This is a genomic window from Phenylobacterium sp. (assembly GCF_004297125.1).
In the GTDB taxonomy this organism is placed as follows: domain Bacteria; phylum Pseudomonadota; class Alphaproteobacteria; order Caulobacterales; family Caulobacteraceae; genus Phenylobacterium.
The window spans coordinates 163996-276355 of sequence record NZ_SCVD01000020.1; the positions used below are offsets into that span (position 1 = coordinate 163996).

Below are 112360 nucleotides of genomic sequence, written 5' to 3' on the forward strand. Positions count from 1 at the left end.
GGTGCGCCTCACGCGGCGCGCGCCCGGCTCGCGACGCTGAAGTGTCGGACGGCGTCGGACACCATCCGGCCCACGCACCAGCGCGCGTAGAGGGCCGCAAGGCCCGGGACCCATCGGGCCCACCCGCGCTCGGGCAAGGCGTAATCGATCCAGACCTGCAGGTCGCAGCCGTGCGGGTCATCGTCGATCTCGAAGCCCATCTCATAGGCGCCCAAGATGATCAGCCGGGGCTCGCCGGTGGTTCGCCAGACCTTGCGCCGCGGCGGCTCGCGGACGGTCACGACCTCATCGACGAATAGGCGCAGCCCGAACGCCTCCCCGCCCATGCGGATGTGGGACCCGACGGCCTGGCCGCGGTCCTCGTCGAGGTCATAGGTCATCCGGCCGCCGCCCATCATCGCCGATGGACGGCCCATGTGCTCGGCCAGACGGGTCTGGTCGTCCAGCCGCGCGAACACCGCCCGCGCCGGCGCCGGCACGAACGCCCGAGCTTGCCGATGGCGCGGCAGGCGCGCCGCTTCCGGGCGCAGGCGGCCAGGCGGCGTGCCCGCCTGGGTTTCAGGGCCGCGGCTCGGGGCGGCGGATGGCAGAGCGTTCGACATCGGGACCTCCCGTTTCAGTTAGCTGGCCCCTTCGGGCGGACGGCGCCTTGATCTCGCGCAAGCGCGGCTCAGCCGCATGGCGGCTCGTCCTTGGCCTCATCCGGGCGGTCCGGGCGCGGCCCGAAGGGTTCGGGCGCCATCAGCACCACGAAGGTGAGGCCTGCGCCCACCGCCATCAGCAGCCATTCCCCCAGGCCGGCGGCGAAGCCTGCGAGCGCGGCGACCCAGATCGCGGCCGCCGTGGTGACGCCGTGGATCGAACGTCCGCAGGCCGGGTGCATGATCACGCCGGCGCCCACGAATCCCACCCCCGTCAGAACGCCCTGCAGCACGGTGCTGATGACGCGCGCGTCCTCGCTGTGCAGGCGCATGGCGACGACGCCGGCCATGGCGCCGGCGGTGGCGATCAGGGCGAAGGTGCGGGCGCCGACGAAGCGGATCCGCCGGGACCGCTCGACGCCGATCAGGAAGCCGACCGCGGCGGCGGCCAGGATGCGGAGGACCACCTCGAGCTCAGTCATCGCGGACCTCGGTCGTCAGGGCGGCCGCGACGAGGGGAGCCAGGGAGATCAGGTTCGTCTCGTGCGGCACGGCGTCCGTCGAGACGACGCGCGCCGTCACCCGGGCCACCTCCGCGAAGGCGTCGCCGCCGAACACGGGGTGGACCACGACGCAGAGGGGCGCCGCAAAGCCGAGCGCCAGGAGTTCCCGGGCGGCGGCCGCCAGCGTGCGCCCGGAGGAGGCGATGTCGTCGATCAGCACCGGCCGGCGGCCGGCGAAGGCCGACAGGTCGGGGAAGGTGATCCGCACCTCGCGGTCGCCGAAGCGTTCCTTCTGAAGCACGATGGCCGGCGCGCCCGCGACCGCGGCCACCTCGGCCGCCCATTGCGCGCTCTCGCTGTCGGGTCCGATCACCAGGGCGTCGGGCGCCTCGGCGCGGATCCAGGCGCCCAGCAGGCCGGCCGCATGCAGCGTCGCGCAGGGGATGTCGTAGATCTCGTCCAGCGACTTGCGCCGATGGAGGTGGGGATCCACCGTCACCAGGCGGTCGAACGCGCCCGAGACCAGGCGTGCGAAGGTCGTCGAGGTGACGGCCTCGCCCGCCTGGAACTGCGTGTCCTGGCGCATGTAGCCGAGATAGGGCGCCACCAGGGTCACCTGCGCCGCCCCCTGCGCCCGCGCCGCGGCGGCGGCGAACAACAGCGTCAGGATCACGCTGTCCGCGCGTACCAGGCTGCACACCATGTCGACCTGGCGGCCGGCCGGATCGGTGCGCAGGCGCACGTAGTGCTCCCCGTCGGGAAACTGGCGGGTCTCGAGCTGGCCCAGCTCGGCGCCCGCCTCCCGGGCGAGCCGGGCGGCGAAGGCCTCGTTGCCAGGCAGGGCGAAGATGAGGCGCATGGTTCAGGCCTCCAGCAGGACGATGTCGGGATTGGCCCGGGCGAACTCGAGGGCGTAGGCGAGCTCCCCCGGCGCCTCCGCATGCACGGTCATCAACGCCTGCCCCTGGCCCACCTCGTCGCCCAGGCGCACCTGCAGCGTCAGGCCCGCCGCCTTGGCGTCCGGCGCGCCCGCGAGTTTCGCCAGCCGCGCCAGCGTCCGGTTGTTGATGCCGACCACCCGGCCGGCGCGCGGCGCCAGGATCGGTTGCGTCAGGGGCGCGACCGGGGGCGTGCGCAGGCCGCCCTGGGCCTCGCAGATCCGCTGGAACTTCGTCCAGGCGCGGCCATCGGCCAGGGTCGCCTCGGCGAGCGCCAGGCCGTCGCCAGGCGCGGCCCGGCCCGCGAGCTCGAGCGCGGCGCCCGCCAGTCCGCAGGCTCGGCGGCGCAGGTCCTTCGCGGCGGCGGGATCGTTCCTCAGCACCGCCAGCAAGTCGTGGGCCTCGAGCGCCGGCCCGATGCCCCGCCCGACCGGCTGTTCGCCGTCGGTCATGACGCAGCGCACGGTGACCCCGAGAGCGCGCGCCACCTGGGTCAGGCGCTCCGCCAGGTCCGCCGCGGCGTCGTCGGAGCGCACCTTGGCCGTCGCCCCCACGGGCAGGTCGATCACGATGTGGGTCGATCCCGCCGCGATCTTCTTGGACAGGACGGAGGCGATGAGCTGGCCCTCGGTGTCGATGTCCAGGACCCGCTCCACCCGGATCAGGATGTCGTCGGCGGGACTGAGGCGCACCGATCCCCCCCAGACCACGCAGCCGCCTTCGCGCTCGACCACCCGGCGCATGGCGGGCACGTCGAGATCGACCGGCGCCAGGGTCTCCATGGTGTCCGCCGTGCCGGCGGGGCTGGTGATCGCCCGGGAGGAGGTCTTCGGCATCACCAGGCCGTGCGAGGCCACGATCGCCACGACGATCGGCGTGGTGCGGTTGCCCGGCAGGCCGCCCACGGAGTGCTTGTCGACGACGAGCGGGGCGTCCCACGTCAGGCGCTCGCCGGCGTCGATCATCGCCCGCGTCAGCGCGATCGTCTCGTCGAGGTCCAGGGGCAGGGCCGAGCAGGCGGTCAGGAAGGCGGACAGGTGGACGTCCGTGTAGCGGGCCAGGGCGATGTCCTGGACGATGGCCCCCATCGCGCCTGCGTTCAGCCGCTGCCCGTAGATCCGCCGGCGGATCGCCGACAGGGAGGCTAGCGGCGGCGGGTGACGCACCGTCAGCACCGCGCCCTCGGCGACGCCCAGGCGCTCCCAGGCGGCCTCGGAGAGGCCGGCCTCGCCTGGCCTGAGCAGGCCATCCGCCACCTGGTAGAGGGTCGCGAGCACCTCGCGGCCCTCCGCGGCCAGCAGCACCTGGGAGCGGGGCCCGAGGCCTTCGGAGCGGCAGACGTGGCAGTCCGCGCGCATCAGGACGATGGCGTCGTGCTGGGTGAAGAACCCCAGCCGCCGCGCCTTCATCGTCGGCGCCTGGACCGTTTGGGGGTCGTCGGTCACGACAGCACGTACGCCTCGTCCTGGGCCGAGATCGTGCAGGACCACCCGAGGTCCTGCTCGATCCGCGCCTTCAGGCCGATTGGCCCGCCGGCTTCCCCGTGGACGATGAAGGTGCGGGTCGGCGGACGCTCGAAGCCGGACAGCCAGCGCAGGATCTCGTCGACGTCGGCATGCGCCGACAGCATCGGCAGGTTCGCCACCTCGGCGCGGATCGGAATCCACTGTCCGTGGATCTTGACCTCCCGGGCGCCGCCGATGAGCGCCTGCCCGCGGGTGCCGGCGGCCTGGTAGCCGGAGAACAGGATCGTGTTCCGGGCGTCGGGGCCGTAGGCTTTGAGATGGTGCAGGACGCGCCCCCCGGTCGCCATGCCGCTCGCCGAGATGATCACCTTCGGCATCCGGTTCGCGGAGAGTCGCTTGGAGTCCTCCACATCGCGTGTGTAGGTCGCCACCGCGCAGGACTTCCGGCAGGTGTCCGCATCCAGCTTGTGGTCGCCGCCATGCCGGCAGAGAAGGTCGCTGGCGTCGATCGCCATCGGGCTGTCGAGGTAGACGGGTGTCAGCGGCAGGCGGCCCGCCGCCTTCAGCTGCGACAGGTGGTAGAGCAGTTCCTGGGCGCGCCCGACCGCGAACGCCGGGATCACCACCGTGCCGCCGCGCGCGGTGGTCCGCTCGATGATCGCCTGCAGGGCCTCGCCGGGCGCCACCGCCTCGTGCCGCCGGTCGCCGTAGGTCGATTCCACCAGGAGGTAGTCGGCCCGGGCGACCGCAGCGGGATCCGGCGTGATCGGATCGCCATAGCGGCCCAGGTCGCCGGAGAAGACGATGGTCTTGCCGCCCCATCGCACCTCGGCGATCGCCGCGCCGATGATGTGGCCGGCGTAGCGGAGGGTCAGCTGCAAGCCGTGGCCAAGGTCGGTCGGGACGTCGAAGCCGATCGGCTTCAGCCGGTCGATCGCCTTCTCGGCGTCGTGCTTCCCGTACAGCGGCAGGGCGGGCTTGTGCTTCGAGAACCCATGGCGGTTCGCGAAGTCGGCGTCGCTCTCCTGGATCTTCGCGCTGTCCATCATGATGATCTCGGCGAGGTCCGCCGTGGCCGCGGAACAGACGATGTCGCCACGGAAGCCCTCCCGCACCAGCTTGGGCAGATAGCCGCAGTGGTCGAGGTGGGCGTGGGTGAGGATCACCACGTCGATCGACGCCGGATCGATCGGCAGCGGCGCCCAGTTCTGCTCGCGCAGCGCCTTGAGCCCCTGGAAGAGGCCGCAGTCGACCAGGACACGGCGCCCGCCGAGTTCGAGCAGGTGCTTCGAACCCGTCACGGTCCCGGCGCCGCCGAGGGATCTCAACGTCAGCTTCGTCATCTTCGCTCCACGGTTCGTGCCCCAGCTTAGCGGGGGGCGGCTCCAAGGGATTTGGGCCAGATCAACAGTTGCTCGCCGCGCTGGCGTCCCCTGCCGCTGCGGGGCCGCCCGTCGGGAGATGGAACCTGCGGCTCGCGGCGGGAAGGCGCAGGTCAGGCCAGGGAGCGCGGGGCGTCGGCGGAGCGGCGCAGGCGCGGGATGAAGCCCGGCGTGGCGCGCTTGTAGGCGGCATAGGCCTCGCCGAACCGCGCGGCCGTCTCGCGCTCCTCGCTCGCGGCGAGCCGCGCGTACATGACCACCAGGACCGGGAACATCGCCAGCGTCAGCAGCGTCGGCCATTGCAGCAGGAATCCGAACATCACCAGGACGAAGCCGAGATACTGCGGATGCCGGACGCGGCTGTAGGGACCTGTGGTCGCGAGCTTGCCCTCGCGCTGGGCGCGGTACAGCACCGGCCAGGCCGCCGAGATCGTCCAGAATCCCGCGCCGATGAAGGCGAAGCTCAGCAGGTGGAAGGGGCCCAGGTGCGGGTTGGCCTTCCAGCCGAACAGCATCTCCAGAAGATGACCGGCGTCGTGCGACCACCAGTCGACGTCCGGGAACCGGGTCTGCAGCCACCCCGCCAGGAAGTAGAGGGTCAGCGGAAATCCGTACATCTCGGTGAACAGGGCCACGAGGAACGCACTGAAGGCGCCGAAGGATCGCCAGTCGCGCGCCGTGCGGGGCTTGAAGAAGGTCAGGGCGAAGAAGATGAACAGCGCCGAGTTCAGGATCACCAGGGACCAGAGGCCGTAGGCGGGGCTATCGGGCATATCGCGGCCTCCGTCAGGATGGGTTCTGGCGCGTCCGACCGCCGGGCTGGGCGGTCTCCTCGCGGGCTTCGGGATCGCCGTGATGAGCGCCATGCGCCCCATGCATGCCCAGGTGAAGCAGCGGGCAGAGCAGCAGCAGCAGATAGGGCGCCCAGCCCAGCACGTGCACACGGTGCTCCCCCAGGAGGAGAAAGACGAGACCGGCGCCAAAGGCGGCGACGACAAGTCCGGTGACGAGCGCTCGCGTCTTCGGGCGCCTCGCCGTCCCTAGGCCGTCCGTCTCAGCGCCCGCCGGGGCCCTCGAGTGCGACCCACCGAGGCCGGGCGGCGGTTCGGCGCGTTCCATCTCAAGTGCTCCCATACCGTCGCTCGCCCCCGCCCCGGCGCGGGCCGCGGGGGGATAGGACGCCGGTCGAGGCCGCTCATTACAGCACCCCGGCGGCGGCGCGCCGAACCCGCTTCGAACCGAACGCGTCATCACGGCCTCCCGGGTCAGGCGGCGCGCGCCGCATCGCGGGAGTCACGACGCGGCTTGAGCAGCTTTTCGGTCCTGGACTTGGCCCAGCAATCGGCGAGCGGGCAGGCCTCGCATTTCTCCGCCATGGCCTGGCGCAGGGCGTGGCGGCCGCGGTGGAGACGCACGGCGGCGTTGTTCGCGGTGAGATCGTGGTGGCGGGCGACCGCCTTCAGCGGGCGTTCCTCGAGATAGGTCTCGGCGAGGATCTGGCGGTATTCCGGCTTCAGCGCGCCCAGGGCGGCCTTCAGGCAATCGCTTGGCGCGACCAGGTCCTCGCTCGTGTCGCTCGTTTCGGACGGCGGCTGGACGGCGAACCCTTCGAGGGTCCGCCGCTGAACGGCGGCGCGCCGGTAGCGGTCCACCACCAGCCGGCGCAGGGAGGCGCCCATCCACATCTGGGGACGTTCGGCGGCCTCCAGCGCATCGGCGTGCTGCAGGAACTTGACGGCGGCGTCCTGCCAAGCGTCTTCGGCGTCCTGCAGCGAGGGCAGTCGGCTGCGCAGGAAGCGCAGCTGGCGCGGCCGCTCGGCGGCCAACCGCAAGGCCAAGTTTGCGAGGCGGGAATCAGGAAGCGTCGACAAAGCTTCCCATGAATGTAACGTTTCATGAGTATCGGCGTCCGCGAATTGTGTCGCTGCGGCGTGAAACATTCGCTCGTCCCTCGATACCGTCGTTGCGAAGACTCCAGTGCATTCTGCAAACCTTCTTTGACGATGATCAAGTCTGACTTTTATCTAGATATTTAGATGAAATCTGAGGGATTTCGGCGCGCCGGGCGTACCTACCCTAAGCACGCCAGGCCGCGGCGCGGACGCCGGCGCGGAGCGCCAGGAGCGGCCGCAGCGCTTCCGCGGGCGGGCCTCGCCGGCGCGGCGCCCATCGGTCACCGGCCGCTTGAAAGGGCGGCTAGGGAGCGGACCCGAGGGCCCGCTCCCGGCGCAGCGCCTGATCCTGAGGACCAGGCGGGGGGGCGAGGGGGGGCTCGCCCGTTCGCGGCTCAGCGCGGGCCGCGAAAGTGGTTGTAGAGGCCGCCGGCGACCAACGCCGCGTACCAGCCCAGGGCGAAGGCGGCCGCCGCGCCCAACGCCACGTTCGAAGGCGCGCGCCAGACCGCGCCGACCAGCAGATGGGGCGTTCCCGCGGGCAGCAGGTAGCCTAGCGCCGCGCACAACAGGAACGTCAGCAGAAGGAAGATGGAAAGGCTCCAGCCCAACGCGGCCAGCCTGACGCCCGGTCCGGGGCTGGCCGGGTTGACGGATTCCCGTCCGCTCATCGCGACCTCCAAACGGCAATCTGAAATCAGCTGGCAAGAGAGACGCTGGCCGCGACCCGACCTTACAGCGCCAGCCGGCCCGCCGGTCGGCTCCGGCCAGCCTGCGGGGCGGTCGCGCCGTCCAGGGGCCCGAGGCGTCTTCGCTCCGGCGTCCGCGCGTCGGGTGAAGCCGGCCAAGCGGCCGCAGGCCAGGCGCCAGGCGGCCGGCGTGAGTCCCCCGCACGGGCGCGCGCTGCGCCACAGGTCCGGCCGCTTGGGGTCCGTCGCGCCCATTCGGCGGCGGGGCGCAAATGCGCGCCTACGACGGCCCGTCCCCGGACACGCGCGAGCGCAACGTGGACCGCGCCCGGTCTCGGCAGGGCCGAGCCGCCTGCTAGAGGCGCTTCAACACAGCCTTCATCTGGGCGATCTCCCGCTTCTGGGACGCGACGATGCCATCGGGCCCGTAGCAGAGCGCGCGGAGCTCAGCGTCGCGGAGAGACGCCTGGCCGCACATCAGCAACGCGCCGGAATGGTGGGGAATCATGGAGCGCACGAACTGGCGGTCACCGACCAGGCCTTGCTGACGGATGCCGACCAGAGACAGGACGAACACCACCGCGAACGCCGCATGGAGCGCGATGTTGATCTTGGCGTTCGGGTACATCGAACCCATGGTGAGCAGCATCACCGCGGCCATGGGAGCCCACATGACCAGCGCCATGTAGAAGAAGTTGATGTTCTGAACGAATTCTCCCCCGTTCTGAATCATCGCAAACATCGCGAAGTACATGATCGCCAGGGAAAGCGCGAGATTGAACCCCAGCATCAGGTAGTGGCGCCGGATGATCTGCGGCTCCATCATTTTGTCGTGGGCATGTTGCATCTACTCTTCTCCCTTCTCGTGTGACGGCGCCGGCGATGGCTCCGGAGCGTCAGGGCGATCTCCTTGACCTCGGCGGGCGGCCTCGATCGGCCCGGGCTGATCCGTCGCTGGAGCCCCGGCGGCGCACAGCGAGGTTCAGATCCTTCCCGCCCGGTCGCTCGGCCAGGGCTCATCCGAGCAGGGTAGCGCTCAAGGATCAGATTCGATCCGACGCCAGAAACCCCGCTGGCCGCCGCCCTGGGCTTCAATGAAGAGCCCCCTTCCCGTTCGGCGGCTGGCGATGGCCGGCGGCTTGGCGCAGCTGGAATGGTCGCCGGAGCTGATCGCAACCCCTTGCGGGTCCGGGCCCGGCCCTGCCCGCCCGAGCCGGGCCTGCCCCCCGCGCGCAGCCGAGCTGAGGCTGCTGCGTCATGCGGCGGCGCTTGAGCAACTGGGCGTCAGCATCGACACCCTGAGCCCTCTCGACCGCCTGGCGCTGGTCGGCGACCGCTGGCCGCGGCGCCCTCACCTGCCGGCCGGCGACCGCGCCGCGCCGGAAGCCGAAAGCCGCGATCTGGACGCCCTGGCCGAGTCCATAGCGATGCTGGCCACCAGCGCGAGCTGGCCCACACCCTAGCCGCCCGGGCCGGGGGCTCGGGCGGCGCGCGGCCCAAGGTCCACATCGGTTTCGACGCTGCGACGCCATGCTGACGCTCCAGCCGGGAGCCGCCCTGGGCGCCGGCGGCGGCCCAGCCAGCCGGATCTTCGCTAGCGCGCTTTGAGCTCGACCAGGTCGAACGGCCTGGCCTGCCCGTGGACCAGCGTCGCCTCGGCGAAATGCTCGTCGATCACCCGGTCGATACGGACCGCACCGACGTTGTCGCGGCGCGGGATGGGCGGCCGGCCATTGACGGCTCCCGGCGCTCCTATGAACCGGACGACCGTGAGGACCTGGCCCGGCCTGGCCCCCTCAGCCCTCCCGACGCACAGGATGACGACCTCCCCCTGCATCTCCACGACCTGACCCCGCATGATGTACCGGTGCCAGACCTCGGTTGCGGCTGCGGAATTCAGCCCGGGCATGAGCGCGAAGAGCACCAGGACGCCTGCGGTCGCTCCAAACCTCGCCATGTCGACCCTTCGAACCCCTCGGGCGTGCGCCCGTTCACGCCGGCGCAACCACCGGGCCCCCGATGGGTCGCCGTTCCATGAACCGAGGGACGCGGCCCGCGCGCGGGCATTACAGCGCCCGGCGGGAAGGCCGCCCCTCGCGCCGGCGAGCGGCCGCCGACGATGAACACCTTGCCTGGGCGGAGGCGAAGGCGGCCAGGGCGCAGCTTCAGCCAGACGCCGGCTGCGTCTGAAGTTGCAGAGAGGGCGCGACGGAGGCGCCCCGAAGGGCCAGCGCGGCTGTAATCGCAGCGGCGCGCGGGCGTCTGATGGCGGATGAACAGCGGCCCTGGACAACACAGAGGCATTGGCTCGCGCCGACACGCCGGGATCTCCGGCTGCGATCAGCGCGGCGGGTTTGCGCGATGCCGCTAGGCCTTATCCGACGCGCCCTCGCGGGCGGGTCCCGCGACCTGTGGTCGGACAGAACGCCCATTCGCGCCGAACTGTTCAGCCTCGAGCGGCTCGAAGCGCACGCCAAGACCCTCGCCTTGGCCCAGCCCGTGGCCCCGCGTCCCCAGGCCGGTCGCCCCCTCGCCCGACGGCTGCGGGACAATCAGGGCCGGCTGGTCGAAGCCTTTGCCGTCCTGCAGCGTCCCGGGGGGGCGGGGTCGGGGGCGACGCCCGCGGCGCAATGGCTGCTCGACAACTTCCATGTGGTCGAAGAGCAGATCCGCGAGATCCGACGGGACTTGCCCCCCGGCTACTATCGGCAGCTGCCCAAGCTCATCTCCGGTCCCTTCGCCGGCTATCCCCGAGTGTTTGGTCTGGTCTGGGGGTTCGTCGCCCACACCGACAGCCGCTTCGACGTCGAGATGCTGCAGCGCTACGTCCACGCCTACCAGACGGTCGAACCCCTGACGATCGGCGAACTCTGGGCCGTCGCCATCACCCTGCGCGTCATCCTCATCGAGAACCTGCGGCGTCTCGCCGACCACATCCTGGACGGCCGCGCGGCCCGACTGGCGGCCGACGAGGCGGCGGATCGGCTGCTGGGCGCCTATGCCCGCGCCCGGGAGCCGGCCGGGGCGGTCCTGCAGGATCTGGAGGCGCGGCGGAGCCTCCAGAACGCCTTCACGATGCAGCTGCTGCATCGACTGCGCGATCAGGACGCGAGCATCGGACCGGTGCTGAGCTGGCTCGACGAGCGCCTGGCCGCGGAGGGTCTCACGGCCGACGCCGTGGTTCGCGGGGAGCACGACCGCCAGGTCGCCGACGCCGGCACCGTTCGCAACATCGTCACCAGCCTGCGACGCATCTCGGAGGTAGATTGGCTGGACCTGGTCGAGCGGATGAGCCTGGTCGACACGGCGCTGAGGCGGGCCGGCGACTTCGCGGAGATGGATTTCACCACCCGCAATCTCTACCGCACCGCCATCGAGTCCCTGGCCCGGGGCAGCGGCCGCAGCGAGATCGAGGTCGCTCGCGCCGCCCTCGCCCGCGCGGCGGCGTGCAAGGGCGAGGTGGCGAGCTGCCACGTCGGCTGCCATCTGATCGGGTCGGAACGCCGCCGCTTCGAACGGACGCTGGGATACAGGTCGCCGCCGCGCGACCTCCTGACGCGCGCCGTCCGACGCCTCGGCGCGGGAGGCTACGCGGCGGGCATCGTGTCCGCCGCCGTCGTGCTGCTGCTGGCGCCGCTCCTCCACCTGCGGGGCCTCGGGCTGAACGGCGTGTGGCTGGCGGCCCTGGGGGCGCTCGGGATCGTGCCCGCCCTGGAGCTTGCCGTGGCGCTCGTCAACGCCATCGTCACCCATAGCGTTCAGGCGACGCTTCTTCCGGCGCTGGAGCTGGCCGGCGGGATTCCCTCGGAGCATCGCACCCTGGTCGCCGTCCCCATGATGCTCTCCAGCCCGGAGGCGATCCTGGAGCAGGTCGCGGGCCTGGAGATCCACTACCTCGCGAGCGCCGAGGGGGACGTCCACTATGCGCTGCTGTCGGACTGGCCGGACGCGGATCGCGAAAGCGAGCCGACCGACGGCGAGCTTCTCGCGCTGGCCGCCGGGGGGGTCGCCGCCCTGAACCGGAAATACGGGGCAGCCCCGGGCGGAGACCGCTTCCTGCTGCTTCATCGCCGTCGCCTCTGGAGCGACAGCGAGGGCCGCTGGATGGGGTGGGAGCGCAAGCGCGGCAAGCTCCATGAGCTGAACCGCCTGCTGCGCGGCGCGGCCGACACGACGTTCGTCGCCCCGCCCGGCGGCCGCGTCACCGTCCCGCTGGGCGTGCGCTATGTCATCACGCTGGATGCGGACACCCGCCTGCCGCATGACACGGTCCGGCGGCTCATCGGGAAGATGGCCCACCCGCTGAACCGGCCACGGCTGGATCCCGAACAGCAGCGGGTGGCGGAGGGCTACGGGATCCTGCAGCCGCGGATCACCCCCGCGCTGCCGGTGGGCCATCGCGGCTCGCTGTTCCACCGGCTGTTTTCCGGGGCCACCGGCATCGACCCGTACGCCGCAGCGGTCAGCGACGTCTACCAGGACCTGTTCGGCGAGGGGTCCTACGGCGGCAAGGGCATCTACGACGTCGACGCCTTCGAGGCGGCGCTTCGCGGGCGCGTCCCCGAGTCGACGCTTCTGAGCCACGACCTGTTCGAGGGGATCTATGCGCGCGCCGGCCTGGCCTCCGACGTCGAAGTGGTCGAGGACGCGCCCGCCCGCTACGACGTCGCGGCTCTGCGGCATCACCGCTGGGCGCGCGGCGACTGGCAATTGCTGCCCTGGATATTGGGCGTCCCGGCGGGCCGATGCCCGACCCCCGGGCCGGTGCCCGTCATCGGCCGTCTGAAGATGCTCGACAACCTGCGGCGGACCCTTACGGCGCCCGCCGCCGTGGCCGCGCTGTTGGCGGGTTGGGCGGCTCCGGGCGGCCATGCCCTGGCCTGGACGCTCTTCGTGCTCGGCTGCGTGGTCGCGCCGGCGCTCATGCCGCTCGTCGACGACCTGGCCCCCCGAACGCCGGGAATCCGCGCGCGCGACCGATTGAGAGGCATGGGCGCGGACCTGAGGATCGCGGCCGCGCGCGCGGGCCTGTTGATCCTTCTCCTGCCCCACCAGGCCTGGTTGATGTCCGACGCCATCGCCCGGACCGTGTGGCGGCTGTTCGTCAGCCGCCGCCGGCTGCTGGAATGGGTGCCGGCGGCGCAGCTCGCCGCAGGGATGGGGTTGGAGGTCGCGGACGTCTATCGACGGATGTGGGGCGTCCTGCCCCTGGCCGTCGCAGGCCTTGCGGCCACTGCGACCGGCCTGACCGACGCCTGGCCGGTCGGGGTCAGCCTCTCCTTCGCCTGGCTGTTCGCACCGCTGGCCGCTCAGCGGGCCAGCCGGATCCAGCCCCTGCCGGAAGCGGGCGAGCTGACAGCGGCGGACACGACCGCGCTTCGCCTGACCGCGCGCCGCACCTGGCGCTACTTCGAAACCTACGTCACCGCGGACGACAACCACCTGCCGCCGGACAATGTCCAGGAGGATCCGCCTGCTGTCGCCCACCGCACGTCACCGACGAACATCGGCCTGTACCTCCTCTCGACCGTCTGCGCGCGCGACCTGGGGTGGATCGGCGTCGGGGAGGCCCTGGAGCGTATCGAGGCCACCTTGGCCACCCTGCAGCGGATGGAGCGACGGCGCGGCCACTTCCTCAACTGGTACGACACGCGCGACCTGCGCGCGCTCGAGCCGCTGTATGTGTCCACCGTGGACAGCGGCAACCTCGCGGGCGGCCTGCTCGCGCTCGCGGCGAGTTGCCATGCGTGGCGGGTCAGGCCCCCGCCCGCCGGGTTGCGATGGGCCGGCGTGGCCGACGCCATCGGCCTGGCGAGGGAGGAGCTGGCGCCGCTTTGCGCGCCGGCCTTGGCCGCGCATCAGACCTGGCGGGCGCTGGACGAGGCCCTGTGGGACTTCTCGGAAATGCTGGGACGCGCCGACGCGGGCCAGGACGCCCGAGCCGCGTTGGACAAGATGCTCCGCGACTGGGCGGGACGGGTCGAACCCTTGACGGATCTGCTGGCGGAGCATGAGGCCGCCGCGGAGCTGGCCTACTGGTTGTCCGCGGCCGAGGCGGGGCTGCGCAGCCATCTCCGCGACCTGGATGATCTGGACGTCCCCGAGCTGGACCGCCGCCTCGCGGCGGCGGAAGCCGCGGCAAGGCGGATGGCGCTCAGGATGGAATACGGGTTCCTGCTCGATCCGGACCGCAAGCTGCTGTCGATCGGCTACCGGGTCGTCGAGGAGGCGCTGGACGCCAACTGCTACGACCTGCTGGCCTCGGAGGCCCGGCTGGCGAGCTTCCTGGCGATCGCCAAGGGCGACGTCCCGGCGCGTCACTGGTTCCGCCTCGGCCATGCCGTGACACCGACGCCCCAGGGCGCGACCCTGATCTCCTGGTCAGGTTCCATGTTCGAATACCTCATGCCGTCGCTGGTGATGCGCTCGCCCGCCGGCAGCCTGCTGGAGCGGTCGCTGCGCGCGGTCGTGCGGCGGCAGATCGAGTACGGCCGTCAGCACGCAAGACCGTGGGGGGTCTCGGAGTCCGGCTTCAACGCCCGGGATCTCGAGTTCACCTACCAGTATTCCAATTTCGGGATTCCCGGTCTCGGCCTCAAGCGAGGCCTCGGCGAGGAAGCCGTCGTCGCCCCCTACGCCACGGCGCTGGCGGCGATGATCGATCCCCGCGCGGCGGTCGCCAACTTCGCGGTCCTGGCGGCCGCGGGCGCCAAGGGCCGGCACGGCTTCTACGAGGCCCTGGACTACACGCCGTCGCGGGTGCCGGAAGGCGCGCGGGTCGCCATCGTGCGGTCGTTCATGGCTCACCACCAGGGGATGACGATCACCGCCCTTTCGAACACCCTGCTGGGGGGCCTGTTGCGAGAGCGCTTCCATGCCGATCCGCTCGTGCAGGCGGCCGAGCTCCTGCTGCACGAACGCATGCCGCGCGACGTCCGGCCCGCGAGCGCCGGCGCCGAGCTGACGGGGCCGCGCCCGTCCGAGGCGCCGGAGCCGACGCTCGGGCGTCACTATTCGACCCCCCATGGCGCGAGCCCCGCCACGCATCTCCTGTCGAACGGCCGCTACAGCGTGCTGCTCACCGCCGCGGGGGCCGGCTGCAGCCGCTGGCGGGGCCAGGCGCTGACGCGCTGGCGGGAGGACGCCGCGCGCGACGACTGGGGCGCCTTCATCTACCTGCGCGACACAGCGAGCGGCCGGGTCTGGTCCGGCGGCTATCAGCCCACGGCCGCGGAACCCTCGGCGTTCGGCGTGACGTTCTTCGCCGACCGCGCGGAATATGCGCGTCGGGACGGCGAGCTCCTGACCGACGTCATGGTGCTGGTCTCCGCGGAGGACGACGGCGAGCTCCGGCGCGTCACCTTGACCAACACCGGCGACACGGCCCGCGAGGTCGATGTCACCTCCTATGCCGAGCTGGTCCTCGCGCCCGACGCCGCGGACGCCGCCCATCCCGCCTTCTCGAAGCTGTTCGTGGAGACCGAGCATCATCCGATGCTGGGCGGCGCCTTGCTGGCCACCCGGCGCCGGCGCGCGCCCGAGGAGCCCGAGCTGTGGGCCGCGCACCTGGCGATCGTCGAAGGCGATCAGATCGGCAAGCCGGAATTCGAGACCGACCGCGCCCGCTTCCTCGGCCGCGGCCGCGATGTGCGCGCCCCGGCGGCCGTCTTCGAAGGCCGCCCCTTGAGCGGCCAGACCGGCGCGGTGCTCGATCCGATCTTCGCCCTGCGACGGCGCGTTCGGGTCGCCGCAGGATCGACGGCGCGGGTGTCCTTCTGGACCTTCGCCGCGGGGTCGCGCGAAGCGATGCTGGAGATCCTGGACCAGCACCTTCACGCCGCAGCCTGCGAACGGGCCGCCACCCTGGCCTGGACCCGGGCGCAGGTCCAGCTGCGCCATCTCGGGGTCACCCACCGCGACGCCGAGACCTTCCAGCGCCTGGCCGGGCATCTGATCTACGCCGCCCCCGCGCTCAGGCCACCCTCCGAGGTGGTGGCCGCCGGCGCCGGCGGGCAACCCGATCTCTGGAGTCTGGGCATCTCCGGCGATCTGCCGCTGCTCCTGCTGCGCATCGACGACGTCGAACACCTGGCCACCGCCCGCGACCTCCTCCATGCGGCGGAGTACTGGAAGCTGCAGCGGCTCGCGGTGGATGTGGTGATCCTGAACGACCACGCCGCGTCATACATCCAAGACCTGCAAGGCGCCCTCGAAGCGCTGGTGCGCGCGACGCAATCCCGCCGGGCGCCGGACGAGGACCCGGCGCCCGGCGGGGTGTACGTGCTGCGTGGCGACCTCGTTCCGCCCGCGATCCAGGCCCGGCTGCTGTCGACCGCGCGGGTGGTGCTGTCGGCCCAGCGCGGCCGGCTGGAGGACCAGATCGACCGGCTCGGCCAGCTCCACGAATGGCCCCGGCCGCCCGCCATGACGCCGCAGGCCGCGCCCACGCCCTTGCCCCCCTCGCGCGTGCCGGACCTGGAGGCCTACAACGGCATCGGCGGGTTCAGTCGGGACGGCCGCGAGTATGTCGTCGTCCTGGGTCCCGGACAGACCACGCCCGCCCCCTGGATCAACGTCATCGCCAACCCGGCGTTCGGCTTCCAGATCTCCGCGGAGGGGTCCGGGTACACCTGGGCCGTCAACAGCCGCGAGCGCCAGCTGACCCCGTGGTCGAACGACCCCGTCGCCGACCGCGGGGGCGAGGCCCTGTACCTCCGGGACCTGGAGACCGGCGCGCTGTGGAGCCCGACCGCCTACCCGGCCCGCGATCCGGACGCCACCTATGTCTGTCGCCACGGCCGCGGCTACAGCGCCTTTGACGCCAAGGTCGGCGACGTCGAGACGGAACTCCTTGTCTACGCCGCGCTGCACGACCCGGTGAAGATCCTGCGGCTGAAGGTCCGCAACCTCTCCGGGCGGCCGCGCCGCCTGTCGGCCTGCGCCTATGTGGAGTGGAGCCTCGGCAAGAGCCGCAGCGCGATGGCGCCCTTCACGGTCACCCACGTGGATGCGGCCAGCGGCGCCCTGATGGCGCAGAACCGGTGGGATCCCAGCTTCGCCGAGCGCGTCGCCTTTCTCGCCGCCGGCGGGCGCCAGACGAGCTGCACGGGGGATCGCCGGGCGTTCATCGGTCGCAACGGCAGCCTGCGCCGGCCGGCGGGCCTGGCGGGCGGCGAGGCGCTCTCGGGACGGACCGGGGCCGCGCTCGATCCCTGCGGCGCGCTCGACGCGCCGCTGGCGTTGGCGCCGGGGGAAACCGCCGAACTGGCGTTCTTCATCGGGGAAGGGCAAGACGCCGACGCGGCCCGCCAGCTGATCGACCGCTATCGTCAGGCCGATCTGGATGCGGTCCTGGCCGAGGTCCACGCCCACTGGCAGGGGCTCCTGGGCGCCGTGCAGGTGCAGACCCCCGATCCGGCCCTCGATCTCATGCTCAACGGCTGGCTGCTCTACCAGACCGTCGCCTGCCGCCTGTGGGCCAGGGCCGGCTTCTACCAGGCCAGCGGCGCGTACGGCTTCCGCGACCAGCTGCAGGACGTGATGGCGCTGATCCACGCCTCTCCGAAAACCGCCCGGGAGCATCTGCTGCGCGTGGCGGCGCGCCAGTTCCCGGAGGGCGATGTGCAGCACTGGTGGCTGCCCCACTCCGGCCAGGGGGTGCGCACCCGCTTCTCCGACGACAGGGTGTGGCTGGCCTGTGCGGTGGCGGACTACGCCACGGCGACGGGCGACGGCGCGGTGCTCGACGAGCTTGTCCCGTTCCTCGAGGGGGACGCCCTCGACCCTGACGCCGCGGAGGCGTTCTTCCGGCCGGGCACGGGGGACAGCGCCAGCCTCTTCGAGCACTGCGCGCGGGCGCTCGACGCCAGCCTGCAGGTGGGCGGCCATGGCGCGCCGCTGATCGGCGGCGGGGACTGGAACGACGGCATGAACCGCGTCGGCCATCGCGGCCGGGGCGAGAGCGTATGGCTGGGCTGGTTCCTCCACCGGACCCTGACGGCGTTCGCGCCGCTCGCCGCGGCCCGGGGACAGGCCGCGCACGCGGCGCGCTGGACGGCGCACGCCGAGAGCCTGAGCGCCGCGCTCGAGCGGCGCGCCTGGGCCGGCGACTGGTACCTTCGCGGCTGGTACGACGACGGCGCCCCGCTGGGCTCGCCCGACAGCGAGGAATGCCGCATCGACGCCATCGCGCAATCCTGGGCCGTGCTCTCCGGGGCGGCGGACCCCGCCCGCGCCCGACGCGCGCTGGCGGCGGTCGAGCGCGAACTGATCGATCCTGACGCCGGCCTGGCGCTGCTGTTCTCGCCCCCCTTCGACAAGGGCTCCAAGGATCCCGGCTACATCAAGGGCTATCCCCGCGGCGTGCGCGAGAACGGCGGTCAATACACCCACGCCGCGGTCTGGACGGCGATGGCCTTCGCCGCGATCGGGGACGGCGACCGCGCCGCCGGCCTCCTGTCCATGCTCAACCCAATCAACCACAGCCGCACGCGATCGGAGGCCCAGCGCTACAAGGTCGAACCCTATGTCGTCGCCGCGGACATCTACGCCCACCCCGCCCACGTGGGGCGCGGCGGCTGGACCTGGTACACCGGCGCCGCCGGATGGATGTACCGCGCCGGCGTAGAGTCGCTGCTCGGCCTGCGCCGCCACGGCGATGCGCTGCTGTTCGACCCCTGCATCCCTCGGGCCTGGCCAGGTTTCAGCCTGACGTACCGACAGGGCGAGACCCGCTACGAGATCGAGGTGGAGAACCCCGACGGCGTCTGCCAGGGCGTCGCCGAGGCGATGCTGGACGGCGTCGCGTTGCCGGAGCGCCCCGTGAGTCTGCCCCTGACCGGCGGCGACGGCGTCCGGCGCCTGCGCATCCGCCTGGGCGCCCCCCGCGACGGCGGCGCGGCGTGACCCGCAGGCTCGATCCCCGCGCCGGGCGCTCGGTCGCGGCGCGCGACCTCATCGATGTCTCGGGGCTTCTCGACGCCTACACGGCCATCCGCCCGGACCCCGCCGACCCGTCCCAGCGCGTCGTCTTTGGGACATCCGGCCATCGCGGCTCCGCCTTCGCAGGCGCCTTCAACGAAGCGCACATCGTGGCGATCTGCGCCGCCATCTGCGCTCACCGCAGTGCGGCGGGCGTCGACGGCCCGCTGTTCCTGGCGGGCGATACCCACGCGCTGTCCGGCCCCGCGCTCGGGACGGCGGTCGAAGTCTTCGTGGCCGCAGGGGTGACGGTGATGCTGGACGCCCGGGACGGCTACACGCCGACGCCGGCCGTCTCCCACGCGATCCTGCGCCACAACGCAGGCCGCACCGCCGGCCTAGGCGACGGGGTCATCCTCACGCCGTCCCACAACCCGCCGCAGGACGGCGGCCTGAAGTACAATCCGCCGCACGGCGGCCCCGCGGAACCGGCGATCACCGCGGCGATCGAGCGCCTCGCCAACGCCGCGCTGGCGACCGCGTTGCGGGACGTGCCGCGCGTCCCGCACGTCCGCGCCCTCCGCTCGCCCCTGGTGGCGCGCTACGACTACCGGGCCGCCTTCGTGGGCGAGCTGGCGCAGGTCGTGGACCTTGCCGCGGTACGGGCCGCCGGGGTGAAGATCGGCATCGATCCCCTGGGCGGGGCCAGCACAGAGTACTGGCCCATGGTCCTGGAGACCTACGGCCTGGAGGGCGCGGTTGTCAGCGATGTCATCGACCCTCGGTTCGCCTTCATGACGGCCGATCATGACGGCGAGACCCGGATGGATTGCTCCTCGCCCTACGCCATGGCGCGGCTGATCGAGCTGCGGGACCGGTTCGATGTCGCGTTCGCCAACGATCCGGACGCCGATCGGCACGGGGTGGTCACGGCGTCCGGCGGCCTCCTGGAGCCGAACCGCTACCTGGCGGCGGCGGTCGCCTACCTCTTCGAGCAACGTCCCGCCTGGCCCGCGGGCCTTGCGATCGGCAAGACCATGGTCACCAGCGCGCTCCTCGACCGGCTCGCCGCCAAACTTCGCCGGCCCCTCGTGGAGACGCCCGTGGGATTCCGCTGGTTCGTCCCGGGCCTCTGCGCCGGCGCCCTGGGATTTGCGGGCGAGGAGAGCGCCGGAGCGGTGTTCCGCAGGCGCGACGGCACGCTGTGGACCACGGAGAAGGACGGTTTCAGCCTCGGGCTTCTGGCGGCCGAGATCCTCGCCCGCACCGGCCGCGACCCCAGCGCGGTCTTCGCCTCCGTGGCCGATGCGGTCGGTCCCTCCTACTACGAACGTGTCGATGCGCCGGCCACCGCCCCGCAGCGAGCCCGGCTCGCCGGCGTCGGACCCCGGGACCTGCGGCTCGACGACCTCGGCGGCGAGCCGGTGCTGGCGGTGGACGTCGCCACCCCGCGCGGGGAGCGGTTCGGCGGCGTGAGGGTCAAGGCCAGGAACGCCTGGTTCGCCGCTCGGCCGTCAGGGACGGAGCCGCTCGTCAAGATCTACGCCGAGAGCCTGGTCAGCCCGGATCACCTGCAGGCCGTCCAGGCGCAGGCGCAGCAGGCCCTGGCCGCCCTGGGCCTGACCGCCGCATAGGGGCGGCCCGGCCAGGCCGCCCGAAGCGGCCCCGAAGGCCGGGGGCCGACGCCGCGCTCCCCGCTCAGTTCAGTCCGCGGGCGCGCGCCGCGCGCGGATCTGGCGGATCCGCTCGCCCTCCTCGCAGCGGCAGTCCAGGAAGCCGTGCTGCGGGCACGTCAGGCAGAGCTCCTCGAGCCGCGCGCGCAGCGTCCTGCGCCCGCGGTGCAGGCGCACATTGACGGTGTTGAGGGTCACCCCGAGCGTGGCGGCGACGCGGTCGCGAGGCTCGCCGAGCAGATCGATCCGCCAGATCAGGTCGCTGTGCGCCGGCTTCATCGTCGGAAGCAGGCGATAAAGGCAGAAGCAGACGGCGGTCTCGATTTCGGGGTCGGGAGCGACCGCAAGCGCCTCCAGGTCCGCCGGATCGCGCGGCGAGTCCTTCCGGCGCGCCGCGCGCCGATAATGGTCGACGAGCGTCGTCGCCAGGATCCGGCTGAGCCAGCCGCGGACCGACTGGACGTCCCGCAGATGCTTGGACCGCTCCAGAGCGCGCGCGATGAACTCCTGCAGTACGTCTTCCGCGTCCTGCGGGTTCGCCAGTCGACGGCGCAGGAAGGAGAGGAAGTCCCGGTGACACTCGACAAGCTCGCGCCGGACGGCGGCGTCGGCCGCCTTGCGCGCGGGACCGTCGCCATCCGGATCGACGTTCGGGACAGGAGAACCGTCGCCGGGTGAGGTCATGGGCCTGGCGGCTCCTGCGGTGCGCGAACGCTCATGGACGTCCTCCCCTTGGCGTGATCGACCGCGGCGCGCTGCAGCCGAGGTCCTGCGGCTCGTGCGGCGCGCGTCCGAGCCGGGCCCGGCGACACACCGGGCCTGAGCTCCGATCGACCCGCCGCCCGTCGCGACCGCCTCTGAAGAGACGCCGGCCGCCGCGCCGGGTTACAGCCTCCGCCGCCGGCGCAACAGCGGTGCGGGTGTCGGGTGTAATGCGCGCCGGGCGGCTGCGTCTGTTGGAGGGCGCGAACCGCGTCGGCCGCCCTTGAGGGCCGGCCGACGCCCTTGAGGAGGCCAGCCATGGCGAAGCCGGACACGATCGGGGCCCAGGACCGCGGGACGATCACCTTCGACGTGGTCAAGGAAGCCTATGGCTGGGCGGTTCGGCGCGATGACCAGATGATGACGCCCTGTTGGTGCAAGGCGCTCGCCGTGGACCAGGCCCAGAGGATGGTGGATGTGCTGCGCCGGCACGGGCAGCGGGCGGAAATGCGCGTCAGCGACATCGACGCATAGCCGCGCCGACGCGGGATTCGGCGACGCGGTGCGTCGCAGGCGTGCCCGCACGCGGGTCCGCCGGTCCCGGCGGCCACGGGCCGCCTTGGTCAGCCGTCCACGCCAGCCGGCGACGGCGATGTAATGTCTGAAACGCCTCCGCGTCTCAGCAGTGCTGGAGAGGAGGTCCGATGCCCGGTTCACCTGAGCGCATCAGCCGCCGCGCGGTCGTCGCGGCGGCCGGGGGTCTGGGCGCGTCCGCCCTCCTGGCGCCCGCCGCGCCGGCCCATGCCCGCACCGGCACGCCCCAGCCCGCGCTCGCGCCTGTGGCTGGAACGCCGGGCGAGCGCGCCCTAGAGCTTGAAATCGACCGCTTCCAGCTGATGGTCGGGGAGCGCCCCGGCCGGGCCATGGCCATCAACCGGACCGTTCCGGGACCGCTGCTGCGCTTCCGCGAGGGCGAGGAGGCGGTGCTGCGCGTCACCAACAGGCTGGACGAGATCGCCTCGATCCACTGGCACGGGATCATCCTCCCGCCCGCGATGGACGGCGTGCCCGGCGTGAGTTTCGGCGGCATCGCCCCGGGCGAGACCTTCACCTATCGCTTTCCGCTGCTGCAGAGCGGCACCTACTGGTGCCACAGCCACTCGGGGGGTCAGGAGCTGCTGGGCGTCTACGCGCCCTTCATCGTCGATCCGGCCGAACCTGAGCCGTTCACCTACGCACGCGACTACGTCGTGATGCTGTCGGACTGGAGCTTCGAGCCGCCGGAGCGGATCATCCGGAAGCTGAAGCAGCAGGCGGGCTACTACAATCACCAGAAGCGGACGGTCACGGACCTCTTCCGGGACGCCGCGCGCAACGGCTGGCCGGCGACGCTCTCGGAGCGGCTGAGCTGGTCCAGGATGCGGATGGATCCGACCGATTTCGCCGATGTCACGGGATACACCTACACCTACCTCCTCAACGGCCTGACCCCGGACGCCAACTGGACCGGACTGTTCGCCCGCGGCGAGCGGGTGCGGCTCCGGTTCATCGCCGCCGGGGCCATGACCTACTTCGACATCCGCATCCCTGGCCTCAGGATGACCGTGGTCCAGGCGGACGGCCAGAATGTCCAGCCGGTCGAGGTGGACGAGTTCCGCATCGGGCCCGGCGAGACATTCGACGTCATCGTCGCCCCGGACGACAAGGCCTATACCCTGTTCGCCGAAGCGATGGACCGCAGCGGCTTTGCGCGCGGCACGCTCGCGCCGCGCCCCGGAATGGCGGCGCCCATCCCGCCCCGCCGCAAGCGGCCGCTGCGCACCATGGCCGACATGGGCATGGACATGTCCGGGATGGAGATGTCGGGCGACATGGCCGGGATGCCGGGGATGGCCGGCGCGCCGGATCCCAAGGCCCCGGTCATGGACATGGCCGGCCACCAGACCGGGGACATGGCCGCCGCGGACCGCAGCCGCGCCGCGGCCGAGGCGCAGATCAAGGGCGCGCACGCCCACGGCGCTGCGAAGGCGACCGAGGCGGTCGGTGCGATGGCTGGGATGGGAACACCGCTCGCGCCCAAGCCGGGCGAGTCGCCGACCTTCATCCATGGCCCCGACACGCATGGAGTCGGGAACGCCTCAGTAGCGATGGCGGCGCGCAGCCGCCTGCACGAGCCCGGCTCCGGCTTCGACGATCCGGCGGCGCGGGTGCTCGTCTACGCCGACCTGAGAAGCGTCGCGCCGCAGCCCGACCAGCGCGCGCCGGCGCGCGAGATCGAACTCCACATCACGGGCAACATGGAACGCTACATGTGGTCCTTCGATGGGAAGAAGTATTCGGAGGCGCGGGCGCCGATCCCCTTCGCCTATGGCGAACGGTTGCGGCTGGTGCTGGTCAACGACACCATGATGGAGCATCCCATCCACCTGCACGGCATGTGGATGGAGCTCGAGAACGGCGCCGGCGCCCACCAGCCCCGCAAGCACACCGTCAGCGTCAAGCCGGCCGAGCGCCTGACCGTCGCGATCACGGCGGATGCGCCGGGCCAGTGGGCCATGCACTGCCACCTCCTCCTGCACATGGAGATGGGGATGTTCCGCGTCATCGAAGTCTCTTCACCCCGACCGTAGGAGATTCCGTTGCGCTCGGCCGCCCTCGCCCTCGCCCTCTTTGCAGCCCCCGCGATTGTCCAGGCCCAGGAGCCCCCCGCGTCGTCTCCGGCCGGCGGAACGCCGCCGGCCATGGCCATGCCGCCCGCCGCCGGCCTGGCGACCTCCGCCCCCGCTCCCGATCGGGCGCCCGCCACCCTGCCCAACGTCGCTGCGCGCGAGGGATGGCCGCAGCCCACGGCGGACAGCGCCAACTATGGCTACTTTCTCGCCGACCTGCTCGAGTACCGCGAGAGCGGCGATCCGGGCGTGGTGCGCTGGGACGTCTTCGGGTGGTACGGGGGCGACGTGAAGCGCCTCTGGATCAAGAGCGAGGGCGCGCAGAGCACGTCGGACCGGGTCGAAAGCGAGCAGGAGGCCCAACTGCTCTACGGCCAGCTGATCGCCCCGTTCTTTGATTTCCAAGCGGGCGTGCGATACGCGCGGCGATCGGGGCCGGGTCCCGACCGGTCGCGCGTCTACGGCGTGGTGGGTCTGCAGGGGCTGGCGCCGTATCGCTTCGAACTCGAACCGGCCCTGTTTCTCAGCGAGGACGGGAAGGTCTCCGGACGGGTGACCGCGACCTACGACGTCCTGCTGACCCAGCGGTTGATCCTGCAGCCCCGCCTCGAGGCGAACGCAGCGCTGCAGGCGGATCGGCGCTTCGGTCTCGGCGACGGCCTCAACGACACCGAGATCGGCGCGCGCCTGCGCTACGAGCTGCGCCGTGAGCTGGCGCCTTATGTCGGCGTCTCCTGGCGACAGGCCTATGGCGAAACCAAGCGTCTGGCCCGCGCCGAGGGTCAGGCCACGCGCAACCTGTCGGTGGTCTTCGGGCTGAGAGCATGGTTCTGAGCGGAAGGACGTGGCGCATGTGGGCGTGGCAAGACGACGAGCCTCGGGGTCGCCCATGATCCTCCCCGGGGCGGCATCTCCAGACCGCGCCGCGAGCGCGGCCCTGGCCGGACACCGGTTCGGCGGCGTCCCTCGCCTTGGACGAAGACGTTCAGCGCCGTCCGCATGGGCGGCCGCGAAGAGACGTGCGAGGCCCGGCGTCCATGAAGGGGCGGCCGCGGCCCATCGTCAGGGCCGGCCCGCCGCCGCGCCAAGCTTTCAGCACCCTGTCCACCGCCCGTGCGGCGCCAACGGTTGGAAGCGCCATCTTCACCGTGGCGTTCTGCAGCCCGCCAGCGAGTTGCGCGCCGAGCCCGTCCCCCACCTGTTCAAACCGCGAAGGAGCTCCCTATGACTGCGCCGAACCCCTACCGGACGGCTGCTCTTCTGACGGCCGCAACGGTCGTCCTCGTCCTCGCCGGCTGCGACCGGAAGCCGGAAAAAGCTCCGGCGGCGCCCGCCCCTGCGGCCCCCGCCTCCTCCGACGCCGCGGCTCCGGCCGCCGCGCCGCCGCCCGGCGAAGGCGAGGCTGAAGGGCACGGCCCGGGCCACCCGGAGGGCTCGCGAATGGAGCGGGAGGCGCCCGGTCCCCGCTGACGAGGACGGACAGTTTGCCGAAGGCTGAAGGGTGAAGGTCCTGGCGTGAGGCCGGGCGGTCGCAGACCTGGCTGCGCGCCGCCTGCCGCGCCGGTCCCGCGCCTATCGGTCAAGGCCGTCGGTGGACCTCCCGGAGGGCTCGGTCTTCGCGCCGCCGACCGTCGGTGCTCAGCCGGACCGCGCCAGCGCGGTCGAGGACGACGCCCGCCTCGTTCGCCTCGCGCTCGGAACCATCCTTCACAGTCGCGCGCCAGGAGGCGTCACCCGCGCCGCCGACCCGATGGGCGCCCGCCATTCCGCCCGCCGTCCGGACATTTCGCCGCGGCTGCCCTGCGTAATGGGGCGAAGGCGCCAGCGTCTTCACGTGAGAAGCCCAACCTGGAGCCAACCCATGAAGACTCTCATCGTCACGATCGCGGCCGCCTCGGCCCTGCTGTCCGCCAGCTACGCCCTGGCCGACGGGCCGCCGGCGAAGACGCCGCCGAAAGCCGCCCCCGCCGCCGCCGCGGCCGCCAAGCATGACATGTGCGGCGGGCACGGCCAGATGCCCGCCGGCAAGGGTCACGCGCCCACCGGCAAGGGAACGGACGCCATGCCGATGGGCATGGCCGCCCACGACAAGGCCTGCGGCGGCGCAAAGATGGAGATGGGCCACGGCGGCATGGCCCAGCCCAAGTCCGGCGCCCACACGCCGGCGCCGAAGGCCGACCCGCCGAAGGCCCACGAGCACGAATAGCGTCGGGCGCGCGGGGGCGCCTGCCGCCATGGCGGCAGGCGGTCTCAGCGCTGGGAACGAGAGAGGCCGCCAGGCGCCGCACGGCCGCACTTGCGGCGGCGCGGCCGGGAGGATGGCGGCGTCTTCGTCGGAACAGCCGCGCGCCGGCGCGCGGCTTCATGGGAGGATCGGATGACCAACCGTCTGCAGGAACTTGCGCAGGCCGGACAGGCGATCTGGCTCGATTTCATCGAGCGCCGGTTCCTGGCCGAGGGCGGCCTGCGCAAACTCATCGGCGAGGACGCGGTCACGGGCGTCACCTCGAACCCATCCATCTTCGAGAAGGCGATTGCGCACAGCGAGGCCTATGACGCGGGCTTCCGGGCGCTCGCGGGCGGGGCCACGGCGAGCGCCCAGGATCTCTACGAGAGCCAGGCGATCGCTGACGTGAAGGCCGCCGCAGGCGACTTGCGCCCCGTCTACGACCGGCTCGGCGGCCAGGACGGGTATGTCAGCCTCGAGGTTTCCCCCGATCTCGCCGACGACGCCGCGTCGACCATTCTCGAGGCGCGGCGGCTCTGGGCCGCGGTCGACGAACGGAACCTGATGGTCAAGGTCCCCGGGACCAAGGCCGGCGCGACCGCCCTTCGGGCGCTGGTCGAGGCCGGCGTCAACGTCAACGTCACCCTGCTGTTCTCGCTCGGCGCCTACCAGGCGGTCGCGGACGCCTACCTGGCCGGCCTCGAGGCGCGCGTGGCGCGCGGCGAGCCCATCGACCGGATCGCCAGCGTGGCCAGCTTCTTCGTCAGCCGGATCGACACCCAGATCGACCAGGCCATCGACGCCCGGCGGGCGGCGGGGGATCCCCAGGGCGCCGACCTCGCGGCGATCCGCGGCAAGGTCGCCATCGCCAACGCCAAGCTGGCCTACGCCTGGTATCGGACCTTGCTCGCGAACGGGCGCTGGCAGGCGCTGGCCGCGAAGGGCGCGATGCCCCAGCGGCTGCTATGGGCGTCGACCGGGGTCAAGGATCCCGCCTATCCGGACACCCTCTATGTGGACGCGCTCGTGGGGCCCGACACGGTGACCACCCTGCCGCTCAAGACCCTGGAGGCGTTCCGCGATCACGGCGCGGTCCGTCCGACCCTGACCGAGGACATCGCCGGCGCGCGGCGCGTCATCGCGGAGGCGGATCGCCTCGGCCTCGGGCTGGGCGCGGTGTGCCATCGCCTCGTGGCCGATGGCGTCAAGCTCTTCGCTGACGCCACGGAGGCGGTGCTCGACGCCGTCGCCGCCAGGCGCGAGACGCTCTTCGGCGTCGCGCAGGCCGCGACGGGGTCGCCTCGGCGGGACAGCGCTGGCGCTGAGGCCGCCGCATCGCGTCGGCCAGGAGCCACGCCGTGCGTCTAGCCGTGATCGGCCTGGGCCGGATGGGCGGCAATATCGCGCGCCGGCTGATGCGCGCCGGCCATGAGGTCGTCGCCTTCGACCGCAACCCGCCGCTCGTCCAGGCGATCGCCGCCGACGGCGCGGTCGCGGCGTCCTCGCTGGAGGCGGTGGCCGGTGAGCTCGCGTCGCCCCGGATCTTCTGGGTGATGCTGCCGGCGGGGCCGCCCACCGAGGACACCGTCCGGGCGCTGGCGCAGCTCGCGGAGCCGGGCGACATCGTCATCGACGGGGGCAACAGCTACTACAAGGACGACATCCGGCGCGGCCGAGAGCTCGGCCAGAAGGGCCTGCGGTATCTCGACGTCGGCACCTCCGGCGGCGTCTGGGGGCTGGAGCGCGGATACTGCCTGATGATCGGCGGCGACGCGGCGACGGTCGCTCACCTCGACCCGCTCTTCGCCAGCCTGGCGCCGGGTCTCGGCGCCGTTCCGCGTACGCCCGGCCGCCTGGCGCAGAACGGCGAGGCCCCCCGCGCCGAGCGGGGTTATGTCCATGCCGGTCCCGCCGGCGCCGGCCACTTCGTCAAGATGGTCCACAACGGCATCGAGTACGGGTTGATGCAGGCCTATGCCGAAGGCTTCGACATCCTCAAGGCCCGCAGGTCGGAGCGCCTGCCGCAGGACGAACGCTTCGACCTCAACCTGACCGACATCGCCGAGGTCTGGCGGCGCGGCAGCGTCGTTTCCTCCTGGCTGCTCGACCTCACCGCCACGGCCCTCGCCAAGGACCCCCTGCTGAGCCAGTTCTCCGGCCGGGTGGCCGACTCCCACGAAGGGCAGTGGACCATCGAGGCGGCGATGGAGGAGGCGGTGCCGGTCAACGTCCTGTCGGCGGCGCTGTTCGCGCGTTATCGCAGCCGCGAGGCGCAGACGTTCGCCGACCAGGTCCTCTCGGCGATGCGCTTCGAGTTCGGCGGCCATGCCGAGGCGCCGCCTTGATGGCCGCCGCGCGGCGTGGGCGGGACGAGCTCCCGGAGCGTCCGTAGCGCAGCGCCCGCCTTCCCCGCCGACGCGAGGTGCGCCCATACGCCCCCGGGACGAGATTCAGAGGCGAACGTCGCGCCCGACCTCGGCCTGCAGCTGATCTCCGGCAAGCGCGCCGCGGGCGTCAGCATACGGGCCCGCCGCCTGGGCCTCGGCGTCCCGCCCCGCCTGATGCGGTTCCACCGGGCGCGGGCCGCCGACGGTGCGCGCCGGCCTCAACCATATCTTGGTCCTGCTCGGCGTCGCCTTCGGTCTGTTCGGACTGCACACGACGGGGAGCTGGGGCGAATCCGGCGCGTCTGGCGATCGCCGCACCCCCAGCGTCGAGCCGGCGCTCTGCGTCTCCACGGCCCCCTGTTCGACCATCGGCCACGGCGACCTGACGCTGCCGGCGCCCTGGCGGATCCTGGGCGCATCGGAGGCGCATCGGGGGCGCGAACGGGGTCGTCCTGCTGAAAGGGTCCCCCACGTGCTCGGCTCCGTCGTCACCCCATCCGCGCTCTCGAATGCGAGTGGTGGGGCGGCGACGGGCGCCCATGTCCGCCGGACAGCGGGACGGCGGGCGCCGAGGGAGCTGCGGCCGGTAACGGATGCGACGGCGGGCGGCGGCCGCTACCGCCGCAGCATCGAGCGGCACTGGGCATGGGTCAGGCCCATGGAGCTGGCCATTCCGGTCCGGTCCTTCGCGTGCTCGTGCGTCGCGCCCTCCCCCATCCCGATCATCTTCTCGCAGGCCGCGAGCTGCTCGGGTGACGGTTCGGCCGCCGTGGTCGCGCAGCCGGCAAGCATCGAGCCGACCGCGAATGCGGCGACGATGAAACCTGTCCTCGACATGCGTTGATCCTCCCTCTGCGCAATGAGCGATCATGCACGCGAAGCCCGACGCGCCCATGACCCATGTCAAACGCCGCCGCCGTCCGTCGCATGCGGGCCGGGCGCCAGGCTTCCCTGTCCAGGGGCGGGGCGCCGTCGCGACGCGAACCGCGCGGCGCATCGGATCGCGGCGGCCGGCTCCGCGGAGAGCGGCTGGGCCCTGCGTCCGAGTTTGGCCGCCCGCAGGGCGTCGCGCGCATCACGTCTCGGCCTCCGGCAGGACGACAGGGCCGCCCCCCCGTTCGCGCGCGGACGGACAAGAGGCCCAAACCGGGCCCCGGCGGACGGCGTTCCGGGGGTTCGGCGGTGTCCGTCCCTGGCGCTCGCCGAGCCGCCCGTTCGGGCCGACGGACCGTCGATGGGTCAGGCCAGGCGTCCCGACGCCGGGCGTCTGCGCCCCGGGTTCAACGCGGCCGCCGCCGGCCTCCGAATTCGAACAGCAGGCCCGCCAGGACGATGGCGGCCGCGGCGGCGGGCCAGACGAAGGCGCCGCCGGCCCGCGCCATCTCCCAGCTGGTGAGCAGCGCCGCCAGGGTCTGTCCAGCGGCGGCGGCGGCGCACTGAGCCCCCAGATTGAGCCCCAGGCGCTTTCGGGGCCCGAGCGAGATCAGGTAGCTCGTCAGCAGACTGACCGTCGCGCTGGCCCAGGCCATGGCGGCGAGGACCGCGGCCAACGCCCAGGGCGCGCGGGCGTAGCTGCTGGCGACCAGCGTGAGCGCCAGCATCAGCAGCGCCGGGCTGAGAAGCCGGCGCGCTCGCGACGCCAGCCATCCGACCCGCAGCCACACCAGCTGCGCCAGAAGCATGACCACGCCGCACAGGCTCAGCAGCCAGGCCGCGCCTTCCCGCGAAAGGTCTCTGGTGTCGGTCCGCAGGGTGAGCGCGATATGCAGCACGCCGAGGCTCCCCGCGCCCATCGCGGACACGATCAGGAGCGGAGCCCGTCGGGCGGTCCCGCCCTCGTCGCCTGAGGCGACAGGCGCAGCACCCCGGTCGGCGCTGAGCGTCAGCGCGAGCATGGAGGCCCCGACGGTCGCCGCCGCGGCGTGGAAGGACGAGGCTTCAGCGGTCGTGACCCAATCGCCGAGCAGCGGCCCCACCAGGTAGCCGGCGTACGCGACGGCGTTCAAGCTGGTGAAGGCGCGGGCCCGGTCCGCGGGGCTCCCGGCGCGATCCGCCGCGATGGCGAAGGCCAGCGGGCTGACCGCGCCGGCGAAGAGGCCGTTGAGGAGCCGGCTGGCGTAGAGCGACTCAAGCTGCGGCCGCCCCATCGCGGCCAGGGTGAGGGCGAACCCGCCGAGCCCCAGGAGCAGCAATGGCCGGCGGCCCATCCGGTCCGAGGTCAGACCCCAGAGGGGCGCCGCGACCATCATCCCCACCGGCCCGGCGGCGGCCAGGGCGGAGATGTGGGCCTGGCGCGCCGCGGACGTGGCCCCCGGCGCGGCCTGCGCCACGAGTTCCGGAAGCAGGGGCAGGACGGCGGTTCCTGCGAGCGACGCGGCGAAGACGGCGAACAGCAACGCCGCGTGCAGGGGGCTGTCGAGCCGGGTGGTACGCAGCGGCAGCCTCCGAACACGGGCCCGTGGCCTCAGGCGATTGCGGTATCCTACCTGTTGGCCCGAAAAGGCAAGGCTGAGAGCCGGGGCTTCGCTCGGTTGATCTCGCGCAAGGCCACGCCGGGCCCGCTGGCGGAGGATGACGCCCAGCGCCTTCCGCAACGCGATACGGGCCGTCCGAGGTCTGGCCGGATCGTTGTTGCGGGAGCGCCCAACTCGCGCTGCAGCCGACGCTGCGACGCGACCCTCAGGAGGCGCCGATGCATAGACGGGATCTGTTGCTGCTGGGCGTGACCGCCGGGCTCGCCCCGGCGCTCCGCCCGGCCCAGGCCCAGGGCGTGTGGCACAAGTACGTCATGCGGGGCCAGGTCGTGGACCGTGCGGGGCGGACGGTGACGATCTGCGTCGGCCGCGCCGACGGCGCCGAGGTCGGGCAGACCCTGACCGTGGTCCGGTTCAGGTCGCGCGGCGGCTTCTCGAAGGGCGCGCCGCCCGTCATCGAGCGCCGCGATGTCGGCGAGGTCCGGATCGCGTCCGTCACGGACGATCACTACGCCAGCGGCGTGGTCGTGAGCGGACGCGTGGCCAAGCGCGACATGGTGGAACTGCGGGCGCGCTGAGCCCGCGTTCGACCCTGTCCGCGCGCGTGGAAGCGACCCATCCAGCTGCGTCCGCCGGTCCGGCGCGGTTCGGCGGCCGGGGGCGGCCGGTCGCGGCGGCGGCCTGGGGCCGGCAAGCTTCCGGCGGCCGCGCCCCCACGTCGCCAATCATAACTGGGACGCATAAAGACGCTCAAATCCGCATTTGAAGTGCTGATGAGCCCATGGTCCGCTCCCGCATCGTCGCGCGAAAGCCGCGGCGAGAACAACAAGGGGGATCGCATGGGTTCGAGACGCTCAACTCCGCGCGTGGCGCTGCTGACGTCCATCTCGGTTGCGGCAGCCGCCGCGGTTTGCAGCACGCCGGCCGCCGCCCAGCAAGCGGGCGCCGAGCAGATCGACGAGGTCGTCGTCACCGGCACGCGGCGGGCCGGAGTCACCCTGACCGAGTCCTCCACGCCGGTGGACGTGGTGTCCGGCGAAACCCTGCAGCGGCAGGGCGCCTCGGACCTCAATGACGCGCTGAAGACCACCGTGGTCTCCCTCAACGTGCAGAAGTTCGTGGCCCAGGACGCCTCGGCCTTCGTGCGGCCCTTCACCCTGCGGGGCCTGCCGCCGGATCAGACCCTGGTGCTGGTCAACGGCAAGCGCCGGCACCGCTCGGCCGTCGTTCAGATCACCAACCAGCCGCTGGCGGCCGGGGCCCAGGGGGTCGACCTGTCGACGATCCCCGCCATCGCCGTGGACCGGATCGAAGTGCTCCGGGACGGCGCCGCGGCCCAGTACGGCTCCGACGCCATCGCCGGGGTGATCAACTTCCAGCTCAAGCGTCAAAGCGAAGGCGTCACGGCCATCGCCCGCTACGGCCAATTCTATGAAGGCGACGGCGAGGACTACAACCTGCAGCTCAACGTCGGCCTGCCGCTGGCGGAAGACGGTTTCCTGAACATCAGCGGCGAGCTGTCCAGCGCGGCCAAGACGTCCCGTGGCCAGCAGCGGCCCGACGCCCAGGCTCTGATCAACGCCGGCAACACCGCCGTCCCGGTCCCGGCCCAACGCTGGGGCGCGCCCAAGGTCGACGCCGCACGCTTCTTCTTCAACGCCGAGCTCCCGGCGACGGAAGCCGTCACCGCCTACGCCTTCGGCAACCTGGGCCAGGCCTCCGCCGAATCCGACTTCTTCTACCGGCCGCTCAGCCGCGCCGACGTGTTCGCGAACGTGCCGCTGACCAACGTCCCGGGGGGGCCCCGCTTCAGCTTCACCAGCCGCTTCCCCGGAGGGTTCGCGCCGGTCTTCCGCAGCAACATGCTCGACATGAGCCTCACGGCGGGCGCCAAGGGCGAGGCCTTCGGCGGCCTGCGGTACGACTTGAGCGCCGGGCTCGCGCAGAACGAGATCGAGTTCAAGCTCGACAACACCGTCAACCCTTCCCTGGGCCCGGCCTCCCCGAGCTCGTTCCGCGCCGGCGAGCTGCAGCAGCGCGAAGGCCGCCTGAACGCCGACTTCGTCTATCCGCTTCAGACCGGGATGTTCGCCGAACCCCTGAACGTCGCCTTCGGCGCGGAGTACCGGCGCGAGACCTTCGAGATCAAGCCGGGCGAGCCGGCGTCCTACCAGGCCGGCCGCTTCGCCAGCATCCTCGATCCCGACACCGGCCGGATCATCGGCCTGGCCGTGGGCTCCAGCGGTTTCCCCGGCTACACGCCCGCCTCGGCGGGGTCGTTCTCCCGCAGCAACTGGGCGGCTTACCTCGACCTCGAGACCGAGGTGATGGACCGGCTGACGATCGGCGCGGCGGCCCGCTACGAGGACTTCTCGGACTTCGGCAGCACCTTCAACTGGAAGCTCACCGGCCGCTACGAGTTGTTCGACGGCTTCGCCGTGCGCGGCTCGCTCAACACCGGCTTCCGCGCCCCCACGCCCGGGCAGTCGAACATCTCCGACGTGGCCACCAACATCGACCCGCTCACCGGCGGCCTGCTCTTGATCGCCACCCGTCCGCCCACCGACCCCATCGCCCAGTTCTACGGGGCCAAACCCCTGAAGGAGGAGGAATCGACGAACTGGGCCGTGGGCGCCGTCCTCGACGTGGGCGGCTGGGTGCTGACCGCCGACTACTTCAACATCGAGGTCCAGGACCGCATCGCGCTGACGTCCCGGATCACCATCACGGCCGCCGACCGCGCGGCCCTGGCGGCCCGCGGCACGCCGGCCGGCGACCTGCAGAGCGTGCGCTTCTTCGGCAACTTCTTCGACACCGAGACCGAGGGCCTGGACGTGGTCCTCTCCAGGTCCTGGGCGAGCGACATGGGCAAGCTCGGCCTGACCGCGGCGGCCAACTACACGAAGAGCAAGGTCACCGCGCTGCGGGACGCCCGCGCCGTCGATCGCGAGCGGCGCATCGAGATCGGCCACTTCAACCCGCGCTGGCGCGGCAACGTCACCGGGACGTGGGAAAGCGGCCGCTGGAACGCGCTGTTGCGCGCCAACTACTACGGCAAGTGGATCGACGCGGTCCCCAACGCGACCCCCACCGCGCTTTCCTTCGATCAGGAATTCGGGGCCGAGTGGCTGTTTGACGCCGAGGTGAGCTACCAGGCCACCGAGCAGCTCAGCATCGCCGTGGGCGCCGACAACCTGCTGGACGCCTATCCCGACAAGGACCGGCGCCAGGCGCAGATCAACAACGGCATCGTCTATCCGCAGTTCTCGCCCTTCGGCTTCAACGGCGGCTTCTACTACGTCCGCCTGACGGGGAAGTTCTAGGCGCCGCGCCAGCCTCCCCAGCCCCTGTCCTCCCCCGTCATTGGGCCTGCGCCTCGGCGCAGGCCCGCCAAGGCTTGTTTCCCATGACCTCCAACGCACCCGAGGCGCGACTGATCACGCTCGGCCTCGTCCTGCCGCCCGCCGGCGCGCCGGTCGCCAACTATGTCCCGGTCGTCGTCCATGCCGGCCTGGCCGCCGTCTCCGGGCAGCTGCCCCGCGACGCAGAACGCCTCGTCGCCGGCCAGGTGGGAACGGACCTCAGCGTCGCCGACGGTCAGGCGGCCGCACGGCTCTGCGCCCTGGCGATCCTCGCCCAGCTGCGCGAGGCGCTGGGCGGCGACCTCGACCGGGTGCGCCGCTGCTTGCAGCTGACCGGCTTCGTGAACGCGGCCGCCGGCTTCACCGCCCACCCGCAGGTGATCAACGGCGCATCCGACCTGATGGTGGCGGTGTTCGGGGAGCCGGGCCGCCATGCCCGGGCGGCGGTGGGCGCGTCCAGCCTGCCGCTGGGAGCCGCCGTCGAGGTGGCGGCCACCTTCGCCGTCGCCGCCTAGGCGGCTTCGAACCGTCCGAACCGGGCCTCGCAGGCGCGGGCGAGCGTGTCCCGCTCGACCTCCAGCAGGGTCACCAGTTCGTCCACCAGCCGGGAGCGCGCCCGATGCGGCGGCAGGATCATCAGCGAGCGGAAGGCGATCGCCGGTTCGAACGGCTTGGCCAGCAGGCCCAGCGCCTCGAAGCGGTCCGAGACATAGGTCAGGGAATTGGTCAGGCCGATCCCCATGCCCTCCAGCGCCAGCTGGCAGATGGTGGCGGCGAACTGGGTCTCCACCACCACCCGCGGCGTCGACCCCGCGGCGGCCAGGGCCGCGTCGAACTGCACCCGCGCCGTGTCGTCGGGCGCGAGCGAGATCACCGGCTGGCCATCCAGCATGGCGGGCCGGATCACCGCCTCGCCCGCCAGGGGATGGTCGGGCCGGGCCACGCACACCCCGCAGGTCTCGATGAACGGCTTCACCACGAGGTTGGCGCGATCGATCTCCTCGGCGCAGAGGCCGATGTCGTAGGCGCCGCTGGCCACCAGATTGCGCACCGTCACCGAGTTGCCGATCTCGAAGCGGATCGAGACCTCCGGCCGGCCCTCGGCGAACCGCTTCAGCACCTTGGGCACGAAGGACAGGCCGAGCGCGGCGGAGCTCGCGATCCGCACGGATCCCGTCCCCACCGCGCGCATCCGCGCCACCGACTGCTTGAGCCGGTCCATGCCCACGAAGGTGTCGAGCACCTCCTGGTAGAGCAGGTGCGCCTCCGGCGTCGCCGTCAGCCGCGGCCCGCTGCGCTCGAACAGCTTCAGCTTCGTGGTGTCCTCCAGCCGCTTCAGCGAGCGGCTGATGGCCGGCTGGGAGACCCGCATCAGCTCGGCCGCGGCGGTTGTGGACCCGGTCTTCATCACCGCGCTGAAGGTTTCGATCAGGGTGAGGTTCATGCCCCAAGCATAACCTCCACGCATGCTTACGCCGCAACTATGAATTTGAACCTATATCGCCGCCGGGCTACGCCTGGTCCGCAAGGAGTTGATTGAGATGCGCGATCCCACCCTCTGCGTCACGCCGGGCGGCGGCCCGGAGGCTCCCTTCGAGAGCCTGGCCGTCCCCGTCCATCGCGCCTCGACGGTCGTCTTCCCCACCGTGGCCGCCTACCAGGGGCGCCGGGACGAGATTTACGACGGCTTCTCCTACGGCCTCTACGGCACGCCCACGTCGCGGGAGCTCGAGACTCGGATCGCGCGGCTGGAAGGCGCCGCGCGGACCCTGGCGTTGCCGTCCGGGTTCGCCGCCATTGCGCTGAGCACCCTGGCCACCGCCGCCCCCGGCCGGGAGGTCCTGTTCCCCGACAGCATCTACGACACGGTGCGCCCCTTCGCCGCCACCTTCCTGGCCGGGCTCGGCATCGGCGCGCGCTACTACGACCCGATGGCCGGCGCCCGCCTCGCAGAGCAGCTCACCGACGCCACCGCCCTGGTCTGGGTGGAGTCCCCCGGCTCGATGACGCTCGAGGTGCAGGACGTCCCGGCGATCGCCGCGGCGGCGCACGCCCGCGGCGCGAAGGTGGCGGCCGACAACACCTGGGCCACCCCGCTGCGCTTCAAGCCCCTGGCGCACGGCGTCGATCTCTCGGTCTGCGCGCTGTCCAAGTACGTGGCCGGCCATTCCGACGTCATGATGGGGTCGGTCTCGGTCAGCGACGTGGACCTCTACCGGCGCCTGAAGGACTACAGCCGCTTCCTGGGCCAGGGCGTCTCCGCCGACGAAGCCAGCCTGGTGCTCCGGGGGCTCGAGACACTGGCCGTGCGCATGGACCGCGCGGCCGCCAGCGCCGAGCGTCTCGCCGCCTGGGTCGCCGGCCAGCCGGGGGTCGCGGAGGTGCGGTTCCCGGCCCTGGCGTCCAGCCCTGGGCACGACGTCTTCAGGCGTGACTTCTCCGGCGGCGCCGGCCTCTTCTCCGTGTTCCTGGAGGGCTGGACCCGTCCGGCGCTCGCCGAGGCGGTCGAGGCGCTCGAGCTGTTCGCCATCGGGGCGAGCTGGGGCGGCACGCGCAGCCTGGTGGCGGTGCTGGATCGCCCGCCGCTGCGCACCGTGGCCCCCGTCCCGCACGAGGGCCCGGTGGTCCGCTTCAGCATCGGGCTGGAGGACCCCGACGACCTGCAGGCGGACCTGGCGGCCGCCTTCGCCCGACTGGCCGCCGCGCGCGGCGCCGCCCAGCGCCGCGCCTGAGCCCATGGGCGCCCTCCGCGCGAGATCCGCTCCCATCGCCGCCCTGCTGGCCCTGGCGCTGGCGGCGTGCGCGCCCGCGCCCCAGGCGGAGCGCGGCGCGATCCCGCGGATGGTGAAGCGCGACTACGTCACCTGCGGCGCGAGCCAGGGCATCACCGGGCTCTCGCGGCCGGACGAGAAGGGCGTGTGGCGCGGCTTCGATGTCGACATCTGCCGCGCCTTCGCCGCGGCGCTGCTGGGCGACGCGGACAAGATCCGCTTCATCCCGCTCAACGCCGCCCAGCGGCTCCCCGCCGTGCAGACCGGCGAGATCGACGTCCTGCAGCGGACCACCACCGTCACCTTCACCCGCGACATGGCCATCCGCTTCGTGGCGGTCACCCAGTTCGACAGCGATGTGCTGATCTTCCGCAAGGCCCTCGGCGCGACCGAGCCGAAGGGTCTCGATGGCCGCACCGTCTGCCTGCAGAGCGGCGGCAGCTCGGCCGACAACACGCTCACGCGCGTGGAGGCGGACGAGGGCATCCATTTCGAGCGGGTCTATTTCGACTCCACCATCACCGCCCGCGACGCCTACTTCTCCGGCCGCTGCGACGTCTACGTGACCGACGGGTTCCTCGGCGCGAGCCAGGTGGCGACGGTGGCGCGCAACCCCACCGACCACACGCTCCTCTACCTCGACCACCTGCTGCCGCAGGGCGTGGCCATCGCGCGCGGCGACGACCGCTGGTTCGACGTGGTGCGCTGGACCGTGAACCTGCTGATCTGGGCCGAGCAGAACGGCGTCACCCAGGCCAACGTGGACGAGCAACTGCGGAGCGGACCGGCCGAGGTCCGCCGCGTGCTGGGCGCCGACCCCGCCTTCGGCCGCGCCATCGGCCTCGACCAACGGTGGGCCTACACCGTCATCAAGGAGGTCGGGAACTACGGCGAGATCTGGGAGCGGAACCTGGGCGGGACCACCCGCATCAAGGCCGACCGCCGACTGAACCGGTCCTACAAGGACGGCGGCCTGCTCTTCCCCTTCCCCTGGGACGTCTGAGCCGATGTCCGGCCCGGCCCTCGCCCCGCCAGCTGCGCCGCCGCCCGCCCGGGCGCCGCGGGCGCCGATCGCCTGGCCCGCCGTCGCCGCGCAGTCGGCCGCGGTGGCGCTCGTGGCCGCCCTTCTCGTGCTCGTGGCCGTCACCACGGCGGCGAACCTGGAGCTGCGCGGCATCCCCACCGGCTTCGAATTCCTGGGCGACCGCGCCGGCTTCAAGATCGCCGACACCGTGATCGCCTTCTCGCCGGACCACAGCTACCTGCGCGCCATCGCCGTGGGGGTCGGCAACACGCTCTTCCTCTCCCTGATCGTCTGCCTCGCCGCGACCGTGGTGGGCGCGCTGTTGGGCGTCGCGCGGCTGAGCGCCAATCCGCTGGTGGCGGCGCTCGCCGCCGTCTGGGTTGAGGCGGTGCGCAACACCCCGCCGGTGCTGCTGCTGATCTTTCTCTACGCGCTGTGGAGTCAGGCCATGCCGGTGGGCGGGGCCCAGGAGGTGCTGCCCGGGATCGTGGCCTCCGTGCGCGGCGTCGCCGTGCCGAAGCTGGAGACGGGCCTGCCGGCCTGGGCGTGGGCGGCGGCCCTGCTGGCCTCCCTCACCGCGCCCGTCCTGGCGAGCCGGGCCGCGCGGCGGCGTACGCCGTCCGGGGCGCGTCGCCCGCCGTATGGCCGGGCCGTGCTCGCGGCCGTCGCCCTGGCCTGGGTGGCCGCGGCCCTGCTGGGCGGCTGGAGCCTCGAGCTCCCGCGCGCGGCGGGCGAGGACCTCGCGGGCGGGGCGCGGCTGACCCCGGAGTTCGCGACGGTCGTGTTCGGGCTCACCGTCTATACCGCCGGCTTCATCGCCGAGATCGTCCGTTCGGGGATCGAGGCCATCCCTCGCGGGCAGTGGGAGGCCGGGCGCGCCCTCGGCCTCAGCGAAGGCCGGATCCTGCGCCTGGTGGTGGCGCCCCAGACGCTGCGGGTGATCACCCCGCCGATGACCAGCCAGTACATCAACACGGTGAAGAACAGCACGCTGGCCATCGCCATCGGCTATTCGGAGTTCATGACGGTGATGGGGACGGTGATCAACCGCACCAACCAGCCGCTCGAGGGCACGCTGGTCATCGTGGCGGTCTACATGGCCATCAACCTCGCGCTCGCGGCCGGCCTCGACCTGCTCAACCGCCGCGTCCAGCCGGAGCAGCGCTGAGATGGCGGACGCCGCGATCCTGGCGCCCCCGCGACCACCGTCGCGGCGCGCCCAGTTGGCCAAGCGGCTGTTCGGCAGCCCGCTCAACGCGGTCCTGACGCTGCTCGTGGTCTGGGCCGTGGCCGCCGCGGCGGCGCCGCTGCTGCGCTGGGGGGTGCTGGACGCGGTCCTGCTGCCGGCCGAGCCGGCCGCATGCCGCGACGCCAAGGGCGCCTGCTGGAGCTTCGTCGTCGCCAAGAGCGGCCAGATCCTCTTCGGCATCTACCCGATAGAGGCGCGCTGGCGGCCGATGCTGGTCTCGGCCGTCCTCCTGCTTCTACTCGGCCACTCCCTGCGTCCGGCGGCCTGGCGGCCGGCCCTGGCGGCGATCTGGGCCGCCGCGCTGCCGGCGACGCTGGCCCTGATGTTCGGCGGGTTCGCGGGCCTTTCGTACGTGGCCACCACCATGTGGGGCGGCCTGCCCGTCACCCTCCTCCTCACCGTCACCGCCGTCGGCGGCGCCTTTCCCTTGGCCGTGCTGCTGGCGCTCGGCCGGCGCTGCGGCCTGCCGGCGATCCGCAGCCTGTGCATCCTCTTCATCGAGCTCACCCGGGCGCTGCCCCTGCTCAGCATCCTGTTCATCGCCTCGATCCTCATGCCGCTGCTGGTCCCCGAGTGGCTGCTGCCGGACAAGTTCTTCCGGGCGATGATCGCGCTGCTGCTGTTCGCCGCGGCCTATCTGGCCGAGGTCGTCCGTGGCGGGCTTCAGGCGCTGCCGCCCGGCCAGACGGAGGCGGCCCAGGCCCTCGGCCTCGGCTACTGGCAGACCCAGCGCCAGGTGGTGCTGCCACAGGCGCTCGCGGTGGTGATCCCGAGCCTCACCAACACCGTCATCGTGATGATCAAGAACACCAGCCTGGTGCTGGTGGTGGGCCTCTTCGACCTGATCAGCTCCGGCAAGGCGGCGCTCGCCGACCCCGAGTGGAGCTCGCCGGCCATGGAAACCTACCTGTTCATCGCCGCGATCTACTTCGCCCTGTGTTTCGGCTTCGGCCGCTTCGCCCGCGCCCTGGAGCGCCACACCCGGATCCCCGCATGACCGCGCCCGCGCCGTCCCCCGCCCGCCCCGCCGTCGAGCTCCGCGGGGTGCACAAGTGGTACGGGGACTTCCACGCCCTGCGCGGCGTGGATCTGTCGGTGGCCGCCGGCGAGCGCATCGTCATCTGCGGCCCCTCGGGCTCGGGGAAGTCGACGCTCATCCGCTGCGTCAATCAGCTGGAGCGGCACCAGGCCGGCAGCGTGGTCGTCGACGGCGAGGAGGCGACCCCGGACCCGCGGCGGCTGCAGGCCATCCGCCGCAAGGCCGGCATGGTGTTCCAGGGCTTCAACCTCTTTCCGCACCTGACGGTGCTGCAGAACTGCGCCCTGGCGCCGGTCCAGTCCGGCGCCGCCGGCCCGGCCGAGGCGGAGGCGCTGGCGCTTTCGCTGCTGGCCCGGGTGCGCGTCGCCGACCAGGCGCACAAGCATCCCGCCCAGCTCTCCGGGGGCCAGCAGCAGCGGGTCGCGATCGCGCGGGCGCTGTGCATGCAGCCGAAGATCATGCTCTTCGACGAACCCACCTCGGCGCTGGATCCGGAGATGGTGAAGGAGGTCCTCGACACCATGATCGAGCTGGCGCGCGAGGGCATGACCATGCTGGCGGTGACGCATGAGATGGGCTTCGCCCGCCAGGTCGCCGACCGGGTCGTGTTCATGGACCAGGGTCAGATCCTGGAGGCGGCGGCGCCCGGCGACTTCTTCGACCGGCCGCAGCACGCGCGCACCCGCGCCTTCCTCGGCCAGCTGCTGCATTGAGTCGCCCCTGTTCGGCCGCCGTCCCAACCCGGTCTTCGGCTCCGACTACGCGCGGGCCCGCGCCGTGCTGCTGCACGCTCGGCGGCGCGCCGGCCTCTCCCAGCGGGCGCTCGCCCAGGCCCTCGGCAAGGCCAACTCCCACGTGACCCGCATCGAGCGCGGCCAGCGCCGGATCGACCTGCTGGATTCCTCGCGATGGCGCAGGCGCTCGGTTGCGACCCGGCGGAGCTGATCGCCGAGCTCGCGCGGGAGATCGCGGGGCCGCCTCCGGCGCCGGTCCATCGGGGGCCGCCGGACGCCACGGTCGCCAACGCGCCGGCGACGGTTCGGACGCCGGGGAGCGGACCGGACCCGTCGGCGGAGGCGGCGGCCGCCGGCGCCCCGGACGCCCCGCGCTTCAGGTCAGGCGGTGGGAGATCTTCTCCAGGGCGCTGACGCCGGCCCCGAACCGGCCGATCGCGTCGCGATGCCGCTCGAGTTCGCTGTAGGGCAGGTAGCGCACGCTTAGGTCGGCGATCCGGCTGAAGGCCGGGCGCGCGACCTGCGCCCGGACGTCGGCCTCGCGCTTGTCCGGCGCGACGAGGAAGAGGCTGTGCAGCGCGTCGCCCTCGCCGCCCAGGGCCAGATCCAGCATCCGGACGATCCCCGAATAGATGGAGGTCGTGTGCTCGACCTCGAAGGCCGCGACGATGCGGCTGTCGCCTTCCAGCCAGAGGACGTCGATGAGGCGCACGGACTCGGCGCCGTTCGCCCGTTCCAGACCGGGACACAGCCGCTCGAGGCAGCCGTCCCCCAGGCGGCCGGCCGCGTAGGCGCGCCCGCGATCGTTCTGGGCGATCCAGACCTGGTAGCCGAGCGCCTGGCCGAGGTCGCGCAGCCATCCCTGCACCTGCGTATGGGTGCGGTCCTCTGCCTCTCCCGGACCGGGCCGGGCCGCCTCCGATCGGACCCGGGCAAGATCGGCTTCCCAGGCCGCGCGGGCCGCCGGATCGTCCGATCGCGGCGGCGGCGCGTAGAGCCCGCTCCCGAGATCGAAGCAGAAGGCGGCGACCGCGCCGAGGTCGTTCGAGAGCAGGTCCCGGTGGCGGCGCGTGAAGCTCAGTATCCCCTGGCGCATCGCCAGGTACTCGTCCCAGCGGCCCAGCTTCACATTGGCGCCGGTCAGGGCGTTGTACCCGCGCACGATGGCGGTGTTGAAGGGCGGCGCGATGGTCGGGTGAAGGAAGTAGAGGATGTTCGCCACCGCCGGCCCCAGGCCCTTGATCTTCAGGGCGTCGATGCGGCGGATCTCCTCCAGCACATGCTCTTCGGTGTCGCAGCAGACGCAGGCGTCGAGCAGCCGGCCGAAGGCGCGCTGATTGTCCGGGTTCTCGTAGATGTCGGGGATCCGCAGCTTCGGCTTCCACAGGAAGGCGTGGTCGGCGCCCTTGAAGACCTGCCGCTGCTCGGCGATCGAATGCACCACGGTCTCGAGCGAGGATCCGCGGTAGGCCACCCCGAAACCGCCGGCCGCGATCTCGCCGGCCACCTGTTGGACGCCCCGGCGGATCGAGCGGAAGTTCTTGAGACGATCCTCCCAGAGGAACCATGTCCGATAGGCGCCCCGCGGGTCCGCGCGCCACCGGGTCAACAGCTCACGTACGAGATCGTCCGACACCCCTGCCCCCTTGCGTCGCGCCCATGATGACCGCGCGGCGCGCTCCAGGACAAGCCCCGGACGGACCCGGCCCCAGGACGGTCGCCGCCGCCCCAGACTCGGCCGGCGGCGGCCGGGCCGAATCGTCGGCCATCGGCAGGTCCCGCCCCTCCCCGACGCATGACGGCGGGGGGAGGTTACGTCCTCCCGCCCGGGGGCACGGGCGATCAGGGTGCCCGCATGGAACCTCCCATGTCGCCCTTACCCGCCCCCCGGCGCGCCCCGCCCGCCGCGATCCTCGTCGCCCTCCTGATCGCCTCGTGTTCGTCCGTCGGGGGTTCGGACGCCCCCGGCTGTTCCGGCGCCCGGCGCCCGGCCAATCCGCACGGCTCCGTGCTGGCGCCGGACGCCGGCGCCAGGCTCGATCCCCCGGCCGCGGGCGCCGGGCCGTGCCGGGGCGGCCGGCCATGAGCGGCGTGCCGGCCCCGGACCTCAAGGCCTATTTCGAGGAGGCGCGCAGTTGGGACCGCGATCGCCTGGCCGCGGCCCACCGGTCCCGCCGCCTGGCCTGGAGCCTGGCCGCGGCGGCCGCCGCCCTGGCGGGGGTCGCGGTCGCCGGCGTCGCGGCCCTGACGCCGCTCAAGACCGTCGAGCCCTATGTGGTGCGCGTGGACCGCACGACGGGCGCCGTCGAGGTCCTGCGCGGGCTCTCGACGGCGGCCCCGGTGAGCTACGACGAGGCGGTCACCAAGTCCTTCCTCGCCGCCTATGTGCGGGCCCGCGAGGGCTGGCTGCCGCAGGCGGCGGAAGCGAACTTCCGGCAGGTGTCGATCATGTCGACCCCGGAGGAGCAGCAGCGCTGGGCTTTGGCCTACCGGCCGACCAATCCGGCCAGCCCCCAGGTGGCCTACGGCCCCGCCGCCGACGTGCAGGTCGGCGTGCGGGCGATCAGCTTCGTGGCGCCGGGCGTCGCCAACGTGCGCTTCCACCGCGAGATCCGGCGCGGCGGCCAGGTCGAGGAGTCCGACTGGATCGCCACGGCGGCCTTCGCCTACACCCGGGCGCCCATGGGCGAGAGCGACCGGCTGCGCAATCCGCTGGGCTTCCAGGTCTCGTCGTACCGCGCCGACCCGGAGGTGGTCCGATGATTCGCCCCCTCGGCCTGGCGCTCGCCGTCCTGGCCACGGCCGCGGCGACGCCGGCCCTCGCCGTCGAGACGCCGCGCGCCGGGGCCGCCGATCCGCGGATCCGGACCGTCGACTACGACCCGCTGCAGGTGGTGCGGATCGCGGGCGTCTTCCGCACCGCCACCCAGATCCGCTTCTCCCCCGAGGAGACCATCCTCCACGTGGCGCTGGGCGACGCCTCGGGGTGGGAGGTGGCGCCGGAGACCAACATCCTCTTCGTCAAGCCGACGGCGCCCCGGGCGCCCACCAACCTCATCGTCACCACCCGACTCGCCGGCGGCGAGACGCGGCACTACGCCTTCGAACTGACGGCTCGCGGCGGCCGCGCCCCGGCCGACACCCTCTTCGTGGTGCAGTTCCGCTATCCGGCTGCGGAGACGCTGAGGCTCGAGGCCGCCCTGTCGGCGGAAGCCCAGGCCCTGGAGCAGCGGGTCCTGCAGCTGAAGCTCGAGCGCGGCGTCCTCGAGGGCCCGCGCAACCTCGCCTACGAGCTGCAGGGCTCCGCGGCGATCGCCCCGTCGGAGGTCAGCGACAACGGCCGCTTCACCGTCCTGCGCTTCCCGGGCGCGCAGCCGGCGCCCGCCGTCTACGCCGTCGCCCCGGACGGGTCCGAGACCCTGGTCCCCTTCGACATGCGCGGCGAGTTCCTCGTCGTGCATCGGACCGCCGAACAGCTGCGGCTGCGCAAGGGCCGCGCGGTGCTCTGCATTTTCAATCTCGCCCACCAGCCGGCGGGCCGGCCGACCGGCACCGCCACGGCCGCGCCGGACGTCGAGCGCACCCTGCGCCAGGCGCCCCCGCGATGACCGACGCCCTCCAGCCCCCCGCGGCCGATCCCGAACCGCCCCTCGACCGCACGATCTCGCCGATCGCAGGCCCCCTGGCGCCGGCCGGCCGCGGCAAGGCCCTGGCCTTCGCCGGCCTGCTCGTCGGCTGCGGGGCGGTGGCGCTGGCCACCTGGAGCGCCGAACGGCCGCGCCGCGAGGCGCCGCGCCAGGCTCCGGCCCGCCAGGTGGTAGCCTTCGAGCCCGCCAAGCCGCCGCCCCCGACCCTGGCCCGGCCCGGGCCAGGCGCCCCGGCCCTGTCCGGCGCGGCCGGACCCGGCGGCGACGCCGTCCCGGCCCTCGACCCCGGCGGCGCGGCGCAAGCGCCCCACGGTGCGCCCTCGCCCTCCCCCAGCGATCTCGCGCGCGCCTCGCCCCTGATGGCCTATTCCCGGGGCGCCCTGTCGCTCGCGTCCGCGCCGGCGCAGCCCCTCGCGCCGGCCCTGGCGCCGGAGCGCCCGGCGCCGAGCGCGCTCGACGGGCTGCGCCAGGGCTCGGCCATCGGCCGCGCCACGGCCGCCCCCATCGGCGACCGCAACTTCCTGATCCTGGCGGGAACGACCATTCCCTGCGTGCTGCAAACCGCCCTCGACACCACCGCCGCCGGCTATGTCACCTGCCTCGTCGACCGCGACGTCTATTCCGACAACGGCGCCGTCGTGCTGCTCGAGAAGGGCGCGCGCGTGCTCGGCGAGTACCGCACCGGCCTGCGGCAGGGCGAGGACCGGGTCTTTGTGCTCTGGACCCGCGCGGTGACGCCCGCGGGCGTGGCCATCGCGCTCGCCTCGCCCGCCAGCGACGCCCTGGGCCGCACCGGCTTCGGCGGGCGGATCGACACCCACTTCTGGGACCGGTTCGGGGCCGCCGTGCTGCTCTCGGTGATCGACGCCGGCGCCGCGGCGGTGACCGACCGGGACGGCGCCGTGGGAAGCGTCCGCCTGCCGTCCGATGCGGCGGGCCTCGCCGTCCGGCAGGGCGCCGAGATCCGTCCCACCCTGCGCATGGCCCAGGGCGGCGAGGTGGCGATCCAGGTGGCCCAGGACCTCGACTTCTCCTCCGTCTATGCGCTGCGGCCGCGCTGATGACCTACGACGCGGCGATCCTCACCCACTACCTGGCGCCGATCCGCGCCGCCCTCGACCAGGCCGAGGTCACCGAGGTGGTGGTGAACCGCCCCGGCGAGTTCGGCGTGGAGACGGCCCGGGGCTGGTCCTGGGTCGCGGCGCCGGACCTCACGGCCGAGGCCCTGACCCGGATCGGGCTCGCCGCGGCCGCCGCCACCGCCCAGGACGTCGGCCCCGAGCAGCCCCTGTGCGCGACGGTGCTGCCCACCGGCGAGCGGTGCCAGGTGGTGCTGCCGCCGGCGGCCGAGCAGGTGTCCCTCACCTTCCGCAAGCCCTCGCCGGCCGCCTTCGCCCTCGAGGATCTCGCCGCCGCCGGCTTCTTCGACGAGGCCGCGCCGGCCGTCGCCCCGCTCCGACGCACGGACGCCGCGCTGGGCGCGCTGCGCGACGCCGGGGACTGGCCCGGCTTCTTCCGCGCGGCGGTGGAAGGCCGGCGCAACATCCTGGTCTCGGGCGCCACCGGGTCCGGCAAGACCACCTTCGCCAAGGCGCTGATCCGGCTCATTCCGGAGGCGGAGCGCCTCATCACCATCGAGGACGCGCGCGAGCTGGTCGTCCCGCACCGCAACGCCGTGCATCTGCTCTACGCCAAGGACGGCCAGGGCCTGGCCCGGACCGGCCCGCGGGAGCTGCTGGAGAGCGCCCTGCGCATGCGGCCGGACCGCATCCTGCTGCAGGAGCTCCGCGACGCCGCGGCCTTCTTCTACCTGCGCAACGTCAACACCGGCCATCCCGGCTCGATCACCACCGTCCACGCCAATTCGGCGGAACTCGCCTTCGAGCAGCTGACCCTGCTGGTGAAGGAGAGCGAGGCGGGCCGCGACCTCCACCGCGACGACATCCGCCAGCTGCTGACCCGGCTGGTGGACATCGTCGTCCACGTGGAGCGCCGCGGCGGCCGATTCCGCCTGGCGGAGGTCTGGCATGACCCGCTTCGCCGCCACGCCCTGGCCGCTTAGGGCGGCCCTCGCCGCCGGCGCCGCCGTCCTGGCGCTCATGGTCCTGGGGGCGTTCGCCGGAACCATCGCCCTGGCCGGCTTGAAGCGGCTCTCCGGCGACGTCGACCCCGCCGCCGTCCCGGCCTGGTTCTGGTACTACCGCCACGATCCGGAGGTGGCGCGGTGGCTCAGGGTCGGTCTCCTCGGCGCCGCGAGTGTCGGCCTCATCGTCCTCGTCGCCGTGGCCGGCCAGCTGCGGCGGCCCCTCCACGGCGCCGCGCGATGGGCGTCGGAAGCCGAGATCCGCAAGGCGGGCCTGCGCGCGCCGACGGGCGTCGTCCTCGGCCGCAAGGCGGGCCGCTTCCTCGTCTTCGGCGGCGAGGAGCACGTGATGCTCTACGCCCCCACCCGCACCGGCAAGGGTGTCGGCGTGGTGATCCCCAACCTGCTCACCTGGCCGGATTCCGTCGTGGTGCTCGACGTGAAGCGCGAGAACTGGGAGGCCAGCGCCGGCTTCCGCGCGGCGCACGGCCAGGCGGTCCACCTGTTCGACCCCCTCGATCCGGAGGGGCGGACCGCGCGCTACAACCCGCTCGGCCACATCGACCGCCACGACCCCACCGCGATCCTGGACGAGCTGCAGCGGATCGCGGCCATGCTCTTCCCGCATCCCCCGAACGCCGACCCCTTCTGGGCGGAGTCGGCGCGCACCGGCTTCGTGGGCGTGGGCGCCTGCCTGGCCGAGACGCCGGAGCGGCCCCTCACCTTCGGCGCGCTCTACGCCGAGCTCGTCGCCGGCGATCCGCGCACCCGCTTCCCGGCGCTGATCGCGCAGCGCCAAAAGGACGGCCGCCCCCTGTCGGCGGGCTGCGTGCGCGCGCTCACGGACTTCACCTCGTCGTCGGAGAACACCTTCGCCTCCGTCCGCCAGAGCCTGACCGCCAAGCTGAACCTCTGGCTGAACCCGCGCGTCTGCGCGGCCACCGCCGCCAGCGACTTCGACCTCGCGGCCCTGCGCAGCCGCCGCGCCTCGATCTACCTCGCCGCCTCCCCGGACAACCTGATCCGCGTCGCGCCGCTCTACGCGCTGCTGTTCCAGCAGCTCGTGGACCGGTCCTGCCGCGAGCGCCCCGACCCGCAGCGCCATCCGCACCAGGTGCTCGTGCTGCTGGACGAGTTCGCGCGGCTGGGCCGCGCGGACGTCCTCGCCAAGGCCTTCGCCTACGTCGCCGGCTACGGGCTGCGGCTGTTGCCGGTCCTGCAGTCCCCCGCGCAACTGCGCGCCGAGTACGGCGCCGACGTCACCGAGGAGATCCTCGCCAACTGCGCCGTGGAAATCGCCTTCGCGCCCCGGGAGCTGCGGCTCGCCCGCGAGCTCTCCGAACGCCTCGGCGACACCACCGTGCGCAGTCCCTCGCGCAGCCGTCCCACCGGTCTGTCCCGCGGTCATCGCAGCGTCAGCGAGTCCGAGCAGCGCCGACCCCTCCTGCTCCCCCAGGAGCTCAGCCAGATGCCCGAGCAGGACCTCCTCGTCCTGAAGGCCGGCCTGCCGCCGATCCGCGGCCGCAAGCTGCGCTACTACCGCGAGCCGGCCTTCCGCCGTCGCCGGGTCGCCCCCCCGATCGTCCCGCCGCTCGCGGACGCCGCGGCGGCCGAACCCGACCCGGAGGCGATCCCCCGCCCCCACGGCGCCGGCGATCCGCTGACCCTGGACGCCATCGTCCCGATGCTCGCCGCCGCCGACCTGGAACCGCTGCCGCCCGAGGGCGCCGCCCCCGCCGAGATCGCGGCCTGGGTCGAGCGCTTCCTCGACGCCACCGAGCCCACGCTTCCGAAGGAGCCCCGCCATGGCTGAGGACCTCAACATCGTCACACCGGAAGGCCGCCCCCGCTCGGAGACGCCCGGGGACGTGCCCGAGCGCATCCAGCGCCGCTACCTCACCGAGCGTCGCGGCGGCGCCGGCCTCGGCTTCTACGCCGACGCCCGCGCCGACACGGCCACCTTCCGCGACGAGGGCCACCGGCTCTCCACCGGCCGCAACGATCCCCACGTCATCCGCGACCTCGTCGCCATCGCCCAGCACCGCGGCTGGACCACGATCAGCGTCCGCGGCCACACGGAATTCCGCCGGGAGGTCTGGCTCATGGCCCGCGCCGCCGGCCTGGAGGTCCGCGGCTATCGGCCCACCGAGCGGGATCGCCAACAGGCGGAACGACAATCGGACGCCCCGCGCCCTCGCGCCTCGGCCCTCGAGGGCCGCGATCGCCTGCGCATCGTCGAGGCGGTGGTCCGCAACCGCGTCGTCGAGCCCTCCGAACAGGCCCGCATCCTCGCCGCAGCCCGCGCCCGGCTTGCGCAGTGGCTGGACCGGGGCGCCCCCGCCGGCCCGGCGCGGGAACGGCGGCGCTGAAGTCCTCCGGCCCCCCAGGTCCGATCCGCAGAGTCTCAGATGCGCCACGAACGGTCCCTCTGCGGGCCGAGGGGGCGCACCGACGGTCGCGACTTCTCGTTGGCGTCTCTTAGCGCCCGGGCGAGGGCCAAGCGCTCCGTGTCGGGCGGCCGCAAGCTCCGGACGAACACTCCGACGTCCGCGCCGAGCGCGCGGTCAGCGGGATCGGTCGATGCCTGGAGAAGCCGGGCCTGGGCCAGGTAGATGCGACGCACCTGAGCTTGCCGGGCGGCGATCCGCCGATCCCAGGCCGTCGATGCGGGCGGCTCGCCGAACGCGAGCTCAGCCGCCTGCCGAATCTTCTCCCGCGCGACTCGCCCCAGGCCGCGCCGCCCCGCGGCGTGGCGCTCGCGAAGCCGCAGGACCGGACCTCGCTCGGCCTTCCGCGTGACGCCGCGCGCTCGCCGCGGCGTGGCCTCGGCCTCGACGCCGCGCTCCCGCAGCGCCCGGGCGAAGGCCTGTCGCCAGGCTTCCAGATCCCCCTTCCGCGGATTGAGTCGACCACCATCGTCCGCCAACGCCCTGACCGTGAGATGCACGTGCGGATGCGGCGTGTCGGTGTGCAGCGCCAGCACGTACTCGCGTGCGTCCGCAAAGGTCTCCTGGGCGAACGCGCGCGCCGCATCCCGGAGCCTCAGCGGGTCCGTGCCGGCCGGCATCGACAGGATGAGGCTCACGCTGAACGGCGAGTTCGCGCGCCGGCGGCTGTCCATCATCGCGGCCGCCGACCAGTCGCGGGCGAGGTCCGCCACGTCGTCCCGCCCCGCGATCAGGCAGCCGTCGCGGTCCTCGGCGGCGAGCCGGCCGTTGCGGGTGATGTAGGTCAGGTGCGCCGCCAGATGGGCGGGATCGCGGGTCCGCCCGGTCACCTTGACCATCACCTCGGGCGCCCGGCGCACGATGCGCTGCAGCCGCGCGCGCACCCCGGCGGCGCGGTCCGCCGGCGAGAGCACCTCTTCCGGCCGCCTCACGCGCGGCCGGACCGGCGGTCGCCAGACGTCCTCGAAGCCGGCCACGGTGCGGAAATCGCTCACAGCTCGACGGCCCAGTAGGCAAGGTTGCCGGCGAAGGCCTCGCCCAGGCCCGCAATGTGCGCCCGCAACTCGCGGCGCAGGTCGTCGACGGCGCCGAGCTCGGTGTCCAGAACCCGGCCTTCCATGACCGCCGTGTTCAGGGCCCGGGCGATCTGGTTGACGTTCACGCCGATGCGGCGGACCTCGCCGTGGATCGCCAACAGCGCCAGTTCCTCAGACCGCGGAAACCGCGGCGCGCCCGTCGCGTGCCGGCGCACGAGCGCCGCCACCCAGGCGGCGCGGGGGAGGCTCAGGGACCGCGCCTGGTCGGCCACGTGACGCGCCTCCGGCGCCGCCAGGCGCACCATCAGGCGAAGCGCGTCACGGAGTCCGGACGACGCGGAGGGGTCCAGCCCCGCCCCGCCCGCGGAGCCCTCGACGAGGCGCCGCAGCAGCGCCGAGCGGCCGCCGGTCGAGGCCGCCGCCGCATCGAAGCGGGCCGCCACATCGTCCGTCACGCGCGCGCTGAGCACGGGCATCGACAGGGCTCCTGTCTACAAAGCTGCCGGCAAGGCTATCCTGCCCTAGACCGTCGCCTTGCAGATTGGCCCCTCCCCTCGACCGCCACGAGGGCGCAAGACCGCCCCCTCATGGCGTTCACCCGCCGGCCCTCCGGGCCGCCCCAGCCGGGCCAAGGGTCGCGGCGGCATCCGCCCTATCGCGGTCCGGGATAGACGCGCTGCCGCTTCTGAAATGCGGCCAGCGCGAGCTCGCCCGGTGCTGGAGTCAGCGACACCCAGGACCCGCCCCGCAGCGCACGGGCGGCATAGGTCAGGGTCCCGTCCTGGCATTCCAGGCCGGGGCACCGGGCCTTGCGCCCCCACCAGACCGCGTCGGGACCGTGGGTGCGGATCATCGCCGGCAGGCTGATGCGCAGCTTGATGCCGCAGCGGCTGCAGGCGGCCTTCACCTCCCAGCCGCGCACATGCATCTCGGCGAGCGTCAGCGCCGTCATCGCGCTGGGCGGCGCGACGACGACGTCCGGGTTCTTCGTCCCCATCGGATCAGGCCAGCATGTCGTCGACGGCGCGGCGACGGTCGCGCGCCCGGCGGCCGAGCGGCCATCCGAGGATGAGCCGGCCGCGCCAGGCGGCCATCACCTGGGCGCCGACATAGGTCTCCTGACCCGGCAGGCAGGCGCCCACCCGGATCGGCGCATCGAGGTCCTCGAGGATCGGCGGCCGATAGGTCTCGGTGGCCTGCGCCGCCATCGCGTGGATGCGGGCGATGTCGCGGTCGCTGAGATGCCGCCGTCGCGCCCCGGGGCGGCGATCGGGCGGCCGCAGCACCGCCAGTGTGCCGGTGCGGGACCGACAGTCGCCTTCTCCGCACACGAGCCGCGCCGCCACGGCGCCCGCCGTCAGCGCGGCGGGCGCGGCGGCGAGCTCGCCCGCGAGCCATTGCCGGGTGTGGCCACACCGCGCGCAGCCCGCCGCCAGGGCCTGCCCCTGCGCGACGATCTCGCCCAGCGTCCGCAGGGCGTCGCGCGGCGCGACCCAGAATCCGGCCTCCGCAACGCTGGCCAGCAGGTCATCCGCCCTTGCTGTGGCCGGGGCCATCGTCAGGCCTGCCGCGGGTCGCTGGGCCACGGCGGCCGCGGAAGGTCGACCACCTCGGCCGCGAGCGGACGCAGAAGCTGGAGCCGGCCGTCCGGCCCCACCCGGCCGAGGATCGGCAGGACGCGGCTCGCCTCGGCCGGCGGCCTGTTGTCGTTGTCCGGAAGCATGATTGGAACAAAGACAGAACTTTCATCGCTTGGCGAGTCCGATCTCGGGGAGCGCCGCCCGGCGAACCCCGGCGTGCGGGCGGCGGCTCCGGCTTCGGGAGCCACCGCCCAGGGCGCTCAGTTCACGGTCCGGCTGCGGGACCAGACCAGGCTGTAGCCCTCCTCCGCGTCGACCAGGTTCGCGTAGATCGGCGCCGGGAAGCTGGGATCGTCGAGCTTGACCGAGAGGTAGTCGCGGTTCTCGCGGGAGGTCTTCTTCCAGGCCGCGCCGAACTCGGTGCCGTTGGCGAAGACGCGGAAGTCGGGAGCGTTCGCGCTCTCCTTGTCGACGGGCCGCAGTTGGGCCTGCTTGACGTTGAGGGTGAGGGTCTTGATCGAGCCCGCGAAGGAGCCGTCGCCGCTCAGGGTGAAGGTGCCGATGGTCGCCATGGGAAAGTCTCCTGTTCTCGGACCGCGCCTGCCGCGGCCTCGATGGCGACGGCGAGTCGAGGTCGACAGGATCGCGCCGCAGCCCGCAGGGCCCGCAGCGCAGCGGAGGACGGCGAAGCGCCGGCTTTCTTGCCTCGCGAGGAATAAGCGCAGCTTAGGGGAGGAAAGCCGGCGCCGCCGTTGCGACGGGATCGGACCTTGACCCCCTCACGCCACGAGAGGCCGCGCAGGCCGGCCAGGACACGACGTCCCCCAGCGACCGGCGCCCCATCCGGCGGCGACCCACCGCCGGGCCAGATCCCCCTCCCCCGTCACGCAGACCCGCCAGCCCGCGACCTGCGCGCGACCGCTCGGCCCGCGATCATCGCCCAGCCACCGATCGCAGCGGCCTGGAAGATCTCCCGCGCCGGACCGCGCCGTCACGGCGCCATCGGCTCGAGCTCGGCCGGGACCGGCCGCCCGTCAACGGCTCCGCCGTCCTCCGCTCCGCTGCGGGCCAGGGCTGCCCGCCGTCCTCAGGTCCCGGCCTCGAGACCGCCATCGGCGCCGCGGCTGGCGCGGCCCGCCACCACAGGAGACCGCCATGACCACGATCGGAACCTTCACGAAGACCCCAGACGGCCGCTTCCAAGGCGCCATCCGCACCCTGACGCTCAATGTGAAGTGCGTGGAGATCCGCCCCGTCGAGCCCACCGCCGAGAAGGCCCCGGACCACCGCGTCTTCATCGGTCAGACCGAAGTCGGCGCCGCCTGGACGGTCAGCCGCGACGGGAAGCCGCCGTGCCTCTCCGTCCGGATCGACGACCCCAGCCTGCCGGCCCCGCTCCAGGCTTTCCTCGTCGACGCCGGTGACGTCCACCACCTCAACTGGTCACGTCAGTCGCCTCGCTGACAGCCACCCGGACGCGGCCGCAGGCAAGCATCTGAGCCTGTGGCCGCGCATCGGCAACGGCTCAGATTGGCGCGTCGCTGACGTTTGAGAAGGGACCGCGATGTTCAATGCCGGCCTAAGTGGCCGCAGAGAGCAAGCCACAGATAGCCGATGCACGGAGCGGAGCCCCCTCCCTAACCGGAAGGCAACGCATCCCGCCCCAACCGCCGGCGAGCCACCGGACCCGCATCTGGCGGCCGAGATTGGCGTCGCCTGAGTGCGCGACCCAACGGGACTCCATCCCGTCAGTCCAGTTCGGCTCCTTAGGACACCTAGCCGAAGTCGTGACCAGACCGTTCAACTGCACGGTAGACCTCATTGAATAGGTCCACTGGATCGCGATCGAGCGCACGCGCGATCCGCATAAACTCCACAAGGTCGAGGCGACGCTGGGAGCCTTCGACAAGCGAGATATGGCTCTGATCGCGCCCAATGCGGGCGGCAAGCTCCTCCTGCTTCAGGCCCGCGCTCTCACGCGTCTGCCGAAGCACTTCGACGATCACCTGATTTGCGCCGGTGAAGATCGTCTTCGGCATGAAGGCCCGTCCGCGGAGGGCCTTCCAAGTAGATGACGATATTACATATGACGATTTTCCATATTCGCTTACGCTTGCGCACGGAATGTTCGATGTCCGGAAGCAGCACAGCAAAGCGCCACTGGCTGGTGGCGATTGGTCGGCCGAGGTCGCCGACCTCTACCGCACCTACGGCAACTGGGTCGTCGCCTTCATCGCCCGCCGGTTCGGCCGCGAGGTCGCCGAGGACCTGGCGCAGGAGACGTTTCTGCGCCTCGCCCAAAACCCCATCGACTGGCGCAGCCCCAAGGCCTTGCTGGCGCGGATCGCCCTGAACGCGGCCCAGGACCACCTGCGCCGCGAACAGGCCCAGAAGCGCCCGCGTCTCGTCGCCGGCGAGGACGTCCCCGAGGGGATCAGCCTCCCCGACCAACACGAAACACTCCTCCATCGCGAGGTGGTGGCGAAGCTCCCCCGCAACCTGCGCGACGTATATATCTTGAGCCGGTTCGGCGGCTTGACCTATGCTGACATCGCCACGCACCTCGGGATCTCGGTCAAGACCGTGGAGAAGCGGATGACCCAGGCGCTGAAGCTGTGCATGGCGCGGTACCGCGGTTAGGCGACGACGCATGAGCGACCCAACACCCAAGCGGACGCGCGCGCAGGAGGAGGCCGCCGAATGGCTGGCCCGCCTCGGCAACCATTCCATCTCGACGAAGACCGTCCGCGAGTTCCGCGACTGGCGCGACGATCCGGCGAACGACGCCGCCTACGAGGAGGCGGAGGCGTTTTGGGAGGCGTCGGGCGAGCACGTCGCCGACCCCGAGATCACCCGCATGACCCAGGAGGCGCTGGACCGCGGCAAGCGCCGGTCGGGCTGGCGCGCGTGGCTGCGCGGCCCGCGCCTGGCTGGGGCGATCACCCTCGCCTCCATCGCCGCCGTCGGTGGCGGCTACCTCGCCGTCCAGCAGTTCACGCCCACCTACGGCACGCAGGACATCGAGCAGAAGGTCGTGCGACTGACGGACGGCAGCCGCGTCCACCTCAATGTCGACAGTCAGGTGAAGGTCGCCTTCCGCGACGGCGAACGCCGCCTCACGCTCACCCGCGGCGAGGCCTTCTTCGACGTGGCGCACGACGCCCGCCGCCCGTTCATCGTGGTGGTCGACGGGATCCAGGTCCGCGCGCTCGGCACCAAGTTCGATGTCCGCCGCCGGGACGGCGGCGTGCAGGTCACGCTGCTGCAGGGCTCCGTGCGGGTAAGCCCGGGCCAGGCCCAGGGCGCGCCGGTGGTGCTGCAGCCGAACCAGCAGGCCCTGCTCACCCGCGGCGCCGCGATCCGCACCGCGGCGGTCGACGCCACTCGGACCACGAGCTGGACGACGGGTCGGCTCGTCTTCCGCGATACGCCCTTGGCCGCGGCGGTCGCCGAGGTGAACCGCTACAGCGCCCAGAAGGTGGAGCTCACCGCACCAAACCTCGGCGCCCAGCCCGTTAGCGGCTTCTTCGACGTGGGCGATGCGGAGTCCTTCGCCCGCGGCGTCGCGGGCTTCCACGATCTCAGCCTCACGCGCGCCCCGAACGGGACGTGGCGCCTGGCCCCCGCGCCGACCTCCCCCGGCGCGTGACAGATTTTTTTCGCCGCCCCGTAGGGTATCGCGGCCCCGTTTGCGTCTGCCGCGCCTGACGGATCGCGACGTCAGAAGGCACGGTCGATGGGACCGGCCCGACCGCGACCCGCGGGGGAAACTTGCATGCGACGGGTTGCGTTGGGTCAGAGTCTGCGCCGCGTACTCTTGGGATCTCTGGCGACGAGCGTCCTCGTCGCGGCAGCTGCGCCCGCCCTGGCGGCGGGCGAGAAGCCCATCAACCTCCCGGCCGGCACGCTGGAACAGTCGCTGGCCGCCCTCTCCGCCCAGACCGGCGACCAGCTGGTCTTTCCGCTCGAGCTCGTCGCGGGCCGGCCCGCTCCGGCGCTGAGCGGTCGGTACACGACCGAGGACGCCCTTCGCCGCCTGTTCGCCGCCGGAACCATCGACGCCCGGCGCACCGGCCCTCGCGTCGTCGTCCTGAAGCTGCGGCGAACCCGGGCGGCCGCCGCGCCTGCCGCCAACGGGACCTCCGAGCCTCGCCCTTTCGAAGTGGCGTCGGCGGGCGGCGCTGAGCCGATCGCCACCGCGAACGGCGCTTCCCTGCCTGCCGGGCCGCACATGGTGGCCGAAGTGCGTGTCACCGGCACGCACATCCGCGGCGGCAGCCCGGCCGCACCCGTGCTGGTGGTCGACCAGGTGGCGCTCGAACGCTCCGGCTATGCGACCGTCTCGGGTGCGCTGCAGGCGCTGCCGCAGAACTTCGGCGGCGAGAGCACCGACGCGACGGCGGTGGTCCGCGCCGACCCGCTTTCGACCAACTCGGGCTACGCCACCGGCATCAACCTGCGCGGCCTCGGCAGCGACGCGACCCTGGTGCTCGTCAACGGCCGTCGCCTGGCCGGCTCCGGCAATCGCGGCGACTTCGCGGACCTGTCCGCCATTCCGGCGATCGTCGTCGACCGGGTGGAGGTGCTCTTGGACGGCGCTTCGGCGCTCTATGGCTCCGATGCGGTGGGCGGCGTCGTCAACGTCGTGCTGCGAGAGACTCTGGACGGCGGCGAGATCCGCCTGCGCGCGGGAACCGGCGACCACGGCCCGCGGGAAGGGGTCTTCGCCGGCGCGTTCGGCAGCACCTGGGCCAGCGGCCGCGTGCTCTTCGCCTACGAGGGCTATCGCCGGGAAGCCCTGACGGCGAGCCAGCGCCGGTTCACGGCGAGCGCCGACCTCCGCCCCCTCGGCGGCACGGATCATCGGGACAGCTTCAGCTACCCGGGCAACGTGGTGCGCACCGACCCCGTGACGGCCGCCATCGTGCCGTTCTGGGCCATCCCCGCGAACTCGTCCGGGGTCGGGCTCCGGCCCAGCGATTTCCAGGCGGGCGTCGTCAACCGGTTCAACCAGAACCAGGGGCTGGACGTCCTCCCGGATCAACGCCGCCACAGCGCCTACCTGTCATGGGCGCAGGACGTGTCCGACACGATCACCGTGTCGGGCGACGTTCGCTACGGCTTCCGCCGGGCACGCACGCGGACCCCGCCGGCGACCTCGACCCTGACGGTCGGACGCAACAACCCGTTCTTCGTCTCGCCCAACGGCGCGGCCACCAACCAGATCCAGTATTCGTTCGGCGGCCTCGCGCCGAACCCGCTTTCCGAAGCCAGCGTCGAGAGCTGGTCGGGGTCGCTCGGCGGCGAAGCCAAGGCCTGGGGCGACTGGCGGGTCGAAGGCTATGTCGCCGGCGCCCAGGAGATCATCGAGACCACCCAGACCGGCGGCCTCCACTCCGGCATCCTCGCCGAGGCCCTGGGGAATGCGGCGGACAATCCGGCGACGGCCTATTCGGCGGCGCGCGACGGCTTCTTCAACCCCTACGCCTCGATCGCCGCGGGCAACTCGTCCACCACCGTCGCGGCGATCACCTCCGCGGTCAGCAAGTCCCGCTACCGCAGCCAGGTGGGCTCGGCGAACCTGCAGGCCGACGGCACGCTCTTCCGGCTGCCGTCCGGACCGGTTCGCGCGGCGCTGGGCCTCCAGGCGCGGCGCGAGACGTTCCGCTCCCGCGGCTCCAGCTACGCGTCGGGCCCGGCGCCGGCGGCCACCCGTCCGTTCACCGAGGACCGCACCGTCACTTCCGCATTCGCGGAAGTGCAGGCGCCCCTGATCGGGGACGACGCGAGCCGCCCGCTGTTGCAGCGGCTCGAGGTCTCGGCGGCGGTGCGGGCCGAGCGCTACAGCGACTTCGGGACGACGGTGAACCCCCGCTTCGGCCTGCAGTGGACGCCGATGACCGGGCTGCTCGTGCGCGCCACCTACGGCGAGTCCTACCGGGCGCCGGCGCTGTTCGAGCTCTACAACCCACAGAGCTTCGCCACGAACACGGTCACGCGAGGCACGGAGCGCATCCGCAACATCTCGAAATTGGGCGGCAACCCGGACCTCGGTCCAGAGACCGCGAAGTCCTGGACCATCGGGTTCGACCTGGCGCCCGGCGCGCTGCCGGGCGCGCGGCTCGCCGTCACGGCGTACGAGACCAAGTTCAAGGACCGGATCGACCGCCCCCTGGTGAGCGCCCCACGCGGCACGATCCTGACCGACCCGGCCTATGCGCCGTTCGTGCGCCTGACCTCGGCCGCCACCAATCCGGCCGACTTCGCGGCCCTGGCCGAACTGCTCTCGAGCCCGCTGTTCAATCCCCAGCTCGGCGTGTTCGCGCCCACCGACTACGGGGCGATCCTCGATCAGCGCTATGTGAACACCGCGGGGCTGACGGTGCGCGGCGTCGACGCCCAGGCGTCCTACGCCCGCGACGCCGTCGGCGGGCGCCTGACCGTGGCGGCAAACGGCGCCTGGATGCTCGATTTCCAGCGCGCGGTGACCCCGGCGGCGTCCTTCCGGGAGTTCGTCGGCGACGTGGGCAACCCGGCCCGGTTTCGCGGCCGGCTCACCGCCGACTGGACGCGGGGCATGGTCTCGCTCGGGGCCGCCCTCAACCATACGAGCGGGTTCGAGGATGCTCTGGGCGAAACCGTACGCGCCCAGGACACGGTCGACCTGTCGGTCCGGGTCACGGCGCCCGACACCTCCCGCTGGTCCGGCGTCAGCGCGGTGCTGAACGTCCGCAACCTCTTCGACCGCGCGCCGCCCTTCTACGACAACCCGACGGGGTTCGGATTCGACGCGACCAATGGCGACGTCGTCGGCCGCTTCGTCTCGCTGCAGATCAGCAAGCGCTGGTGAGGCGAGCCGTCGTCCGGGTGGCGGCCGCCGTTGTGGCGGTCGCGCCCGGTGCGCGGGCGGCGACCCCATCGCCGCCCGCGCCGATGACCTTCGAGGAGGTGCTATCGGAGCAGCGCGCCGTCCGCGGCGCGTGGTTCTCGCCGTCAGGCGACGCCGTGCTCGTCAGCGTCGAACGCAACGACCGACCCACGGGGGGCGCACCGTGGAAGCTGACCGGGACCCAGGCCACCGTGTGGCGGCTGGCGGACGGCGCCCCGCGCCCGATCGGCGGGCGGGACGCCGCCTTCCTGCCCTCGCCCTGCGAACCGTGGTCGCCCTCCGGGCGCTATGTGGCGGGCTTCGTGCTGGACGGCGGCCGAAAGGCGCTCGCCGTCTTCGACCTTCGCCGCGATCGCCTGATCCGCTTCGCCGCCAGCCCCACCGTGCAGTGTGTCCGCTGGGTCGGCGAGCGCCTGGCCTTCCCCGCCGCCCCGCCGGGATCGCCGACCCTCGGCGGCGCGGCCGAGGTGGCCGCCGTCCGCCAGTTGGCGCGCTGGCGGGCGGCATGGTCCGGCGCCGCGCCCCAGGTGACCGTGCATTCCAGCAATCCGGGCGTCGCGGCATCGACGGCGCCGGAGGGCGGCGGGCTGATGCTGGCGGATCCGGCATCCGGGAGAGCGCAGCTCCTGGCCGAAGGCGCCTACCATACGGTGACGCCGTCTCCCGACGGCCGCCATCTGGCGGTCGCCCGCTACGGCGCCGACGATCCCGACGCGCTCAGCACCCGCACCGGGCGCCGCAGCGAGCTACAGCTGTTCGAGGCGGGGCCCCGGGGCCTGCGCCTCGCGCACCGGCTGGACGCCTACGACGTGGATTACGCGAGCTTCGCCTGGTCGGCGGACAGCTCGCAGGTGTTGGCCGCCGCGCGCCCGGTCGGGGGGCGTCGCGACGGCCTCGTGGCGGTGGAGGCGGCGACCGGCCGGCCGACCGACATCGCCCTCCCCGCGGGCCTGACCCTGGCCCGCGCGCCGGCGGGCGCCTACAGCCGCTTTCGAGCTGGCGGCTGGATCGGGCGCTCGCCGGCGTTCCTTGGAGTCCGCGCGGACGACCGTGGCCCACCTGCCGCCGCATCCGCGGAATACGGCGCCGCGCCGCCCGCCCGGCTGTTCGCCTGGTCAGACGGCGCCGTCGTCGCCCTCAGCGAGGCCGCGGCCTCCGGCCTCGCGGCCTTGGCCGGCGGCCCGGACGCCGCGCTGTTCGTGGCGGACGGACGGCTGTGGGCGGCGGCGCCCGGACTGCCCGCACGCCCGGTCTCGCCGGCTGGCCTGGCGGTGACCGGGCTCGTGGAGGCGCGGCCCAGCATGGGCCTCGCGTCAACCTGGGCCCGTCGCGGCGACCGCGTCGCCGTGCAGGTCCGCGGCGACGAGGGCCTGCGGACCCTGGTGCTGGACACGCGCGCGGAAGGTGTCGTGCTGGAGGCCGACGCGCCCACAGCGCTCAGCCCGACGCTCGACCGGGCGGTCTTGGCGGAGCGCACCGGCTGGACGACCGCGCTGCGCCTGTCCGGTCGCACGACGCCGCTGACCACCTTCAACTCGGCGTGGCGAGACCGACCGGTCGCGTCGGTGCAACGGTTCACCTACCGCATGGGCGATCGCGACCTGGCGGGCTGGATCGTGCACCCCCTGCACCCAACCGCCCGGCCCCCGCCGGCCCTGTTGTGGATCTACGGCGGCCGGATCCAGACGGCCAAGCCGCCGCGCGAAGCCGAGGCCGCCTACGCCGGGCCGCCGGTGTTCTCGGCGCAACTCTGGGCCGCGCGCGGCTACGCCGTCATCTATCCCAGCACCCCGGCGCCGGCCGCGGCGGACGCGGACGTCGCGGACGCTCTATCCGAAGCCGCGGTCGCAGCGGTCGACCGCGCCGCCGCCGCCGGCTGGATCGACCCGGGGCGCGTGGGCGTCATCGGCCACAGCTTCGGCGGCTTCTCGGCCGCGGCGGTGCTGTCGCGGCGCTCGGATCGGTTCGCGGCCGGCGTCGCCATGAGCGGCGACTACGACTTTGCGGCCGCGTGGGCGCTGCGCGGCCCCTGGGAATGGATGCAGGACGAGGAGAGCCACGCGTTCCGGGAGTCCACGGTGGGGTTGGTCGAGGCCGGCCAGATCGCGCTGCGGGCGCCGCCGTTTGCAGCCCCGGAGCCCTACCGGCGCGCGAGCCCCTTCTACGCCGCACCCCATATCCGTTCGCCGCTCATGCTCACGGTGGGCGATCTCGAGATGGGCGCGACGGGGCTGGTCCAGGCGGAGCGCTTCTATGCGGCGCTCAAGCGCAGCGGCAATCCCGCGGTCCTCGTGCGCTACTGGGGCCAGGGTCACGTGCAGGACGCACCCTGGGCCAGCCGTGACCAATGGGAGCGCTTCAACACCTGGTTCGACCGCTATCTCGGACCGACAGGATCGCAGCTCACCGCCGCGCGCCCCGCGGCGCGTCGGGAACCTGCGTCTGCCAGTAGCGGACCCAGGACTCGATGAGCGCGGCCCGCGTGAGGCGCGCCCCGGCCGCCGTCCAGATCAACGCCTCCGGCCGAAGCGCCGCCTCCACCGCCGCGCGGTCGAGGACGCCGGCGTCGCACAGCGCCCCGTCCAGGAGGTGCGGGCGCAGAAAGTCGAGGCTGGCGGCGGCGCGGCGCGCGTAGTGGCTGCCAAGCGCCCCCTTCGAGCGGCGGTCGAGCACCGAGGCCGGGAGCGTCTTGGCGAACGCGGCGCGCGCCAGGGCGCGGTCGCGGCCGCCCTCGACATGGGTCCAGGTCGGCGTCGCGAGACAGGCCTCGAGCACCGGCTGCGACAGCAGGGGCTGGACGATGTCGGCGGCGCGGCTGCGGCGCGACCGGCCCCAGTGATGGTGGCCCGTGCCGACAGCCGCCCGGATCTGCAGCTGCTTGGCGGGCGGAAGGTCGTCGAGATCCCGAAGCCAGGGATGCCGCGCGACGGCGGGACCGGCGCGGACGCGTGGCCCCAGCAGGGTCGACCACCCGCCGTCCGGCCCGGGCGGCGTTCCATGCGACGCCTCCCACAGCACCGACCACACCGAGCGGCGGAGCCATCGGGGCCAGGCCGTGATCAGCGGATGGCGCCACGCGCGCGCGCCCTGGCTCCTGAAGAGGTCGGCGATCACCTGCGCCGTCGGGAGCTGGAAGAAGACGGCGTCGCCGCCTTGTCCGCCGAAGATGGCCGTCGCGCCGAGCGCCTGGGCGCGGGCCGCCGCATCGCGGTCGCGCGGCGTGTCGAGGCCCGACAGCGCCGGCCCGACATGACGGGCCAGTTCGGCGAAGTCCGCCTCGACGAGCGGCGGCGCCTCACGGTCGACGGTGACGAGCGGAAGGCCGAGTTGCGTACAGACCGCGCCGGCCCACTGGCGCTCGTCGCCCGCCGCATCCGCCACGTGGTAGTTGACCGCCGCCGCGACCCGATCCCCGGCGCCGCAGAGGGCCAAGCCCGCGCAGACGATCGAGGAGTCGAGGCCGCCGGATGCGTCCACGAGGATGCGCGCGTGCGGTCGGGCCAGGCCCTCGACCGCCCGCACGACGACGTCGCGCAAGGCCTCGGCCGACAGCGCCGTCCCGCGTCGGGCGACATCGGACGGCCGCCAGATCGCGACGTCCCGGTCCGCGGGCCCCGCGAACTCGCGGAGCACGCCCGGCGCAAGCGCGGCGTAACCCGCCAATGGCGAGAGGTGCCCGGTGGCGTAGGCGTCGGCGACGACGGCGGTGATCGCGTCCCAGTCGAGACCCGCCTCCGCCGGCGCGAAGCCGGGCGGAAGGTGGGTCGTGTCGTCCGCGACGGCGACGAGGTCGCCGCGTCGCCAGGTGATCGCATCGAGGCCCCCGGACGGCTCGCGGAAGGCGGCCACAAGGCCATCGTTCGGGTCGGTGAACAGCGCGACGTAGGCGCCCCAGGCGTCATCCCGCAGGCGGCGCGCGGCGAGGGTCGGATCGCCGGGCAGCGCCGGCGGACAAGCCCGACCGCCTCCGCGACTCTCCAGGACGTGGCCCAGCACCACCGCGCTGTCGCCGAGGTGGTGCAGCGCGGGGCCGCGGCCTTCGATCGTCCAGACTTCGAGCCCCTCCCGGCGAAGCGCCGGCCGCCACGCGGGGCGGGCGGCAAGTTGCGCCGACCAGCTCGCGGCGCAGGCGGTCCCGCCCTCCGACGCGGGCGGCCAACCAAAGGCGAGGTAGCGCTGCATCCGGATCAGGTCGCCAGAATCGGGGTGTAGGTGGCGAGGCGCTCGGGCGCGTCGTCCAAGGCGACGCCGTCGGCCTCTATCCAGCAGTGCGCCTTGAAGGGCCACACGGCGACGCCGAAGACCCAATCGGCGGCGAGTCCCGAGTGGTGCAGGAAGCGCATCAGCAGGAAGCTGCGCACGAGGCACTTGCCGGAAACGGGCAGCCACACGACCAGCCACTCGAAGATGCGAGCGGCACGGAACACCTCGGGGCCGCGGGCGGCCGGTCGATCGACCGTAGCGTATCGCAGGAGATGCTCGAACGAGCGTCGGCGGTAGTGGCGGAGGTAATCGACCCAGGCGCGGCCCAAGCGCCAGACGTCTGCGACGCGGACCTCGGGCCAGGGGGCGTCGCGCAGGTCGCGCAAGGGCCTCGCGCGGCGCGTTTCGCGCGGAGCATCGCGCCGCCGGTAGCCCGCGGCGGCCAGCACGTCGGCGAGCTGGCGGGCGTCGCGCGATGCCTCGCCGTTCTGCAGCGCGCGCCAGGCGCCGGCGGCGCCGGGCAGGCAGAAGTAGGCGTCCTTTGTGACGTCGAGGAGCACGACGTCGTCCCCCACCAGGGCGAGGTGCGCGGTCGGATGAGATGGGCTGCGGGCGTCCATGGCGAGCGGGCGCCGGGCCCCGAAGGACCCGGCGCCGACGGGCTCACAGCGGCTGGAAGCTCGTCTCTTCGTCCTCGGGCTCCGGCTTGTTCTCCTGGCCGTGGGTGGACGCCTTGGCGCCGCCGAGCGGCAGGAGTTGGAAGTTCCGAGGATCGAGCAGGTTCGTCATATCAACCTCCCAGTGTTGCCGCAGGATTGCGACAACCTCAGTCCACAACCTGGGATGTGTATATTCAATCTATATTCGCACTATTTTCCGGAGCCCCGCGTCGCTGCCTCCAGCGCCGCCGCGAGCCGGTCGGACTCGCGGATCCGCACCGCGTGGAACTGGCGCAGGGCCGCCAGCCGTTCGCCGCGCGAGACGTCGTTCTGGAGCAGCAGCCGCGCTTCCGGCTCGAGGTCGTGCAGCACCTGCGCCTCGATCCGCCGGACCGGCCCGAGCTGGATCTGCACGACGCGGAAAGCCCCGATCAGCAACCGACTGCCGGTCGCGCCCACCCATTGGCGATACCGATCCTCCACGCTTGCCACGGGGTCGAACGGCGGCTCCTCAGGGTCCGACGACACCTCCGCCGTCGGCGCCGGCATGCGGCTCGACCGCCGGGGCTCCAGGGCGATCAGCAGGTGCGCCAGGCTCCGCCGATAGAGGTCGGCGACGTCGACGGCGCCCAGCCGCCGCACGAAATAGCCCTGCCCCCGACGGTCCTCGAGCACGCCTTCGCCGGCCAGGCGCGACAGCGCCTCGCGGACCGGCGTGGTGGACAGCCCCAGGTCGTCGGCGAGATCGACGGCGGTCGCGCGGGCGCCCGGCGGCAGCGCGCCGCGCAGCAGGCGATCCCGGATCGCCGTGAGCGCCATTTGGAAGGGTTCGGCCTGGGCTTCGGCCATCACTGACTCCGTCGGCCTGCGAAGGGCGAAGGCGGAAGGAGGCGCGGCGGGCCTTGGACGTGACAAGGGCGATATTTCCTCCCGAACACCCGCGCCGTCTGCGCCGCCCGCGAATATTCACAATGCACGCCAGGAAATGGCGGACCGGTCGCCGGATTCGACACGGCCCGCCGCGCCCTCGGGCTACGTCGCGACCGCCCGCGCCGCCTTCGGCCCGATGCGCACGCAGCGTACGCCCCGGCGCCGGGCCTGTTCGGCGAGGTTCATCGCCGGCCCGAACGGCGGCGCGCCGGCTTCGGCGGCCCGGCCCAGGCTCTCCGGCAGCACCAGCACGCACACCGGCTGCAGCGCCATGAGCTGGTCGTTGGCGCGGAACGGGGCGGCGCGGCCGAACCGCTCGAAGTCGGGGCGCGCCAGGACGAGCCGCACGCCCTTCTGCTGGGCCCAGCGCTTGGCCAGCCGCTCGCCGCCCTTGGCGCCGGTGAGGGCCAGGCTCATGCCGGGGTACTCCGTCCGCGCCCAGTTGAGGGCGTCGAAGATGCGGCCCGCGTCCTCCGGCGCGTCGCTGCGCGGCGAGGCGCGGAAGGCGACAACTTCGTCGCCCGGGTGGGCCACGGCCCGCTTGCGGTCCTCGATCGCGCGGAGCGCCGCCTGGGCGTCGAGCTGGGCGGCGCTGATCCCGCCGCGCACCGATCCGCGCCAGGGGCTCCAGACTTCGCCGGTGGCCACCGCATAGGCCTCGGCGGCCGCGTCCCGGACGAAGCCCATCGCCGCGGCGGCCACGTCGAGCGCGTCCGCGCGGGCCTTGGCCTCCTGCAGGTCGACGTCGGCGACCTCGGAGCCGTCGAAGGTCCGCAGCCGGTCAGCCAGCTGTTCGCGCTCGCGGTCGGCGTCGCGCTCGAGCCGCTGCACGCCGGCGTGCAGGCCGCCGATCAGGGTCTCGCAGATCGGGACGACATGGTCCTCGAGCGCGCCGCCCAGCAGCATGTCGAGCGCCTCGCCCAGCAGGGCGCGGCCGAGCTGCACGAGCTGCGGCTCGGTGGGATGAGGACGCGGGTCCTGCAGCGCGGCGGTCCGCGCGTCGAAGCCGTCGAGGTCGGCGGTGTTGAGGAAGGTGGGATGCGGTCGCATGGCGGTCTCCTGAGGCTGCGAGCCGAAGCTCGCGACCTCCGGCCGCCGGGCGGGCCCGCGGGCCAGGGCGCCGCAAGGCGGCGACAGCGCACCCTTGCCGGCGGGCCGGGCCGGTGGCGCTCCGTCGCGACCCTCCGCTTCGGCGGCGCGGGGGAGACCGCGCCCGACCACGCTCCCGGCCCTCCCCCGCCGACCGACGGGGTTCGGCGAACGCGCCCTTGAGCCGGAGCGTCGGCGACCTACCTGAATCTGAGGACAAGCCGGGAGAGCGTGATGGCCCTGGACAAGTACACGCTGCACAAGGACGCCAAGAGCGAGACGTGGCGCCTCGAGAAGGAGGGCTCGGATCGCGCGAAGCGCGTGTTCGAGACGAAGGCCGACGCCCTGACCGGCCTCCGCGACGCGGTGGGACCGGGCGGTGGTTCGGTGCGGATCCGCAAGGTCGACAACACGATCCAGGAAGAGCGGACCTATCCCCGCGCGAAGGATCCGAAGAAGACGCCCGGCTAGTCGGTCCCCGAGCCGTCGGCGCCTGGCGCGAGGGCAGCCCTCGGCGCGCGCGCCTGGCGCTCGCCTCCACCCCAGGGTGGCGTCAGTGCTGACTGATCGGCGCCTTCGGCCCGAACCGCGCCTCCAGCTCCCCCCGAAGGTCATCGACCTCGCGCTGGAGCCGCTCCAACTCGGCGGCCGACGCCCCGTCGGCGCGCGCGATGAGGCCGATGCAGCGATCGACGATCGCCAGCGCGTCCTGCCGGCCGCGGACCCGAAGCCGCAGGTCCAGAAAGTAGGCGAGGTATTCGTCCATGCCGTCCCGTCGTGAAGGCGCGCGCCACCCGGTACAGCCTGCCGGCAAGTCGCACGACCAGGATCCGCGAACCAAGCTGTGGCGCAGGGTCGCAGGGTTGCGGCAGCGCACGCCCCCGCCGGACGACGGGAGCGTGCGTGACCGAACGAGGCCAGCCTATTCGGCGGCGATCGCCGCCGGCTGGCTCGCCAGCGCCGCCTCGGCCCGCCGCAGCAGGGGGGCCACCGTGCGGGCGCGGCGGGCCGGCCCGAACGGCCGGCGCGTGTAGGCCTGGGCCGGGAAGCCCAGCCACTTCGGCGTCCAGGCCTCGACCTTGGCCCGGCCGTTGGTCCCCTCCACGAAGTCGCGGAGGATGCCCTTCTGGGTTTTCACCTTCTCGGTGAGGTTGCCGTCGGCGACCTTCTTGCCCCCCACCTCCTTCAGCATGGCGTTCACCGTCTCCCGGTCGCGCATCAGGTCGAAGAAGGCCTCGTCCGGCGCCCAGAAGCGGGCGATGTCCACCTTGAGCCAGACCCCGGCCGCCTCGACCTCGTCGCTGCCGGCCTGCAGGCTCTCGGCCATCACCACGGCGGCGACGCCCAGCACGGCCTCGTCGGGCATCCCCAGCAGTCGGGCGAAGACGCCGGCGGCGCCGCCGAGGCCCCGACGCCCCAGCACGCCCTCGGCGTCGTCGCCGAGCCCGAGCATCGTGGTCACCGCGCCGCGCCGTTCGGCGAAGGCCGCCTCGGCCGGGCTCGCCGCCAGGCTGACCGCCACCGACGGGTCGTGCGGCGCGCGCGGGTCGGCCTTGACCTGCCAGTGGGCCGACCCCGCCACCGCGTGGGCCACCAGCATGCGAAGCGCCACGGCCGGGTGCTCGGTGAGCGCCACCCGCACGGCCGCGTGGCGATGCAGGTCGATGTAGGCGCCCTGGGCCTGGGTCACCTCGGGCCGGGCGAGCCTGGCCGCTTCGGCCGCCTCCGGGCTCTCGCCGCGGGCGGCCCGCTCGGCCGCGGCCTGCGCCCGCTTGGCCTCCCTGTCGGTGAGCCAGCCCTCGTGGACCTCGACCTCGCCCTTGACCCCGATCGTGATGAACACCTTGCCCCCCTTGGCCTTGGGCGTTCGGGCGTGCTTCCAGCTGTAGAACGGCTCGCCCACGTCAAGCACCTCGACCTCGCTCCAGCCGTCGGCCAGCAAGGCCTCCCGCCAGGCCGCCACCGCCTCGTTCTGGCAGCGCCAGAAGAGGTCGGATTCCACGAAGTAGCTGTCCTCCCCGAAGAGGTCGGCGCGGATCTGGCCGGGGTAGTCGTCCAGCGAAAACAAGGCGTGCTTGGTCGGGATCGAGGTCCCCCCGAACAGCCAGGCCTTGAGCGCCCCGCCCGTCGGCGCACGCTGTTCGGGATCGTCGAGCAGCGCCAGCCAGGCCTTCTGCTGGGCCTTGCTGGCCAGGGTCAGGTAGCGGACCGTCGCCACGTCGATCTCCTCGCGGCGATAGAGGTTGCGGATGCGCGGCAGGAGGGCGCCCAGCGCCAGGGTCCGCTTCACCACCACGTCGGACAGGCCGAAGGTGGCGGCGATCTGCTCGGCCGTGCGCCCGGACGTCACCAGCCGGGTGAAGGTCTCCCAGCAGGTCACCTCGTCGGGCGGCAGCCGGCCCAGGTTCTCGATCAGCGACGCCTCGATCGCGGCGGCGTCGTCGCCGGGCTCGAGGATGCCGATGGGAATGGGGTCGATCTCGACCCCCTCGGCGAGGGCGGCGAGCGCGGCCTTCCACCGCCGGCGGCCCGCGACGATCTCGAAGTGGTCCTCGACCACCACGCCGTCGCGAGTCGCCTCCAGCACCAGCAGGGTGAGCAGCACGCCCCTCCGGCGCACCGACGGCAGGATGTCGGAGACGTCCGGGTCGGGCCGGCCGTGATGCATGTTCAGGGGGGAGAGGGTCAGGTTGCGAGGGTCGGCGAACGCCAGTCTCATGGTCTTGCTCCTGGGGTCAGGGGTGTGAGTCGCCCGTCGCCCCCCACGCGATCTGCGGGACAACGGCGAGGGCGGCTTGCGCCGGGACGGCGCGGATCGCCCGGCCAGGCGGCCGGACAGGTCCGCCGGCGACCGCGGCCGCCGGCGAAGGGCGAAAGGGTCAGGCCGCGGCGTCGGGCGCCGGCGTGACCGTGCGGACGATCGCCTCGGCCTCGCGGATCGAACCGCAGCGGCGGGCGATGTCGGCCCACCGCGAGATCGGCAGCCGACCCTCGAAGTGGACGTCGCGTTCGATGGTCAGGCCGAACGGCAGGGTCACGGACGTGAGCTCACGCAGGCTGACCGAGCCGAGCTCGACGCAATCCATGTCGAGGTCGCACAGCCCGAACATCGTGTCCCCGTCCGGATCCAGCTCGGTGATGAGCCAGGTTCCCGGCCCCGCCGGGTTGAACAGCTTCAGGACCGGGACCGGGTCGCCGTCCGGCTCCGCGGCGTTGGCGGCGAGCTGCGGCCGCAGAGCCTCGGGGATGAGGACAAGGCCGTCGTCGTCAGGGCTGGTGGTCATGGGCGGGGTCTCCGGGCCGGCGGCCCGGACCTCCCGTCCGCCGCGCCCGCCCCGCGAGGCCCTTCCTCCCCCTCCGGCCCGCCCCGGCCCGCCGGAACCTCATTCCAGTCCCGCCAAGGCCGCGGCGGCAGCCGGATCTCGGCGCGCACACCCTGGCCCCTGAGGCGCCGCGCCAGGTCCGCCGCCGCGGCCTCGCCGGGTCGGCCGCGATCGGCGGCGATCAGCACGACCTCCACCCCCGCCGGCGCCCGCCAGCGGCCCAGACTGCGCGCCGAGAGCAGCGCCCAGGCCGGCAGGCCGAAGCGGTGCGCCGCGGAGAGGCAGGTGAAGACTCCCTCGCCCACCAGCAGGCGCTGCGCGGCCGGCCAGAGCCGGACCGCCGCGCCGGAGGGCGCGAGGCCCACGGTCTTGCGCGGGATCGCCAGCCGCGCCCGCTCGCCGTCGGGCGCGAGGTAGGTCACCTCGACGCCGACGAGTTCGCCGCCCGGGTCGCGGATGGCGGCCAGCAGGGCCGGCCGTCGCGCGCCCGCGTCGGCGTAGACCGCCGCCGCCACGCCCGGATGATGCCGCAGCCCGCCGGGCGGCGCGGCCACGCCGCGGCGCTCCAGGTGGCGCGCCGACAGGGTCCGGCCCAGCGGCCGGGCGTCGTCCCAGAGGCGGCGGGCCACCTCGAGGCGGGCGCGGACGGAGAGCACCGGCGGCTCGCCGCCATCCACGCCACCCGCCGCCCCGCCGCGAAGCCGGCCGTCCGGCTCGATCAGGCCGCGGGCGGCCAGGTCGGCCAGGACGTCGCGCCAGTCGTCCTCGGCGAAGGAATGGGCCACCACCCGCCCGCCGGTCAGCAGCAGCGACACCGAGCGGTCGCCGGGCTGGTGGCCCGGCCCCGGGACGTTGGCGCGCCGGCCGCCGGCGTAGAGGTCGCCGCCGAGCGCCCGGACGATGCCGGCCAGGGTCCGGACCCCGCTCACAGGAGCCCCAGGGACCGGAAGCTCACCACGGTTTGGTCGGCGACCAGGAAGTGATCGTGGACCGCGATGCGCAGGAGCCGGCCGGCCTCCACCACCTGCCGGGTCGACTCCACGTCGGCCGCGCTCGGCGCGCCGAGCCCGCCGGGATGGTTGTGGGCGAGCACCACGGCCGAGGCGTCGAGCTCGAGCGCGCGGCGGACGATCTCCCGGGGGTAGACCGGCACGTGGTCGACGGTGCCCTCCCCCAGGACCTCGTCCCGGATCAGGCGGTTGCGCCTGTCGAGGAAGAGGCCCCGGAGCTGTTCGCGGCCCCGCCCGGCCAGGACCGTGCGCAGGTAGTCCGCGACGGCGTCCCACCCGCTCAGCGCCGGGCGCGCCCGCAGGGGCGCCGCGAGCAGACGCCGGGCCACGTCCTTCAGGAGCGCGATGCGGGCGGCCTGTTGCGCCGGGACCCGGCGCGCCAGGGCCGCCGGAGTGGCGGCCAGCACCTCCGGCAGCGACCCGAACTCCGCGAACAGCGCGGCGGTCTCGGCGGCGCCGAGGCCCACCGCGACCTGCAGGGCCTCCGCATCGTCCAGGGCGTCCGGCCCGGAGGTCACGAGCCGGGCGAGCGCCTCGGCGTTGCGGGAAGGGATTCGGGCCATGGCGGCGCCCTCGGCGAAACCGGCCCCCAAGGCGGGGCCGCTTCCCGACGTCCTCCCTCCGCCTCCCTCAGCGGGGGCGTTGCGGGGCAGGCTGTGCCAAAACTCGCGCTCGCCGCTGGCGCGGACGCCGCATCGAGCCGGCCGTTTAGGCCGGCGGTGTCAGGCGCGCCGGACCAAAGACGTTCACCGCGTGGATGATGTTGAACGCCAGGATGGAGAGCGCCGCCTCTGCCTTTACTGCTCTGAGGCCGCGGGTAAGGAACCGGCCACCTCCCGACATTCGCTTGATCGTGCCGAACGGGTGCTCAACCGTGCATCGGCGCGTCACCATCAGGCTTGGATTGGCGTAGATCCTCGCCTCCATGCGATCGAGCGCTGCCTGGTCGAACAGGCGATGAATCGTTCGCTGAGCGCCTGCGGTGCATCGCGGTTTCAAGCGGCAGTCCCTGCACGCGGTCGTTCGATAACGGATGGCGCGATTGCGGGTGTGTTTTCCGGAGGGTTTCAGCGTCTGGCCCGCCGGACACCGGATGGTGTCCGACGCCTCGTCGTAGGCGAACTGGGTCGGCCGGAAGAAGTCAGTGTTCATGGCGCCGCGCTTGATCGGTGCCGCGACCTCGATGCTGTCGCGCTCGCACTCGGCTATCGCCTGGGCGTTCGAGTAGCCGCCGTCTGCCAGAACAGTCAGACGGTCGACCTGCAACACCTCCATCGTCGCCAGCGACATTGGGTGCAGAAGCTGGCTGTCGTTCGCTTCGTTGGCGACATCGTGGTGGACGATCAGACCGCTATCCACGTCCACGACGCTTTGCATGTTGTAGCAGGGCATTTTGGGGGAATGCGCGTAGCCCATCGGCTTGGCATCGGGCTCGCCAAAGACGAGCACCTTCTCGTCGCGTTCCGCCAAAACTTCCTGGCGCCGCGCCAGTCGGTCCTTGCGCCGGCCTAGGGCGGCGATCGCGTCGGTGAACGCCTGCCGGTGCATTGGCTGATCGTCGAAGCCTTGGGTCACGGCTTCATCCACGGCGTCGAGCCGGTCCAGGTAGTAGGCGATCTCCTTTTCGGTATGGGCAAGGTCGCGAGCCAGCCGCTCGGCGCCGGCGATGTTCTTGGGGCTGGCGACGGCTCGCATCTTCGTCCCGTCCAGCGCCACCATCCGACCGGTGATCAGGCCGCCATCCAGGCAGAACTGTATGAAGGCTGCGCTCGCCGCAACGATGGCTTCGGGGCTGTCATGCCGAAAGGCGGCGATGGTGCGATAGTCGGGCGCTAGCCGCTTCATGAGCCACAGCGCTTCGAGGTCGCGGGTGCAGGCGCGCTCGAGATGCCGGGAGGAGCGAACCTGGTTGAGGTAGCCCCAGACATACAGCCGAAGCATGTCGCCAGGATGGTAGCCGGGCCGGCCGGTCGCCGCCGCGACAGTACGAACAAAGCCGAGCTCCGCGAGGTCGAGACTGCCAACGAACGCGTCGACAACTCGCACCAGGGATTCGGGAGCGACGTAGTCCTCGATGCAGGGAGGCAGCAGGCTGACCTGGGTGCGATCCGTTCCTTCCAAGAAGCTCACGCGAACCCCCGCCGTAGTTTCATAGCTCGTTGATTCTACTGTGATTTGATCGCGATATCCATTTCGCAAGGTCACGGTCCGCCCGACGGCAGGCTTCGACGACGGCAGGTTGTGAATGTTCAGGCCGCTGGCCGCTATGGCCGCCCGAACTTGCCCCATAGACGCTCGCTGCCCCACCAGAGGCCCGCGAAGCCTATGACGGTTGCACCCCCCAGGAGGCTCCAACCGTGCGGGCCAAGCGGCGCCACGCCGAGGGCGTAGGCGACCACCAGGCCCGCCATCGCCAGGAGGTAGGGTCCGGTGACGCGGCAGTGGATGCGGCCGCACCGCCGCGCGTTTAGCAGGCAGGCCACGCCCATCCAGGCGAGCATGGCCGTCCAGACCACGGCCCGAAGCACGGGCTCCAGCAGCACGGCCGCGAGCATCGCCACGCCCGGGATCGCCCAGAGCGCGACGAACGCGCGCCAGTCGCTGGCCCAGTCTTTGGCACCGGCAGCCGCGCCGCACTCACCCATCGCCGCAGCAGGCGGCGGCCCCGCCGCTGGCCCGCGCTTCCTGGATCGGCGGACAGGGCACGTCGGCATAGGAACAGTAGACGCAGCAGTCGCCCGGCTTGGGCTTGAGGACCGCGCCGCAGCCCTGGCAGTCGTAGAAATACTGGCAGGCGTCGGTCGGCATGGTCTCCGTCGCCTGGTGGCCGCAGTGCGGACAGGTGAGCGTGGAGCGGAGGTGGACCTGCACCTCGCTCATGAGCGCGCGCTCCGAATCAGGGCCAGGGCCCAGGGTTCGATGATCGGCTGCCAGGCGAGGGCCAAGAGGACTAGGACGGTCGCCGCGCCGAGCAGGCCGACAGCGAGCCGCGAGGGCGCGGCGCAGGCGCTGTCCACCCGGCATTTCCGCGCCCGCCGCCAGGTCAGCACCCAGCCCATGCCGACTACGCCGAGCGCTGCCAGCGTGATCCAGGTGCGCTGACCGGCGATCCAACTCAGGCCACCCAGACCGAGTCCAGCCAACGCCAAGGACATCGGCAGGACGCAGCACGCGGCCCAGGCGAAGACCGCCCCCGCCGCCGCGGCAACCGCCGCCCAGCTCAGGCCGGTCTCGGCGGATTTGCCGCTCGGTCCGTCTCGTCGAAGCCCGCTGCTCGCCGTCATGCCGTCGCCTCCTGGTGCGATGCGGACGAGGATGCCATCTGTAGCGACTACAGACTCAAGCCCCAATCGAAAGGCGATCCTCCATGGCCGACCAGGCGATCCAGATCGGCGAACTCTCGCGCCGCACGGGCTGCAACATCGAGACAATTCGCTACTACGAGCGGATCGGCCTGATGCCGGCCCCGCCGCGAAGGGGCCGCTATCGCAGCTATGGCGGCGAAGACGTGGGCCGCCTGGGCTTCGTGCGCCGAGCGCGCGAGCTGGGCTTCACGCTGGACGAGGTTCGCGCGTTGCTGGGGCTCGCCGCCAGCGGCCAGGCGTCCTGCGCCGAGGTGAGGGACCTCGCGGCCTCGCACCTGCAGGACGTGCGCGCGCGGATCGCCGACCTCAAGCGAATGGAGCGGGTCCTTGCCGGCTCGGTACGGGCCTGCGACGCCGGTCAGGACCCAGGCTGTCCGCTGATCCACGCGCTCTACGCCGTGTAGCGGCGGCGATGCGGCAGACGCCGCTCGCCACGGGTTTTCGCACAGCCTGGGGGGCGCGGCCCCCGCTCGAAGGGGTCGGCCGAGACGCCGGGCTCGGGCGCAGGGGAAGGCCTTCCCCTACCCCGCCTTGTCGAACCCGCTCTCAGGCCACGGCCGCCGCATCAGGCCCGCCCGCTGATCGGCGCCGCGCACGCTCAGCACATAGGGCAGGAAGTTCTGCACGCTCTCGTCGTTCGTGCCGTTGATGCGGATGACGAAGGTCTCGCCCTCGTAGGCGCCGCTGCGCGCGTACTGCAGGAAACCCCACCAGCGCGCCTCGTGCTCGGTGATCCGGTGCTCCCGATGGGCGGCCCGCAGGGCCTCGACCAGCTCGGCCGGCATCTCCGTCATGATCCTGACGATCTCGTCGCCGGCGTACTGTTTCATGGCCCCGTCTTAGCCGCCCGCCGGGATTCGCCGTGCGGACGCGACGCCGCAGGGCCGCCGCGCTCAGCCGGCCGTCCCCGCAGTCGCCGGGGGCTTGTAGGCCAGGAGCCGCAGGGCGTTCGCCACGACGAGCAGGGTCGAGCCCTCGTGGAAGACGACGGCGGCGCCGATCTTGAGTCCGAACAGGGTGGCGGGAATCAGCAAGGCCACCATGCCGAGGCTCGCCCAGAGGTTCTGCCTGATGATGCGGCTCGTCTGCCGGCTCAGGCCCACCGCGAACGGCAGATGCCGCAGGTCATCGGCCATGAGCGCGACATCGGCGGTTTCGAGGGCCACGTCGGATCCCGCCGCGCCCATGGCGATCCCGACGGTGGCGTTGGCCATGGCCGGCGCGTCGTTGACGCCGTCGCCGACCATCGCGACCAGGCCCTCCTTCTCGCGCATGGCCTTGATGAAGGCGACCTTGTCCTCCGGCATCAGGCCGCCGATGGCCTCGTCCAGGCCAAGCTTGGCCGCCACCGCGTCCGCGACGCCCTGGTTGTCGCCGGACAGCATCACGATCCGGCGCAGGCCGAGACCGCGCAGCCGCGCGATGACCTCCCCAGCGGCTTCACGGGGCGTATCGAGCAGGCCGAGGACGCCCAGATAGCGGTCACCCGATCGCACGACCATGACCGTGCGGCCCTGCTTTTCGAGTCTGCCGGCCTCGGCGGCGATCTCCTCGGGAAGTCCGCCCCCCTCGAGCGCATCGAAGAGCTTCGGCTTGCCGACGTGAACGTCTTTCCCGCCCACGCGCGCACGAACGCCCTGACCCGTCAGGCTCTCGACAGCTTCCGCCAACGGAAGGGGCGCATCGCCAAGACGCTCACGCGCCGCCGCAACGACGGCGGCCGCCAGGGGATGATCGCTCTGCGCCTCCACCGCGGCGGCGGCGCCCAGCAGCTCCGTCTCCGTGGCCCCGATCGCCGGGACGACGTCGGTGACCTTGGGCTTGCCCTCGGTCAAGGTCCCGGTCTTGTCGAAGGCGAGGGCGGTGAGCGTGCCGAGGTTCTCCAGAGGGCCCCCGCCCTTGACCAGCACCCCGCCCCGGCCGGCCCGGGCGACCCCGCTGAGCACCGCGCTCGGCACGGAGATCGCCAGGGCGCAGGGGCTGGCCGCGACCAGCACCGCTATGGCGCGGTAGAAGCTGACGCTGAACGGTTCGTCGAGCACGACAAAGGCCAGCATGAGGACGCCGACCAGGACAAGCACCGAGGGCACGAAGATGCGCTCGAAGCGGTCCGTGAACCGCTGGGTCGGCGATCGCTGGGCCTCGGCCTCGGCGACCATTCTCACGACGCGTGCGAGCGTGGACTCCGCAGCGCGGCGCGGCACCTTCACCTCGAGCGCGCCGGCCCCGTTGATGGTCCCGGCGAAGACCCGATGCTCCGGCGCCGCCCGGTCGAACTCGGCGTCCGCCGGCGCCGGTCGCTTGTCGACGGGCACGCTCTCACCGGTCACCGGAGCCTGGTTGACGCTGCTTTCGCCGGCCACCACCAGGCCATCGGCGGGCAGGCGCTCGTTCGGCCGGACGAGGAGGATGTCGCCGAGCTGCAGTTCCGCGACCACGACGTCCTCGACCTGGCCGGCGCGCTTGCGGGTGGCGCGTTCGGGTGCGAGCTCCGCGAGGGCCTCGATCGCGCGTCGGGCGCGACCCATGGCGAAGTGCTCCAGGGCATGTCCGAGGCTGAACAGGACGAGCAGCAGCGCGCCCTCCGCCCATTGCCCCAGGGCGGCGGCCCCGGCCGCCGCCACCAGCATCAGCGTGTCGATCTCGAACCGGCGGCGGCGCAGGTTTCCGAGCGCTTCCCGGAGCGTGAAGAAGGCTCCGAAAACATAGGCCAGCCCGTAGAAGGTGAGGGACGGGACGCCCGGACCGCGCAGGGAGAGTCCCCAGCCGACAAGGAGCGCGACGCCGGCGAGCCCCGCGAAGGCCAGCTCGGTATGCTCTCCGAAGAACCCTCTCGGCTCATGCGGGTGGCCGTCGCGGGCCTTCTCTGGAGGAATCGCCTCCGCGCCGCGATCTATCAGCCTGCGCAGGGCGTCTTCGCTGACGACGTCCGCATCGAACTCCATCACGGCGAAGCCCGTGGGCGCGACTTCGGCGTAGAGCACGCCCGACGTGGCCCGCAGGCGCTCGGCCAAAATCCGCGCGGCCCGGGCATGCAGGGGCCCGGCGAGCCGCAAGGTCAGGTGCGCGTAGCGATCGCCGACGTCGGCGCCCTCGCGCCTGGCCATGGCCCGGACCTGCGACGGGGAAAGCTGCGCCGGATCGAAATGAATGCACAACTTGCCGCGGTCCGGTGACGGGCCGCGCTTGACGTGCGCCTCGGTGACGCCGCCACGCGCCTTGAGGTTGGCGATCGAGGCCTCGACGCAGCGGCCGCAGGCCCCGGCGTCCCGCGGCAGCAGGACGGGGATCTCGAGGCGGAGCTTTCCGTTGGCCATGGCGGTTCCTTCGCGCGAATGCGACGGGGCGCGCTTGGGCGACGCCCATGCGGGCAAAGGCTTCGGTCCCCGCCAATGTCCGGTACAGCCGTTCGACGAGGGTCGCCACCGCCGCGCCCGGCGCCCAGGCAGGGACAACGCCTGCGCCGGGCCGCAGCGGGGACGCGCGTCCGACGCCCCGCCACGCCGGACGCAGGGGTCATCCTGCCTCTCCCACGGGGCGGACGGAGCCGCAAACCCGGCGTCGCCGCCTAGGGTCCCCGGGGGCGTTGCGCTGGTGGCGGCCGCGCCGGGAGGTGATCGGCGAGGTCACCGCGCCCCGCCGGCGTCACCCACGGATCGCCGCCGTCGCGAGGCGACGCCGCCCGCTTGGCGGGGTCGCCATCCTCATGCCGGCGCCCCCACGTCCCGCGCCAGACGCCGACGCGCGAGCACGCGTCCGGCGAAGGCCGGCAGGACCACCAGGGTGAGCACGGTCGCGGTCAGCAGCCCGCCGATCACCACCGTGGCCAGGGGCTTCTGCACCTCGGCGCCCGCGCCCTGGGCGATGGCCATGGGCATGAAGCCGAGGATCGCCACGAGGGCGGTGGTCAGGACCGCCCGCAGCCGCCGCATCGCCCCGTCGAGCGCCGCCGCATCGGGTGCCAGCCCCGCGTCGAGCCGCTCGCGGATCGCCTGCATCAGCACCAGGCCGTTGAGCGTCGCCACGCCGGAGACCGCGATGAACCCCACCGCGGTCGAGACCGAGAACGGCATGCCGCGCAGCAGCAGGGCGAAGGCGCCCCCGATGAGGGCCAGGGGTACGCAGGCGAACACCAGGGCCGCCTGCGCCGCCGAGCCGAGGGCGAAGTAGAGCAGGACCGCGATCAGCACGAAGACCACGGGCACGACGATCGCCAGCCGCGCCTCGGCCCGCTGCAGGTTCTCGAACTGGCCGCCCCAGTCGAGCCACGCCCCGGGCGGCGGCCTCACCTGCGCCGCCACGGCGGCCTGGGCGTCGGTGACGAAGCCGCCGAGGTCGCGGCCGCGCACGTTGGCCTGGACGACGATGCGGCGCTTGCCGTTCTCCCGGCTGATCTGGTTGGGCCCCTCGCCCTCGCGGAAGCGGACGACCGAGCCCAGGGGCACGAAGCTCGCCCCGTCGTTCACCGCCAGCGGCGTCTGGGCCACGGCCGCCAGGTCGTTGCGGGCCGCGTCCGGCAGGCGCACGACCACGGCGAACCGCCGATCGCCCTCGAACACGCGGCCGGCCTCGCGCCCGGCCAGCGCGATCTGCACCGCATCGGCCGCGTCGGCGGCATGCAGCCCGTAGAGGGCCGCGGCCGCCCGGTCGACCTCGGCGGTGACCATGGGCAGGCCCGAGACCTGCTCGACCCGCACGTCGGCCGCGCCGCGCGTCCTGCGCAGCACCGCGGCGATCTCGTTCGCCGTGCGCTCCATGGCCGCGAAGTCGTCGCCGTAGACCTTGACCGCCACGTCCGAGCGGACGCCGGAGATCAGCTCGTTGAACCGCATCTGGATCGGCTGGGTGACCTCGTAGGCGTTGCCGATCTGAGTCCCGGCGACCTTCTCGATCTTCTCCACCACCTCGGCCTTAGAGAGGCTGCGGTCCGGCCAGTCCTTCTCCGCCTTCAGCACCACGAAGTTGTCGGTGATGCTGGGCGGCATGGGGTCGGTGGAGACCTCGGCGGTCCCGGTCTTGGAGAACACGAAGGCCACCTCCGGGACGGTGAGCAGGGCCTTCTCGAGCCGCCGCTGCATCTCGACGGATTGCTCCAGCGAGGCGCTCGGCACGCGCAGCGCCTGCAGGAGGACATCCTTCTCGTCGAGGGTCGGGATGAACTCCCGCCCAAGCGTGAGGAAGGCGACGAAGCCCAGGAGGACGGCGACGCCGGCGCCCACCCCCACCTGCCGGGGCCGCGCGATGGCCCAGCGGGTGGCCGGCGCCACCCAGCGCCGGGCCAGGACCTCGGCCTTGGTCTCGTGGGCCTTGGCCGGCGGCTTCACCCAGAGCGCGGTCATGGCCGGCACGAAGGTGAAGGTCAGGACGAAGGCGCCGGCCAGGGCCAGCATGACCGTGGCGGCCATCGGCTGGAACATCTTGCCCTCGATGCCCTCCAGGGCCAGCAGCGGCGCATAGACCAGCAGGATGATCGCCTGGCCGAAGGCGGCGGGCCGGACCATCTGCCTGGCGGCCGCCACCGCCTCCTCCAGGCGCTCGGCCACGGTCAGGTCGCGGCCCGCCGCCTCACGGCGCAGGCCCATGCGGGTGAGGGTGTTCTCGACCACCACCACCGCGCCGTCGACCAGCAGGCCGAAGTCGAGGGCCCCCAAGCTCATCAGGTTCCCGCTCACCCCGAAGCGGTTCATCCCGATGACGCCCATCAGGAAGGCCAGGGGAATGACCAGGGCGGTGATCACCGCGGCGCGGACGTTGCCGAGCAGGACGAACAGCACGGCGATGACCAGGAGCGCGCCCTCGGCCAGGTTCTTCTGGACGGTGCGGATGGTGCGGTCGACGAGGTCGGTGCGGTTCAGCACCTCCTTCACCGCCACGCCGGGCGGCAGCGACGGGGCGATGGCCTTGAGGCGCTCGCTCACCGCGTGCGCCACGGTCCGGCTGTTTTCGCCGGCCAGCATCAGGGCGGTGCCGATGACCACCTCCTCGCCGTTCTCCTGAGCGGCGCCCAGGCGGACCGCCTGGCCGAGCTCGACCTGGGCGACGTCGGAGACCCGCACCACAAGCCCGCCGCGGTTGGTGACGGGGGCGGACGCCAGGTCCGCCAGCGAGGTCACCCGGGCGTCGGCGCGGACCACGAAGGCCTCGCCGCCGCGGGAGATGTAGCCGGCGCCCGCGACGGTGTTGGCGTGCTCGACGGCCTCCACCAGCTCGTTGAGGCCGACGCCGTAGGCCGCCAGCCGCGCCGGGTCCGGGCGGACGGCGTACTCCTTCACATAGCCGCCGATGGTGTCGATGCCGGCCACCCCCGCCGTGGTCCGCAGTTGCGGGGTGACGATCCAGTCCTGAACGGTGCGCAGGTAGGTGGCCTTCTGGCGCTCGGTGACCAGCCGCTCGCCCTCTGGGGTCAGGTAGGAGCCGTCCGGCTGCGGGCCGGGGACGCCGGCCCGGGCGGCCTTCACCGGCCGGAACTCCACCGTCCACATCAGCACCTCGCCCAGCCCCGTGGTGATCGGGGCCAGCTCCGGCTTGGCGTCGGCGGGCAGCTCCTCGCGAACCGCCTCGACCCGCTCGTTCACCTGCTGGCGGGCGAAGTAGATGTCCGTGGAGTCCTTGAACACCGCGGTGATCTGGCTGAAGCCGTTGCGCGAGATCGAGCGCGTCTCGAGGAGCCCCGGGATCCCGCCCAGGGCCGTCTCCACCGGGAAGGTCACCCGCTGCTCGATCTCCTCCGGCGACAGGGCCGGGGCGATGGTGGTGACCTGCACCTGCTTGTTGGTGATGTCCGGCACCGCGTCGATGGGCAGCCGGAACAGCTCGGAGACGCCGACGGCGGCCACCAGCAGGGTGACGAGCACGACGGCGATGCGATGGCGCACCGAGAGCGCCACGAGTTTGCTGAGCATGGCGGTCAGTCCTCGTGCTCGGCTTCGCCCTTGGAGAGCTCGGCCTTGAGGACGAAGGCGCCGCGGCCGGCGATGCGCTCGCCGCCCTTCAGCCCGCCGACGATCTGGGTGAAGCCCGCGCCGAACCGCCCCGGCGTCACCGGTTGCGCCCGGAAGCCGCCCGCCTCGGCGATGAACACCACCGGCCGGCCGGCCAGGGTCTGCACGGCCTCGGCCGGGACGGTGGGGTAGCCGCCGGCCTCGGTGGCGACGGCGGCGCTGACCGCCGCCCCGGGCGTGAGGCGCCCGCCGCTCGGGCGGGCGCGCACCATGGCCGCCCCGGTGGCGCCCTGCGCCATGGGCGCCACGCCCACGATCACCGCATCGGCCTCGGACCCGTCGGGCCCGATCACCCTGAGCGGCGCGCCCACCTTGAGCTTCGCGGCCGCTTCGGGCGGCGCGTGGAACACCACCTCGACCAGGGCCGGATCGGCCACCTCGGCGACGGGGCCGCCCTGGGCGACGAAGCCGCCCGGAGCCACCTGCAGGCCGGTCACCACCCCGCCGATGGGGCTGCGGACCACGATCTCGCCGGAGGCGCCCGGCGCCCCGGCGGCCGCGGCCTTGGCCCGCGAGGCGACGGCCTCGGCGCTGGCGCGCGCCGCCGCCGCCCGCGCGGCCTCGAAGTCCTGGCGCGCGGTGACCCCGGCCTTGAAGAGGCGCTCCTCGCGCGCCAGGGCGGCCCGCGCCGCCTCGGCCTCGGCGCCGGAGGCGATCGACTCGGCGCGGATAGCCGCGCCGTCGGCGCTGCGGATGACCACGAGGCCCGCGCCGGGCTCCACGCTGGCGCCCGGCGAGATCAGCAGGCGCACAATCGAGCCGGATACCGGCGCGGCGACGGCGGCCCGCGCGCTCGGCGCGGCCTCGACCCGGCCGGTCAGCCGCAGGTCCCCGGCGCCGCCGTGGGCCACGGTGACCACGGCGATCCCGGCGGCGCTCGCCTGCTGCGGCGTCAGCTTCACCACGTCGCCGCCGCCCTCGGCGTGCTCTTCGCCATGTTCGGCTTCGGCCTCGGCGGCCGGCGGCCGGTCGGTCCATTTGGCGAGGCCGAAGCCCGCGCCCAGGGCGACCGCCACGGCCGCGGCGGTCAGGAGGGTTCTCTTGTCCAGGGACATCTCAGGCTCCGAAAGGGGTGCGCCCGGTCAGCCGGGCGATCTCGGCTTCGGCGCGGACGCGCGCCAGCCGGGCGTCGAGGGTGCGGACCCGGGCGGCGGCCAGGGCGCGTCGCGCGCTCGACAGTTCAAGCAGGGGCAGGCGACCGGCCTCGTAGCCGAGGCGCGCCAGCCGATAGGCCTCGGCGGCGGCCGCCTCGCCGGCGCTCGCCGCCTCGACCCGGGCGGCGGCGCTGCGCGCCTGCGCCTGGGCCGCGCGCAGGTCCGCCACGGCGTCGAACTCGGCCTGCCGCAGGCGCGCCTCGGCGCCTGACAGCTCTGCGCGGGCCGCCTGCGTGGACCCGCGGTTGCGGTTGAAGAGCGGCAGCGGCGTGGAGATCCCGGCCACGAAGGCGGTGGCGTCGTCGCCCGCCAGCCGCCGCACGCCCGCCGAGACGGTGACGTCCGGGACGGCCTGGCGCGCCTCCACCCGGACCCGGGCGGCCGCGGCGTCTCGCGCCGCGCGCGCCGCCGTCACCCCGGGCGCGGGCGCCTCACCGCCGGCCGGCGTAGTCGCGGCCCGCGTCAGCAGGCTCTCCGAGACCGCGTCGAAGGCCACCGGCGAGCCGACCTGGGCCGACAGTTTCGCGAAGGCCGTGTCCCGCGCGGCGAGCGCCTCGTCGCGTTCGGCGCGGGCCGCGTCGCGTTCGGCGGCGGCCTGCAGCGCCCGAAGCTCCGCCTCGCGGCCGGCGTCCACCAGCTGCCGGGCGGCGCGCGCGTCCGCCTCGGCCGCCTGCAGCGCCTCGTCGGCCTGGCCGAGCTTGGCCGCGGCGGCCTCCGCCTCGGCGTAGGCCACGGCGAGCTGGGCCGCGAACTCGGTGTTGGCGAGATCGGCGCCCGCGCGCGCCGCCAGCACGCCGCTGCGGCCGGCCAGCACGCGGGCCTGGCGCTTGCCGCCGAGTTCCAGGGTCTGCGACAGCGACGCCGTGGTTTCGGCGAAGTCCAGCCCGCCATAGGGCCCCGAGCCCGAGACGTTCTCGACCTCGACGCCGAGGACGGGGTTCGGCCGGGCGCCGGCCTGGCGGGCGAGACCCTCGGCCTGGGCGACCTGGGCGGCGGTTTCGGCGAGGCGCGGCGCATTCGCCCGCGCCTGGGCGAGCAGGTCCGCGTACGGCGGCGCGGGTTCGGCCCAGGCGGCGGACGCGCCGAAGGCCGCGAGCAGGAGCAGCGCCGCGCGGGGCGGGCTGCGGAAAGTCGGAAGCATGATATCCCTCGTGAGCGTGACGGATGGGGCGCGCGCGGTGGCGTGCGATCCGTCAGGCTCGGGGCGGTCGCTTGAGCCCGTAGGTCGGCTCGGAGGTTGGCGGGCGCCCCGTCGCCAGGGCGTTGTCGGCGGCCGCGAGGCGCACCGGCCGCTCGGCGGCGACGCCCACGGCGGCGACGTACGGGGTCGGATGGTGGCAATGGCCGTGCAGGCAGACGCCCTTGTCCTCTGGGGACGGCGCGCCGCCGTCAGGGTGCGACACGAGGTCGGCGCCCGCATCCGCAGTGGGCGTCAGCATCGCCAGCGTCGCGCTCAGGCTGTCCTCGTCACGGCAGAGCAAGCCGTCCAGCGCCGGCCCGAAGGTCAGCAGGGTCAGCACGAGCGCGGCCAGCGTCATGCCGACCTTCCGCCACCAGGATGAGCCCAGAACCATCACGCGGCTATACCGGCGCAGCCGGCCGACGGGAATGCGTTACAAAATCCGCTTCGGCCAGGGCCGCCCGGCGTTCGTCGCGCGCCTGCACCGCGATCTGCCAAGCCGAGCGCAGGAACACCGCGGCCAGCAGCACGCCCACGGCCAGGTCCGGCCAGCGCGACCCGGTCACCGTCACGGCGACGCCGGTCGCGGCGACGGCCAGGCACTGGATCAGATCGTTACGCGTGCAGAGCCACACGGACCGCACGTTGGCGTCGCCCTCGCGGAAACGCACCAGCAGCAGCGCAGCCATCAGGTTTGCCGCGGCCCCGAACAGCCCGAGGCCGGAGATGGCGGTCCCTTCGGGTGCGGCGCCGGACAGGGCCCGCCATAGGGCTAGGCCGAGGATGCCGAGCGCCATCAGGGCGAGGCTTGCGCTCTTGAAGAAGGCAGCCCCAGAACGGACATCCACGCTTTTGCCGATCACCCACAGGCTGAGGGCGTAGGTGGCGGCGTCGGCCGCGAAGTCGAGGGTATTGGCGGCCAAGGCCGCCGAGTTGGCGAGCCAACTCCCCACCGCCACAACCCCGAACCCCAGGACGTTGATTGCGATGACCGCCCTCAGCGCGCGGCGGTAGGCCGGCGAAGCGCCGTCGAAGGCCACATTGCTTCCGCAGCATCCATGGACGGGGGTCGTGTCGGAGGTGGAACAATTCGACATGACGCCATTCATGCATCCTCTAGCCACTAGAGGAGCAAGGCCCTATTTTCGCCCGATGCAGTCCGCCCCGCTGAGCATCGGCAAGCTCGCTCGCCTAACCGACGTGAAGATCCCGACGATCCGCTTCTACGAGCAGATCGGGCTTCTGCCCGAGCCCGACCGGACTGAAAGCGAGCGGCGGGTCTACGGTGACGCCGCGGTGCGCCGGCTGTCCTTCATCAAGCACGCGCGGCAGCTCGGGTTCTCCGTCGAGGCGATCCGCGCGCTGCTGGCGCTAACCGACGATCCGGACCGCCCCTGCGAAGAGGCGAACGCCCTGGCGGCGGAGCAGCTGGCCGAGGTGGAAGAGAAGATCAGCCGCCTGACAGCGCTGCGCGCCGAGTTGCAGCGCATGGTGGCCGCGGGGTGTCATGGCCGGGCGGGCGACTGCCGGGTGATCGAGGCGCTGAGCGACGATAGCCAGTGCGAGCATGGACGGCCGCTGAACCTCGCGGAGGTCTGATGTGAGCGACGCCTGCCCGCACAATGGGGCGGACCAACCCTCCGGCACGGACGTGATCCGCGCGGTGGACGCGGCCGCGGCGCGCTGCGCGGCGGCCGGAGAGCGATGGACGGAACCGCGACGGCGGACCTTCGAGCTGCTGGCTCAGGCCGGACGCCCCGTGAAGGCCTATGACCTCATCGCGAACTATGGCGGCGGCAAGAGCACGAAGCCGCCCACGGTCTACCGAGCCCTGGAGTTCCTGGAGAGCCAAGGCTTGGCGCACCGGCTGGAGTCCATGAACGCCTATGTCGCGTGCGCCGGTGGCCACGATCACAACCACTCCGCCGCGTTCGTGATCTGCGAGTGCTGCGGCGCGTCGCGGGAGCTAGGAATGGATCTCGCACAAGGGGTGCGACCTCAAGCCGAGACCCAGGGCTTCGCCCTGCGGTCAGTCGTGCTGGAAGCCCACGGCCGCTGCCCCGCCTGCACAGTGCCGAACGCTCAGTCCCGCCTGTAACCCGCTGTAACGGCGCCGAAACCGTTCAGTACGGGGCGCCCCCCGACGAGTGACGGCAAGCTCCCCGCATAAACTGGGGGATGACCACGCAATGGTAAGACTGACGGCCGACGCGACCGGGAAACGAGCTTTGCTTGCTGCCGCCATAAGCTTGGCGGCGTCCGTCGGCAACGCCTGGGCTGCTGACGCGGAAGTGGAGGAACTGGTCGTCACCGGCCGCCTCGAAGAGACCTTGCCTCAGGAACTCGGCCGCTACGGCCATCGGGTCGAGATGGTGAGCGGCGAGGAGATCGATCGGCGAGGCCACACCGACGTGGGCCAAGCGCTGCAGTCCAGCCTGCCGGGCCTGTCGCTCATCCCGCAGAGCGGCCCCTTCAGCTACAACGTCGCCTCATTGCAGGGATCGCGGCCGGGCGAGATCCTCTACCTCGTCGACGGCGTCCGGATCTCAAACCGGCTCTACAACACCACGCCGCCGCTCGACACCGCGCCGGCCCACATGGTCGGACGCATCGAGCTGCTGGAAGGCGGCCAGGGGCTGTTCTACGGCACTCAGGCGGTGGCTGGGGTGGTCAACATCGTCACCCGCGACTTCACCGACCAGCCCTCGGGTCGCCTCGAGATCGGGATCGACACCAACGAGGCCATCACCGCGAGCGGCTACTACTCGGCTGCCCTCGGTGGCCACCGCCTCATCGCCTTTGCCAGCCGCGACGAGGCGACCGGTTACCGAGTGTTCTCGGACGATCAGGTCCAGCCCAGCCTGGCCGACCGCCACCGCGGCTACCGGATGACGAGCGGCGGGCTCAAGTGGGCCTACGATATGACCGAAGCCCTGCGGCTGTCGGCCAGTTACACCCATACCGAAGGCTTCGCGGAGCTGGCGCGGCCGAACCTGGTTTCCGAGAACCTCAACACCCGCAACGAAGAGATCGCCTGGGCCAAGGTCGACTTGGACGTGAACGACCGGCTCAGCCTGTTCGTGAAGGGCTACTGGCATGACTGGGACAGCACCTTCAACCAGACGAACACCGGCCTGGGCGGTCCCATCGTGGTGTCCGACAAGGAGAAGTGGCAGTTCGAGGACTACGGGCTGAACACCCTGGCCCGCGCCACCCTGCAGCCGGGCCTGGAGCTTTGGGGCGGCTACGACGTCCAGCGCTACGGCGGCTTCGACGACGTGCTGATCATCCTCCCGCGGAAGGAGACGGCGCATGCCGTCTTCGCCCAGGTGCGCGCCGGTCCCGAGATGATCCCAGGCCTCCACCTCGCCGCCGGCTTCCGGCACAACATGTCGAAGTCCAGCGACGACGCCACGATCTGGAACGTCTCCGGCCAGTTCGACATCAGCGACGCCCTCTTTGTGCGCGCCGCGGGCGGAACCTCGTTCCGGCTCCCGGATGCCGAGGCCCTGTTCGCCCAGGACCCGCTAAACAACGGCGAGATCGGCAACCCCGACCTGAAGCCTGAACGGGCGCGCAACCTTAACGCCTCCGTGGGCGTCCAAGGCGGCGGCTGGCGTGGCGAGCTGATAGGCTTCTGGCGCGAGACCAAGGACCTGATCAGCTTGGCCGGGGAGACGCCGGACCCGGACGTCTTCCAGTTCATCAACCTGCCCGGCAAAGTTAAGGTCCGCGGGTTCGAGGCGGTGGTTACGGGCGAGGCCAGCGACTGGCTGTCGATGAAGGCCTCCTACACTCATGCGCGAACCCGCCAGAGCGGGAGCACGCTCCAGCTGGTCGAGATCCCGCAGGACACCGCCATGGCCGCCTTCGACCTCCATGAGCCTGGTGGCGCCTACGGCGGTAGCACGACCGTGAACTGGACCGGGGACGTCTTCGACAGCCTGCCCTCCGGCATCGGCCGCGTGAACCGCGGGGACTTCACAGTGGTGGACCTGAACGCCTGGGTGAAGCTGGGCGAGCATGGGCGGTTCTCCGCCCGGCTGGAGAACGCCCTGGACGAGGACTACTCCACTCGCGTGCGCCGCTTCTTCACCGACGGAGGGTCCGCCTTCCCCGGCCGGTTCCGCGGCGTCCCGAGGACCCTGCACGTGAGCTACGCCTATTCCTTCTGAGGGCGCCTCCAACGCCCGTCGTAAAGCCTGGGCGCCCAGGTGGCTGGTGGTTACCCACCGCTATCTGGGCGTCTCTCTGGGCGCGCTCATCCTGCTGTGGGGCCTCTCCGGCATGGTCATGCTGTTCGTGCGTTATCCGGAGGTGTCCCCGCGCGAGCGCCTCGCCGCCCTGCCCCCGATTGACTGGTCTCGCTGCTGCGACTTCGGCGAGGTTCTACAAGGGCCTGTCCGGATCAACGCTGCTAGCATCGAGGACTTGGCTGGCGCGCCCGTCTTGCGCCTTGAGACGGCCGACGGCGAGCGCCTCGTCATCGACTTGTCGAGCGGTCGCCCCCTCCAGGACGTCAGCGCGGCGACGGCCCGTCTGGTGGCCGCTCGCCACGAGCGCTTCTCCCGGGAGAGCCGGGCCACCGCTGTCGAGCGCGACCAGTGGACGGTCACCGGCTATTTCAACGACCGCCGGCCGTTCTGGCGCGTTCGCCTGGCGGACGGACAGGGTACTGAGGTCTATGTGTCTCGCCGCTCGGGCGAGGTGGTGCAGCGGACCACGACGGCGTCCCGTTTGCTTAACTGGCTCGGAGCGATACCGCACTGGCTCTATCCTGCGATCCTGCGGCAGCACACCGCGCTCTGGGCGCAGGTCGTCATCTGGACCTCGCTGATCGGCGTGTTCCTGACGGTGACGGGGCTCTACCTCGGCCTTGTGGCATGGCGGCCCTTTCGCCACGGGGGGCCGTCGCCTTACCGAGGTCTGCTGAACTGGCACCACCTGACCGGGCTCGCCACTGGCGTGCTCACACTGACCTGGGTCGCAAGCGGCCTCGTCTCCATGAACCCATGGGGCTTCCTGGAGAGCCCGCCGGACCGCGCAGAGGCGCGCCTCCTGGGCGAACCGATCACCTTTGCCGAAGTCCAGTCGGCGCTATCCGACCTGGCGCAGACCAATCCGATCGCGGCCCATGTGGAACTCGCTCGGCTGCAAGGCCGCCTGTACCTCCTCAACGGCGATCAACGCCTCGACGCGCTGGCGCGCCCGGCTCCGCTCACCGAAGCCCAGCTGGCGAAGGTGGGGAGGTCCCTGGGCAACGTCGCCAGCCAGGGGCTGATCCACGCCGAAGACGCCTATTACTTCTCGCACCACGAGGCCGCCTCGCTTCCCGCCTGGCGCGTGGTCACCGAGTCCGGTGTCCGATACTACCTGGACCCGACGAGCGGCCGCTTGCTGACGACCTTTGATCCCGCGGCCAAAGCCTACCGTTGGCTGCACCTCGCCCTGCACCGCTTCGACTTCGTGCCGGGGCTACGGGCGGGGCCGGCTTGGGCGGCCGCAATGGTGATCCTTCTGGCCGGCGTCAGTTTCGGCGTGGCAACCGGTGTGTGGCTGGCCTGGCGGAGGATGGTGCACGATCTGCGCGGATTGCGGGGATCGAAGCGTCGATGAGCCGGGCCGGCCGCCTGTCAGGCCACATCAGCCCCGTTTGGGCAGCGAGCGGCTCTAGGGCGCATACTCCGCGCGTCATGCAGGGCGCGGCCCCCACAGGATCACGCCTGCGCCGATGAGGCAGACGGCGGCGCCGATCAGATCCCATCGGTCGGGCGGGCGCTGCTCCACCACCCAGAGCCACAGGAGGGAGGCGACGATGTAGACCCCGCCATAGGTGGCGTAGGCCCGCCCCGCCGCATCGCTGTCCACGCGGGTGAGCAGGTAGGCGAACAGCGCGAGCGAGAGCATCCCCGGCGCCAGCCAGAGCGGCGACCTCCCCAGCCGCAGCCAGGCCCAGAAGCTGAAGCAGCCGGCGATCTCGGCCACGGCGGCCAGCGCGAAATAGACCCAGGACATCCGCCTCTCCCGCCGCGAGCCGGCCCGAGGCCTTCTTCGCGGCGCCGGGCCCCCGCCGCAAGCCCGACCCTACAGCAGCAGCGCCAGCAAGGGCCGCTCGACCAGCGGCCAGGCCAGGGCGAGGACCAGCAGGAGCGTCGCGACCGCCATGAGCCGCAGGGTCAGGCGCGCGGGACGCTTGCCGGTGCGGCGGCTCTGCATCCAGAGCCAGGCCCAGGCCGAGACCACCGCCACGAGGCCGGCCAGGATCATGATCCGGTTGGCGAGGCCGAGGACGGCCACGCCGCCGCCGAGCAGACCCAGGGCGACGGCGGGGAAGGCCACCGGCAGCGTGCAGCAGAGCGCGCAGGCGCCCACGGCGCCCGCCGTCGCCAGCACCGCCGTCACGCCCACCGCCTTGCCGCGCCGCTCGTCCTGGGCGGGTCCGTGGTCCGTTGTCTGGATCGCCATGGTCAGCAGCACCCGCAGGCGCGCGCGCCGCGCTCGCCGGCGGCGAGGCCGGCGAACAGCATGTCGGCCGCCTCGCGGGCCGCTTCCGGCGCGGTGACCGTGAGCACCACGTCGCCGCCCCGGGCCGCCACGTCGAAGGCGAGGAAGGCGCAGCAGGCCTGTTCCTGGGCGACCAGCCGGGCGACCTCGCCCGCCGCCGCGGCCGCGTAGGTCAGTTCGAGGGTGAGCCCCGCGCGTCGCTGGGCCTTCAGGCTGCGGCCGTTGAGGTCGGCGATCCAGGCCATCCGGGCCCGGACGTCGTCGGCCCCCAGGGTGCAGGCGAGGGGGAGGTCTTCGGTCAAGGTCGTCTCCTTGTCGGGCGCCGGCCGGAGCGGCTTGGCGCCAGGGAGACGGGGTTCTAGAAGCTCAAGGGGCTTGAAGTTCAAGCCCTCTTTCGGAGCTGTCCCATGGATCGCGCCCTCTCCATCGGCGCCCTCGCCCGGCGCAGCGGCTCCAGCGCCCCCACGATCCGGTACTACGAGCAGATCGGGCTGCTGCGCCGGCCCGACCGGCGCGAGGGGGGACATCGCACCTACGGGGCGGCGGACCTGCGGCGCCTGACCTTCATCCGGCGGTGCCGGGACTTCGGATTTCCCATCGAGCAGGTGCGGAGCCTGGTGGCGGTGATCGAGGACGCGGACCGCTCCTGCGTGGACGCCCGTGACCTGGCCCGCGATCAGCTGGTCGGCGTCCGTCGGCGGCTGGAGGAGCTGCGTCACCTCGAGGCCAGTCTCGCGCAGCTGGTCGCCGACTGCGACGCCCGATGCGTCGGGGGACCGGGACCCGATTGCGTGATCCTCGAAGACCTGGCCTCGCAACGGAGCGGCTGCTGCGCCTGACGGCCAAAGCGACCTTCCCGCGCCTCTTTCCAGGCATGGTCCGCAATCCACGCTCGCCGCCATCGTGACGGCCGCCGATCCGGCCCCCGGCGGACTGGCTCGATGCGGGCTGTCTCGACGGAGCCTGAAGGTCAGCGGCGCCAAAATCAGTGCATAAGGCGCTATTGCGCACTATTTATGGTGCAATGATCAGGCCGACAAGCTTGACCCCTTATCCATCGCATCATAAACAAGGCCCTATCGCACTTAGCGCTCGTTTTTTGGTGCAACATGAAAGCGTCCAAGGCTCAGTCCGCTCTGCCGCTGCCCGTCCGCCGGGCGCTCACCGCCCTGGGCCGCGACATTTCCACGGCGCGCCGGCGTCGGGCGATGACGGTCGCCGTGATGGCGGAGCGGGCCTTCGTGGGTCGCAACACCATCACCCGCGTCGAGCGCGGCGATCCCGGCGTGGCTCTCGGCATCTACGCCACTGTCCTCTTCGTGCTCGGTCTCTCGGACCGGCTGGCGACCCTCGCCGACCCGACCACAGACCAGGTGGGCCTGACGCTGGCCGAGGAGCAGCTGCCCAAGCGCGTCCGCGCCAAAGCCACGAGCGCCTGACATGGACCGCGAGATCGAGGTCCACATGGATTGGGGCGGCCAGACGCGGCCGGTCGGTCGTCTGTGGGCGCGCGCGAAGGGTGCGCGCCAGACCTGTTCCTTCGCCTATGACCCCGCCTGGCTGGCTGCCCCCGGCGCCTTCGCCTTGGAGCCCAACCTGCCGCTGGTGCGCGGCGACGCCCACTGGGATGGCGGCCTCTTCAACGCCTTCAGCGACCCGGCGCCGGATCGCTGGGGCCGCAACTTGATGGGTCGCCGGGAGCGCGCCGCCGCCAAAGCCGAAGGCCGAGCCCCCCGCACCTTGCTGGAGGCCGACTTCCTGATGCTGGTGGAGGATCAGACCCGCCTTGGCGCTCTGCGCTTCCGCGACACGGGCGGCGAGGCCTTCCAGGCGGCGGACGCGCAACCCGTGCCCCCCCTGGTCGCCCTGCCGAAGCTCCTGGGCGCGGCCCGCCGGATCCTCGACGACAAGGAGACCGAAGAGGACCTGCGCCTGTTGTTGGCGCCCGGCAGCTCGCTGGGCGGCGCGCGACCGAAGGCTTCCGTACTGGACACGGACGGGCAGTTGCTGATGGCGAAGTTCCCGAGCCCGACCGACGACTGGCCGATCCCGATCTGGGAGTCGGTCGCGATGACCCTGGCCGAACGGGCCGGCGTCGTCGTGCCGCCCTTCCAGCTGCGCCAGGTGGCCCGGCGGCCGGTCTTCATGATGTCCCGCTTCGACCGCGCGGCCGACGGCCACCGCCGTCCGTACTGCTCGGCCTTGACGGCCCTCAGCGCATCCGACGGAGAAACCCGCAGCTACCTCGAGTTGGTCGACGTGCTGCGCCAGGATGGGGTCGACGCCCCTGGCGACGCCGCCCAACTCTGGCGGCGGATGGTGTTCAACGTGCTGATCTCCAACACCGACGATCACCTGCGAAACCACGGCTTCCTAAGAGAGCCCGGCGGCTGGCGGCTCTCGCCCGCCTTCGACCTCAACCCCATGCCGACCGACGTGAAGCCCCGCGTGCATGCGCTCGCGCTCAACGAGGCTGACGCGGAGTCGTCGCTCGACACCGTGCTCTCGGTGGCCCCCTACTTCCGGCTGGGCAAGGCCGAAGCCGAAGCGATCGTCAAAGAGGTTGCGGCGGGTGTCGGCACGTGGCGCGACGTGGCGGCCGTCTATGGCCTCACAGCCAACCAGATCGACCGCATGGCCAGCGCTTTCGAGCACAGGGATCTCATCCGCGCCACTTCCTGAGCCTGCGTGCCGGACCCGGCGGTCGCGGGCGGCGGACGCCGCTGATCCGTCCATTCACCGACTGGCCCCGCGTCTGCGGAGATTGCAACAGATAATATCCGCATACAGCGCGGAGAATAAGGTTGCAACTGCGGAGAGAGATGGCCATATTATCCGCAACTAGCGCGGAAAATATGTCGACGTACATCTACGAGCTCGGGGTTTGGCCGCGCTTCCAATGGCGTGACGAAACGCTTGCCTCGCAGCTGGGAGCCGTGCGCCACCATCAAGGCCGGCTCATCGGCAGGATGGAGACGTTGGGCTTTCCTCTCAGGAAGGAAGCGGTTCTCCGAACCCTCACCGAGGACGTCCTCAAATCCAGCGAGATAGAAGGCGAGAAGCTCGACGAAGAGCAGGTCCGCTCCTCGATTGCGCGGCGTCTCGGCATGGATATCGGCGCGCTCACGCCCGTCGACCGCGACGTCGAAGGCGTCGTCGAGATGATGCTCGACGCGACCCAGAACTATGCCGAGCCCCTGTCGAAGGACCGGCTCTTCGGTTGGCATGCTGCCCTCTTCCCGACCGGCCGCAGCGGCTTGCGCAAGATCGTTGTAGGCGACTGGCGCAGGCCCGAGGGCGATCCGATGCAGGTCGTCTCCGGACCGGCCGGGCGCGAACGCGTACACTACGAAGCGCCGGGCTCCGACAAGCTCGAGGCCGAAATGGCCGCCTTCCTGGAGTGGTTCAACGACCCGCCCAAGACCGATCCGGTCCTGACGGCGGCGATCGCCCACCTCTGGTTCGTCACGATCCATCCGTTCGAGGACGGCAACGGCCGGATCGCGCGCGCCATCGCCGACATGGCGCTCGCCCGCTCGGAGGGCAGCCCGCAGCGCTTCTATTCGATGTCGGCGCAAGTCCGCATCGAGCGGAACGCCTACTACGACATCCTTGAGGCGACCCAGAAGGGCAACCTCGACATTACGCCGTGGATGACCTGGTTCCTGAGCTGCCTCGACCGAGCGATCACCGGCGCAGAGCAGACCCTGGCGGCGGTCCTGCGTAAGGCCCGGTTTTGGGAACGCCTGGCCGGCGAGACCCTCAACGACCGCCAGCAGGGCATGCTCAACCGATTGCTCAATGGCTTCGAGGGAAAGCTCACCTCGTCGAAATGGGCGACCATCGCCAAGACCTCGCAGGACACCGCTTCGCGCGACATCAACGACCTCATGAGGCGGCGCATCCTGGTCAAGGATCCGCGGGGCGGCCGCAGTACGAGTTACTCGCTGATCGTCACGGCCGCCGATGCCCTGCGGGCCGTCGCGGCTTATGTCCGCGCCCACAAATCCCAAACCGCCTGGAGCGCCGCGCACCGGGCGTCGGACGCTGAGAAGACCGAGCGCGTCACGCGCATCGAAGCTGCGGCCGACGCGCTCGATGAGCTCGCGGCCAGAGGCGACAAGATCAGCTATCGGGAGTTCGAAGCCGTGCTGGGCCAACTCAGCGACGACGGCATGCATCCCGAGGCCCAGCTCGTGTCGGCCGTCGCCTTCGTCCTTCGTCGTGAACGCTAGACAACCAGGCGACTACCCATGTCGATCAGGCCGCGCATCTGGGCCCCCATACTTGCTCTTCGAAGCAAATTCTCCAGTCGGTCCAGTTCTGGAACTACCGACTGAGCGCGAACAAACCCGAAATTCTACGAGAACGTACGCGAACGAAAACGTGCAAATTTCGCACACTTCATGTTTCAACCTATTGATTTTATTGAATAATCCGTCCAGTCCATCATGGGCGCGATACAGAGTAAATGATGTTGATTTTTCAATGGTTTGAGATTATTCTTCAATGTGTTCGGTGCAAAATGGGTGCACCGATTTTACGACGTTTTTCGACCCAGTTCGCCCGCTTTCGATCCTGCACTGCACCCAATTTGCACGCGAAAAATGGCCTCCATCCGCAAGCAAAAGTCCGGCCACTACCGGGTCTGGATCCGCCGCAAGGGCAAGTCTCTGTCGGAGACCTTCGTCAATCGCGAGGACGCCAAGAACTGGGGTCTCGAGGCCGAAAGACAAATCGACCGCGGTGGTTCGCCCATCCCCTCGCGCATCGCGAGGCTTACGACCTTTGGTGAGCTGATCGGACTGCACATCGCCGATATGACCGAGGTCGGCAAGCCGCGCTGACGGTATGAACCGTCGCCTCCGTCGTAGAAGCCCGCGCGCCACGGTCGGCCCAAGCCTGCAGATCATCGATCGCATAAACCACGCGACCGCCGATCTTCCGGTAGGCCGGCCCTGTCCCAAAGGTGCGGTGCTTCTCGAGCGTGCGCCCCCACAGTCCGAGCCAATCGGCCGCTTCGTTGGTGCGCATCAGTCTGTGTGGGGTTGCAGTCAGGCTCGCGCCGGATGGGGAAGGCGCTCCGAACCTACCAGCACTGGGAGTCGGGCTTCTATGGACTCGACCGCGACGAGGTCCATCGCTTTGCTGAGATAGTAGAGGCCGATCCAGGGGAGATCGCCTTCGCGCCCAAGGAGCTGCGCCTCGCCAACGACCTCTCGGAGCGCCTGGGCTACACCACCGTCCGCAGCCCCTCACGCAGCCGTCCCACCGGCCTGTCGCGCGGCCACCGCAGCGTCAGCGGGAGCGACCAGCGCCGCGCGCTGCTCCTGCCGCAGGAGCTGATGCAACTGCCGGCCGACGAGATCCTTGTGCTGAGGGCCGGCCTGCCGCCGGTGCGGGCGCGCAAGATCCGCCACTACCGCGACCGGGCCTTCCGCCACCGGGTGTCGCCGCCGCCCGCCGTGCCGCCGCTGGCGCCCTGTCGAGCCGAGCCCCCCATCGACGATGGGCCGGCGCCGCGATCGTCGGCCCCGGCCCTGACCCTGAAGGCGCTGGCCCCGACCTTGGCGGCCGACGGCTTCGAGCCGGTCCCGCCCGAGGGGGCCACCCCGGACGAGATCGAGGCCTGGGTCGTGCGCTTCATCGATGCGTCCGCGCAACGCGCGCCGGAAGGAGGCGAAGATGGCCGACACCGCGATCAACACCGTTGAGTCCGGCCGTCCCGGGCGACCATCCACGGCCGGAGACGTGCCCGAGGCCATCCGTCGCCGCTACCTCACGGAGCGTTCCGGCAGCGACGCCGTCGCCTATTTCGTCGATGCGCGCGTGGCGACCCCGGCCTTCCGGGACCAGGGGCGCAGCCTGTCCAGCGACCGCAACGACCCGAACGTGGTCCGCGACCTCGTCGCCATCGCCGCCCATCGCGGCTGGACGGACGTCGCCGTGCGCGGACAGACGGAGTTCCGCCGCGAGGTGTGGCTGGCCGCCCGCCGCGCGGGGCTGGAGGTGCGCGGCCACCGCCCCAGCGAGCGCGACCGCCAGCAGCTTTCCCGCGCCACGGCGCGCTCGCCGGCGCCCGACCGCGCCTCCGGCCGCCCCGACCCGCTCCAGGTCGTCGAGGCCGTGGTCCGCAACCGGGTGGTGGAGCCGGCGGAGCAGTCGCGGATCCTCGCCCTCGCCCGGGAGCGGCTTGCCGGCTGGCTGGAACGCGGGGCCGCCGTCCCGACCGTAAGACGCGACCGCGACGAGCGACCGCGATAGCCGTCTGTCCGTGGATGTGGCGCGATCCGTGCTCAAGACGTCGGGGCCGCGGCCGACGACGGCCGCAGCCCCGGGCCTAGAGGTGCGGCCCTGGGCGACGACCCCTTCCCCGGGTCGCCGCGGCCGACGCCTGCCTCGCCCCTAGAACTTGTAGTTCAGCTCCACCCCGTAGGACCGGGGCGTGCCCATGATCCCCTGCACCAGCCCGAAGGGGTTGGTCAGGTCGAATTTGTCGATGAAGTACTTCTTGTTGCTGAGGTTGCGGACGTAGCCCGCCACTTCCCAGCGCCCCTCCTCCAGGGCGTAGGAGACCCGCGCGTTCTCGGTCCAGTAGCCGCCCTGGGTGGCGTAGTCGTTGTTGGAAACATCGAAGAAGACGAAGCTCTTGTAGTTGGCGTTCGCCTGCAGCTCGAGGACGCCCGGGCCCACCTCGACCTTGTAGGCGGCGCTGAGACTGGCCGAGGCCCTGGGCGCGAGCGGCAACCGGTTACCGGAGTAGTCCGGGGCGCTGGCGTCGCGGCTCGCCACGAACTCCTTCAGCTTCGCGCGCAGCAGCCCGCCCTGGGCCGAGAGCGTCAGGCCCTGGATGGGGATCACGGTCAACTCGACATCGATGCCCTTGGTGGCGGCCTTCTTGGCGTTGTCCAGCACGCTGACCGGGAAGCCGCCGGCCACGACCGGCGCGATCAGCACGAAGACCTGCATGTCGCGATAGTCGTTGTAGAAGGCCGAGGCGTTCAGGGTGACCCGGCGCTCCAGGAAGCTGCTCTTCAGCCCGACCTCGTAGGCGGTGACGTCCTCTGACTTCACCGGCTGCAGCTGCCGCTGCGCCTCGGCCGGCACTTGGCTCAGGAAGCCGCCGTTGAAGCCGCCGCTCTTGAAGCCGGTGGCGATGCTGGCGAACAGCATGGTGTCCCGGGCCACGTCGTAGTTGACGCCGACCCGCCAGGAGAAGGCCGAGTCCGTCTGGTGCTGGTCCGACACCAGCACTGGCGTGATCGGACCGTAGTTGCCCTCGCCGCCCTGCTGGTAACGCACCGAACTGTCGGTCTCGAAGTCCTTGCGCTCGGTGGTGTAGCGGCCGCCGACCACCAGCTTGAGCTGGTCGGTGACCTTGTACTCGCCCTGGCCGAACACCGCGCCGCTCTCGGTCTTCTGGCGGTTGATCCCGTAGCCGGTGAAGGCCAGGCCGTCGCCGATCCCGGGGATGCCGAAGGCGCTGTCGATGCCAAGCAGGACGTCGATCGGCTGGTCCTGCTTGATGATCTCGTGGAGGTAATAGGCGCCGGCCAACCAGCTGTAGCGGTCGGTGGTCCGGGAGGCGCGCAGCTCCTGGGTGAAGGCCATCGACTTGGCGCCGAAGGTGATCTCCAGCAGCCGGCCCGGCGAGGCGTCGCTGTCCTCGGGGTGGCGCTTCTTGTTGCGGTTGAAGGAGGTGATCGACACCAGGTCGATGTCGCCCGCCGCATACTCGCCGCGCAGGTTGAGCCCGAAGTCCTTCACCCGCAGATGCTCGGTGCGGTTGGACGACACGTCCCGGAACTTGGCGGGGGTCCCGAAGCCGTAGAGGTCGGCGCACAGACCCGCATTGGTGTCCGCCGGCGAGCAGAGCGCGCCCGTGGCGTCGAGCGCCCCGAAGTGCCGGTACTGGGTGGGCCGGGTGTCGACATAGCCGCCGTTCACGCCCAGCTGCACCTTCAGATCGTCGGTGGGTTTCCACAGCAGCTGGGCGCGGATGGCGACGGCGTTGGTCCCATTCTCGTCCTTGCCGGTGGCGAGATTGTTCCCCCAGCCGTCGGACGTGGTCCAGGTGGCGGCGAACCGCCCGCTCAGGTCTGAGGTGATCGGCCCGCCGACCGCGCCCTCGACATTGAAGGTGTTGAACGAGCTGTACTCGACATGCGCCCGCGCCGTGAAGCTGTCGGTGGGTTTGGCGCTGACCAGGTTGATGGCGCCGCCGCTGGTGTTGCGGCCGTAGAGGGTCCCTTGCGGGCCTTTCAGCACCTCGACGCGCTCCAGGTCGAAGGTCTGGAAGCTCTGGCTCGACGGGGAGCTCAGGTAGACCTCGTCCAGGTAGACGCCATTCGGGCCGGCGTTGTTGGTGTTGTAGTCGTTGAGCCCGATCCCGCGGATGGTGATGATCGGCTGGTTGCCGGCCCCGGCCGGCAGCGCGATCGACACGTTCGGGGTGAATTGCGCGAGATCCGCGGTGGTCTTGACACCCAGGTCCTGCAGCTTCTCGGCGCTGAACGCCTGGATGCTGATAGGTACGTCCTGGATGCTCTCCGCGCGGTGCTGGGCGGTGACGACCAGCTCCTCCACCTGGATGGTGTCCGCCTGGCCCGCCAGGGCGGGTCCGGCCGCCGCCAGCAGGGCTCCGACCGAGGCCGCGCCAAGCCAGCGCCGACAGACTGCGTGCGTATTGTTCTTGGACCGCATTGCGCTCTTCCCCTCTTGAGCTGTGCTCGGGGGCTGGACGGCCCCCGACTTGCCTGGACGCACCCGCGCCCGCTTCGTCAGTGACCGGCCATCAGCGCCGAGAGCGCCGGATGTGGCTGCAGGCTTCCCCTGCGCTTCTTCAGCGCCTCGAACGCCTCGTCGGTGGCGGCCAGGGTCTGGGCGATGTCCGCCTCGCTGTGGGCCGAGGACAGGAACATGTTGTGGTAGGGGCTGAGGTAGACGCCGCGCTTGAGGCACTCACTCACCCAGCCGTAGCCGATGCGGAAATCCGGATCGTCGTCGAACAGGATCAGCGGCATCTGTACGGGCCCGGTCTGGCGAACGCCGAAGCCGTGGCTGGCGGCCTGCTGCTGCAGCCCTTCGCGGAAGCGGCGGCCCGCGCCGACCAGGCGCTCGAGATAGTCGGTCTCGCGGATCTGCCGCAGGGTCTCGATGGCGGCGGCCATGGGCGTCGCCGAGAACCAGAACGAGCCGGTGACGAAGATCTGCTTGGCGGCCTCCCGCGCCACGTTACTGCCTAGCAGGGCGGAGATCGGATAGCCGTTGGCGAAGCACTTGCCCCAAGTGCTGAGGTCGGGCTGCACCCCGAGCGCCGACCAGCTGCTGCCACGCGCCAGCCGGAACCCGGCGCGCACCTCGTCGACGATGAGCAGCGCGCCAGTCTGGTCGCAAAGCGCGCGGGCGGCGAGCGCGTATTCGAGGAGCGCGTCGTGCTGGTCCGCCAGCACCTCATGGCGGAACGGCGTGGCAAAGACACCGGCCACGTCGCCCTCGTGCGCCTTGAACGCGTCGGCCAGGCTGTCGGCGTCGTTGTAGTCATAGTGGACGACGTGCGCCCGGTCCTCCGCCAGGATCCCCGCGGTCCGCGGCGTGCACCACGGCGCCGCGCCATGGTAGGCGCCGCGCGCCACCAGGATGGTCTTGCGGCCGGTGTGGGCCCGGGCGGTCACCATCGCCATCGAGGTGGCGTCCGTGCCGTTCTTGCAGAACATCGCCCAGTCGGCGTGGCTGACCATGCCGGTAAAGGCCTCGGCCAGGTCGATCATGATCTCGGACGGTCCCGTGAGGGTGTCGCCCCGCGCCTGCTGGGCGGCGGCGGCGGCCTCCACCGGCTCGAAACCGTAGCCCAGGAGGTTCGGTCCCCAGGCGCAGAGGAAGTCGACGTATTCGTTCTCGTCGGCGTCCCAGAGGCGGGCGCCCTTCCCGCGGCTGAAGAACTGCGGGAACTCCGCCGGCATCAGCACCGTCGATTCGTGCCCGTACATCCCGCCCGGAATCACCTGCTCCGCGCGCTCGCGGAGTTCCTGCGCACGCCTGTTCGTCCACGCCATGTGACTACCCCCTCGACCGTCGCCGGAGTGTCCGGCTTCGCTGCAACATTTCGTATATAAATATCTATCAACACGCATTCCCGTAGGCTGTCAAATGGCGTAGTGGCGATATTGTTGCACTGTTTTCTATTAGGGGGAGATCGACGGCATGACGGCTATCCGAGCATCACGGGGGGCCGTTCCTGCCCACGAAACGTTCAATTCAGTCAGCGCCACCATGGTCGTGGGGACCGCCGCCCTGCTGGTCCTGGGGGTGCAGCCGATCCTGCTAGGGGGCCTGATCGAGACCGGGCGGCTGACGGAGGCGGGCCTCGGCCGCGTGGCCATGGTCGAGGTCTTCGCGCTGGCGATCGGCTCAGTGATCGGCCCTTTCGCGATGAACGCCGGCGGCATGCGCCTGAAGGTCATCGCCGCCGCCCTGCTGCTGGCGGCGGTCGACGTCGGCCTCTACGCCGCGCACTCCTCCGCAGCCATCCTGGGGCTGCGAGGGGCGGCCGGCCTGCTGGAGGGCCTGCTGATCGGGGCCGCCGTGGTGGTGATCACCCATACCCGCCGCCCGGACCGGATGAACGGCCTCTTCCTCGGGATCACCACGGCGCCGCAGATCGCGGCGGCCTACCTCCTGCCCGCCCTCATCATTCCCCGCTTCGGCCTCAACGCCGGTTTCGCCCTGCTCGCCGCCGGCGCGGTCGCCGCCGCCTGCGCCGCCCCCTTCCTGGTGGACCGGGTCGAAACCCACCCCGAAGCGCGGGTGCAAGGGATTGTTTGGTCTCCGGCCTTGCTGCTCACTCTGCTGGGCGGCCTCCTGCAGAACGCCGGGATCGGCGCGGCCTGGAACTATGTGGAGCGCCTGGGGGCCCAGCATGGTCTCGCCCCGGCGGTGATCGGCGCCGCCATCGCCGGCAGCCTGTCCCTGCAGTTCGTCGGCGCGCTGCTGTCCGCCTGGCTGTGCTGGCGGCTGCCGGCCCGCCTGATGCTCACCGCCGGCGGGCTCATCCAGGCGGGCGTGGTGGTCGCCATGCTCTCCCGTTCCGACGCCGGCTATATCACCGCCGTCTGCCTGTTCGGCCTGTGCTGGCTCGCCCTGCAGCCCTTCCTGATCCGCGAACTGATCCGCCTGGATCCGTCGCGCCGGGTGGCGATGGTGATGACGCCCGTGGCGCTCACGGGCCTGAGCCTCGGTCCCCTGGTCGTCTCCTTCGCGGTGCGGGCCGGCGACGTCCGCGGCGGCTTCGTCGGCGCGGCCGTCCTGCTCGCGGCTGCCGGCGCCGTCTACGGACTCGCGCCGCGCCTCCGCGCCGCGCCCCGGACCGCCGGCCGCGACATCGCCTAGCGCGCGGCTTGCCATTGATGTACTTTTATCTATTAATAGCCTTCATCCTGAACGTCCCGGCCCCGGTCGGACGTTCGACCTGAATTTCAGTCCAGGTGTTCGACTGAAGCCTGCGTCTCCCGGTTGGGACCGAGGCCGGCGTCACTGGCGCCCGGAGCGGTCTCCTCACACCCCTGCAAGCGAGATCCGCCATGTCATCTGAAGCACGCGTCGTGCTGGTCACCGGGGCGAGCGCCGGCTTCGGCCGCGCCATCGCCGAACACCTGACCGGCCACGGCTACAAGGTTTACGGCGCCTCACGCCAGCCCCAGCCCGGCGGGCCCTTCCCCATGATCGCCATGGACGTCGACAACGACGCCTCCGTCAGCGCCGGGGTCGCCGAGGTGATCGCCCGCGAGGGCCGCCTCGACGCCGTCATCGGCAATGCCGGCATGGGGATCGCCGGCGCCCTGGAGGACACCACCTGCGAAGAGGGCCTGGCGCAGTTCCAGACCAATTTCTTCGGCAACCACCGCCTGGTCCGCGCCGCCCTGCCCCACCTGCGCAGGCAGGATCTGGCCCATATCATCATCGTGGGTTCGCTCGCCGGCCTGGTCGGCATCCCGTTCCAGGGCATGTACGCCGCCAGCAAGTTCGCGTTGGAAGGCTATGTCGAGGCGCTACGCCTGGAGCTGCGCGGCGGCCCCGTCCGCGTAACGGTCCTGGAGCCCGGCGACTTCGCCACCGGCTTCACCTCGTCGCGCCAGAAGGTGGCGGCGAGCGGCGAAGGCTCGCTCTACAAGGCGGCCTTCGACAGAGCGATGGCGATCATCGACGCCGACGAGCGCGACGGCGCCGACCCGGCCGCGATCGGTCCGGTGGTTCGCGAGGTGCTGGAGGACCCGAAGCCGCCCGTGCGCCGCGCCGTCGTCGGTCCGAAACAGGAGGGCGTCGAGACCGCCAAGCGCGACCTCAGCCCGGACGACCTCGAGGACATGATCGCCGACCATTTCCTCCCCTGACCAAGGACGCGCGCCGGCCTCCGGGGACCGGCGCGCATCGCCATTCAGGGGTACTTCGGCCTGATGGCCGGAACGGGCGCGCCAAGCCAGGCGCGCCCTCTTCTTTTTTGAGTTCAGGCCGGAACCGCGTCCGCCGCCGGCGGCTGGTACACATTGATGTTCAGCCCGGCGTGGCGCGCCTTCAGCTGCAGCGCCAGAACCTGTGAATAGAACCGCGACTGGGCCAGGTTGCCGCCGTGGAACCACAGGCCCGGCTGGGCGGTGGGCTTCCACATGTTGCGCAGCTCGCCCTCCCACGGGCCCGGATCCCCGGCCGTCCCCGAGCCGTAGCCCCAGACCTTGCCGATACGCTGCGCCACCTCGGGCGAGATCAGTTCGGCGGCCCACTGGTCCATGGTCCCGAAGCCGGTGGCGTAGATGATCACGTCGCACTCCAGCTTGCTGCCGTCGGTGAGGATCAGGCCGTCCGGCTCGATCCGTTCGATGCCGACCCGCGAGCGCAGCTTGATCACGCCCGAGGCGATCATCTCGGACGCGCCCACGTCGATGTAGTAGCCGGAGGCGCGCCGCAGGTAGAGCAGCGGCATCCCCGTGCCGTCTTCGCCGAAGCTGTGCATGAAGCCAACAGCCTCCAGCCGGGCGTAGAAGTCGGCGTCGAGGCGCGCGATTTCCTCATAGGCCAGGCGATAGACGTCCGGCAGGGTGCGCAGCGGCATGGAGGCCACCAGCAGGTCGGCGCGCTCCGTGGTGATCCCGGCCGCCACCGCTTCCTCGGAATAGAGCGGCGCCAGCAGCTGGGGGATGATCGTCTCCTGCCGCGAGACGTGGGTCGGGTCGCGCTGGACCATGGTGACCTCGGCGCCGTGCTCCACGAGGTCGGCGCAGATGTCGTGGGCCGAGTTGTTGGAGCCGATCACCGCGACGCGTTTGCCGCGATAGGGGGCGCCGCTGACGTGGCCGCTCGAATGGGTCTGCACGCCCGCGAAGGTCTCCATGCCCGGGAAGGCCGGCGTGTTCGGCTTGCCGGCGTTGCCCGTCGCCAGCACCAGGTGCTTCGGGCGCAGGATGAGGGTGTCGCCCTCGCGCCGGACCTCGACCCGCCAAGCCTGCTCCGCCTCATTGTAGGCGGCGCGCACGCAGTCCGTGGAGCCCCAGAAGTTGATCTCCATGATCCTGGCGTAGGCTTCCAGCCAGTCGCCCATCTTGTCCTTGGGCGTGAACGCCGGCCAGCTGTCGGGGAACGGCAGGTAGGGCATGTGGTCGTACCAGACCGGGTCGTGCAGCGAGAGCGCGTGGTAGCGCGAGCGCCACTGGTCGCCGGGCCTGGCCTGGCGGTCGATGACGAGGTTCGGTACGCCCAGCTGGCGCAGGCGCGCGGCGAGGCCCAACCCGCCCTGCCCGCCTCCGACGATCAGGACATAGGGCTGCACCTCGACGCCGAGGGACGCGGCCTCGGCCTCCAGTTGGTCCTTCCAGTTGGCGAGCGGACGCTGCGGATCCACGGCAGCGCCCTTCGGCCGAGCGCGGCCCCGGGCGGCCTCATGGCCCTTCAGGTCGTCGAGCACGGTCAGCAGGGTCTGGCAGAGCCCGTCCTTCAGCCGCACGTAGCCGCGGCCACGGCCGACCGGGGTCTCGAAGGCGATGAACCCTTCCTCGGCCGCGCCGGCCTCCGGCGATTCCGCCGCCCATTGCGCGTCCGCCGTCTCCGGCGTCTCCTCCACCAGCGCGCGGATCGCCGCGCGCCCCTCGAGGGTGCGGATGTCCCAGGTGAAGGCGACCATGTCGCGCCAGAGCCCGCCCTCGGCGAACAGAGCGGCGGCCGCATCGGGCTTGCGGCGCGAGAGCGCGCCCGCGAAAGCTTCGAGCCAAGCGTTGAGCGTCATGTTCTTGGGTCCCCCTGCCCGCCGCTGCGGTTCGCAGGGCCCCGGGCGCAAAGCTGTCCTCGCTGATGTATTATTATCCACTAACAAGCAAGACGTCCAGCCGGACTCAGGGGCGCCGGCCTGGGTCGCGCACCGTCACCGCGGACCGTTCGTCAGGCGACGAAGAGTTGGGGGAGCCGGATGTGCTCGCCGCGCGCCGCGGCCTCAAGGCAGGCTTCGCGCGGCTCGAGACGCGGGGGAAGGAAGAGGCCGCAGTAGGCGACGAAGGCGGACTTTGCCTCCTGGTAGTAATCCTCGGTGATCCGCCCGTTCGCCTCGTAGGAGATCGCGAAGACGGCATCCATCAGCGCGAGCGCGATGTGGAACTTGGTCGCCGCGTCGCGCAGCGGCGGCATGTGGAAGGCGGCGTCCAGGCGGTGGTAGAGCGACTGCGCGATCCCGCGCGTGTAGCCGATGTCCGCCTGCCGGGTCTCCAGGCCGCCGTAGCCGCCATAGAAGATCTTCAGCGCCGGCGGATGGCTGTTGTAGAAGTCCATGGCCAGGCGCTGGTCGATGGCCACTAGGTCCTGCCAGCTCTGCAGCGCCGCGGCCTCCACCGGCTGCAGCCCGAGGGCGAGGAAACCCTCCAGGTAGCGCTCGGCAAGCGCCAGGAAGGCGGCCTCCCGTGTCGGGAAGAAGTGATAGACCGACGCCATCGGCGCATCGGCCGCCTCGCCGATCTGGTAGAGGCCGATGTCGTCCGGGCTCTGCTCGGTGAGCAGCCGCTCCGTGGCGTCCACCAGGGAGTTGTAGCGCACGATGCCGGGACCGCGCGACGGTCGCCGCGGCGCCGATTTCGGCCGAGGCGCTTTCGGCGCCTTCTCGGCGGTCTTGGCCTTCGCCGGGCTCATCGGGGGGCGACCTCGAGGACGACGCGCCGGACCGTCGGCGCACCTGACTTACTAACGGTCCCGCCGCGATTTGGCCAAGGCGCGGCGACCGGTGGCGCAGCGGGCCGGCCGCGCGGGAGCCCATGCGGGGCGCAATGGCATGCCGGCGCCAGCGGGCTCAAGGCTCCAAAGCTTGAGTTGATAGATAAATATCTTCAATTCCAAATGCAACACAACCCTGATGCGACGCCTCCGTGCGGGGGCGGATCGGACAGCCCAGCCAGGCCTGAGCCAGAGACCGCACACGCCGCGATCGGCGCCAGCCCAGCGCCGGCGCGACATGCCTCAGGGTGCTCTCCAGCGCGCGCCCGTTGTAGTCGACGCCCAGCTGGTTCGGGACGGTCAGTTACAGGGTGTCCGCCTCGGCGTGCAGGACGCCCTTCGGCTTTCCGCCCAGCGGGCGTCGAGCTCGCCCGCCGCTTCGCTCACCGGGCGGCGACCACGATGATCTCGACCTTGTAGTCGGGCGTCGCGAGCCTGGCCTCGCCGGTGGCGCGGGCCGGCGCGTCGCGGCCGCCCACCCAGTCGTCCCAGACCTCGTTCATCTCCCCGAAGTCCGCCATGTCCGCCAGCCAGATGGTGGCGCTGAGGATCTTCGACCTGTCGCTGCCGCAGGTCGCCAGCAGCGCCTCAATCGCGGCCAGGACGCCACGGGTCTGCACGGCGACGCTGGCGCCGGGCTCGGCCACCTGGCCGGCGAGGTAGATGGTGTCGCCGTGGATGACGGCCTGGCTCATGCGGTGGCCGGACTGGATGCGTTGGATGGTCATGGGCTCCTCGGAAGGAGAAGGGTTGAGCGGGATCAGGCCGCGTAGCGGGCGATGGCTAGGTCCGCGGATTCGATGTCCGGGGCCCGGCCGTCGATCAGGTCGGCGATGAGCCGGCCGGAGCCGCAGGCCATGGTCCAGCCCAGCGTGCCATGCCCGGTGTTCAGGAAGAGGTTGGGGACGCCGGTCCCGCCGACCACCGGCGTGCCGTCCGGCGTCATCGGCCGCAGGCCCGCCCAGTAGGTCGCGCGGCTCAGCTCCGCCGCGCCGGGGAACAGGCTCTCCAGGCAGTGCTCGAGGGTCCGCTGGCGGCGCGGCTCCAACCCCTGGTCGAAGCCCGACACCTGGGCCATGCCGCCCACGCGGATGCGATCGCCCAGCCGGGTGATGGCGATCTTGTAGGTCTCGTCGAGCAGGGTGCTCTCCGGCGGCAGCCCGGCGGCGGCGATAGGGGCCGTCAGCGAATAGCCCTTCACCGGATAGACCGGCAGCCGCAGCCCCAGTGGCCGCACCAGCGCCGGCGAATAGCTGCCCAGCGCCACCACGAAGGCGTCGCCGGCGATGTCGCCCTGATCGGTGACCGCGGCGGTGACCCTGCCGCCGGCCTGCCGCAGCCGCAGCACGCGCCGGTTCAGCTCGAAGCGCACGCCTTCAGCCTTCGCCAGCCGCGCCAGGGCGTTGGTGAACTTGAAGCAGTCGCCGGTCTCGTCGCCCGGCAGCCGCAGGCCGCCCGCGATCTCGCCCGGGCTGCGCGCCAGCCCCGGCTCGGCCGCGACGCAGCCCGCGCGATCCAGCACCTCGAACGGCACGCCGTCGGCGCGCAGCACCTCGATGTCCTTGGCCGCCGCGTCCAGCTGCGCCTGTTTGCGGAAGAGCTGCAGGGTGCCCTGGCTCCGCTCGTCGTAGGCGATGCCGGTTTCCGCGCGCAGCGCGACCAGCCGGTCGCGGCTGTATTCCGCCAACCGCACCATCCGGCGCTTGTTCACCGCGTAGCGCTCGGTCGTGCAGTTGCGCAGCGTCGCCAGGAGCCAACCCAGCATGGCCGCGTCGGGCTTCGGCCGCAGGATCAGCGGCGCATGCGCCATCATCAGCCAGCGGATCGCCTTCAGCGGCACCCCTGGCGCCGCCCAGGGCGAGGCGTAGCCCGGCGAGATCTCGCCGGCGTTGGCGAAGCTGGTCTCCAAGGCCACGTCCGCCTGGCGGTCGACGACCACCACCTCGTGCCCGGCCCTGGCGAGGTACCAGGCGGTGGTGACGCCGATCACACCGGCGCCGAGGACAATGACTTTCATGCGGGAACCTGCAGGTCGGACACCGCCGCCCCATGGGCGGCGTAGGTGCGAGGGAGACGCGATCCGAGACCGGTGAGGATCTCGTAGGAGACGGTCCCGGCCTGTTCCGCCACGTCCTCGAGCGACTGGTGGGGCCCAAGCAGTTCGACGAAGTCGCCGGCCTCCAGCGCCGACGGCGCCACGCCGGTGACGTCGACCATCATGCTGTCCATGGAGACGCGGCCCACCACTGGCAGCCGGCGCCCGTCGAGGAACGCCGCGCCGCGGCCGCCCATGCTCCGCGGCCAGCCGTCGGCGTAGCCCACCGCAAGCGTCGCGATGCGCGTCGGGCCGCGGGTCACATAGGTCATGCCGTAGCCCACGCCCGTCCGCGGCGGCGCCTCGCGGACCTGCAGGACGCGCGCGCTGAGGTCGACCACGCGCCGCATCGGGTTGGGTCGGCCGGCGACCGGGGCCCCGCCGTAGAGCCCGATGCCGATGCGCACGAGGTCGCCCGGGCGCTGCGGGCGGGTGAGCGCCGCGGCGGTGTTGGCGAAGCTCCGGGGGAAGGGCGGCAGCCGGTCGGCCAGCTCGTCGAAGACGGTGAGCTGCGCGGCGTTCCAGGCGGAGTCGGGCGTGTCGGCGGACGCCAGGTGCGTCATGACATAGTGGACGTCGAGCTCGGCGAGCAGGTCGGGATTGGCGCGCAGCACGTCCACGTCCTCGCGGGTCACCCCCAGCCGCGACATGCCGCTGTCGATCTGCAGGATCGCCGGCAGCCGCGCGCCGCGCGCCCGCGCCAGGCCGTGCCATCGCAGCACCTGGTCCAGCGAATTGAGGACCGGAACCACCCCGGCGTCGGCCGCGGGGGCCTCGGTGCCGGGCCAGAGTCCGTTGAGGACGTAGAACCAGGCGTCCTGCGGCAGCAGGCCGCGCAGGGCGAGCGCTTCGCCGAGCTGGGCAGTGAAGAAGCGGCGGCATCCAGCGGTGTACAACGCCGCGCTCACCACGCCGGCGCCGAGGCCATAGGCGTCGGCCTTCACCACGCAGGCCACCTCCGCCGGCGCGGCGGCCGCCTTCGCCGTCAGGTAGTTCGCGACGATGGCGCCCAGGTCGATGGTGAGCCGGGCGCTGACATCTTCGCTAGTCCCGCACCTCACCGCCAGCTCCCTTGCCCGAACGCCGGAGAAGTCTAGCGAGGCCCCCTTCGAACATCTCACCAACTTGACTTACGATCGCGCGTTGTCGATTTGCCGTTGCAACGGTCCACTGATTAGATGGCACGAATGAGCGCACTCGATCCCATCGATCAGAATCTTCTGCGGCTGCTGCGCCTCAATGGCCGGCGTCCGAATTCGGAGCTGGCGGCCGAGGTGGGGCTATCCCCCTCCTCCTGCCTACGGCGCCTCAAGTCCCTGGAGGATCGCGGCGTAATCCTGGGTTACACGGCGCTCATCGCCGACCCGCAGGCCACGAAGGTGGTGGCGTTCGTCCGCATCACCCTCGAGCGCCAGACCGAGGACGCCATGCGGACGTTCGAGGCGGCGATCCGCAAGCACCCCGAGATCGAGGAATGCTACCTGATGACCGGCGACGTCGACTACATCCTGCGAACCTCGGCCGAGACCACGGCCGCCTACGAGCAGATCCACAACCAGATCCTGGCACGCCTGCCCGGCGTGGCGCGCATCAACTCCAGCATCGCCATGCGCGACGTGTTGCGGCGCGCCGTTCCCCTGCCCAGGCCGGGTGCGCCCGCCGCCTAAGACCGGGCCCAAGCTCTCGCCGCCCAAGCTCAAGCCGTCGTCGCGAGCGCGGCTTCGACTTCGCCGCGACCTGGAACGACCTCGGCGACGATCGCTACATGGCGGACGGCGAGGTGATCGTGTCCCCGAGGCGGGAAGGGTCCGGCTACAATGCGCGACACGGCGCGCTGTGCGGGCGCGGCGGCCTGACCGCTGGCCCCTCCTCCAACGACCCGCCACAATAGGGTCCGGAGGCAAGGACCGTGTCGATTCTGCAGGACCTGACGAAGCAGTTCGGGCTGAAGCCGGCGTCCGAGCTCGACCCGCTCGTCGAGCCGAGAACCACGCCGCTGCCGTTCTTCGCACCGGAGGGACCGTCGACCCGCCCAGAACTCGACTTCGTGGTGATCGACGTCGAGACCGCCTGCCACCGCGTCTCCAGCATCTGCCAGATCGGGATCGTCGGATTCCGCGACGGCCGCGAAGTGCTGACCTACGAGACGCTCGTCGATCCGCAGGATGTCTTCAGCGGCTTCAACACCCGCCTGCACGGGATCGGCGCGAAGCACGTCCGCGGCCAGCCGACCTTCGCCCAGCTCTATACGACGCTCCGCGGACACCTCGGCGGCCGCATCACCGCCGCGCATTCGATGTTCGACCACGGCGCACTGTCGGCCGCCTGCCGGATCGCCGGCGCACCGATGATCCAGAGCCGCTGGCTCGACAGCGTGAAGGTCGCTCGCCACGCCTGGCCGGACCTGCCGACCCACCGCCTCAATGCGCTGGCCGGGCGCCTCGGACTCGAGCACAGGCACCACGACGCCCTCAGTGACGCCAGGGTCGCCGGCTGGGTGATCGTCAAGGCCATCGACCACACCGGCATCGACCTGGACGGCTGGATGGCCGAACCTTGGCGCAACCCCGGCCGACGTCGTCCGCGTCCCAGCCCAGCGTCCAGCGGACCGCTGCTCGGCGAGAAGATCGTGCTCATCGCCTCGCCGCACGACGTCGCCCTACCGGCCGAGATCGCCGCCGCGGGCGGACGCTTCATGGCCAACGTCGGCCGCACGACCACCATGCTGGTCGTCGCCGGCCCCCGGCCGTTCTCCGCCGGCGTGCGGAGCACGAACACCTTCCTGAGAGCCGAAGCGCTGGCCGCCGAAGGCGGCGCCATCGCCATCCTGAGCGCGGACGAACTTCGCGACCGGATCGCGGAGGCGGGCGCCGTCGCCGCCTAGCAGAGCTCGAAGCAGCGGGCGCACCCGACAGGGTGACGCCGATCAGCTGGGCTCGCTTTCACGCCACACCCATGGAATTCCCGGTCGATCCAGGTCTCGACGCTCCGCCCGTTTTCTTGCCAGGAGGGGGCGATGGCCTCGGCGTCACGAGCAGGCCTCCAGGCGGGGAGGAGTCGCCTCGTGCGTCGTTTGCCGACGATCCTCAGCCGTAAATGGCAGCGTGCAGCTTATCCCAGAGCATCTCAGGACTGGGCGGCAGAACCTGTGTCATGAAGACCACCGACAAGCCGTTCGCACGATCGACCCAGAAGGTCGTGCTGGCGGCGCCACCCCAGCTGTACTCCCCGAGTACGGTCGGGACGCCATTTTTCGACGGCGCGACCACCACCGCGCCGCCCAGCCCGAACCCCAGACCATCGCCGCTTCCGCCCAGCCCGAAGGCGGCCAGTTCCGGCAGCTCGGCCAGTTGGTCGGGGCGGAGCTGATTGGTCATCATCGCCGCAACGGAGCCGTCCGACAGGACCCGCTTGCCGTCGAACGCGCCACCGCGACGCAGCATCTCGGCGAACCGCCCGTAGTCGTCGATTGTGGACGTGAGCCCACCCCCGCCGGACAGGCCCGGCACCGGACGCAGGAGCGCACTCTCGCGACCGCGTTCCAGCCGCTCCAGTCCGCCGCCAGGCGCCGGACCGTAGAGCGACGCCAGTCGCGACGCCTTCTCCGGCGCCACGGAGAATGCGGTGTCGACCATGCCGAGGGGCTCGAAGATCCGCGAGGCCATGAACGCATCGAGGGTCTGGCCGCTCGCGCGCTCCACCACCAGGCCGGCGACCTCCAGCGCCATGCTGTAGTGCCAGCGGGCGCCGGGCGGGCTGACGAGCGGCACGCGCGCCAGGGCCTTCGCCAGTCCGTTCAGCCCGCCCGCCGCCGGATCGAACCGCCACGGCTCGAACCGCCCGGCGCCCAGGACTTCCTCGTAAAGGGCCGTCACGGGCGAGCCGGCCTGGAACCAGTACGAGAACCCTGCGGTGTGGGTGAGCAGATCCCGGACCGTCATCGGCCCGGCGCGGGTGGTCTGGATCGAGGCGCCGGTCCCGCCGGCATAGACACCCAGCCCCTCGAATTCCGGGATGAACTTCAGCACGTCGTCGTCGAGCCCGACGCGTCCGTCATCCACCAGGGCCATCACGGCGGCCGCCGTGACCGGCTTGGTCATAGAGAAAATGCGGAAGATCGTGTCGCGCGTCACGGGCTCGCCCGCCTCGCGATCGCGCAGGCCGGCCGCGTGGTAGAAGTCCGGCCTTGCTTCGCGCCGCACGAGCACGCTGGCGCCCGGCACGACACCTCGCGCCACCAATGCGTCCAGCAGAGCCGAGACCCGGGCCTCGCCCTTCACAACCCCACGCGACATCCCGCCTCCTCGTTCCGACCCAGGCTCCGGCAATACCGCCAAAGCTGCTTGATTTACGTTTAAGTACACATATAGGTCATTTCGTAAAATCACCGTCAAGGCCGGAACAGAGCCGGCCGCGCCAAGGGAGACGCGGATGACCTCAGGGCTCGAAACCCTCATCACACCGGAGCTGGAGGCGCTGAAGGGCCAATGGCGTGCGACCACCTGGTCGCCACCGGTCTCAGCGTCGGACATCCGCAAATGGGCCATCGCCACCTGGTGGCCGCAGACCCCGCCCCCGTTGCACTGGGATGAGGCCTACGCCGCCGCCACCCGCTGGGGCGGGATCGTCGCCCCGCCGGACTTCAACCCCTTCGCCTGGCCGATCGTGCGCATTCCGCTGGCGCCGCTGCCGTCACCGAAGGGCGTGAAACTCACCAGCCTGAACGGCGGCCAGACGGAGACCTATGGCGTTCCCCAACGGCCCGGAGATGTCATCGCCGAACGGGTCCGGGTTCAGGACTTCCGGGAGCGCCAGGGCCGCTTCGGCCTGATGCTCTACGTCGATGTCGAGACCGAGTGGACCAACCAGGACGCCGTCCTCGTCCGCCGCCGCATCTCCACCTTCGTCCGCTACTGAGGCGACCGATGACCCAGACGCTGCACTTCGAGGATGTCCGCCTGGGCGACATCCTGCCCGCGTGGACCCGGACGACGGACTTCATGCACTGGAACCGCTACGCCGCGGTCAACGACGAGTTCATGCCGTTCCACATGGACGACGAGGACGGCCGTCGCGCCGGCAACCCCGCAGGCGCTTTCGGCATGGGCAACCTGCGCTTCGCGTACATGCTGAACGCCCTGCAGGCCTGGATCGGCGACGCCGCCGAGGTCCGCGAGCTCACCTGCCGCTACCGGCTGATGAACCAGAAGCACGACGAGCTCACGGTCGTCGGCCGCGTGGTCGCCGCCGACCTGGTCGGGGACGAGGGGCAGGTCCGGCTGGAAATCGACGTCACCAACCAGGAGGGCGAGTCCACCTGCCCCGGCCACGCGATCGTCATCCTGCCCCGTCGGGCCGCGACATGACCGCCACGGCGCCGCCCAGCCCCCTGGCCGGCTTGCGCGTCCTCGACCTGACGCGCGTTCTCTCCGGCCCCATCGCCGGGCGCATGCTCTGCGACCTCGGCGCCGACGTGGTGAAGGTCGAGCCGCCGGAAGGCGACGTCAGCCGGCTGTGGGGCCGGCAGGTCGCCGGGATCGGCGGGTTCTTCCACCAGCAGAACGCCGGCAAGCGCAGCGTCTGCCTGGACCTGCGCGTCGCCGAGGGGCGGGACCTGGCTTTGCGACTGGCCGGCCGCGCCGATATCCTGATCGAGAACTTCCGCCCCGATGTCATGCCCCGCCTAGGCCTCGGGTATCCGGAGCTGCGGGCGGCCAATCCACGGCTGATCATGCTCTCGATCTCCGGCTTCGGCGCCGGCGGTCCGCAGTCCCGTCGCGCCGCCTATGCCTCGGTCATCCACGCGGAATCCGGACTGCTCGCCCGCAGCGCGCGGATGTCGACCGTCGGCGCGCTGTCGGACCTGCCCTGGAACGCGGCCGACACCAACGCCGGCCTCCACGGGGCGATCGCCATCCTTGCGGCCGTGCTCCTGCGGGCCCGGACCGGCCTCGGACAGCACATCGACCTCGGCATGCTGGACGCCAGCCTGGTCACCGACGACAACCTGCACCTGGCGCTCGAAGGCGCCGAGGATCTGCAGGGCGCGCCGCCTGACGTCTGGCCCAGCGGCGCCGGACCGCTGCTGGTCGCGGCCGACACCCGGCTGATCTGGCGACGGCTCGCCGAGGTCCATGGCCTCGCCGACCCGGCGGCGCCCAGTATGCCCCAGGCGGAGA

At 72.0% G+C, this 112360-nt stretch carries 106 protein-coding genes (2 of these 106 running past the window's edge); 50 read left to right on the forward strand and 56 right to left on the reverse strand.

Going from position 1 to position 112360, the window contains the following annotated elements:
• The 11 genes from EPO51_RS11665 to EPO51_RS11715 all read right to left on the reverse strand — a co-directional run.
• Positions 1-12 carry the 5' portion of a hypothetical protein gene (locus EPO51_RS11665; protein ID WP_293350450.1) on the reverse strand. Its footprint begins 243 nt before the window's first position, so only the first 12 of its 255 coding nucleotides appear in the window; it begins with the start codon at positions 10-12; its stop codon lies off the left edge, out of view.
• Positions 9-602, reverse strand: a complete 594-nt coding sequence (locus EPO51_RS11670; protein WP_293350453.1) for an SRPBCC family protein — start codon at positions 600-602, stop codon at positions 9-11. Before EPO51_RS11670 ends, EPO51_RS11665 begins: the two co-directional genes overlap by 4 nt.
• 68 nt (positions 603-670) lie before the next feature.
• Positions 671-1123: an MgtC/SapB family protein gene (locus tag EPO51_RS11675; protein ID WP_293350456.1), complete on the reverse strand. Its 453-nt coding sequence runs from the start codon at positions 1121-1123 to the stop codon at positions 671-673.
• Entirely contained in the window at positions 1116-2003 is an 888-nt protein-coding gene (locus tag EPO51_RS11680; RefSeq protein WP_293350459.1) for a ribose-phosphate diphosphokinase, read from the reverse strand. The genes EPO51_RS11675 and EPO51_RS11680 overlap by 8 nt, the downstream gene beginning before the upstream one ends.
• 3 nt (positions 2004-2006) lie before the next feature.
• Positions 2007-3527: a thymidine phosphorylase family protein gene (locus EPO51_RS11685; RefSeq protein ID WP_363200550.1), complete on the reverse strand. Its 1521-nt coding sequence runs from the start codon at positions 3525-3527 to the stop codon at positions 2007-2009.
• Positions 3524-4891, reverse strand: coding sequence for an MBL fold metallo-hydrolase (locus EPO51_RS11690; RefSeq protein ID WP_293350462.1), 1368 nt, complete (start codon positions 4889-4891; stop codon positions 3524-3526). The genes EPO51_RS11685 and EPO51_RS11690 overlap by 4 nt, the downstream gene beginning before the upstream one ends.
• A 152-nt stretch (positions 4892-5043) precedes the next feature.
• Positions 5044-5703 carry a methyltransferase family protein gene (locus EPO51_RS11695; protein WP_293350465.1) on the reverse strand — a complete coding sequence of 220 codons (660 nt, stop codon included), beginning with the start codon at positions 5701-5703 and terminating at the stop codon, positions 5044-5046.
• Positions 5704-5716: 13 nt separating this feature from the next.
• Positions 5717-6181 (reverse strand): DUF2933 domain-containing protein, encoded by a 465-nt coding sequence (locus EPO51_RS11700; protein ID WP_363200552.1) that lies wholly within the window; start codon positions 6179-6181, stop codon positions 5717-5719.
• 14 nt (positions 6182-6195) lie between these two features.
• The gene (locus tag EPO51_RS11705; RefSeq protein ID WP_293350471.1) at positions 6196-6762 is read right to left on the reverse strand and encodes an RNA polymerase sigma factor; all 567 of its coding nucleotides are present in this window, start codon (positions 6760-6762) and stop codon (positions 6196-6198) included.
• A 455-nt stretch (positions 6763-7217) separates the two neighbouring features.
• The gene (locus EPO51_RS11710) at positions 7218-7493 is read right to left on the reverse strand and encodes a hypothetical protein (RefSeq protein WP_293350473.1); all 276 of its coding nucleotides are present in this window, start codon (positions 7491-7493) and stop codon (positions 7218-7220) included.
• Between the two features lie 373 nt (positions 7494-7866).
• The gene (locus tag EPO51_RS11715) at positions 7867-8334 is read right to left on the reverse strand and encodes a DUF305 domain-containing protein (RefSeq protein ID WP_293350476.1); all 468 of its coding nucleotides are present in this window, start codon (positions 8332-8334) and stop codon (positions 7867-7869) included.
• Positions 8335-8605: 271 nt separating this feature from the next.
• Here EPO51_RS11715 and EPO51_RS11720 point away from each other — a divergent pair, with 271 nt between their 5' ends.
• On the forward strand, positions 8606-8974 hold the full coding sequence (locus EPO51_RS11720) for a hypothetical protein (RefSeq protein ID WP_293350479.1): 369 nt from the start codon (positions 8606-8608) through the stop codon (positions 8972-8974).
• A gap of 131 nt (positions 8975-9105) precedes the next feature.
• Here the strand turns inward: EPO51_RS11720 and EPO51_RS11725 are convergent, their stop codons facing one another.
• On the reverse strand, positions 9106-9468 hold the full coding sequence (locus tag EPO51_RS11725) for a hypothetical protein (protein ID WP_293350482.1): 363 nt from the start codon (positions 9466-9468) through the stop codon (positions 9106-9108).
• A 404-nt stretch (positions 9469-9872) separates the two neighbouring features.
• On the opposite strand from EPO51_RS11725, the gene EPO51_RS11730 reads away from it, so the two are divergent.
• Together EPO51_RS11730 and EPO51_RS11735 are read left to right on the forward strand one after the other, a co-directional pair.
• Complete coding sequence (locus tag EPO51_RS11730) at positions 9873-18416, forward strand: glycoside hydrolase family 94 protein (protein ID WP_293350485.1); 8544 nt, start codon at positions 9873-9875, stop codon at positions 18414-18416.
• The gene (locus tag EPO51_RS11735) at positions 18413-20065 is read left to right on the forward strand and encodes a phosphohexomutase domain-containing protein (RefSeq protein WP_293350488.1); all 1653 of its coding nucleotides are present in this window, start codon (positions 18413-18415) and stop codon (positions 20063-20065) included. Before EPO51_RS11730 ends, EPO51_RS11735 begins: the two co-directional genes overlap by 4 nt.
• 69 nt (positions 20066-20134) lie before the next feature.
• Here the strand turns inward: EPO51_RS11735 and EPO51_RS11740 are convergent, their stop codons facing one another.
• Positions 20135-20788 (reverse strand): RNA polymerase sigma factor, encoded by a 654-nt coding sequence (locus tag EPO51_RS11740; RefSeq protein ID WP_293350491.1) that lies wholly within the window; start codon positions 20786-20788, stop codon positions 20135-20137.
• Positions 20789-21124: 336 nt separating this feature from the next.
• Here EPO51_RS11740 and EPO51_RS11745 point away from each other — a divergent pair, with 336 nt between their 5' ends.
• The 6 genes from EPO51_RS11745 to gnd all read left to right on the forward strand — a co-directional run bounded on the left by EPO51_RS11745 (position 21125) and on the right by gnd (position 28047).
• Positions 21125-21340, forward strand: coding sequence for a hypothetical protein (locus tag EPO51_RS11745; RefSeq protein ID WP_293350494.1), 216 nt, complete (start codon positions 21125-21127; stop codon positions 21338-21340).
• 170 nt (positions 21341-21510) lie between these two features.
• A complete protein-coding gene (locus EPO51_RS11750) occupies positions 21511-23436 on the forward strand; it encodes a copper resistance system multicopper oxidase (RefSeq protein ID WP_293350497.1) in 1926 nt (641 codons plus the stop codon).
• Between the two features lie 9 nt (positions 23437-23445).
• Positions 23446-24309, forward strand: a complete 864-nt coding sequence (locus EPO51_RS11755) for a copper resistance protein B (RefSeq protein WP_293350500.1) — start codon at positions 23446-23448, stop codon at positions 24307-24309.
• Positions 24310-25336: 1027 nt separating this feature from the next.
• Positions 25337-25681, forward strand: a complete 345-nt coding sequence (locus EPO51_RS11760) for a hypothetical protein (protein ID WP_293350503.1) — start codon at positions 25337-25339, stop codon at positions 25679-25681.
• A gap of 171 nt (positions 25682-25852) precedes the next feature.
• Entirely contained in the window at positions 25853-27070 is a 1218-nt protein-coding gene (tal, locus tag EPO51_RS11765; RefSeq protein WP_293350506.1) for a transaldolase, read from the forward strand.
• Positions 27061-28047 (forward strand): phosphogluconate dehydrogenase (NAD(+)-dependent, decarboxylating), encoded by a 987-nt coding sequence (gene gnd / locus EPO51_RS11770; RefSeq protein WP_293350509.1) that lies wholly within the window; start codon positions 27061-27063, stop codon positions 28045-28047. Before tal ends, gnd begins: the two co-directional genes overlap by 10 nt.
• Positions 28048-28704: 657 nt before the next feature.
• Here gnd and EPO51_RS11775 read toward each other — a convergent pair.
• Together EPO51_RS11775 and EPO51_RS11780 are read right to left on the reverse strand one after the other, a co-directional pair.
• Positions 28705-28926, reverse strand: a complete 222-nt coding sequence (locus EPO51_RS11775; RefSeq protein ID WP_293350512.1) for a hydroxylase — start codon at positions 28924-28926, stop codon at positions 28705-28707.
• A 443-nt stretch (positions 28927-29369) separates the two neighbouring features.
• Positions 29370-30485: an MFS transporter gene (locus tag EPO51_RS11780; RefSeq protein ID WP_293350515.1), complete on the reverse strand. Its 1116-nt coding sequence runs from the start codon at positions 30483-30485 to the stop codon at positions 29370-29372.
• Positions 30486-30781: 296 nt separating this feature from the next.
• Here EPO51_RS11780 and EPO51_RS11785 point away from each other — a divergent pair, with 296 nt between their 5' ends.
• The 3 genes from EPO51_RS11785 to EPO51_RS11795 all read left to right on the forward strand — a co-directional run bounded on the left by EPO51_RS11785 (position 30782) and on the right by EPO51_RS11795 (position 34440).
• Positions 30782-31141 (forward strand): hypothetical protein, encoded by a 360-nt coding sequence (locus EPO51_RS11785; RefSeq protein WP_293350518.1) that lies wholly within the window; start codon positions 30782-30784, stop codon positions 31139-31141.
• Positions 31142-31402: 261 nt separating this feature from the next.
• On the forward strand, positions 31403-33886 hold the full coding sequence (locus EPO51_RS11790; RefSeq protein ID WP_293350521.1) for a TonB-dependent receptor plug domain-containing protein: 2484 nt from the start codon (positions 31403-31405) through the stop codon (positions 33884-33886).
• 83 nt (positions 33887-33969) lie between these two features.
• Complete coding sequence (locus EPO51_RS11795) at positions 33970-34440, forward strand: RidA family protein (RefSeq protein ID WP_293350524.1); 471 nt, start codon at positions 33970-33972, stop codon at positions 34438-34440.
• Here the strand turns inward: EPO51_RS11795 and EPO51_RS11800 are convergent.
• Positions 34437-35369: a LysR substrate-binding domain-containing protein gene (locus EPO51_RS11800; protein ID WP_293350527.1), complete on the reverse strand. Its 933-nt coding sequence runs from the start codon at positions 35367-35369 to the stop codon at positions 34437-34439. The two genes, EPO51_RS11795 and EPO51_RS11800, sit on opposite strands and share 4 nt — an antisense overlap.
• Before the next feature lie 97 nt (positions 35370-35466).
• Here EPO51_RS11800 and metC point away from each other — a divergent pair, with 97 nt between their 5' ends.
• From metC to EPO51_RS11830, 6 genes are all read left to right on the forward strand, one after another.
• Positions 35467-36657 (forward strand): cystathionine beta-lyase, encoded by a 1191-nt coding sequence (metC, locus tag EPO51_RS11805; protein ID WP_293350530.1) that lies wholly within the window; start codon positions 35467-35469, stop codon positions 36655-36657.
• Between the two features lie 4 nt (positions 36658-36661).
• Positions 36662-37699 (forward strand): transporter substrate-binding domain-containing protein, encoded by a 1038-nt coding sequence (locus tag EPO51_RS11810; RefSeq protein ID WP_293350533.1) that lies wholly within the window; start codon positions 36662-36664, stop codon positions 37697-37699.
• Positions 37700-37703: 4 nt separating this feature from the next.
• Complete coding sequence (locus EPO51_RS11815) at positions 37704-38888, forward strand: ABC transporter permease subunit (protein ID WP_293350536.1); 1185 nt, start codon at positions 37704-37706, stop codon at positions 38886-38888.
• A gap of 1 nt (position 38889) precedes the next feature.
• Positions 38890-39966, forward strand: coding sequence for an amino acid ABC transporter permease (locus tag EPO51_RS11820; protein ID WP_293350539.1), 1077 nt, complete (start codon positions 38890-38892; stop codon positions 39964-39966).
• Positions 39963-40721, forward strand: coding sequence for an amino acid ABC transporter ATP-binding protein (locus tag EPO51_RS11825; RefSeq protein ID WP_293350542.1), 759 nt, complete (start codon positions 39963-39965; stop codon positions 40719-40721). The genes EPO51_RS11820 and EPO51_RS11825 overlap by 4 nt, the downstream gene beginning before the upstream one ends.
• Positions 40722-40785: 64 nt before the next feature.
• On the forward strand, positions 40786-40953 hold the full coding sequence (locus tag EPO51_RS11830; protein ID WP_293350545.1) for a helix-turn-helix domain-containing protein: 168 nt from the start codon (positions 40786-40788) through the stop codon (positions 40951-40953).
• 165 nt (positions 40954-41118) lie between these two features.
• Here the strand turns inward: EPO51_RS11830 and EPO51_RS11835 are convergent, their stop codons facing one another.
• Positions 41119-42378 (reverse strand): type II restriction endonuclease, encoded by a 1260-nt coding sequence (locus tag EPO51_RS11835; RefSeq protein ID WP_293350548.1) that lies wholly within the window; start codon positions 42376-42378, stop codon positions 41119-41121.
• Between the two features lie 231 nt (positions 42379-42609).
• On the opposite strand from EPO51_RS11835, the gene EPO51_RS11840 reads away from it, so the two are divergent.
• The 7 genes from EPO51_RS11840 to EPO51_RS11870 are packed head-to-tail and all read left to right on the forward strand — an operon-like array spanning position 42610 to position 48841.
• Complete coding sequence (locus tag EPO51_RS11840; protein ID WP_293350551.1) at positions 42610-42828, forward strand: hypothetical protein; 219 nt, start codon at positions 42610-42612, stop codon at positions 42826-42828.
• The gene (locus EPO51_RS11845; protein ID WP_293350554.1) at positions 42825-43505 is read left to right on the forward strand and encodes a VirB8 family type IV secretion system protein; all 681 of its coding nucleotides are present in this window, start codon (positions 42825-42827) and stop codon (positions 43503-43505) included. Before EPO51_RS11840 ends, EPO51_RS11845 begins: the two co-directional genes overlap by 4 nt.
• Positions 43502-44350 carry a P-type conjugative transfer protein VirB9 gene (virB9, locus tag EPO51_RS11850; protein ID WP_293350557.1) on the forward strand — a complete coding sequence of 283 codons (849 nt, stop codon included), beginning with the start codon at positions 43502-43504 and terminating at the stop codon, positions 44348-44350. The genes EPO51_RS11845 and virB9 overlap by 4 nt, the downstream gene beginning before the upstream one ends.
• Positions 44347-45450: a TrbI/VirB10 family protein gene (locus tag EPO51_RS11855; protein WP_293350560.1), complete on the forward strand. Its 1104-nt coding sequence runs from the start codon at positions 44347-44349 to the stop codon at positions 45448-45450. The genes virB9 and EPO51_RS11855 overlap by 4 nt, the downstream gene beginning before the upstream one ends.
• On the forward strand, positions 45450-46451 hold the full coding sequence (gene virB11 / locus EPO51_RS11860) for a P-type DNA transfer ATPase VirB11 (RefSeq protein ID WP_293350563.1): 1002 nt from the start codon (positions 45450-45452) through the stop codon (positions 46449-46451). Before EPO51_RS11855 ends, virB11 begins: the two co-directional genes overlap by 1 nt.
• Positions 46417-48285 (forward strand): type IV secretory system conjugative DNA transfer family protein, encoded by a 1869-nt coding sequence (locus EPO51_RS11865; RefSeq protein WP_293350566.1) that lies wholly within the window; start codon positions 46417-46419, stop codon positions 48283-48285. The genes virB11 and EPO51_RS11865 overlap by 35 nt, the downstream gene beginning before the upstream one ends.
• On the forward strand, positions 48278-48841 hold the full coding sequence (locus EPO51_RS11870) for an LPD7 domain-containing protein (protein ID WP_293350569.1): 564 nt from the start codon (positions 48278-48280) through the stop codon (positions 48839-48841). Before EPO51_RS11865 ends, EPO51_RS11870 begins: the two co-directional genes overlap by 8 nt.
• 35 nt (positions 48842-48876) lie before the next feature.
• Here the strand turns inward: EPO51_RS11870 and EPO51_RS11875 are convergent, their stop codons facing one another.
• The 6 genes from EPO51_RS11875 to EPO51_RS11900 all read right to left on the reverse strand — a co-directional run bounded on the left by EPO51_RS11875 (position 48877) and on the right by EPO51_RS11900 (position 52108).
• The gene (locus EPO51_RS11875) at positions 48877-49914 is read right to left on the reverse strand and encodes a relaxase/mobilization nuclease domain-containing protein (RefSeq protein WP_293350572.1); all 1038 of its coding nucleotides are present in this window, start codon (positions 49912-49914) and stop codon (positions 48877-48879) included.
• Positions 49911-50432 (reverse strand): plasmid mobilization relaxosome protein MobC, encoded by a 522-nt coding sequence (gene mobC, locus EPO51_RS11880; protein ID WP_293350575.1) that lies wholly within the window; start codon positions 50430-50432, stop codon positions 49911-49913. The genes EPO51_RS11875 and mobC overlap by 4 nt, the downstream gene beginning before the upstream one ends.
• Positions 50433-50608: 176 nt before the next feature.
• Positions 50609-50953: a hypothetical protein gene (locus tag EPO51_RS11885; RefSeq protein ID WP_293350577.1), complete on the reverse strand. Its 345-nt coding sequence runs from the start codon at positions 50951-50953 to the stop codon at positions 50609-50611.
• A gap of 4 nt (positions 50954-50957) precedes the next feature.
• The gene (locus tag EPO51_RS11890; protein WP_293350580.1) at positions 50958-51512 is read right to left on the reverse strand and encodes a hypothetical protein; all 555 of its coding nucleotides are present in this window, start codon (positions 51510-51512) and stop codon (positions 50958-50960) included.
• A gap of 2 nt (positions 51513-51514) precedes the next feature.
• Positions 51515-51679: a hypothetical protein gene (locus tag EPO51_RS11895; RefSeq protein WP_293350583.1), complete on the reverse strand. Its 165-nt coding sequence runs from the start codon at positions 51677-51679 to the stop codon at positions 51515-51517.
• A gap of 117 nt (positions 51680-51796) precedes the next feature.
• The gene (locus tag EPO51_RS11900; protein WP_293350586.1) at positions 51797-52108 is read right to left on the reverse strand and encodes a DUF736 domain-containing protein; all 312 of its coding nucleotides are present in this window, start codon (positions 52106-52108) and stop codon (positions 51797-51799) included.
• A gap of 583 nt (positions 52109-52691) precedes the next feature.
• On the opposite strand from EPO51_RS11900, the gene EPO51_RS11905 reads away from it, so the two are divergent.
• The gene (locus EPO51_RS11905) at positions 52692-53000 is read left to right on the forward strand and encodes a DUF736 domain-containing protein (protein WP_293350589.1); all 309 of its coding nucleotides are present in this window, start codon (positions 52692-52694) and stop codon (positions 52998-53000) included.
• A gap of 311 nt (positions 53001-53311) precedes the next feature.
• Here the strand turns inward: EPO51_RS11905 and EPO51_RS11910 are convergent, their stop codons facing one another.
• Positions 53312-53575 (reverse strand): helix-turn-helix domain-containing protein, encoded by a 264-nt coding sequence (locus EPO51_RS11910; protein WP_293350592.1) that lies wholly within the window; start codon positions 53573-53575, stop codon positions 53312-53314.
• Between the two features lie 85 nt (positions 53576-53660).
• Between EPO51_RS11910 and EPO51_RS11915 the strand changes: the two genes are divergently transcribed.
• The 4 genes from EPO51_RS11915 to EPO51_RS11930 all read left to right on the forward strand — a co-directional run bounded on the left by EPO51_RS11915 (position 53661) and on the right by EPO51_RS11930 (position 60896).
• The gene (locus tag EPO51_RS11915) at positions 53661-54176 is read left to right on the forward strand and encodes an RNA polymerase sigma factor (RefSeq protein WP_293350595.1); all 516 of its coding nucleotides are present in this window, start codon (positions 53661-53663) and stop codon (positions 54174-54176) included.
• Between the two features lie 10 nt (positions 54177-54186).
• A complete protein-coding gene (locus tag EPO51_RS11920; protein WP_293350598.1) occupies positions 54187-55185 on the forward strand; it encodes a FecR family protein in 999 nt (332 codons plus the stop codon).
• Between the two features lie 126 nt (positions 55186-55311).
• A complete protein-coding gene (locus EPO51_RS11925; RefSeq protein ID WP_293350601.1) occupies positions 55312-58386 on the forward strand; it encodes a TonB-dependent receptor in 3075 nt (1024 codons plus the stop codon).
• On the forward strand, positions 58383-60896 hold the full coding sequence (locus tag EPO51_RS11930) for a S9 family peptidase (RefSeq protein ID WP_293350604.1): 2514 nt from the start codon (positions 58383-58385) through the stop codon (positions 60894-60896). The genes EPO51_RS11925 and EPO51_RS11930 overlap by 4 nt, the downstream gene beginning before the upstream one ends.
• Here the strand turns inward: EPO51_RS11930 and EPO51_RS11935 are convergent.
• From EPO51_RS11935 to EPO51_RS11955, 5 genes are all read right to left on the reverse strand, one after another.
• Positions 60829-62607, reverse strand: a complete 1779-nt coding sequence (locus EPO51_RS11935; RefSeq protein WP_293350607.1) for an asparagine synthase-related protein — start codon at positions 62605-62607, stop codon at positions 60829-60831. The genes EPO51_RS11930 and EPO51_RS11935 overlap by 68 nt on opposite strands.
• 5 nt (positions 62608-62612) lie before the next feature.
• Complete coding sequence (locus EPO51_RS11940; RefSeq protein ID WP_293350610.1) at positions 62613-63248, reverse strand: lasso peptide biosynthesis B2 protein; 636 nt, start codon at positions 63246-63248, stop codon at positions 62613-62615.
• Between the two features lie 43 nt (positions 63249-63291).
• On the reverse strand, positions 63292-63417 hold the full coding sequence (locus EPO51_RS11945; RefSeq protein WP_293350613.1) for a hypothetical protein: 126 nt from the start codon (positions 63415-63417) through the stop codon (positions 63292-63294).
• 80 nt (positions 63418-63497) lie between these two features.
• On the reverse strand, positions 63498-64136 hold the full coding sequence (locus EPO51_RS11950; RefSeq protein ID WP_293350616.1) for a GntR family transcriptional regulator: 639 nt from the start codon (positions 64134-64136) through the stop codon (positions 63498-63500).
• A gap of 183 nt (positions 64137-64319) precedes the next feature.
• Positions 64320-65267, reverse strand: a complete 948-nt coding sequence (locus EPO51_RS11955) for a DUF2493 domain-containing protein (protein ID WP_293350619.1) — start codon at positions 65265-65267, stop codon at positions 64320-64322.
• Positions 65268-65540: 273 nt separating this feature from the next.
• Here EPO51_RS11955 and EPO51_RS11960 point away from each other — a divergent pair, with 273 nt between their 5' ends.
• On the forward strand, positions 65541-65777 hold the full coding sequence (locus EPO51_RS11960) for a DUF2188 domain-containing protein (RefSeq protein WP_293350622.1): 237 nt from the start codon (positions 65541-65543) through the stop codon (positions 65775-65777).
• 82 nt (positions 65778-65859) lie between these two features.
• On the opposite strand, the gene EPO51_RS11965 is transcribed toward EPO51_RS11960, so the two are convergent.
• From EPO51_RS11965 to EPO51_RS12005, 9 genes are all read right to left on the reverse strand, one after another.
• The gene (locus EPO51_RS11965) at positions 65860-66072 is read right to left on the reverse strand and encodes a hypothetical protein (protein ID WP_293350625.1); all 213 of its coding nucleotides are present in this window, start codon (positions 66070-66072) and stop codon (positions 65860-65862) included.
• Positions 66073-66228: 156 nt separating this feature from the next.
• The gene (locus tag EPO51_RS11970; protein ID WP_293350627.1) at positions 66229-68025 is read right to left on the reverse strand and encodes a ParB/RepB/Spo0J family partition protein; all 1797 of its coding nucleotides are present in this window, start codon (positions 68023-68025) and stop codon (positions 66229-66231) included.
• Between the two features lie 160 nt (positions 68026-68185).
• A complete protein-coding gene (locus EPO51_RS11975; RefSeq protein ID WP_293350629.1) occupies positions 68186-68590 on the reverse strand; it encodes a DUF2958 domain-containing protein in 405 nt (134 codons plus the stop codon).
• A complete protein-coding gene (locus EPO51_RS11980) occupies positions 68587-69558 on the reverse strand; it encodes a DUF7146 domain-containing protein (protein WP_293350632.1) in 972 nt (323 codons plus the stop codon). Before EPO51_RS11980 ends, EPO51_RS11975 begins: the two co-directional genes overlap by 4 nt.
• Positions 69555-70202, reverse strand: a complete 648-nt coding sequence (locus EPO51_RS11985) for a JAB domain-containing protein (protein ID WP_293350635.1) — start codon at positions 70200-70202, stop codon at positions 69555-69557. The genes EPO51_RS11980 and EPO51_RS11985 overlap by 4 nt, the downstream gene beginning before the upstream one ends.
• A 145-nt stretch (positions 70203-70347) precedes the next feature.
• Positions 70348-71769 carry an IS1182 family transposase gene (locus EPO51_RS11990; RefSeq protein WP_293350638.1) on the reverse strand — a complete coding sequence of 474 codons (1422 nt, stop codon included), beginning with the start codon at positions 71767-71769 and terminating at the stop codon, positions 70348-70350.
• Between the two features lie 134 nt (positions 71770-71903).
• Positions 71904-72200 carry a hypothetical protein gene (locus EPO51_RS11995; protein ID WP_293350641.1) on the reverse strand — a complete coding sequence of 99 codons (297 nt, stop codon included), beginning with the start codon at positions 72198-72200 and terminating at the stop codon, positions 71904-71906.
• A 76-nt stretch (positions 72201-72276) separates the two neighbouring features.
• Positions 72277-72519 (reverse strand): GDCCVxC domain-containing (seleno)protein, encoded by a 243-nt coding sequence (locus tag EPO51_RS12000; protein WP_293350644.1) that lies wholly within the window; start codon positions 72517-72519, stop codon positions 72277-72279.
• On the reverse strand, positions 72516-72923 hold the full coding sequence (locus tag EPO51_RS12005; protein WP_293350647.1) for an MFS transporter permease: 408 nt from the start codon (positions 72921-72923) through the stop codon (positions 72516-72518). Before EPO51_RS12005 ends, EPO51_RS12000 begins: the two co-directional genes overlap by 4 nt.
• A gap of 83 nt (positions 72924-73006) precedes the next feature.
• Here EPO51_RS12005 and EPO51_RS12010 point away from each other — a divergent pair, with 83 nt between their 5' ends.
• Positions 73007-73408 (forward strand): MerR family transcriptional regulator, encoded by a 402-nt coding sequence (locus EPO51_RS12010; RefSeq protein ID WP_293350650.1) that lies wholly within the window; start codon positions 73007-73009, stop codon positions 73406-73408.
• 117 nt (positions 73409-73525) lie between these two features.
• Here EPO51_RS12010 and EPO51_RS12015 read toward each other — a convergent pair whose 3' ends face one another.
• The 7 genes from EPO51_RS12015 to EPO51_RS12045 form a co-directional block, all read right to left on the reverse strand.
• A complete protein-coding gene (locus EPO51_RS12015) occupies positions 73526-73834 on the reverse strand; it encodes a hypothetical protein (protein ID WP_293350653.1) in 309 nt (102 codons plus the stop codon).
• 63 nt (positions 73835-73897) lie between these two features.
• A complete protein-coding gene (locus EPO51_RS12020) occupies positions 73898-76321 on the reverse strand; it encodes a heavy metal translocating P-type ATPase (protein ID WP_293350656.1) in 2424 nt (807 codons plus the stop codon).
• A gap of 387 nt (positions 76322-76708) precedes the next feature.
• Positions 76709-79906, reverse strand: coding sequence for an efflux RND transporter permease subunit (locus EPO51_RS12025; protein ID WP_293350659.1), 3198 nt, complete (start codon positions 79904-79906; stop codon positions 76709-76711).
• Between the two features lie 5 nt (positions 79907-79911).
• A complete protein-coding gene (locus tag EPO51_RS12030) occupies positions 79912-81060 on the reverse strand; it encodes an efflux RND transporter periplasmic adaptor subunit (RefSeq protein WP_293350662.1) in 1149 nt (382 codons plus the stop codon).
• A 1-nt stretch (position 81061) separates the two neighbouring features.
• Entirely contained in the window at positions 81062-82300 is a 1239-nt protein-coding gene (locus EPO51_RS12035) for a TolC family protein (protein WP_293350665.1), read from the reverse strand.
• 52 nt (positions 82301-82352) lie between these two features.
• Positions 82353-82697 (reverse strand): hypothetical protein, encoded by a 345-nt coding sequence (locus EPO51_RS12040; protein ID WP_293350668.1) that lies wholly within the window; start codon positions 82695-82697, stop codon positions 82353-82355.
• Positions 82698-82740: 43 nt separating this feature from the next.
• Complete coding sequence (locus EPO51_RS12045) at positions 82741-83379, reverse strand: cation efflux transmembrane domain-containing protein (RefSeq protein ID WP_293350670.1); 639 nt, start codon at positions 83377-83379, stop codon at positions 82741-82743.
• A gap of 31 nt (positions 83380-83410) precedes the next feature.
• Between EPO51_RS12045 and EPO51_RS12050 the strand changes: the two genes are divergently transcribed.
• The 4 genes from EPO51_RS12050 (at position 83411) to EPO51_RS12065 (ending at position 87955) form a co-directional block, all read left to right on the forward strand.
• Positions 83411-83938 carry a MerR family transcriptional regulator gene (locus EPO51_RS12050; protein WP_465246603.1) on the forward strand — a complete coding sequence of 176 codons (528 nt, stop codon included), beginning with the start codon at positions 83411-83413 and terminating at the stop codon, positions 83936-83938.
• A gap of 1 nt (position 83939) precedes the next feature.
• Positions 83940-84437, forward strand: a complete 498-nt coding sequence (locus EPO51_RS12055; protein WP_293350673.1) for a Fur family transcriptional regulator — start codon at positions 83940-83942, stop codon at positions 84435-84437.
• A gap of 151 nt (positions 84438-84588) precedes the next feature.
• On the forward strand, positions 84589-86514 hold the full coding sequence (locus tag EPO51_RS12060) for a TonB-dependent receptor plug domain-containing protein (protein ID WP_293350675.1): 1926 nt from the start codon (positions 84589-84591) through the stop codon (positions 86512-86514).
• Between the two features lie 46 nt (positions 86515-86560).
• Positions 86561-87955, forward strand: coding sequence for a PepSY-associated TM helix domain-containing protein (locus EPO51_RS12065; protein ID WP_293350678.1), 1395 nt, complete (start codon positions 86561-86563; stop codon positions 87953-87955).
• A gap of 75 nt (positions 87956-88030) precedes the next feature.
• Here EPO51_RS12065 and EPO51_RS12070 read toward each other — a convergent pair whose 3' ends face one another.
• The 3 genes from EPO51_RS12070 to EPO51_RS12080 form a co-directional block, all read right to left on the reverse strand.
• Positions 88031-88354 carry a YnfA family protein gene (locus EPO51_RS12070; protein ID WP_293350680.1) on the reverse strand — a complete coding sequence of 108 codons (324 nt, stop codon included), beginning with the start codon at positions 88352-88354 and terminating at the stop codon, positions 88031-88033.
• 69 nt (positions 88355-88423) lie between these two features.
• Positions 88424-88804 (reverse strand): MFS transporter permease, encoded by a 381-nt coding sequence (locus tag EPO51_RS12075; RefSeq protein ID WP_293350683.1) that lies wholly within the window; start codon positions 88802-88804, stop codon positions 88424-88426.
• Between the two features lie 2 nt (positions 88805-88806).
• Entirely contained in the window at positions 88807-89145 is a 339-nt protein-coding gene (locus tag EPO51_RS12080) for a hypothetical protein (protein WP_293350685.1), read from the reverse strand.
• A 105-nt stretch (positions 89146-89250) separates the two neighbouring features.
• Between EPO51_RS12080 and EPO51_RS12085 the strand changes: the two genes are divergently transcribed.
• The 7 genes from EPO51_RS12085 (at position 89251) to EPO51_RS12120 (ending at position 95107) form a co-directional block, all read left to right on the forward strand.
• Positions 89251-89682: a MerR family transcriptional regulator gene (locus tag EPO51_RS12085; protein ID WP_293350686.1), complete on the forward strand. Its 432-nt coding sequence runs from the start codon at positions 89251-89253 to the stop codon at positions 89680-89682.
• Between the two features lie 270 nt (positions 89683-89952).
• Entirely contained in the window at positions 89953-90282 is a 330-nt protein-coding gene (locus EPO51_RS12090; protein WP_293350688.1) for a hypothetical protein, read from the forward strand.
• Between the two features lies 1 nt (position 90283).
• Positions 90284-91525, forward strand: a complete 1242-nt coding sequence (locus EPO51_RS12095; RefSeq protein ID WP_293350690.1) for a type II toxin-antitoxin system HipA family toxin — start codon at positions 90284-90286, stop codon at positions 91523-91525.
• Positions 91526-91698: 173 nt separating this feature from the next.
• Positions 91699-93078: a Fic family protein gene (locus EPO51_RS12100; protein WP_293350692.1), complete on the forward strand. Its 1380-nt coding sequence runs from the start codon at positions 91699-91701 to the stop codon at positions 93076-93078.
• A 372-nt stretch (positions 93079-93450) separates the two neighbouring features.
• Positions 93451-93690 (forward strand): hypothetical protein, encoded by a 240-nt coding sequence (locus EPO51_RS12105; protein WP_293350695.1) that lies wholly within the window; start codon positions 93451-93453, stop codon positions 93688-93690.
• A 222-nt stretch (positions 93691-93912) separates the two neighbouring features.
• A complete protein-coding gene (locus EPO51_RS12115) occupies positions 93913-94557 on the forward strand; it encodes a type IV secretory system conjugative DNA transfer family protein (protein ID WP_293350700.1) in 645 nt (214 codons plus the stop codon).
• On the forward strand, positions 94529-95107 hold the full coding sequence (locus EPO51_RS12120) for an LPD7 domain-containing protein (RefSeq protein ID WP_293350703.1): 579 nt from the start codon (positions 94529-94531) through the stop codon (positions 95105-95107). Before EPO51_RS12115 ends, EPO51_RS12120 begins: the two co-directional genes overlap by 29 nt.
• Positions 95108-95248: 141 nt before the next feature.
• Here EPO51_RS12120 and EPO51_RS12125 read toward each other — a convergent pair whose 3' ends face one another.
• Positions 95249-97546 (reverse strand): TonB-dependent receptor, encoded by a 2298-nt coding sequence (locus EPO51_RS12125; protein WP_293350706.1) that lies wholly within the window; start codon positions 97544-97546, stop codon positions 95249-95251.
• A gap of 77 nt (positions 97547-97623) precedes the next feature.
• Positions 97624-98898 (reverse strand): aminotransferase class III-fold pyridoxal phosphate-dependent enzyme, encoded by a 1275-nt coding sequence (locus tag EPO51_RS12130; protein ID WP_293350708.1) that lies wholly within the window; start codon positions 98896-98898, stop codon positions 97624-97626.
• A gap of 217 nt (positions 98899-99115) precedes the next feature.
• On the opposite strand from EPO51_RS12130, the gene EPO51_RS12135 reads away from it, so the two are divergent.
• Positions 99116-100231 (forward strand): hypothetical protein, encoded by a 1116-nt coding sequence (locus EPO51_RS12135; RefSeq protein WP_293350711.1) that lies wholly within the window; start codon positions 99116-99118, stop codon positions 100229-100231.
• A 191-nt stretch (positions 100232-100422) separates the two neighbouring features.
• Entirely contained in the window at positions 100423-101232 is an 810-nt protein-coding gene (locus tag EPO51_RS12140; protein WP_293350714.1) for an SDR family oxidoreductase, read from the forward strand.
• Between the two features lie 113 nt (positions 101233-101345).
• Here the strand turns inward: EPO51_RS12140 and EPO51_RS12145 are convergent, their stop codons facing one another.
• The 5 genes from EPO51_RS12145 to alr form a co-directional block, all read right to left on the reverse strand.
• Positions 101346-103115: an NAD(P)/FAD-dependent oxidoreductase gene (locus tag EPO51_RS12145; RefSeq protein WP_293350717.1), complete on the reverse strand. Its 1770-nt coding sequence runs from the start codon at positions 103113-103115 to the stop codon at positions 101346-101348.
• Positions 103116-103267: 152 nt separating this feature from the next.
• A complete protein-coding gene (locus tag EPO51_RS12150; RefSeq protein ID WP_293350719.1) occupies positions 103268-104005 on the reverse strand; it encodes a TetR/AcrR family transcriptional regulator in 738 nt (245 codons plus the stop codon).
• Between the two features lie 464 nt (positions 104006-104469).
• A complete protein-coding gene (locus EPO51_RS12155) occupies positions 104470-104814 on the reverse strand; it encodes a RidA family protein (RefSeq protein WP_293350722.1) in 345 nt (114 codons plus the stop codon).
• A 32-nt stretch (positions 104815-104846) separates the two neighbouring features.
• Positions 104847-106103 (reverse strand): D-amino acid dehydrogenase, encoded by a 1257-nt coding sequence (locus tag EPO51_RS12160; RefSeq protein WP_293350725.1) that lies wholly within the window; start codon positions 106101-106103, stop codon positions 104847-104849.
• The gene (gene alr, locus EPO51_RS12165) at positions 106100-107242 is read right to left on the reverse strand and encodes an alanine racemase (protein ID WP_293350728.1); all 1143 of its coding nucleotides are present in this window, start codon (positions 107240-107242) and stop codon (positions 106100-106102) included. Before alr ends, EPO51_RS12160 begins: the two co-directional genes overlap by 4 nt.
• Positions 107243-107368: 126 nt before the next feature.
• On the opposite strand from alr, the gene EPO51_RS12170 reads away from it, so the two are divergent.
• Entirely contained in the window at positions 107369-107848 is a 480-nt protein-coding gene (locus tag EPO51_RS12170) for an Lrp/AsnC family transcriptional regulator (protein ID WP_293350731.1), read from the forward strand.
• 242 nt (positions 107849-108090) lie between these two features.
• Positions 108091-109065, forward strand: coding sequence for an exonuclease domain-containing protein (locus EPO51_RS12175; protein ID WP_293350734.1), 975 nt, complete (start codon positions 108091-108093; stop codon positions 109063-109065).
• 202 nt (positions 109066-109267) lie between these two features.
• On the opposite strand, the gene EPO51_RS12180 is transcribed toward EPO51_RS12175, so the two are convergent.
• Positions 109268-110476: a serine hydrolase domain-containing protein gene (locus EPO51_RS12180; protein ID WP_293350737.1), complete on the reverse strand. Its 1209-nt coding sequence runs from the start codon at positions 110474-110476 to the stop codon at positions 109268-109270.
• A gap of 136 nt (positions 110477-110612) precedes the next feature.
• Between EPO51_RS12180 and EPO51_RS12185 the strand changes: the two genes are divergently transcribed.
• The 3 genes in view from EPO51_RS12185 to EPO51_RS12195 are tightly spaced (at most 8 nt apart) and all read left to right on the forward strand, a layout consistent with a single transcriptional unit that may run on beyond the window.
• On the forward strand, positions 110613-111098 hold the full coding sequence (locus EPO51_RS12185; RefSeq protein WP_293350739.1) for an FAS1-like dehydratase domain-containing protein: 486 nt from the start codon (positions 110613-110615) through the stop codon (positions 111096-111098).
• A gap of 8 nt (positions 111099-111106) precedes the next feature.
• Positions 111107-111547 (forward strand): MaoC family dehydratase, encoded by a 441-nt coding sequence (locus tag EPO51_RS12190; protein ID WP_293350742.1) that lies wholly within the window; start codon positions 111107-111109, stop codon positions 111545-111547.
• Positions 111544-112360 carry the 5' portion of a CaiB/BaiF CoA transferase family protein gene (locus tag EPO51_RS12195; RefSeq protein WP_293350745.1) on the forward strand. Its footprint extends 368 nt past the window's final position, so 817 of the gene's 1185 nt are visible here — the first part of the coding sequence; it begins with the start codon at positions 111544-111546; the stop codon falls past the right edge of the window. Before EPO51_RS12190 ends, EPO51_RS12195 begins: the two co-directional genes overlap by 4 nt.

Excerpts from the sequence above, each read along its gene's own strand:
- EPO51_RS11670 (WP_293350453.1), bottom strand. The coding sequence starts at position 602 with ATGTCGAACGCTCTGCCATCCGCCGCCCCGAGCCGCGGCCCTGAAACC.
- EPO51_RS11675 (WP_293350456.1), bottom strand. The coding sequence starts at position 1,123 with ATGACTGAGCTCGAGGTGGTCCTCCGCATCCTGGCCGCCGCCGCGGTC.
- EPO51_RS11680 (WP_293350459.1), bottom strand. The coding sequence starts at position 2,003 with ATGCGCCTCATCTTCGCCCTGCCTGGCAACGAGGCCTTCGCCGCCCGG.
- EPO51_RS11690 (WP_293350462.1), bottom strand. The coding sequence starts at position 4,891 with ATGACGAAGCTGACGTTGAGATCCCTCGGCGGCGCCGGGACCGTGACG.
- EPO51_RS11695 (WP_293350465.1), bottom strand. The coding sequence starts at position 5,703 with ATGCCCGATAGCCCCGCCTACGGCCTCTGGTCCCTGGTGATCCTGAAC.
- EPO51_RS11700 (WP_363200552.1), bottom strand. The coding sequence starts at position 6,181 with ATGACGCGTTCGGTTCGAAGCGGGTTCGGCGCGCCGCCGCCGGGGTGC.
- EPO51_RS11710 (WP_293350473.1), bottom strand. The coding sequence starts at position 7,493 with ATGAGCGGACGGGAATCCGTCAACCCGGCCAGCCCCGGACCGGGCGTC.
- EPO51_RS11715 (WP_293350476.1), bottom strand. The coding sequence starts at position 8,334 with ATGGAGCCGCAGATCATCCGGCGCCACTACCTGATGCTGGGGTTCAAT.
- EPO51_RS11720 (WP_293350479.1), top strand. The coding sequence starts at position 8,606 with ATGAAGAGCCCCCTTCCCGTTCGGCGGCTGGCGATGGCCGGCGGCTTG.
- EPO51_RS11725 (WP_293350482.1), bottom strand. The coding sequence starts at position 9,468 with ATGGCGAGGTTTGGAGCGACCGCAGGCGTCCTGGTGCTCTTCGCGCTC.
- EPO51_RS11730 (WP_293350485.1), top strand. The coding sequence starts at position 9,873 with ATGCCGCTAGGCCTTATCCGACGCGCCCTCGCGGGCGGGTCCCGCGAC.
- EPO51_RS11740 (WP_293350491.1), bottom strand. The coding sequence starts at position 20,788 with ATGACCTCACCCGGCGACGGTTCTCCTGTCCCGAACGTCGATCCGGAT.
- EPO51_RS11745 (WP_293350494.1), top strand. The coding sequence starts at position 21,125 with ATGGCGAAGCCGGACACGATCGGGGCCCAGGACCGCGGGACGATCACC.
- EPO51_RS11750 (WP_293350497.1), top strand. The coding sequence starts at position 21,511 with ATGCCCGGTTCACCTGAGCGCATCAGCCGCCGCGCGGTCGTCGCGGCG.
- EPO51_RS11760 (WP_293350503.1), top strand. The coding sequence starts at position 25,337 with ATGAAGACTCTCATCGTCACGATCGCGGCCGCCTCGGCCCTGCTGTCC.
- tal (WP_293350506.1), top strand. The coding sequence starts at position 25,853 with ATGACCAACCGTCTGCAGGAACTTGCGCAGGCCGGACAGGCGATCTGG.
- EPO51_RS11775 (WP_293350512.1), bottom strand. The coding sequence starts at position 28,926 with ATGTCGAGGACAGGTTTCATCGTCGCCGCATTCGCGGTCGGCTCGATG.
- EPO51_RS11785 (WP_293350518.1), top strand. The coding sequence starts at position 30,782 with ATGCATAGACGGGATCTGTTGCTGCTGGGCGTGACCGCCGGGCTCGCC.
- EPO51_RS11790 (WP_293350521.1), top strand. The coding sequence starts at position 31,403 with ATGGGTTCGAGACGCTCAACTCCGCGCGTGGCGCTGCTGACGTCCATC.
- EPO51_RS11795 (WP_293350524.1), top strand. The coding sequence starts at position 33,970 with ATGACCTCCAACGCACCCGAGGCGCGACTGATCACGCTCGGCCTCGTC.
- EPO51_RS11800 (WP_293350527.1), bottom strand. The coding sequence starts at position 35,369 with ATGAACCTCACCCTGATCGAAACCTTCAGCGCGGTGATGAAGACCGGG.
- metC (WP_293350530.1), top strand. The coding sequence starts at position 35,467 with ATGCGCGATCCCACCCTCTGCGTCACGCCGGGCGGCGGCCCGGAGGCT.
- EPO51_RS11810 (WP_293350533.1), top strand. The coding sequence starts at position 36,662 with ATGGGCGCCCTCCGCGCGAGATCCGCTCCCATCGCCGCCCTGCTGGCC.
- EPO51_RS11815 (WP_293350536.1), top strand. The coding sequence starts at position 37,704 with ATGTCCGGCCCGGCCCTCGCCCCGCCAGCTGCGCCGCCGCCCGCCCGG.
- EPO51_RS11820 (WP_293350539.1), top strand. The coding sequence starts at position 38,890 with ATGGCGGACGCCGCGATCCTGGCGCCCCCGCGACCACCGTCGCGGCGC.
- EPO51_RS11825 (WP_293350542.1), top strand. The coding sequence starts at position 39,963 with ATGACCGCGCCCGCGCCGTCCCCCGCCCGCCCCGCCGTCGAGCTCCGC.
- EPO51_RS11840 (WP_293350551.1), top strand. The coding sequence starts at position 42,610 with ATGTCGCCCTTACCCGCCCCCCGGCGCGCCCCGCCCGCCGCGATCCTC.
- EPO51_RS11845 (WP_293350554.1), top strand. The coding sequence starts at position 42,825 with ATGAGCGGCGTGCCGGCCCCGGACCTCAAGGCCTATTTCGAGGAGGCG.
- virB9 (WP_293350557.1), top strand. The coding sequence starts at position 43,502 with ATGATTCGCCCCCTCGGCCTGGCGCTCGCCGTCCTGGCCACGGCCGCG.
- EPO51_RS11855 (WP_293350560.1), top strand. The coding sequence starts at position 44,347 with ATGACCGACGCCCTCCAGCCCCCCGCGGCCGATCCCGAACCGCCCCTC.
- virB11 (WP_293350563.1), top strand. The coding sequence starts at position 45,450 with ATGACCTACGACGCGGCGATCCTCACCCACTACCTGGCGCCGATCCGC.
- EPO51_RS11865 (WP_293350566.1), top strand. The coding sequence starts at position 46,417 with ATGACCCGCTTCGCCGCCACGCCCTGGCCGCTTAGGGCGGCCCTCGCC.
- EPO51_RS11870 (WP_293350569.1), top strand. The coding sequence starts at position 48,278 with ATGGCTGAGGACCTCAACATCGTCACACCGGAAGGCCGCCCCCGCTCG.
- mobC (WP_293350575.1), bottom strand. The coding sequence starts at position 50,432 with ATGCCCGTGCTCAGCGCGCGCGTGACGGACGATGTGGCGGCCCGCTTC.
- EPO51_RS11885 (WP_293350577.1), bottom strand. The coding sequence starts at position 50,953 with ATGGGGACGAAGAACCCGGACGTCGTCGTCGCGCCGCCCAGCGCGATG.
- EPO51_RS11890 (WP_293350580.1), bottom strand. The coding sequence starts at position 51,512 with ATGGCCCCGGCCACAGCAAGGGCGGATGACCTGCTGGCCAGCGTTGCG.
- EPO51_RS11895 (WP_293350583.1), bottom strand. The coding sequence starts at position 51,679 with ATGCTTCCGGACAACGACAACAGGCCGCCGGCCGAGGCGAGCCGCGTC.
- EPO51_RS11900 (WP_293350586.1), bottom strand. The coding sequence starts at position 52,108 with ATGGCGACCATCGGCACCTTCACCCTGAGCGGCGACGGCTCCTTCGCG.
- EPO51_RS11905 (WP_293350589.1), top strand. The coding sequence starts at position 52,692 with ATGACCACGATCGGAACCTTCACGAAGACCCCAGACGGCCGCTTCCAA.
- EPO51_RS11910 (WP_293350592.1), bottom strand. The coding sequence starts at position 53,575 with ATGCCGAAGACGATCTTCACCGGCGCAAATCAGGTGATCGTCGAAGTG.
- EPO51_RS11915 (WP_293350595.1), top strand. The coding sequence starts at position 53,661 with ATGTTCGATGTCCGGAAGCAGCACAGCAAAGCGCCACTGGCTGGTGGC.
- EPO51_RS11920 (WP_293350598.1), top strand. The coding sequence starts at position 54,187 with ATGAGCGACCCAACACCCAAGCGGACGCGCGCGCAGGAGGAGGCCGCC.
- EPO51_RS11925 (WP_293350601.1), top strand. The coding sequence starts at position 55,312 with ATGCGACGGGTTGCGTTGGGTCAGAGTCTGCGCCGCGTACTCTTGGGA.
- EPO51_RS11935 (WP_293350607.1), bottom strand. The coding sequence starts at position 62,607 with ATGCAGCGCTACCTCGCCTTTGGTTGGCCGCCCGCGTCGGAGGGCGGG.
- EPO51_RS11940 (WP_293350610.1), bottom strand. The coding sequence starts at position 63,248 with ATGGACGCCCGCAGCCCATCTCATCCGACCGCGCACCTCGCCCTGGTG.
- EPO51_RS11945 (WP_293350613.1), bottom strand. The coding sequence starts at position 63,417 with ATGACGAACCTGCTCGATCCTCGGAACTTCCAACTCCTGCCGCTCGGC.
- EPO51_RS11950 (WP_293350616.1), bottom strand. The coding sequence starts at position 64,136 with ATGGCCGAAGCCCAGGCCGAACCCTTCCAAATGGCGCTCACGGCGATC.
- EPO51_RS11955 (WP_293350619.1), bottom strand. The coding sequence starts at position 65,267 with ATGCGACCGCATCCCACCTTCCTCAACACCGCCGACCTCGACGGCTTC.
- EPO51_RS11960 (WP_293350622.1), top strand. The coding sequence starts at position 65,541 with ATGGCCCTGGACAAGTACACGCTGCACAAGGACGCCAAGAGCGAGACG.
- EPO51_RS11965 (WP_293350625.1), bottom strand. The coding sequence starts at position 66,072 with ATGGACGAATACCTCGCCTACTTTCTGGACCTGCGGCTTCGGGTCCGC.
- EPO51_RS11970 (WP_293350627.1), bottom strand. The coding sequence starts at position 68,025 with ATGAGACTGGCGTTCGCCGACCCTCGCAACCTGACCCTCTCCCCCCTG.
- EPO51_RS11975 (WP_293350629.1), bottom strand. The coding sequence starts at position 68,590 with ATGACCACCAGCCCTGACGACGACGGCCTTGTCCTCATCCCCGAGGCT.
- EPO51_RS11985 (WP_293350635.1), bottom strand. The coding sequence starts at position 70,202 with ATGGCCCGAATCCCTTCCCGCAACGCCGAGGCGCTCGCCCGGCTCGTG.
- EPO51_RS12000 (WP_293350644.1), bottom strand. The coding sequence starts at position 72,519 with ATGAGCGAGGTGCAGGTCCACCTCCGCTCCACGCTCACCTGTCCGCAC.
- EPO51_RS12005 (WP_293350647.1), bottom strand. The coding sequence starts at position 72,923 with ATGACGGCGAGCAGCGGGCTTCGACGAGACGGACCGAGCGGCAAATCC.
- EPO51_RS12010 (WP_293350650.1), top strand. The coding sequence starts at position 73,007 with ATGGCCGACCAGGCGATCCAGATCGGCGAACTCTCGCGCCGCACGGGC.
- EPO51_RS12015 (WP_293350653.1), bottom strand. The coding sequence starts at position 73,834 with ATGAAACAGTACGCCGGCGACGAGATCGTCAGGATCATGACGGAGATG.
- EPO51_RS12020 (WP_293350656.1), bottom strand. The coding sequence starts at position 76,321 with ATGGCCAACGGAAAGCTCCGCCTCGAGATCCCCGTCCTGCTGCCGCGG.
- EPO51_RS12025 (WP_293350659.1), bottom strand. The coding sequence starts at position 79,906 with ATGCTCAGCAAACTCGTGGCGCTCTCGGTGCGCCATCGCATCGCCGTC.
- EPO51_RS12030 (WP_293350662.1), bottom strand. The coding sequence starts at position 81,060 with ATGTCCCTGGACAAGAGAACCCTCCTGACCGCCGCGGCCGTGGCGGTC.
- EPO51_RS12035 (WP_293350665.1), bottom strand. The coding sequence starts at position 82,300 with ATGCTTCCGACTTTCCGCAGCCCGCCCCGCGCGGCGCTGCTCCTGCTC.
- EPO51_RS12040 (WP_293350668.1), bottom strand. The coding sequence starts at position 82,697 with ATGACGCTGGCCGCGCTCGTGCTGACCCTGCTGACCTTCGGGCCGGCG.
- EPO51_RS12070 (WP_293350680.1), bottom strand. The coding sequence starts at position 88,354 with ATGTCCTGGGTCTATTTCGCGCTGGCCGCCGTGGCCGAGATCGCCGGC.
- EPO51_RS12075 (WP_293350683.1), bottom strand. The coding sequence starts at position 88,804 with ATGGCGATCCAGACAACGGACCACGGACCCGCCCAGGACGAGCGGCGC.
- EPO51_RS12085 (WP_293350686.1), top strand. The coding sequence starts at position 89,251 with ATGGATCGCGCCCTCTCCATCGGCGCCCTCGCCCGGCGCAGCGGCTCC.
- EPO51_RS12090 (WP_293350688.1), top strand. The coding sequence starts at position 89,953 with ATGAAAGCGTCCAAGGCTCAGTCCGCTCTGCCGCTGCCCGTCCGCCGG.
- EPO51_RS12095 (WP_293350690.1), top strand. The coding sequence starts at position 90,284 with ATGGACCGCGAGATCGAGGTCCACATGGATTGGGGCGGCCAGACGCGG.
- EPO51_RS12100 (WP_293350692.1), top strand. The coding sequence starts at position 91,699 with ATGTCGACGTACATCTACGAGCTCGGGGTTTGGCCGCGCTTCCAATGG.
- EPO51_RS12105 (WP_293350695.1), top strand. The coding sequence starts at position 93,451 with ATGGCCTCCATCCGCAAGCAAAAGTCCGGCCACTACCGGGTCTGGATC.
- EPO51_RS12115 (WP_293350700.1), top strand. The coding sequence starts at position 93,913 with ATGGGGAAGGCGCTCCGAACCTACCAGCACTGGGAGTCGGGCTTCTAT.
- EPO51_RS12120 (WP_293350703.1), top strand. The coding sequence starts at position 94,529 with ATGGCCGACACCGCGATCAACACCGTTGAGTCCGGCCGTCCCGGGCGA.
- EPO51_RS12125 (WP_293350706.1), bottom strand. The coding sequence starts at position 97,546 with ATGCGGTCCAAGAACAATACGCACGCAGTCTGTCGGCGCTGGCTTGGC.
- EPO51_RS12130 (WP_293350708.1), bottom strand. The coding sequence starts at position 98,898 with ATGGCGTGGACGAACAGGCGTGCGCAGGAACTCCGCGAGCGCGCGGAG.
- EPO51_RS12135 (WP_293350711.1), top strand. The coding sequence starts at position 99,116 with ATGGTCGTGGGGACCGCCGCCCTGCTGGTCCTGGGGGTGCAGCCGATC.
- EPO51_RS12140 (WP_293350714.1), top strand. The coding sequence starts at position 100,423 with ATGTCATCTGAAGCACGCGTCGTGCTGGTCACCGGGGCGAGCGCCGGC.
- EPO51_RS12145 (WP_293350717.1), bottom strand. The coding sequence starts at position 103,115 with ATGACGCTCAACGCTTGGCTCGAAGCTTTCGCGGGCGCGCTCTCGCGC.
- EPO51_RS12150 (WP_293350719.1), bottom strand. The coding sequence starts at position 104,005 with ATGAGCCCGGCGAAGGCCAAGACCGCCGAGAAGGCGCCGAAAGCGCCT.
- EPO51_RS12155 (WP_293350722.1), bottom strand. The coding sequence starts at position 104,814 with ATGACCATCCAACGCATCCAGTCCGGCCACCGCATGAGCCAGGCCGTC.
- EPO51_RS12160 (WP_293350725.1), bottom strand. The coding sequence starts at position 106,103 with ATGAAAGTCATTGTCCTCGGCGCCGGTGTGATCGGCGTCACCACCGCC.
- EPO51_RS12170 (WP_293350731.1), top strand. The coding sequence starts at position 107,369 with ATGAGCGCACTCGATCCCATCGATCAGAATCTTCTGCGGCTGCTGCGC.
- EPO51_RS12180 (WP_293350737.1), bottom strand. The coding sequence starts at position 110,476 with ATGTCGCGTGGGGTTGTGAAGGGCGAGGCCCGGGTCTCGGCTCTGCTG.
- EPO51_RS12185 (WP_293350739.1), top strand. The coding sequence starts at position 110,613 with ATGACCTCAGGGCTCGAAACCCTCATCACACCGGAGCTGGAGGCGCTG.
- EPO51_RS12190 (WP_293350742.1), top strand. The coding sequence starts at position 111,107 with ATGACCCAGACGCTGCACTTCGAGGATGTCCGCCTGGGCGACATCCTG.